Origin of the sequence: Kitasatospora sp. NPDC059722, assembly GCF_042733235.1 — a bacterium.
Lineage (GTDB): Bacteria > Actinomycetota > Actinomycetes > Streptomycetales > Streptomycetaceae > Kitasatospora.
Genome location: NZ_JBHWGD010000011.1, coordinates 1 through 113,996, shown reverse-complemented (window position 1 = coordinate 113,996; position 113,996 = coordinate 1). Strand labels below are relative to the sequence as shown.

Below are 113,996 nucleotides of genomic sequence, written 5' to 3'. Positions count from 1 at the left end.
CTGTTTTTTTGGCGCGCGCCCGCCCGGGGGCCCCCCCCGCCCCCGCGGCGCCCCCCCCCGGGGGGGGGCGCCCCCCCCGCCCCGGGGCCCCCCCCCCCCCGCTGCCGTTCCTGCGGGCGCTGTTCCTCAGCGACGGCCCCGACATGGAACGACGGGTGTGCGCGGCGACCCGGGCCATGTGAGCGGTCCGCTCCGGCTCGAACGGCGGCGGTACGGCGAGGGATCCCGCCGACCGGTGGGACCCCCGTGCGTGGGTGGGTCAGCCCGCCGCCCCCGCCGTCGGCCGGATGGCGACCGCGTCGATCTCGAAGAGCATCCCCGGCAGGGCGAGCGAGGCGACCCCGCTGAGCGTCTGCGCGGGCAGCCGGTCGCCCCAGGCCCCGGCCAGGGCCTTGCCGAGGACGGCCAGCTTCTCCGGGTCGTGGTCGACGATGTACGAGCCGAGCCGGACCACGTGCTCGAAGCCGAGGCCGACCCCGGCGAGCGCGGTGCGCAGGTTGGCGAGGGCGAGCTCCGCCTGGGCGGCGAAGTCGCCGGGCACGACCTGACCGCCGGCGTCGGAGGCGTACTGGCCGGCGATGAACACCGGTTCGCCGGGCGCGGAGGCGGCGTGGCTGTAGCCGAACGGCGTCGGGTCGTGCAGGCCGGGCGGGTTGGTGATGGTGCGGGTGTCGGTCACGGGTTTCCTCCCCAGGTGTCGGGCCGGGCTCGGTGCCGGGCGGTCTACGGCTCGGACCGGGCGGCGTCCTCCCGGGCGTCGCGCCAACTCGGCGACTCCAGGAAGTGGTTGTCGAAGAGGTCCTGCTTGGCGAGCAGTTCCTCGACCGTCGCCTCGCCCGCGCGGATCCGCTCCAGCAGGCGGAAGTAGTCGAAGCGCTCCACCCCGGGGGTGATCACGATCAGCAGGTCCGCCCCGGAGTCCGGCGCCGCCGCGAAGGCATGCGGCAGATGGGGCGGCACCACCACGAGGTCGCCGCTCCGGGCGGTGACCACCTCGTTCCCGACCAGCACCTGGGCCGAGCCGTCGACGACGAAGAACAGCTCCGAGGAGCCCCCGTGGTAGTGCGGAGTGGCGCCGTCCCTGCCGCGCCCCAGCGTGACGCGCAGGGTGCTCAGGGCGCCGCCGGTGGCGCTGGAGTCCGCCAGCAACAGCCCCTTGCCGCCGAGCATTCCGACGGTCTCGGCTTCGTCGCCCCGTACCACCACGGCTTCCGGTCCGATCAACGTCATTGGCCTCTCCCCACAGTGAGCGCTCAGATAGTTCCATCGCTGATAGTACTACGTCTAACTATCTCCCATCGAATAACATGCCCCCATGGATCACGTGGACGTCATGCTCGACCAGTGGAGCCGGGAGCGCCCGGACCTCGACCTGGCGGCGGTCGGCACCGTCGGCCGCCTCGGCCGCCTCGCGCTGCTCGCGGGCCGGGTCGTCGAAGAGGTGTTCAAGCAACACGGCCTCCAGCGCGGCGAGTTCGACGTTCTCGCCACCCTGCGCCGCTCCGGCGCACCGTACGAACTGATGCCCTCCGAACTCGCCGCGCTGCTGCTGATGTCGCGGGCCGGCATGACCAGCCGGATCGACCGGCTGGAGTCGGCGGGCCTGGTGGAACGCCACACCGACCCGGCGGACCGGCGCAGCGTCCGCATCGCCCTCACCGCGGCCGGGCGCGCCCTCGTGGACGCCGCCTTCACCGACCACGCGGCCAACGAAACCGCGCTGCTCTCCGCCCTCTCGGGCGAGGAACGGGCCACCCTGGACGGGCTCCTGCGCAAACTGCTCGCCGACGTCGAGGGCGCGCAGAGCCCGGCGCCCTGACGGCCCGCCCGACGCCGACACGCCCGAGGTCCAGCCACCCGCGACCGCTCCGGAACGCCGTCGGCTGCCGTACGCGGGGAACGTCACCTCGGCGATCTTCGCCACGCTCATGAGCCTGATCACCCGTTCCCAGCCCGGGCAACACCGCAGCCGGCGGTGGCAGAGGAAGTGGACACGGCCGCAGGACAACACTGGTGAACACCTCGGTGGGACAACCGCGAAACCCGCCGGCCAGCTCGACGTCTCCCACCTGCCCGGCCCGGACACCGGCATCGGGCACGAGGAGCCGGGCGGCCGGAAGTCCGCAGCCGTGAACTCCAGCACCGACTCGCTCACCACTCACAGTGCAGGGCGTCATGGCGACCGGCCCTCGGACTCACCCGGACGGCCCCGCCCGGACCGCAGCCGGCGCCGCGCGGCACGAGGATGAGCGGGGTACAGCGGGGCACCATCCGAGAGGGAGCACGGGATCATGGCGATGGATCCGAGTATCCGGGCCCTCCTCCAGAAGTTCGGCCTCGACGGCCCGCCGCCGACCGCCGCGCCCACCGTGGAGCAGATGCGGGCCGGGAACCGGCAGCTGTCGCTCGCCGTGGCGCCCAGCCCGCCCCTGGCCGTCGGGTCGGTCGCCGACGACACCGTCGCCGGCGTGCCCGTCCGGGTCTACCGCCCGGACACCGCCGGCCCGACGCCGACCGTCCTCTTCATCCACGGCGGCGGCTGGATCCTCGGCGACCTGGACACGCACGACGGTGTCTGCCGCAGGCTCTGCCGCGATCTCGACGCGGTGGTCGTCAGCGTCGACTACCGCCTCTCGCCGGAGCACCCGTTCCCGGCCGCCTACGACGACTGCGTGGGCGTGGCCCGCGAAGTCGCCGCGGGCATCGACCGGTTCGGCGGGGGCGTGCTCGCGCTGGCCGGGGACAGCGCCGGCGCCAACCTGGCCGCCGCGGTGGCGTTGGCGCTGCGTGACGACGGCACACCGGTCGTGGCCCAGTTGCTGGCCTACCCGGCGACGGATCTCAGCGGCCGGACCGATTTCCCCTCGATGACCGAGAACGCCACCGGCTATCTCCTGACGGCCGACGAGTGCCGGCACGACATCCAGCTCTACACCGGCGGCGACCCCTCCACCACGGCCGATCCCCGGGTGTCGCCCCTCCTCGCCGCCGATCACCGGGGCCTCGCGCCGGCGGTGATCGGCGTCGGCGAGCACGACCCGCTGCGCGATCACGCACTGGCCTACGCGGACGCCCTGGCCGCCGCCGGAGTGCCGGTGCGCCGGCACGTCTACCCGGGGCTCATCCACGGCTTCCTCAACTACGACAGCGTCTCGCCCGCCGTGGACACCGCTGTCACCCAGTTGTACGCCGAGTTCGGGGACTTCGTCCGCTCCGCACGACCGGCCTGACGGACGCCCGCACCGGCCGGACACGCACTCCCGGAACGACGAAGGGGCCCGTACCGCGCATTGCGCGGTACGGGCCCCTCACTACCGGACGAACGCCCGGCCGGAATTACAGCGGGCGGATGTTCTCCGCCTGCGGGCCCTTCTGGCCCTGCGTGACGTCGAACTCGACCTTCTGGCCCTCGAGCAGCTCACGGAAGCCGTTGGCGTTGATGTTCGAGTAGTGGGCGAAGACGTCAGCGCCGCCGCCGTCCTGCTCGATGAAGCCGAAGCCCTTTTCCGAGTTGAACCACTTCACGGTACCGGTGGCCATGAGAAATCCCCTTCAAGAGACCGTCCGAAGTCCGCACATTACGGACTTTCGAGTCGCCGCGATGAGAACCCTCCGAAAAGCCGGAAAACGAAAAATGCGCCTGCGACAATCAGCAGGCGCACACAAAGTTCATGGGAACCACTACTGCAACTACTTCGACTGTAGCAGGCCCCGACCCTCCCCGGCGAACACTCCGCGCGAATTTTTCGGCCGCCCCGCCCGGGCCCGCCTTCCCCGCTCCGACCCGGCCGGCAACCGGCATGCCTGGCAGTACAGTTGGAGGCGTCCGCGCCACCGTCCGGCCCGGTCCTGATTTCGGGCCCGGCAGGGGGCGTGTCGGCCACGGCGCACACCGCACCGATTCGGACTCTCCGGGAAGACCCGTCCCACCGATTTTCGGAGCATACTGACCACGATGAGAAAACCACCGGCAGTCCGACGCCCCTTGCCCACCAGCCCCTTCAAAGCCCGGCCCGCCGCACCGCCCAAGCGGTTCGCCATGGGCGACCGCGTCACCCACGACAAGTTCGGCCTCGGCCGCGTCATAGACGTGGAGGACGGGCCCGAGGCCGCGGTCCTGGTCGACTTCGGCTCGCGACAGGAGCGGATCACCCCGCCCTACTCCTCCATGTACGCACTCTGACGGCCGCCGGACCGCTTCGCGCCCGCTTCCGGTCCCGGCCACGCCCGGGACCCCTGGAGCCGGAGCGGCCACCGGCGCCTTGAGTGTGTCCTGGGCGAACCGTCCGCCCTCACGGGTGACGCTGCCAGTGGCAAGCGGGTGAACTCGTCCCCGCCCAGCCGACCGCCGCCGTCCGTGTCCAGCACGCAGAAGACGCGGCGCTTCGATTCCGGCACCGTGCTGCCTTCCGACCTCGTTCGGCGATCTTCCGGCACCGCAACTTCGCGCCGCCATCCCACGGAATAGTTGAACGATGAACTATGTTGGGCGTGACGAAGGCACCACCGGGCACCCGAAGGCCGCCGCCGGGCGACCAGCCGAAAGGACCACGAGATGAGCACCGCCGCGAACCTCCCCCGCATCGACGTCCGCCGCTCCGACGAGCGCCTCTCGACCAAGATCGACTGGCTGGACTCCAAGCACTCCTTCTCGTTCGGTGGCCGCTTCGACCCCGCCAACACCCACCACGGGGTGCTGCTCGTCAACAACGACGACACCGTCCGGCCGGGCAGCGGCTTCGAGACCCACCCGCACCGCGACATGGAGATCGTCACCTGGGTGATGCAGGGCTCCCTGGTCCACCAGGACTCCACCGGCCACTCCGGCGTGATCTACCCCGGGCTCGCCCAGCGCATGAGCGCCGGCAGCGGCATCCTGCACTCCGAGAAGAACGACTCCTGGCGCCTGGGCGGCACCGACGTCCACACCGACCCCGTCCACTTCATCCAGATGTGGGTGGTCCCCGACGAGAGCGGCATCACGCCGGGCTACGAGCAGCTCGAAATCGACGACGAGCTGCTGTCCGGCGACCTGCTCCCGGTCGCCTCCGGGATGGCCAAGCACGACGGCGCGTCCGCCATCCGCATCAAGAACCGCTACGCCGCCCTGCACGTCGCCCGGCTGCGCCCCGGGCAGGACGTCGAACTGCCCGACGCCCCCTTCCTGCACCTGTTCGTCGCCCGCGGCGACGTCGTTCTCGAAGGCGCCGGCCCGCTCACCGCGGGCGACGCCGTGCGCTTCACCGCGACCGGCGGCCAGAAGGTCACCGCGACCGAACCCGCCGAGATCCTGGTGTGGGAGATGCACGCCACCATCGCCCCCTGAAGCCCCTGAGGCCCTGAAGCGGCCGTCGCCCGCCCGCCGACCCCTCAACCGCTCACCGGCCGCCCCGGGAATACCACCTGGAGCCGCTGGACCCGCCGGTCGCGGCGGAACATGAGCCACGCCAGCGTCGGCGGGCAGGGGTCGGCGGCGCCGGCGGGGTTGACGACGTCCATCTCCCAGATCGTGATGTCCCGGCTCGCCACCACGTGCCGCACGTGCTGGCGCACGCCCTTCTCGCGCACCTGCCGCATGACCGGGAACGGGTGCACGCGCTCCCCCGGCCGGCCGAAGCGGCCGGCCATCTCGGCCTGGTCCGGCCACAACTCCAGGATCTCCCGGGGCAGATGGCCGCGCGCCGACGCCTCCAGCGTCGCCACCGCCTCGTGCCGGCTCTCCTCCGCGAGGGCGGAGGCGTCGTCGTGCGCCCGCGCGGCGGTCGTTTCGAGCGCCTTCGCCATCTTCGCGCGCGCCTGGCTGAGCCGGCTGCGGACCGTGCCGACCGGCACCTCGCACGCGGCGGCGATCTCCTGGTAGGAGGTGATGCCGCTGAAGTGCCGCAGCATCAGCACCAGCCGCAGCTGCTGCGGCAGTTCCTCCACCGCGCCCCAAATCCAGTCCCGCATCGCGTGCTGCTCGATGAGCCGCTCGGGCGGCGACTGCTCGTACCCGCGCAGCCGGACGAGGTCGCGCTCGTCCAGGCCGGGTGTCTCGCGCGAATCGCGTAGTCGCATGCGGCAGGCGTTGCGGACGACGGCCCTCAGCCACGGCCCGACGGCCGCCGGGTCCCGGACGTCGCCGATGCGGCGGAGGGCCGTCAGCGCGGCGTCCTGCACCACGTCCTCCGCGTCCGGTCCGCAGCCGAGCAGGCGCAGCGCGACGGCGCGCATCGCCGCCTGGTGGCGGGTCAGGAGCAGCCCGAGGGCCGCCGTGTCGCCGGCCTGGGCGCGGCGTGTGAGCGCCGCGTCGTCGGCGGAGGCGGAAGCGGTGGTGGAGGTGGTGGTGGAGGTGGTGGTGGTGAGCGGTGCCATCGTCCGTACGCCTCCGGGAAGATCTTGCGCGCCAGGCCGGTTGAGGCCTTCCGGAGGACGATACGCCGGGCGCCGCGCCCCGGCGGCTACTGCTCCTGCGGGACGGGCGCCGCCCGCGCGAGCAGCCGCGCCCGTGCGCGGGCGGGATGCACCCTCGTGAAGACCGCCGGGCAGGCCAGGCCGGCGACGTGGGCGGCGATCCCGACCCAGGCCGGGGCGTGGACCGCGCCGCCGACGGCCAGGCTCACGCAGATGAACGTGAACCCGGCGCCCCACGCGGCGGTGATGCGGTTGTTGACCGCGATGAACTCCGGCCGGTCCCAGTACTCGCGGGGCGTGCGCCGCCGCGCGATGCCGAGCGTGAACGGGCGGCGCAGCGCCAGGGAGCCCCAGGCGGTGACGGCCAGCCAGGCGAACGAGAGGATGCCGGCCGGCTTCGACAGCGCCGCGTGCGGCGCGGCGAGGGCCACCGCGCCTACGGCCGCGAAGTAGACGACGGCGCTGACCTCCAGGACGAGCGCGTCGAGGCCGACCCCGCGCCGCCGGTCCTGGAGCAGGAGCAGCAGTCCCGACGCGAGCCCGCCGAGCGCGCCCCAGCGCCAGTCGAAGGACGAGACGGCCCCGGAGACGATCCAGGGGACGAATCCGCGCAGATAACCCATGGGAAGGAACCTCGCTGAGATGGTGAGGGTGGATGGCTGACACGGACTGGATGCACGGCGGGCGCGGAAGTTCGATCCCCGGCGCGTGATGCCGGTCACACGGGGCCGCCTCGGCGGGCGGGTCTCGCCCGTCCCGGGCAATTTCCGCCGTGTCCGGCGGCCGGTCGCGTGCGGGCGGGCCGGGATGTGGCAGGTAGGAGGGCGGCGGGCGGCCCGTCCCCCTCCGATGATCCCCCTTCACCGAATGGAGCCCCCATGCGCAGACGTCGCGGTGCCCTGATCGCCGCCGCCCTCCTCGCCCAGCTCGCCGCCGGGCCGTCCCACGCGGTCGCGGCGGGCTGGGAGCCCACCGAACAGTGCGGGGTCGTGCGCGGCGGTGACGGGCCGCTGGGCGGGGCCCAGGTGACGCTGTACCAGGCCGGGGACGGCGAGGGCAGCCGGCCGCGGGTGCTGGGCAGGGCGCGGAGTGCGGCGGACGGGCGGTTCACGCTCGACTACCGCCGCCCGGAGGACCCCCGCGCCGTGCTGTACGTGGTCGCCGACTTCGGGCGGGAGCGGCGCGGCACCGCACACTCCGCGGTGGCGCTCGCCGCCGTGCTCAGCGGGGCCGCCGCGCCGCCCGAGCTCGTCGTCAACGAGCGGACCACCGTCGCCACCGCCTACGCGCTCGCGCGCTTCACCGGCCCGGGCGGCGTCACCGGCACCTACCCCGGCCTGCAGAACGCGGCCGCCATCGCACACAACCTGGCCGACACGGGCACCGGCGAGATCGCCGCGCCGCTCGCCGCCCCGCCGAACGGCTCCCAGACCTCGACCATGGCGGAGTTCAACACCCTGGCCGACCTGCTCGCCTCCTGTGTCACCGGCGACGCCTGCGACCGGCTGCTCGACCTGGCCCGCCGCCCCGGCCACGAGCGGCCGCGCAACACCCTGCAGGCCGCCGTCGACATCGCGCACGACCCCGGGAACAACGCCGCCGCCCTCTTCGACCTCGCGGCGACCACCCCGCGCTACGGGCCCGCGCTCCCCGCCGCCCCCGACGCCTGGACCGTGGCCCTGCGCTACGACGGCAACGGCCACGAGGTCGACGGCCCCGGCAACCTCGCCTTCGACGCCGACGGCAACGCGTGGATCACCAACAACTACGTCTACAAGGCCGACCGGCTCGTCCCGACCTGCGGCGGCCGCACCGTCCTCAAGTTCACCCCCACCGGCCAGGACGCCCCCGGCGCGCCCTACCAGGGCGGCGGCCTGTACGGCGCCGGGTTCGGGGTCACCGTCGACGCGAAGGGCAGCGCCTGGGTCGGCAACTTTGGCTTCCAGGGCCGCGGCTGTCCGATCGACCCGACCCGGCTCGAACGCAGCGTCTCCCAGTTCGCCCCCGACGGCACCCCGCTGTCCCCGCCGGACGGCTGGCGCGGAGCCGGGATCGCCCAGCCGCAGGGCATGTCCGCCGACCGTGCCGGCACGGTCTGGGTGGCCAACTGCGGCAGCGACAGCGTGGCCCGGATCCCGGACGGCGACGCGACCCGCGCCCGGGAGATCGCCACGCCCGGCGTCCGGAAGCCGTTCGGCACCTCCGTCGACCCGGCCGGGCGACTCTGGGTCGGCGGGAACGGCAGCGACACCGTCCAGGTCGTCGGCCCGGACGGCACCCCGGGGCCGACGGTCTCCGGCGGCGGCCTGAGCAAGCCGCTGGGCGTCGCCACCGACAGCCGGGGCAACGCGTGGGTGAGCAACAGCGGCATCCTGCCGGTGCCCTGCGGGAACAGCTCCGTGGACGACCTCGCGAACGCGGTGGCGACCGAGGCGGGCCCGCGCCCGGGCACCTCGGTGACGTTCATCGGGTCCGACGGCACCCCGGCGCCCGAACCGTTCACCAACGGCGGCCTGTTCCTGCCCTGGGGCGTCGCCGTCGACGGTGACGACACCGTGTGGGTCGCCAACTTCGGCGGCCACCGCGTCGCCCGGCTGTGCGGCGTCAACCTCGCCGCCTGCCCGCCGGGGTACCGCACCGGCCAGCCCATCTCCCCGGCCGGCACCGGCTACACGAGCGACGGGCTGGAGCGCAACACGGGCGTCCAGATCGACCCCTCCGGCAACGTCTGGCTGGCCAACAACTGGCGGACCGTCCCGATCCAGACCAACCCCGGCGGCCACGAGATGGTCGTCCTGATCGGTGCCGCGGCACCCGTCCCGGCCCCGAAGCTCGGCGGTCCCGCGCAGCCCTGACGCCCGCGGGGCGAATGGAAGGGACCGCGAGCGCGCCACCCGGGTGGGCCGGGTGCCGGAGCAGCCGAAGCCGTCGGGGCGACTACCCGCCGGTACCGGTGCCCGGCCCGGCCCTCCCGGGAACACTGCGCCGGTTCGGCCGCACCACCGCGCAGAAGACCCGGGAGACGCCCATGCCGCCGTCCGCACGCCGCGCCCCCTCAGCCGCAGCACAGCCGGCCAGGCGCGCGGGCCTGCGCCGCCTCGGTGAGTGGTGCGCGCGCCACTCGGTGCTCGTCATCGTGCTGTGGATCATCGCCCTGGCCGGCGTCCAGGCCGCCAACAAGACGGTCGGCGGGACCTACTCGGACGACTTCTCGCTCCCCGGCACGCAGGCGCAGCAGGGCCGGGACCTCCTCACGGCCCACGTGCCGGCCGCCGCGGGCACGAGCTCCCAGGTGGTGCTGCACGACCCCGCCCAGCTGGCCGGGTTCCAGCCGCAGATCGCCCAGACCGTCGCCTCCCTCCAGCAACTGCCCCACGTGCTCTCGGTGCAGAGCCCGCTGCCGCCGCCCGGGCAGCCCGCCCCGCCCGGCGGGCCGCTGGCCGCCGACGGGCTGACGGGGTACATCACCGTCCGTTTCGACACCGCGCCGGCCCTGCTCGGCACCGAGTACCTGACCGGCGTGGACGCGGCCGTCCAGCCGCTGCGGCAGGCCGGGGTCCAGGTGGAGTACGGCGGGCCGCTGGGCGAGCTGGCCCGGCCGGCGCCGGACGACCGGGCGAGCGAGGTGATCGGCTTCGCGGTCGCGATCGTCGTGCTGCTGGTGGGGTTCGGCAGCGCCATCGCGGCCGGGCTGCCGCTGCTGACGGCCCTGTTCGCGGCGGTGGTCGGCCTCGGGGTGCTGGGGCTGGTCGCGGCGCTGTCCACCTTCGCGACCGTCGCCCCGACGCTGGCCACGATGATCGGGATCGGCGTCGGCATCGACTACGCGCTGTTCCTGCTCACCCGTCACCGGCAGAACCTGATGGACGGGGTGGACCCGGTCGCCTCCGCCGGGCAGGCGGTGGCGACCAGCGGCCGGGCGGTGCTGGTCTCCGGCTGCACCGTGATCATCGCGCTGTCCGGGCTCTCGGTGTCGGGCATCTCGTTCATCGCCAAGCTCGGGGCCGCCGCGGCCGTCACCGTCGTGTCGGCGGTGCTCGGCGCGCTCACCCTGCTGCCCGCCCTGATGGGGGTGCTCGGCCGCCGGATGGACCGCTTCACCGTCCGCCGCCCGATCGCCGAGGCCGGCGGCGACGGGGGCGGCGGTGGCGAGGGCGGGGCCTGGCACCGCTACGCCCGGCGGGTCGAGGCGCGCCCGTGGCAGTACCTGATCGCCGGGGTGGTGGCGCTGGCGGTGCTGTCGATCCCGCTGCTCTCCATCCAGCTCGGGCACATCGGCGACGGCGCCGACTCCCCCGACTTCACCGACCGGCGCGCCTACGACCTCATGTCCCAGGCCTTCGGCCCGGGCTCGAACGGCCCGCTCACCGCCGTCGTCGACCAGAGCGCCGTGCCCGCCGAGAGCCGGCCGACCGTCCAGAGCGCCGTGCAGCAGGCCCTCACCGGCCTGCCCGGCGCCGCCAGCACCACCCCGCTGCAGACCAGCCCGGACGGCGCCGTGCTGTTCGCCACCGTCATCCCGGCGGCCGCTCCCCAGGACCGCGCCACCACCGACCTCGTCAACCACCTCTCCGACACCGCCCTGCCGGACGCGGTGGCCGGCACCGGCGCGAAGACCTACGTCACCGGCAACACCGCGGCCCAGGTCGACTTCCTGGACATCGTGTCGAGCCGGCTGATCCTGATCATCGCCGTGGTCGTCGGCCTCGCCTTCCTGATCATCCTCGCCGTCTTCCGTGGCCTGCTCGTCGCCGTCAAGGCCGCCGTGCTCAACCTGCTCTCGATCGCAGCCTCCTACGGGGTTGTGGTCGCGGTCTTCCAGTGGGGCTGGGGCGGGCCCGCGCTCGGCGTCTCGGGCAAGGTCCCGATCGAGAGCTACGTGCCGATGATGATGTTCGCCATCGTCTTCGGTCTGAGCATGGACTACGAGATCTTCCTGCTCTCGCGCGTCCACGAGGCCTGGCTGCGCACGGGCCGCAGCCAGGACGCCGTCGCCCACGCGCTGGAGATCACCGCCCGGGTGATCACCTGCGCGGCGCTGATCATGGTGAGCGTCTTCGCGGCGTTCATCGTCAGCGACAACATCGTGATCAAGATGATGGGCCTCGGACTGGCCGTCAGCGTCCTCGTGGACGCCACGATCGTCCGGCTGCTGCTCGTCCCCGCCGTCATGACGCTGCTCGGTCCGGCGGCCTGGTGGACCCCGCGCTTCCTGGACCGGATCCTGCCGCACATCGACACCGAGGGCGAGGGCGAAAAGCCTTAAGCCGCAATGGAGTTCACCCCGGAGGCAGCCGCTTCAGCGACGCCATCCCGTGCAGGACCCGGCCCTCGGTGCGCGCCTGTTCCAGGCGCCGGGTGAACACCTCCAGCCGGACCTCGGGCTCCAGTTCCATCAACCCCGGCGGCCACGTGCCGGGCGGCACCAGGACCACGACGGCCCCGCCCCGGCCCACGGCCGCCGCCAGCCAGGTGGGCGACGCCGCGACCACCTCGTCCGGCTGCCACACCTCGCGCCCGCCCACCAGCGCCAGCCGCTCCAGCCGCCCGCCGCCGACCTCCACGGCCCCGCTCGTGGCCGGCGGCTCACCGGCGGCCAGCACGAACCCGCTCTCGACGGCGTTGGCCAGCAGATCCGCGTGCAGCCCGGGCCCGACCTCCACCACGACCTCCGCGAGCGGCGGCCCGTCCTCCACCTCCCGCACCGCCAGCGCCCACACCACCGGCGTCCGCCCCCGCCCGTACCGCGTCTCGTCAGCCACACCCCACCAACGAGCCACCGCCCCGGGCGGCACCCGCCTCACACGATCGGGCGCGGGCGGCCGGGCACGGTGGACCGTCCGGACGGGCTGCGCGGTGTGAGGGGCGCCCGGTCCGGAAATTCACTAGTCCGGTAGATTCACCCGATCGGGTGAGGTGCCGCTTCCGTGGGGGCTGGGGCGGTGCGTAGTGTCGACGACCCGGTCCGTGATCAACTGTCAGGGCCGGGTGGTATTGCGAGCCCTGGGGAGGGGATCGACGTGGAGGACACGGACTGGGCCAAGCGCGGGATCTGCCGTACGGCGGATCCGGACGAGCTTTTCGTCGACGGCGCGGCGCAGAACCGGGCGAAGGCGGTGTGCTCCGGGTGCCCGGTGCGCACCGAGTGCCTGGCGTACGCACTGGACGAGCGGATCGAGCACGGCGTCTGGGGCGGCATGACGGACCGCGAGCGGCGGGCCCTGCTGCGGCGGCGTCCGACGGTGGACTCGTGGGCCCGGCTGCTGGAGCAGGCGCGGACCGCGTACGAGCAGCAGACCGGGCGTCTGCGGGCCGAGCTGGTCCGCGCGAGCTGACCGGGCCGCGCACGTGGCGCGGCCCGGCCGGTCATGCGGTCGTATGGCCATGGCGGTCGTACGGCTATGCGGTCGTGCCGTCTTGCGGTGGTGCGGTGCTGCCCTCAGCGGGTGACCGGTGCGACGGCGATCGGCGGGATCGCGGCGAGGCAGGACGTGTCGCCGGGCTCGCCGGTGCGGATGAAGTGGGTGGAGATCGCCAGCGTGCAGCCGGTCGACTCCAGCTCCGGGACGTGGCCGGCGTTCGGCACCGAGACGAACGTGCTGTGGCGGAACCGGGCCGCCGAGCGGCGGGAGTTGGCCTCCGGGGTGTTGGTGTCGAGGTCGCCGGAGAGCACGAGGACGGGGACGTCGGGCAGGTCGAGGTCGACGTCCTGCGGCTGGGCGGTGTTCTTGCGCGGCCAGGTCAGGCAGTTGTCGCCGCCGTCGCTCTGGCCCTCGGTCCAGCCCTTGGGGCTGAAGGCGCCGAAGTCGGCCGGGTTCGCGGCGGAGAGGGCGCGCTGGTACTGCCGGCGGCGCTGCGCGAGCGGGGCGTCGTGATCCCACGCGCGGACGTAGTCGTTGCACGTGACGGCGAGGAACGAGGCCTGGTCCTCGGTACTCGTGTGCTCCATCTCGGCGCGGACCAGCGCGGCCAGCGGGCCGTCGTCGCCGTTGGCCGAAGCGTGCAGGGCTGCGGGCAGGTCGCCGAGCAGGGAGCGCTCGGCGGGATGGGAGCCGATGCCGCGGCTGGCGGGCTCGTAGAGGAGATTGGCGAGCTTGTCCTCGGTGAAGGCGATGGTGCGCGGGGTGCCGCCGAGCGTCGCGGTCACGTCGAGGGGCCGGGTGCGCAGCTTGGCGGCGACGGTGGCGAGGTCGCGGACGGCGGTGTCGGGGTCGCAGGCGCCGCTGCGCTCGCAGATCCGGCGCAGGGTCTCGGAGACGTGCCGGGCGGTCGCGCGGACCAGCGGGTCGAAGTCGACGGGGTAGGCGCCGGACAGGACCATGGACTCGACGCGGTCGGGGTGGCGGTCGGCGAGGACGGGCATCAGGTAGGTGCCGTACGACAGGCCGTACAGGACGAGCTTGGGGGCGCCGAGGCGGGCGCGGGCGGCGTCGATGTCGTCGGCGGTGGCGGCGCTGGTGTAGCCGCGGGCGCGGGGGCCGAGTTCCTCGGCGCAGCGGGCGACGGCGTCCTGCTGCTCGGCGCGCGGGGCGAAGCGGTAGTCGGCCTCGGTGACCTTGCAGGGCAGGCGGCCGGACTTGCCGGTGCCGCGCGGGTCGAGGAGGAGCAGGTCGTAGTCGTCGAGGGCGCCTTCGAGGGCGGCGGCGACGAGACCGGCCCGGTCGATCAGCGTCTCGCCGGGGCCGCCGGGGTTGACGGCGATGGTGCCCTTGGCCGGGCCGGGTCGGGTGTGGCGGACGACGGCGTAACCGAGGTCGATGGTGCCGAGGCGGGGCGTGCCGTCGACGAGGGGGCGGCGCATGGTGTCGCAGTCGACGCGGTGGTCGGGGACGGTGGGGCACCAGGCGGGCTTGCCGGGGGCGGTGGTCGCGGCGTTGGCGGTCGTGCCGAGCGGGACCGCCGTCGCCACGACGGCCAGCGCGGCGGCGGCCAGGGCCAGGCGGCGGCCCCGGGCCGCGGGGGTGTTCGTCGTGCTGGTGCTGGTGCTGGTCGTCATGGCTCTCCGGCCTTCCGTACGTCCTGCGGTCGTTGTGGGGACGACAGTGCACGGCGCCGGTCAGCCGCTCGGCAGAGCGGCGGCAAAGGCGGGTAAGAACTCGCCGCCCGGCCGGATCCCGCGGGCGGTCAGGGCGTCAGCACGATCTTGCCGGTGACGGTGCCGGACTCCGCGAGGCGCAGCGCCTCCGCGGCCCGGGTGAGCGGGAGGCGGGCGGCGATCGGGGCGGAGACCTCGCCGTTGTGCAGGGCGGTGAGCACCTGGGTGAGGTCGGTGCGCAGGCGGGCCCGGAAGCGGTCCTTGGCGAGGGCGCGGCCGGCCCAGATGTTGTAGAAGTGGGCCCGGCGTCCGTTGGGCAGGCTGTTCCAGAGCCAGGTGCGGGCGAGGATCTTCAGGACGGGCCACTGCTTGGAGCCGGTGTCGTCGCGGGTGGAGGCGCTGCCGTAGGCGACGAGGGTGCCGCCGGCAGCCAGGAGGTGCCAGGAGTCGATCACGCTGCGGCCGCCGACGTGGTCGAAGACGGCGTCGACGCCGCCCGGCGCGAGTTCCCGGACGCGGGCCGGGACGTCACCGGAGCGGTAGTCGACGGGGATGACGCCGCGTTCCCGCAGGGCGTCGTGGTGCCGGGCGGAGGCCGTGCCGATCACCGTGACGCCCGCCGCCAGGGCGAGCTGGACGAGGACGGAGCCGACCCCGCCGCTCGCGCCGTGCACGAGGACCGTCTGGCCGGCCCGCACCCGCGCCTGACGGTGCAGCATCTGCCAGGCGGTGATGCCGTTGACGACGACGGTCTCCGCCTCGTCGGCGGCGAGCCCCTCGGGGACCTCGACGGCGTCGGCCGCGTCGAGCACGACGTGGCTGGACCAGCCGCCGGTCTTCACCAGAGCAGCCACCCGCCGGCCGGCGAGGCGCGGGTCGACGTCCTCGCCGGTGGTCAGGACGCGGCCCACGAGGTCGTAGCCGGGGACGAACGGGAAGGGCGGCTGGTCGTAGTACCGCCCCCGCCGCATCTGCTGCTCGGCGAACGAGACGCCGCTCGCCTCCACCGCCACCACGACCTGTCCGCGACCGGCCTCGGGCACCCGGCCTTCCCGGATCTCCAGTCCCTCCGGCGCCACGATGCCCGGCAGAACGACCTGGATCATGCGGTCGGTCTCCATGCTGACCGCCCCCTTTCCTAGAGCTTGTTGCCTTCGTTAGAAGTTATAACCCCCGACGGAAGTGAGAGTCAAGAAGAAGAGTGAGAGCTTCTAACTCTCCGATCGGACGGGAATGTTGCAGAGAATTCTCTGCAGATGGACCTATGCAGAGAGTTCTCTGCACCCTAGAGTGATCACCATGACCGACCAGCCCCGCCGCCGGATCGACGCCACGAGCCTGCGCGGCCTCGCCCACCCCCTGCGGATGCGCCTCCTCGACGAGCTGCGCACCAACGGGCCCGCCACCTCCGCCCGCCTCGCCGAGCGGCTCGGCGAGAACACCGGCACCGTCAGCTGGCACCTGCGCCACCTCGCCGAACACGGCTTCATCGAGGAGGAGACGGACCGTGGCACCCGGCGCGAGCGCTGGTGGCGGGCCGTGCGCAGCCGCAACGTCCTCAACACCACCGACTTCGACCGCGACCCCGCCACCAAGGGCGCCCTCGACGTCTACCTGGGCGAGATGCTCCGCGAACAGTTCCGGCGCGTGGCGGACGCCATGGCCGCCGAGCTGCCGGAGGAGTGGCGCGGCGTCGGCACCGTCTCCGGCTGGTCGAACCTGCGCCTCACGCCCGCCCAGCTGCGCGCCCTCAACGCCGACCTGATGGCCGTGATCGACCGTCACACCCCCGACCCGGACGCCGAGCCCGACCCCGCGGCCCGTCCGGTGATCCTCCAGATCCAGTCCCTGCCCCGCAAGGAGTCCGACCCGTCATGAGCGACGCCGCCGTCACGACCGAACGCCCCACCACCGGGCTGCTGCGCCGCCACCAGGACTTCCGGCTGTTATGGACCGGCGAGACCGCCAACAAGTTCGGCTCCGCCGTCACCGGCCTGGCGATGCCGCTCATCGCGGTCACCACCCTGCACGCCTCCACGCTGGAGGTCGGCGTCCTGAGCGCGGCCGGCTGGCTGCCCTGGCTGCTGATCGGCCTGCCCGTCGGAGCGTGGGTCGACCGGATGCGCAGCCGCCCGATCATGCTGGTCGCCTCCGCCGTCTCGCTGGTCCTCTTCGCGACCGTCCCGCTGGCCGCCCGCGCCGGGATCCTGACGATGGCCCAGCTCATCGCCGTGGCGCTCGCCACCGGCGTGGCCACGGTGTTCTTCCAGACCGCGTACACCGCCTACCTCCCCAAGCTCCTCTCCCCCGCCGACCAGGCCGAGGGCAACGCCAAGCTGCACGGCAGCGCCTCCGCCGCGAGCATCACCGGCCTCGGCGCGGGCGGGCTGATCGCCCAGCTCACCGGGCCCGTCAACGGCGTGCTCGCCAACAGCGTCACCTTCGTGCTCTCGCTGGTGTGCACCGGACGGATCCGGCACCGCGAACCCGTCAAGGCGGCACGGGAGAGGCGCCCGCTGCGCCAGGAGATCGGCGAGGGGCTGCGTCTGGTGTCCGGGGACGTCTGGTTCCGCACGTTCACGCTGTTCGGAGCCGCCGCGAACCTGACGCTGACGGGCTACCAGTCGATCCAGGTGGTCTTCCTGGTCCGGGACGTGGGACTGCCCGAAGGCGCGGTCGGCGCGTTGGTCGCGGCCGCGTCGACCGGAGGCATCGTGGGCGCCGCGGTGGCCCGCCGGGTCGCCGCCCGGATGGGCACGGCGCGGGCGATGCTCTTCTTCGAGCTGGTGCTGCCGGCCCTCACCCTCCTCGTCCCGCTCACCACGCCCGGCGCCGGCCTGGCGCTGTTCGTCCTCGGCGGGTTCGGAGCCTCGGCCGGTGTCGTCGCCGGAAACATCATCAAGTCGACCTTCCAGCAGCAGTACTGCCCCCCGGAGCTTCTCGGACGGCTCTCCGCGAGCGCCGCGATGCTCAACTACGGCACGATCCCGGTGGGCGCGCTGCTCGGCGGCCTGCTCGGCACCTGGCTCGGCGTGCGGCCCACCATGTGGCTGCTGACCGCCGGCGTGCCGCTGTCGGCGCTGATCCTCTGGTTCTCGCCGGTGCGCAAGCACCGTGACCTGCCGACCGAACGGCCGGTGCAGCCGGCCGGGGCCGGTGCCACGGCCGCCATCCCGGCCTGAAAGGACGTGCAGCATGACGGATGCATCCTTCGCCCATCCCCGGCTGGCCGCGATCTACGACCCGCTCGACCCCGACCGCACCGATCTCGACGCCTACGTCCGGATCGCGGAGGAGTTCGGGGCCCGCCGGGTCCTCGACATCGGCTGCGGGACGGGGGTGTTCCCCCTCCTGCTCGCCGACCAGGGGGTCGAGGTCGTCGGTGTCGAGCCCGCCGGGGCGTCCCTCGACGTGGCGCGGGCGAAGCCGGGCGCCGAGCGGGTGCGCTGGATCCACGGCGACGCGACGGCATTGCCGCCCCTGCGGGTCGACCTCGTGACGATGACGGCGAACGTCGCCCAGGCCATCGCCGACCCGGAGGCCTGGCGGCAGACCCTGCGGGGCGCGTTCAAGGCGCTGCGGCCCGGCGGGCACCTGGTCTTCGAGACCCGCGACCCGGCCCGCCGCGCCTGGGAGGAGTGGAACCGCGCGTCCTCGTTCGGCACGACCGAGGTCCCGGGCGTCGGCGCCGTCGAGACGTGGGTGGAACTCCTGGGCGTGGACGGGCCGTTGGTGACGTTCCGGTGGACGTACGCGTTCGCCTCGGACGGACAGGTGCTGACCTCGGACTCCACGCTGCGCTTCCACGAGCGGCACGAGGTCGAACGGGACCTGGCCGAGCTCGGCTTCGAGCTGCAGGAGGTCCGTGACGCGCCCGACCGGCCGGGCAGGGAGCTCGTCTTCCTCGCACGGCGGCCGTGATCCCGGGCCGGGGCCGAGTCTGAGACGCGGGTCACAGTCCGCCTCGCAGTCCGCCGTGTCACAACACGGCGGGCTGTCCCGTCTCAGGGGGTAGCCACGCACGATCACCCACGATCACGGAGGAGCACCCCATGGACGCCCGACTCGACTACTTCGCCAACGCGACCGTCGGCAAGAGCTTCAAGCACATCATGGCGGCGGGCAGGAGCATCAAGGAGTCGTCGCTGCCGCCCGCCACCCAGGAGCTCGTCGCCCTGCGGATCAGCCAGATCAACGGCTGCGCGGTCTGCGTCGACATGCACACCAAGGACGCCGCCGCGGCCGGCGAGAGCGCGGTACGGCTCAACCTGGTGGCGGTGTGGCGCGAGGCCACCGTCTACACCGAGGCCGAGCGCGCCGCCCTGGCCCTCGCCGAGGCGGGCACCCGGGTCGCGGACGCGGCCGGCGGAGTGGCCGACGACGTGTGGGCCCGCGCCGCCGAGCACTACGACGGGGACCAGATCGCCGCGCTGGTGCTCCTCGTCTCGTTCATGAACATGGTCAACCGGCTCAACGTCATCACGCAGCAGCCGGCTGGGAGCTACGAGGCCGGACAGTTCCACTGACGGGACGGACCAGGCGACGAACGAGGCAACGGACGAGGGGAGACCGACATGAGCAGGGTCGACGACTTCGAGGAGCTGCGGCCGCTGCTGTTCTCGATCGCCTACCGGATCCTCGGCAGCGTGAGCGAGGCCGAGGACGCCGTGCAGGAGACGTGGCTGCGCTTCGACGCCGCCGCGGCGCAGCCCGTCTCCGCCAAGGCCTACCTGTCGGCCGCCGTCACCCGGATCTCCATCGACGTCCTGCGGTCCGCGCGGGTGCGGCGCGAGGCGTACGTCGGGCCGTGGTTCCCCGAACCGCTGCTCAGCGATCCGTACCAGGACCCGGCGCGGGCGGCCGAGTTGGCGGACTCCGTGTCGATGGCGGCGCTGCTGCTCCTGGAGCGCCTCAGTCCGCTGGAGCGGGCGGTGTTCGTGCTGCGGGAGGTGTTCGCCTTCGGGTTCGACGACATCGCGGCGGCGGTGGGGCGCTCGGAGGCGGCCTGCCGGCAGCTGGTGGTGCGGGCACGGCGGCACATGGCGGAGGGGCGCCCCCGGTTCGCGGCGGACCGCCAGGAGCGGCAGGAGCTCGCGACGCGGTTCTTCGACGCGCTGACGGACGGCGACGTGGGCGCGCTGAGCGCCCTGCTCGCCGCCGACGTCCAACTGGTCGGGGACGGCGGCGGCAAGGCGCCGCAGCTGGCCAACGCCGTCGTCGGGGCGGACAACGTGGCCCGGGTGCTGGCCGCGTTCTTCCCGCTGCTGCGGCGGATCGACGCGACGTGCGCGCCGCAGGAGGTCAACGGGCAGCCCGGCGCGGTCGTCCGCGACCGGGACGGCCGGGTGCTCCACGCGATGACGCTCGACGTGCTCGACGGGCAGGTCCAGGCCGTCCGGGTGGTGATCAACCCCGACAAGCTCGGCCACCTCGGACCGGTGGCCGACGCCTGGGCCGTCACCCGGGAGCTGCAGGCCGTCCGTCGGCAGCGGGACTGACCGGGGCGGGGGGGGGGGGGCCCCCCCCCGCGGCGGGGGCCCCCCCCCCCCGCGGCGCGGCCGGCCCGGCTGCCCGCCGACCGGAAACCCGCGCGGACGCCCGACTAGCCTGTGCAGCGAAGATCGTCCGCCGTACGAGGGGGAGCCCATGACCGCACTCACCGACCCGGCCCTCGCCCACCGGGCCATCGAGAACCTGATCGCCCGCTACGCCGAGCTCGTCGACGACGGCGACTTCGCCGGACTCGGCGACCTCCTCGCCCACGCCACCTTCACCGGCAGCGGCGAACCGGTGAGCGGGCGCGCGGCGATCGAGCGGCGGTTCCGTGACACGGTGATCCTCTACCCCGACGGCACACCGCGCACCCAGCACGTCACCACGAACACCGCCATCAACCTCGACGGCCGGACCGCCACGGCCCGCTCCTACGTCACCGTCCTCCAAGCCGCCCCGGGCCTCCCCCTCCAGACCATCGCCGCCGGCCGCTACCACGACCGCTTCGAACACACCGCAGGCCAGTGGCACTTCACCGAACGACGCGTCCGCATCACCCTCCTCGGCGACCTGACCCATCACCTCCACCAGGCGAAACGGGGAACTACGAAGCCCCCTGCCTGACCCAGCTGCCATCCGACCCCACCACATAGGTACGCCGCGGCCCCATGGCCGCGACCCTGGCCCGCAGCTCGGCCTCCACCACCGCGGGATCCGGAGCACCCGGATCCCGCACGAGGAAACCGTGCAGCCCGACGGCGTCGGCATCCACGTCGTCGGGCGCCGGCAGCCCCTCCAGGACGAACCCGCAGAGCGCGCGCAACGCGTCCTCGCCCATCTCCAGCGGGTGGAACGGCAGCGGGTACGGTCTGTCGTCCCTGTCCGGCCACGGAATGCCGGTGGCCGCTAGTTCCACCCGGTGTCGGAGCCGGAGGTGTCGTGCTCGTCTGGCGATGCGGTGGTGGCGGCGGTGTGCGGCGTGTACGTCGTTGTGATCATCTCTCGTCCTTTCTCGAATGAAGGCGCGGTCGGCCAACGCAGGCACCCTTTGGACGGAAACGGGAAAACCAATCGGGCGTCATTGTCCGCCCGCCGCTCACGCCGTGACATTCCGGCCAAGGGGAATCGAGCCTCCCTGTGCGACCGGTCTTCGGCTCCTCGCCTCGCCCGGCCTCGGTATGGAATCTACGGCCGCGGGCAAGGGGGCAACAGTGCCTTTCTGCACAGTTGAAGGCTTCGTACGGTGCCGAAGTGCACAGTGTTCCCGCCGTCCTCCGAATTACCACCGCGTGTATTCTGCGGAGTGACGTACCGAACGTTCCGGGGGGAATGGCATGAAGGTCGACAACACTCGGGTTTTGACCGGGGCTCGACAGGCCGAACGGGCGGACGACATCCTCGCGCTGTACCGCGCCGCCCGCAAGGGCGGGACGGCGCAGGTGCTCCGCCGGCTGGCCCACCGCACCGGGACGGTCGCCTTCCTGCTGAACCGGTCGGGCACCCCGGCCAGTCCGGCCGCGCCGCCGCCGGGGAGCGCCGCGCACGGGCTCTGCCTGCGCGGGGCGCGCGAGATCGCCGGCCGGAGGCTGCGGTCCGTCGCCGTCGACGAGGGCGCCCTCACCGGCCTCGTGCTGACCCTCGACGACACCGGGGAGACGCCCCTCCTCGCCGTGGTGGCGCCGCGCCCGGCCCCGCCCGGGCTGCCGGCCCTCGTCGCGGACGCCGCGTCCGTGCTCGGCCTCGCGTGGCAGGCGGAGGACGTCCGCCGCCGTCAGCGCCGGCTGCGCGCGGCCGACGACCGGGTCCGGGAGGCGGTCCTCCAGCTGCTGATGAACGGTCAGACCGCCACGGCGCGCCAGATCTCCGGCGCTCTGCAACCCGCGCTGCCCGAAGTGGTGCAGGTGTACGTCGTCGAGGGTCGGCGCGGCGCGCGCGACGAGGTGGCGCACCGGCTCGCCGCGTCGGGCGGCGGCGCGTGGGCCGTGCCGTGCCCCGTCTACAGCGACCACATGATCGTCCTCGCACCCGCGGCGCCCTCCCTCCCGGCCTGGGCCACCGCCCGGCCCGCGGCGGCGCACCCCTGCCGGATCGGGGTCAGCAACGCCGTGCCCCTGCGGGAGACCGTCACGGGCTACGCGCAGGCGTTCCACGCGCTGGCCGCCGCGCGCCACCGCCCCGACCGGGTCGCGACCTTCGCCTCCGACCAGGACCTCCCGCTCACCATCGGGACGGCCGCGGCGGTGTGGGCGGACACCTTCCTGTCGCCCCTCCGGCTCCACCGCCCCAGGCGCCTCCAGGACCCGGACGGCGCCGAGCTGTTGGCCACCGCCTCCTCCTGGCTACGGTTCTCCTCCGGCGCGGCGGCCCACCTGAGGATCCACCGCAACACCCTGGCCGCCCGCCTGGCGTCCGTCCAGGAGCTGCTCCAGCTGGACCTGGCCCGGCTCGCCAACCGGTCCGCCCTGGCGCTCGCCCTGCACGCGGCCCCGGCCGCTCCCCACGGCGCCGACGACGCCCCGGGCGACGACCGACCGGCACCCGCCCTCGACGACCTCCTCGCCCTGCCCCGCGTCGAGGCCTGGGCCGAGCAGCAGCTCCGGCCGCTCCACGGACCCGACGCCCCGACGGCCGTGGCGCAGACGCTCGCCACCTGGCTGCACCTGGACGCCCGCCTCGTGCCGACGGCCGAGGCGCTGTCCGTCTCGCCCTCGGCCGTCCGCAAACGCCTGGCCAGGGCCGAGGAGTTGCTGCAGCGCTCGCTGGTCCGCTCCCCCACGTCCGTCCACGACCTGTGGCTCGCCGAGCGGGCCCTCGAACTGGCCGAGCACTGACCCTGGTGCCGTGGCACCGGCGGGCGTCGGCAAGCACCGGGCTCACCCCCGGGCGGCTGGCTCGGAGGTCGCGTCCTCGGGCTTCCCGGACGCGGCGGTCCCGTCCTCGGCGGTCTCGGACGCGGCGGTTTCGGACGACGCGGACGGGCGCAGCCCGAGGCCCACGCCCCAGGCCGCGGCCGCCACGCCCAGCAGCGCGATCGGGCGCGCCCACTCCCCCGCCCCGGTCGGCGCGAAGGCGACCGGCAGCACCAGCAGCGACGCCGCGACGGCGGCACAGGCCGCGGCCGGGCGGACGGTCCGGCGCTGCGGGCCGAACGCGTCGAGGAGCAGCAGGTAGGCCGCGAGGAGGACGGTCACCGTGAGCGCCTGCCACACCCGCGGCTCGCACAGAGCGGCGAGCACCACCGCACCGACGGCGAGGAGGGTCGTGCGGGACGCGGCGAGGCGCGCGGGCCAGGTCGCCGGCCGGCTCGGCGGATCGTCCTGCGGCGGCGCGGCCCAGAGCGCGAGGCCGGTGGCGACGACGGCCGCCGCGGGCCCGAACCGGTCGGTCGCGCCGCCGCTGCCGGGGAGGCCGACCGCGGCGAGGGCCAGGGCGGCGCCGGTGCCCCGCAGGACGGCCCGTTCGAGCCGCGGGGCCCACCGGACGGCGCCGGGCGGGGGTGCCGCTTCCGTCGCACTCACAGGCGGTGCCGGAGTCGTCGAGGCCGTCGGGGTCGTCGGAGTCATGGAGGTCGTCGGGGTCATCAGGCCGCTCCCGTGATCGTGCGACGCAGCAGCGGCGCGAGTGCCAGGTCGAGCGTCTCGCCCGGCGTGTGGCGGGCCACCGGGATGCCGCGCCCGCGCAGCGTCGAGCGCATCGCCTCGCGTTCGGCGTGCCACAGGCGCAGGGCGAGGGCGTCGGTCTCGTCGTCCGGGCGCGCGGCCGGTTCGCCGGCCGGGACCTCGACCACGACCAGCGGGTTGCCGCGTTCGCGCACCTGGCCGAGCACGTCGAGGATCCGCTGGTCGGCGAGCGGAGTGAACGCGTACACGAGGGCGTGGCCGGGCAGGACCGGCAGCGGGATGCGGGGTACGGCGGCGCCGCGCTGGGGGCGGTCCTGACGGACCTCCAGCACGCTCTCCACCATGCGGTAGAACTGCCGGTCCCCGCTGCCCGCGTTGAGCCAGCGCAGCGTCCCGCCGACCGCGACGAGGCCGATCCGGTCGTGCCGGCGCAGGTAGGAGCGGGTCAGTCCGGTGGCGGCGCGCAGCGTCTCGTCGAGGCTGCGCAGTCCGGTGGTGGCGTCGCGGAAGTCGGCCAGGGTGTCCAGCAGGACGACCGCGTCGGCGGCGCGCTCGGCGGTGAACTGGTTGATCTGGACGGCGTCGCGGCGGGTCGTCGACGGCCAGTGGATGCGCCGCTGCCGCTCGCCCGGCACGTGCGGGCGCACGCCGATCACCTCGGTGCCGGTGCCCTCGTGCGCGGTGGTGTGCTCGCCGATCCGCTCCGGCAGCCGGACCGGGATCGGGGTGAGGCGGGCCGCGCTGGGCACCGGGAACACGTCCACCGTGCCGAGGTCGGTGCGCACGGTGCGCCGGGTCAGGCCGCCCGCGTCGTGGACGTCGACGTCGATGACGCCGAGCTGCCAGCGGCCCCAGCTGTCGGCGTGGACGACCAGGTCCACGCCGGTCGCGGTGACGCTGAGGGCGTCCAGCGTGACGCCGGGGCCGAGCGCCAGGGTGGGGTCGAGCCGGCCGGTCCGTCCGTCGTGCCGGACGGTGACGTGCACGGTGACGGGCTCGCCCTCGAAGCAGCGGCGCGGCTCGGCGGTGCTGTCCGCGGACAGCGCGGTCGGCCGGGTGCGCCCCGGGGCGGCGAGGGCGAGCAGGACGGCGGGCCCGGCCGCCAGGGCGAGCAGCCACGCGTGGCCGGTGAGCAGCGCGGCGACGGCCGCGGCGGTGGCCACGGTGAGCAGGCGCAGCGTCTGCTCACCGGCGCGCCAGTGCGGCGGGGGCGGGCTGCTCGGCAGGCCGTCGACGAGCCGGGCGCCGACCACCAGCCCGGCCCCGGCGGTGGACCGGGTGGCGGATTCCCCCGGATGCGGTGCGCGGTTCACGAAGTGGCCGCGCGGGGCAGGGTCTGCGGCGCCGGGACGGCGTCGACCAGTCGCCGCACGACGTCGTCGGCCTCGATCTGGCGCACCCACAACTCCGGTGCGAGGGTGATGCGGTGGGCGAGCGCGGGGACGGCGAGCGCCTTGACGTCCTCCGGGGTCAGGTAGTCGCGGCCCTCCAGCATCGCCCGTGCCCGGGCCAGCTGGATCAGCGCGAGGCCGCCGCGGGGCGAGGCGCCGACCTGGATCTGCTGGTCGTTGCGGGTCGCGTCGACCAGCGCGATGACGTAGTCGACCAGGTCGTCGTCGACCTCGACCCGCTCCACCGCCGCGCGCATGGCCAGCAGTTCCGACGGGCTGCTCACGGTGTCCAGCATCGCCTCCGCTGCCGCGCGGTCGAGCCGGGCGCGCAGCATCGCAGCCTCCGTGACGGTGGGGAGGTAGCCCATCCGCACGCGGAGCAGGAAGCGGTCGAGCTGCGCCTCGGGGAGCGCGTACGTGCCCTCGTACTCGATCGGGTTGGCGGTGGCGATCACCAGGAACGGGTGCGGCAGGCGGCGGGTCTCGCCGTCGACGGACACCTGGCCCTCGGCCATCGCCTCCAGCAGCGCGGCCTGGGTCTTCGGCGGGGTGCGGTTGATCTCGTCGGCGAGCAGGAGCTGGGTGAACAGCGGGCCGGGGCGGAACACCATCTCGCCGGTGTTCCGGTCGTAGAAGGGGGCGCCGGTGACGTCCGAGGGCAGCAGGTCGGGGGTGAACTGGATCCGGCGGAAGTCCAGGCCGAGGGTGGTCGCGAACGAGCGCGCCAGCAGGGTCTTGCCGAGTCCGGGCAGGTCCTCGATCAGGACGTGGCCGCCGGCCAGGGCGCCGAGCATGACCAGGCGCAGCGCCTCCGGCTTGCCGACGACGGCCCGTTCGATCTCCGCGAGCACCGCGAGGGCGCGGTCGCCGGCCTCCTTCGGGGTCAGCACCGGTATCGCCACCGCCGGTTCGGCCGGGGTGTGCGCGCCGTCGAGTGCGGCGGGGGCCTGAGGTAGGACGGACATGGCTCTCCTGCAAGACTGTTCGTGGATGGTGGGATGCGAAGGATCCGGCGCGGGGTGCGGCGCCGTCAACGTGCCTCAGGGGGACGGCTGGACCGTCACAGGGACTCCAGCCGGTCGACGAGGGCGCGCAGGACCGGGGCCGGGACGGTCGCGGCCGGGGCCGGCGCCTCGGGATCGACCCAGGGCCAGAGCCGGGGGCCGACCAGTTCGGCGGCCCGGTCGCGATCGGCCGGCAGCCGCAGGCCGTGGGCCTCCGACAGCCGTACGGCGTAGAGCCGTTGGAGGCGGGTGCGCAGCGGCCTGCAGTCGCCCTGGGGGTCGGTGGCCTGGCCGACGGTCCAGCGCCAGTCGCCGAGGCCGGGCTCGTGCGCCTCCATCAGCCGGGGCCGGCGGCGCAGGATCGTCTCCAGGGCGCCCGCGCCGGCCACGTACCGGGCGGTGACGAGGGCGGTGACGGTCAGCAGGACGGCGCCGGCCCCGGCCCCGGGCAGGCCGCCGACCAGGGCGAGGAGCGGTTCGGCGAGGACGGCGGTCACGGTCAGCTCGATCAGGCTGTGCCGGACGGAGCCGGGCGCGGCGAACCCGTCGGCCGGGTCTCCGGGTGTCCGCGTCTGCGGGATTCTCATCGGCCGTGTCCTGTCCATCCTGTCGGGCCTGCCGGGCCTGCCGCGCCGGCGGGCGTCGGCTCCGTCGGCTCCGTCGGCTCCGGCGGCTCCGGCGGCTCCGGCCGCGCGGGTGTGCCCTCGGTGAGTGCGGCTGCGAGCGCCGCGCCGATGGTGTCCAGGGCCGTCCGGGCCCGGCGCACGTGACCGTCGTCCATCGGGTGCGTCGAGTACCTGGCCTCCCGGTACAGCGCGGTGAGCGCGTGTGCCTGGCCGGGGTCGATGCTCTGGTGGGACAGCGCACGTTCCACCAGTTCCGTCGGGCTGTCGGAGTCGCGCCGGGACACGCCGGCGGCGGCGAGCGAGCCTTCCATGGCGACGAAGCAGGCGATCACGGCCGCGCGCGCATCGTCCCCGGTCAGCGCCGTGCGGGCGGACACCACTGCCTCGGCGAGGACGTCCTCCGGGGACGGCGGCGGCGCGGCGGGCAGCAGCACCGGGGCCTTCCGGCGGCGCAGGCGCCCGCGCTGACGCAGCAGCAGGACGACCACGGCCACGAGCACGACGGCCATCGCCACCCCCAGCACCGCGAACAGAAGCCCGGGCAGGAGCATGAGCGCGCCGTCGTCCGTCTCCTTCGACGGAGGCGGCGGTGTCGCAGTGGAGGTCGGCAGCAGTTGCGGCGGCAGCGGCGGCGTGAAGCCGTGGTCGCCGCCCGTGCGGCTGTTGAGGACCAGCATCAGCGCCGGCACCCCGAGGGCGGCCAGCGGCAGCAACACCATCGCCGCCTCCCGCAGGCGCTCGGTCCGCGGCGTCGGCCCGATGAGGGTCCGGACCTCCTCCCGGAAGCGCACCGCGAACCGGCCGATCAGCACCGCCCAGCCGATCCCGAGCAGGACCACGAAACCGATGGTGCGCACCGGCCCGGCCGTGGCCGTGCCGAGCAGCCCGCCGTCGGACCGCAGCGCCGCCGCGGCCGTCAGCAGGCCGACGACGACCAGCAGGACGCCCGTCAGCCTGGTGTCCCCCTGGGCCCGGTCGCTCCGCCGACGTCCCGTCAACGGCGTTTCGCCGTCCATGCGCCCCCCGATTCCCCCACAGCGCGGTCGACGACGCGCATCGTACAACGCCGCTCACCGACCGCCGCGCCGACCGGGCGCCCGTCGTCCACGACGACAACCCCCACCGTTCCGTTCCTTCCGTCCCCCGTCACCGCCCACCACCGTTCGTGTGCGGGCGCCGTCAAGATCGTGTCAAGGGCGCGGTCGCCGCACACTGCCAGAACCCGGCAGTCTTCGGCCCCCTCCCGTATCCGGATTCGATCACCCGCCGGGCCGCCGCACCGTCGTCACCCGGGTGCCGGGCCGTACTGGCGGCGGCGTGCGGCGGCACGCACCGTGGTGCGTGGGGCAACGACGGACCGGGCAGCGACGAACCGGGCAACGACCGACAGGACGGTACAGATGAACGCGAACGACTCCGTTCCCCGCGTCGTGGTCGGCGTCGACGGCTCGCAGCCGTCGCGCGCCGCGCTGCGCTGGGCGGTCCGGCACGCCGAGCTGATCGGCGGGGTCGTCGACGCGGTGGGCGCGTGGGAGCCGCCGAGCCACTTCGGCTGGTCCGCGCCCGTGGTCGACACGTCCTTCGACCGGGACCTCGCCGAGCGGCGGTTCCACGACGAGCTGGACGAGGTGCTCGGCGTGGACGTGCCGGTGCAGATCCGGCGGACGATGGTGATGGGCGACCCCTCCGACGTGCTCCTGGACGCGGCACGCGGCGCCGAACTGCTGGTCGTCGGCAGCCACGGCCACAGCGGCTTCACCCGGGCCCTGCTCGGCTCGGTGAGCACGCGCTGCGCGCAGCACGCCGCCTGCCCGGTGGTCATCATCCGCCCGCAGTAGCGCAGCCCGCAGTAGAGCACCTGCCCCGTGGTTCAGCGGCTGTTCGCATCGTCGGCGGCGAAGTCGACCCGGGTACCCGGGGTGACGGGCAGCGCCTCGATCCCGTCGTCCGCGAGGATCAGCGCGGCTGCCTCGGCCGAACACCCGACGTACGTGGACAGCAGGTCGTAGTCGCTGGTGACGACCCAGCTCCGGTCCTCCGGCCACCAGAACTCGGGCCCGGTGATCTCCTCGTACTCCGCATCGAGCCCGACCTCGGCCGCCACGAAGGGCCGCGAGGAGTCCAGCCCGGCCAGCGCCGAACACCTCACCAGCGGCTCCGGCGCGCCCCACAGCAGGGCCGCCAGGTCGTAGGCGAAGAGGACGGGCTGCTCACCCGTCACCCGGCCGAGGCAGCGCGCCAGCGCCCGGCGGGTCCCGACGTCGGGCTGCCCCGAATCCGCCAGCCACCGGACGTCGGCGTCGGGGCCGTCGGCGTCCTGCAGCAGCGGTCCGTGGCTCATCTCGGCGTGGAACGGCCGGCCCGCCGCCTCGGCCCGCTCCCGCCAGGACCGGGTGCGGCCCGACCCGTCCGAGGCGTCGAACCGGTGGAACACCCGCAGGTACGCGCCGAACCCGCCCGGCACGAGCTCGCCCACGACGTGTCCCGCGCGCTGCCCGGGCCGCTCCAGGGCAGCCTGCAGCCAGGCCAGCTCGGTCCCGTCGTAGCTCCACGTGTGCGTCTCGGTCATGCGCCCATCCTGTCCTGCCCGCCGACGCGGGCGTGCGGCGCCCCCTCGAAGCCGCCTGCCTTGCAGGGCCCGGGTGCCAGGGCGACGCTGGACGTGGCGGACAGCCACCCTCCCTGCCGCTGAGACGAGGAGCCCTGACGTGAGCTTCATCCAGATCATCGAGTACAAGACGACCCGCATCGACGAGTTCAACGCCCTGCTCGACAGCTGGGTCGAGAAGAACGCGGGCAACCGCATAGCGACCCGGTCCCTGCAGACCCGTGACCGCGACCAGGGGAACGTCTACCTGAACATCGTCGAGTTCCCCTCGTACGAACAGGCGATGGAGAACTCCGACCGCCCGGAGACGACGGAGTTCGCCGCCCGTCTCGCGACGCTGTGCGACGGACCGCCGGTGTTCCGCAACCTGGACGTGCTGAACGAATGGACCTTCCAGGACTGAGACCCTCCGTGGACGCGTTCCGCTCTCGGAGACCGGCGCCCGAGCTGCGGCGAACGGGTGGTCCGGGGTGCTGATCCGGCGGGCGTCGGCGTTGCACGCGGGGCGGGGGCGCCGATCGGGCGGTACACCTGGGGCCGCCACGGCGCCGGGCGCGGCCGTTTCCGGTGCGCCCGCCGGGGCACCCGAGAGGACCGGACGGAGCCCGGCCGACGTCAGGGAGGCGGTCCGTGGGAGTGAACGGTGCCCGACCGCCCCGGCGTCCCACGCCGCTCGGCAGCCGCCGGCCCCGGGTGGCGCCGCCCCGGGCGCTGCCGTCGGCCTCCGGGGACGGCGTCCCGCCCGGGCTGCGGACCGCCGCCGGGTACGCGTGGCGGCTGGTCCTGCTGGGCGTCACGGCCTACCTCGTCGTGACCGTCCTCGCCCAGCTCGAAGTGCCCGTGGTCGCGGTGTTCGTGGCGCTGGTCATCACGTCCGTCCTGCGGCCGCTCGTCGACCTCATCGCCCGGGTGCTCCCGCGCTCCCTGGCCGTGCTGCTCGCCTTCGTGTGCGCCGCCGTGGTCATGGGCGGGGTCCTGGCGCTCGTCGGCACGACCGTCGCCGACGAGTGGAGCCGGCTCGGCGCCGAGCTGCGCGGCGGCCTCGGCCGGATCGACCACTGGCTGACCGGCGCGCCCTTCCACCTCCGGCCCGGCACCGTCACCGACCTCCGCGCGAAGATCGGCGAGTGGATCACCGCCCACCGCTCGGCGCTCGTCAACACCGCGCTCAGCGGCGCGAGCCGGGCCGTCGAGTTCGTCACCGGGCTCGCGCTCGCGGTGTTCTGCTCGGTGTTCTTCCTGCACTCCGGCCACCGGATGTGGTCCTGGGCGCAGCACCAACTCCCCGGCCGGGCGCAGCCGGTGTGGGCGCGGGCCGGGCGCTCGGCCTGGCGCACCTTCGCCGGGTACACCCGCGGAGTGCTGATCGTGGCGGCCGTCAACGCCGTTCTGGTGGGCATCGCACTCGCCGTCCTGCGGGTGCCGCTGGTGCTGCCGCTGATGGTCCTGGAGTTCGTCGCGGCGCTCGTGCCGCTGATCGGCTCACCGATCGCGCTGGCCGTCGCCGCGCTGGTGGCCCTGGCGGCGCGCGGTCCGGTGGTCGCGCTGCTGGTGCTCGCGCTGATCGTCGTCATCGGTCAGATCGAGGGCCACCTGCTGCACCCGCTCGTGATGAGCTGGTCGGTGCGGATCCACCCGGTGGCGGTGGCGCTGTCGGTGATCGGCGGCGCCGTCCTGGCGGGTGTGCTGGGCGCGGTGGTCGCGGTGCCGGTGGTGTCGGTCGCGTGGGCCGTGGTGGGCGAGCTCCGGGACCGGTCAGCGGCCGGGCCGTCGCGAGCCGGTGCGCCACCGCCACGCGATGAGCCGCGCCGCCGACAGGACGAACGTCGGCACCCACACCAGGGAGAAGGCGGCCAGGACGTCGGGTGAGTTCGCGTCCGCGCTCACCAGGGCCAGGCCCGCCGACAGCGCCAGCAGCACCGACAGGACGGAGGCCGGCACGCGCACGACCGCCCGCAGCGCGCGGACGAGCAGCCAGCCCGGCCCGCGCCGCATCGTGCGCAGGGCGCGGTCGAGGCGGCCGTCCGCCCGCAGCTCCTTCTCGATCTCCGCCAGGATCCGCAGCTCCCGGTGGGAGAGCCCCTGCCCGTCCATCGCCGCCACCTCCGAGCACGTGCCCCCACCACACCGTTGCCCGCTCGCGAGGCTCCCTAACACCGATCGGCCGGGACGGCACGTGCCAGGTCGGGACGCACGTCCGGGACGCCCCGCACCGGGTATCGGTCGAGTGCCGATCCGACCGCCACGACGAGCGGCACCGACGGTACGACTACGACCGCCACGGCGGCCCGATTCCCGGATTGCGGCGGCGGCTGACCACAACTCACCCGGGCCGTCGGTCCGTTCACCCACGGCCGGGCCGGGCCGAGGTCGCCGGTGCCCGGCGCGCGCCCCCGGACGCAATGGTGGTGCGCCCCCTGGGCGTGTCCGGCCACGACCACCCCAGGGGGCGCGCGTCGGCAGCCTCAGGTGTGGGCCTCGATGAAGCCGGTCAGGTTCTGCACGTACTCGGCGGGATGGGTGACGTGCGGGATGTGTCCGGCCCCGACCAGCTGCCGCACCTGCGCCTGGGGCAGCGCCTCGGCGAGCCGGGCGATGATGACCGGGAACCAGGGCGGGCTCACCGTGCCCATGGTCAGCAGGGCCGGGCCCCGGTAGCCGGACAGCCCGCCGAGGTCGAGGGACGACCACCCGGGGTCGTCCTGCTCGTCGAGGAAGGTCGGGGCGTTCGTCAGGAAGGTCTCCCGGACGACCTCCGGGAACCCGTCCCACGCCCCCGGGCCGATGGCGACCTCCTCCACGAACTGGTGGGCGCCCTCGAAGGTCTCACCGGCGCGCAGGTGTGCGAGAACGGAGTCGACCTTCGCCTGCATGTCCCGCATCCGCGAGTCCTGCGAAACCGGCCCACGTCCCGCGTCCGGCGTCACGATCCCCATCAGCGGCGGCTCGTGGGCGACGAGGCTCCGGAACAGCCCGGGGCGCCGCGCGGCCAGGCCCAGCGCCGTCGACGCCCCGAAGGAGTTCCCCGCGACGTGGGCCGGCGCGAGGCCGAGCTCCTCGACCAGCGCCGCGAGGTCGTCCTCGTCCTCCGTCCGGGAGCCCTGCCCCGGCGGCCGCTCGCTCCGGCTGTGCCCCCGCCGGTCGTAGACCAGCACCCGGTACCGCTCGGCGAGGGCCGGCAGGACGGGCACCCAGTTGAAGTGGTCGCCCCAGGAGCCGTGGACCAGGACGAGCGGGTCGCCGTCCCCCGCCAGCTCGTAGTAGAGATCGACGCCGTTGACCCTGGCCCTTGGCATGCGACGGCTCCTCACCTGCTCGCCCGCTCGTCCGCGCACTTGCTCGCCCGCTCACGTGCTCGCCTGCCGGCCTACCGGCCTGCGGAACGACGGTTTCCCGTCCATTCAGACATCGCGACGCGCGGGCGGCAATACGGAGGACGGCCCGGCCGGCTCCGCGCCCTACGGCAGGTAGTACATCGGGTTCGGCAGCTTGAAGCCCTTGTCCGCGTGCCCGCCGGACAGGTCGCTCTGCTGGTCCCCGAAGTTGCCGACGATCTCGTAGCCCAGGTCCTCGATGTGGGCGCGGGTGCCGGACTTGTACTCGATCACCGAGCACTTCGCCCCGCAGGCCAGGTACGGCGCGGGCGAGGCCGTGTTCTTCAGGAACAGGTGCGCCTCGTCCGCCACCGGGTACCCGACGGCCGCGAGGTTGGCGGCGGTGGCGGCGCGCTGGGCCTCCGGGCGGCCGGTGATGTAGAAGACCGTGTAGCCCTGCTGCTGGGCCCACGTCGCCAGGTCGTTCATGCCGAACACGGCCGGCATGGTCTTCGTGGCGATGTACTGGGCGTTGCTCGCCGGGTTGTAGACGAAGGTCGTTTCGAGCTCGTAGTTGTACGTCGACAGCGTGGTGTCGTCGACGTCGAGCACGATGGCCTTCCTGCCGTCGCGGTCGTGCTTGATCTGCTGCGCCAGGTACTTCCGGGCCTTGGTCTCGACGCCCTTGACCTGGGCGGCGTAGTTGCTGTCCGGAGAGGGCCAGTGCTCCCCGTTGGCGTCGACGGTGTCCCCGTAGTACGCCTTGATCCTGGCCACCTCGTCCGTCATGTTGGTGATCTGACGGTCCGTCCGGGGCGCGGCGGCATCGGCCGCGGCCAGCCCGCCGCCGGCCACCACCGCGCCGACGACGACGCCGACGGCGAGGGTGGGAACCTTCCGCGCACGGGACGTCAGGGTGCTCTCGGGCATGAGGGTCTGCTCCTTCTCCCGCAGGCCGGGAGGGCGCGACTCGCCCGTCGAACCGGCGTGGGGTCTGCGTGATCCCACGAACCGTAGGGGCGACCAACCCCACAGGTCAAGGAGTGTCTACGCGCATGGTCTACGCGCGATGCGACCGAGCCGCGCTCGCCCTGCGCCGAGACGCCGCCACGACGCCGTCAGGGCAGGTGCCGCAGCCAGGAGTCGAGAGCTGCGTAGTCCCCGTCGGTCAGCCCGCGACGGGCGTCGACGCGGTGCAGGAGAGCGTGTCCGCCGTGGTGGGCGGCGACCCACACCCGATCGGTCTCCGTGACCTCGTCATCGACCCAGGCGAACGGGCGTCCGGCCGCCCAGTCGACGACGGCGCGGGTCTTCCAGTGCAGGCCGTCCCGCTCGTCCTGGTCGTCGAGGTCGGAGGGCTCCGGCCACGGCACCACCGGCAGCTGCGGCAGACCGAGCAGCGGGGCCAGGCACTCGTTCGCGTCGGCCATCCAGGTCGTGGCCCACACGACGTCGCACGGCAGCGCGGCCAGCCAGCGGCCGTGCTCGGGGTTGATCCTGCTCAGGAGCGGATTCGCGTCGGCCCCCGGCCCGAGGCCCGTCGCGTAGGTCGGATACTCCTGCGGAGCCGCGCCGAACGGGATGAGCGGGCCGTCGACGTCGAGGAACAGCAGCGGACGCTGCGCGGTGTCGGTCACGTCGGCACGATAGTGCGGGCCGCCCACCGTCCTACGCCGGCCGTCGTTCGTCACCGCCGGGCCGACGGGCGGACTGCCGCCGTACCCCGAGGTGTCCCGCGGTGCCCCGGCATTCCGTAGGCTGATCGTCGCCGATGAGCAGGTGAGCAACCAGGAGCTGCGGGGGGAATGCCATGACGGCGGAGCGTCGGCGTAGGGCGGCGGTGGTCGGGTACTGGCGGGCGGTGGAGCTCTTCAGCCCGCAGAAGGTACCGGCCGCGTCCCTTCGCGAGCGGGTGTACGAGGTCTCACCGGATCGGCCGCTGCCCTGGCAGGACGGCCATCCGCTGCGCCGGTTGCCGCTCGAACCGGGCTTCACCTGGCAGCACGTCGTCTACGGCGGGGTCTTCCCGTTGAGCGCGGTGCGGGACGCCCTCCTGGAGGTCTTCGGGGAGGACGACGAGGACCACGACGGGCGCATGGCCGGCGAGAGCGCGCTGTTCGCCCTGACCGTCAACGACGAGGGCCGGCTGCTCCTCGACTCCCCGATCTTCTCCACCTGCGCCTGGGCGACCGGACGCGCCCGCCGCCCGGGGCCCGGCCGGCCGGGCTGGCTGGACGGTTTCGACGGGGAGGCCCAGTCCTGGCACGCACGGGCCGGTGAACTCGGCGAGGACCCGGTACCGGTGCTCGCCGCGGACGGCGCTCCGGCCGCGGAGGCGCTCACCGCAGCGCGGGCCCTCCTCGCAGAGGGAACCGATGGACCGGACGACGGCGCGGACGGGTCGGAGAGCCCGGTCGGCACCCGTCACATCACGGCGGCGGACCTGCTCGGCTTCGCCTCCGACCTCGCCGACGACTGGTCCGTGGCGAAGGACCTGGCGCCGTTCGCCGTCCGGGTCAGGAGCGTGCAGGTCCGGTCCGACCGCGCCGACGACGTGGACCAGCAGGACTTCCTCAACAGCTTCATCGCCGCCGACCTCGACCGCGTCACCCGCGACCTGGCGCTGAACGATCCCGGCCAGGCTCTCGGGACCTACCTCGCACCCGCCGCGGCCTTCCGCCCGGAGCACCGGATCGACCTCCGCCACCAGCCGGAGCAGGCGCTCGTCCGGGTGAGTCCCGCCGCGGCCCCGCCCGGCCGGTGGCCGGCCAGTACGAAGTACCCGCTGGCGCTCAGCCAGCAGTTCGCCGTCAACCTCGTCGGGGGCGAACTCACCGACTCCGCCGGGGTCTTCGCCGTGAACGGCCCACCCGGCACCGGCAAGACGACGATGCTGCGCGACATCGTCGCCCACCTCGTCGTGGAGCGCGCGACGCGGCTGGCGCGGCTCCGGCTGCCGTCGGCCGCCTTCAGCGACACGACGCACCAGTGGAAGTCCGGGGAGTACTCCCGCACCGTCAGGGAGCTGCGGGCGGAGCTCACGGGATTCGAGATGGTCGTCGCCTCCGCCAACAACGGCGCCGTCGAGAACATCTCCACCGAGATCCCCTCGCTGGGGGCCGTCCACGAGGACTGGCACGCCCAGGCCGACTACTTCGCCGAGCAGGCCACCCGCCTGCTCAAGGGCGAGCCCGCCTGGGGTGCCATCGCGGCGAGGCTGGGCAGCAAGAGGAACCGCGGCGAGTTCGTCTCCCGCTTCTGGTGGGGCCAGGAGAAGGCGTCCGACACCCGACCCGACAACGGCAACAGCACTGGCACCGGCACCGGCACCGGACCCGATGGTGGCCCGCGGGCCGCCGCCCGCCCGTCCGCCGGCCGGACCGCACGGCGTGACGGCTGGATCGACACCGGGCGCGGCCTGCAGCACCTGTTGGCCGAGTACGCCGCCTCCCCCCAGAGCGGCGTGTGGCGCGCGGCCGTCGACCGGTTCCGCAGCGCGCTGGCCACCGTCGAACGGCTCGGCGCCGAGCGTGCGGAGGCCGCCGAGGCCCTGTCCGGCCTGCCCGCCGCGCGGGCCGCGGCCGAGGCCGCCGCCCGCGCCGTCCGGACCACGGCCGAGGACCTGCGACACCGTCAGGAGGACCTTGCCGGAGCCGCCCGGGCGGCAGCCGAGGCACAGCGGCGCCTGGAGGACTGCGAGCGCGAGCGGCAGGCCCACTTCGAGCGGCGCCCCGGGTTCACCGTCAGCCTCTTCACCGCCGGCCGGGCGGCTCGCGACTGGCACGCGGGCGACGCGCCGCTGGCCGAGCGCGAGCAGGCCGCCCGGCTCGCCGCCGACGGGGCCAGGGATGCCGAACAGCGGGCAGGATCGGCCGCACACCTGGCCGAGACCGCGCTGCACCACCACCGCGTGGAGCATGCCGACGCCGTCGAGCGGGCCGAGCGGCTGGAGTCCACTCTCGCGACGGCCCGCGCGCGCTGGGGCGACCGTGTGCCCTCCCCCGAGCTGTTGGCCGAGTCCGAGCGCCGCGAGCTCTCGTCCCCGTGGGCCGACGAGGAGATCACGGCCGCGAGGACCGAGGTGTTCTTCGCGGCGATGGAGGTCCACAAGGCCTTCCTCCGGTGCACCGCGAAGACGATGCGCGCCAACCTCAGGGCCGCCATGGACGTGGTCTCCGGGGCCGCTCCGAAGACCGTGCCCGAGGAGGCCCGCCGCGCCGCGTGGCAGAGCCTCTTCCTGGTCGTCCCCCTGGTGTCGACCACGTTCGCCTCGCTCGACCGGGTCTTCTCCGGCCTCGGCCGCGAGTCCCTCGGCTGGCTCTTCATCGACGAGGCGGGGCAGGCCACCCCGCAGATGGCGGTCGGAGGACTCTGGCGGGCGCGGCGGAGCGTGGTCGTGGGCGACCCGCTCCAGTTGGAGCCCGTCGTCGTCCTGCCCTGGACGGCCCAGCAGGCGCTGCGCCGCGACTTCGGCGTGGACGAGGAGTGGGCGCCGAGCCGCACGTCCGTCCAGCGGGTCGCCGACCGCGCCAACCGGTACGGCACGACGCTGCCCGCCGAACTCCCGGACGGCTCCACCGAGGTGTGGGTCGGCGCGCCGCTCCGCGTCCACCGCCGTTGCGACGACCCGATGTTCGCGGTCAGCAATGCCATCGCCTACGACGGCCTGATGGTCCACGGCACCCCTGATCGCGGGGCGTTCCCGTACGCGGGCAGCTCGTGGGTCGACGTCGCCTCCCCGCAGGCCGAGGGCCACTGGATCCCGGAGGAGGGGCGGGCCCTGCGGCAGATCGTCGAGAAGCTCCTCGACCGCGGGGTCTCCGCCGACGACATCTTCGTCATCAGCCCGTTCCGCGACGTCGTCGCCGGCGCGCAGCGCGTCACCCGCGGCCTGCTGGACCGTACGCGCGTCGGCACCGTCCACACGACGCAGGGCAAGGAGTCGGACGTCGTCATCCTGGTGCTCGGCACCGATCCGCGGCACCCCGGGGCACGCGGCTGGGCCGCCTCCCGGCCCAATCTCCTCAACGTCGCGGTCAGCCGCGCGCGCCGCCGTCTGTTCGTCATCGGCAACCGGGACGCCTGGCGCGACCAGCGCTTCTTCAACACTCTGGCCGACGCCCTGCCCACCCATGTGTGGCACCCGCCGCGGTGACCTCCGCAGGAAGCCTCCGTACACGAGCGGGCGCGCCCCGGTCCCGACCCCCGTGCGGGGCCGGGGTGCACCCGGCCGTCTACCCCGCGTGAACCGCAGTGTTCTGGCAGGCGTGCAGGAGCCACCGTCCGTCGGCGCCGCGTGTCATGACATAGAGCGGGCTGCCCTCGGAATCGCCGTCGGAATCGCCGTCGGCCGACCGGTACACCTGGCGCACCTTGACGGCGGCGACGTCCGGGCGCAGGAACCGCACGTGCGCCACCTCGTACGTCACCTGCCCGTCCCAGTCGTCGGCGGGCAGCACCGCGCGGGTGAACCCGGCGATCGCCTCGCGCCCGAGCAGGACCCTGCCGTGCGCGGTGGTCCACAGGGCGTCGGGGTGGAAGAGGGCCAGGAAGCCGTCCACGTCCTTGGCCCGCTGGGTGCGCTCGACGGTGGCGACGACGTCGGCGATGGCTTTGACATCGGGGTTCTCGGTACTCGTTTCGTGACTCATGCGCACCACCCTCGCCCTTCAAGTGGGCTTGAGGTCAAGGGAAACCTGCCTGCGGACGGCGGATCGACGGGAGTACGGTTCCGCGCATGGGTCCTCACCAGTCGCTCCCCCGCGACCTGTCCGCCGTCGCGTCGACCATCGCCGTGCCCGTGAGCGTGCGGGACCTCCGCCCGGAGGACCTGCCCGCGTGCACGTGGTCCGGATCGGCCCTCCATCTCCGCAGCGTGGAACGGGAGTTGCTGCGCGCGGCGGCGGGCGAAGTCGACTACCTGGCCGTCTGCACGCCCGTGGACATCCCGGTGGCCATCGGCGGCGTCGACTACCGGGCCGCTGCGGGCGCCGGCACGATCTGGCAGCTCGCGGTGCTCCCCGCCCTCCAGTCCCGCGGCCTGGGCACGCTCCTGATCCGCGCCGCCGAACAGCGCATCAGGGACCGCGGCCTCCGCCGGGCCGAACTCGGCGTCGAGGAGGACAATCCCCGGGCCCGCGCCCTGTACGAGCGCCTGGGCTACGTCGCCTACGGGCGCGAGACCGACGCCTGGGACGAGGAAGCGCCCGACGGATCGGTCCGCCGCCACGAGACGATGTGCGTCCTGATGCGCCGGGAGCTGTGACGCCCCCCTGGCTTTCCCATGGACCACTGCGCCAGGGCGTGCGGAACCACAGATCCGCTACGAACGTCGACGAGCCCCGGCGACGGCGGCGAGGTGCGCTGGATAGCGCGTCACACCACGCCGGGCAGGGGTCCGACCAGCCCGCGGGACTGGAGCACCGGGCGGACGCCCTCACCGAACCAGTAGGCCTCCTCCAGGTGTGGGTACCCGGAGAGGACGAAGTGGTCGACGCCGAGGGCGTGGTACTCCTCGATCCGGTCGGCGACCTGTTCGTGGCTGCCGACGAGAGCGGTGCCCGCGCCGCCCCGGACCAGGCCGACGCCGGCCCACAGGTTCGGGTGGATCTCCAACTCGGCACGGGAGCCCCGGTGGAGGGCCAGCATCCGCTGCTGGCCCACCGACTCGCTGCGGCCCAGCAGGTGTTGGGCCCGCGCGACCTCGGCGTCGCCGATGCCGTCCAGGAGCCGCTCGGCCTCCTGCCAGGCGTGGCGGGAGGAGTCGCGCGAGATGGTGTGCAGGCGGATGCCGAAGCGGATCTCCCGGCCCTCGGCCTGCGCGAGTCCGCGGATCCAGTCGATCTTCTCCTTGACCTGCGCGGGCGGCTCGCCCCACGTCAGGTAGACGTCGGCGTGCCTGGCGGCGACCGGCCCCGCGGCGGGCGAGGAGCCGCCGAAGAAGACCGGGACGGCCGGCGTCGGCGGCACGGGCACGTGGGCACCGGCCACCCGGTAGTGGGTGCCCGCGAAGTCGAACGGCGTCCCGCTCCAGGCGCCGCGCACCACGGTGAGGAACTCGTCGGTCCTGGCGTAGCGGCCGTCGTGGTCGAGGTGGTCGCCGAAGCGGGCCTGCTCGTCGGCGTCCCCGCCGGTGACGACGTTGAGCAGCAGCCGGCCGCGGGTGGCCCGCTGGTAGGTGGCGGCCATCTGGGCGGCGAGGGTGGGCGAGATCAAGCCGGGGCGGAAGGCGACGAGGAACTTCAGGCGCTCGGTCTCGTGGGCGAGGAAGGCCGTGGTGAGCCAGGCGTCCTCGCACCAGGTGCCGGTCGGGGTGAGCACCGCCTCGAAGCCCAGCCGGTCGGCGGCCTTGGCGATCTGCGCGAGGTACTCGACGTCCGGCCGGCGCACGGCGGCGGCCGCCCGGCCGGGGACGGCGTTCGCCGCGGCACCGTCGAGGTTGCTGGCGTAGGCGTGGCGGTCGACCAGGCCGCGGCCGTCGCCGCCGGTCGGCAGGAACCAGTGGAGGTGAACGTTCACGGTGGATGCTCCGGAGTGGTTCGGGGGGGCGCAGCGGGATGGTGTCGTCGTCCGGCGCACGGCAGGAGCGCGCCTCGACTGTGCACGGACGCAGAAGGCCGACTACAGGCGACGGCTGCCGATGGGCTCGGCCGGATCGGGCCGTGGAGGCAGGCGGGCGGGGCGCTCTCAGCAGGCGAGACAGGCAGCGGAACAGACCCGGAGGAGGTCGATGTGACCGCGGGTCGTCAGGGCGACGGAGCGCTGCTGCATGCCGTGGAAGCTAGCCGGACTGCGCCGGCGGCGTCAACGGGTGCCCGGAGGGCGGCCCGGGGAGCTTTCATACCGCCGCAACACCTCGGCAACGATCATGGCGGATATTGATCAGGTCAATCGTTCGACCGACGCGGTGAGGCCCGCGACCGGCCCGACCGGGCCGGGACCGCCGTCTCGGCACCGCTCACCGACGGTCGCCTCCTTCACCGCCACCGCCTTTCTGGAGCCACCATGCGCCCGCGCCGGGTCCTCGTCGCCGCCCTCGCTGCCCTCGCCTCCCTCGTGCCCCTCACCGCGTGCAGCAGCAGCGCGTCGTCCGGCGTCAAGTCCGCCGACAACCCGTACCAGCTCACCGAGCCGGGGACGCTCCACGTCGGCACGCTCTCGGACGCGCCGCCGAACGTCTACCTCAAGGACGGCAAGTTCACCGGCTTCGACAACGACCTCTTCGCCGCCGTCGCCGCCAAGGCCGGCCTGAAGGTCCAGTTCGCCTCGACCGACTTCTCGGCCCTGCTGTCCCAGGTCGCCAACCACAAGTTCGACGTGGGCAGTTCGTCCATCACCGTCACCGAGGCGCGCAAGAAGACGGTGGCCTTCACGAACGGCTACGACTTCGGCTACTTCGGGCTCGACGTGCCCGCGGGTTCGTCCGTCACGAGCTTCGACCAGCTGACGGGCAAGCGGGTCGTCGTCGTGCAGGGGACCGTCCAGGACGACTACGCCACCAAGCGCAACCTCAACCCGGTGCGCGTCCCCGACTACAACAGCGCGCTCAACCAGCTGAAGACCGGCACCGCCGAGGCCTGGATCTCCCCCGCCGAGATCGGCGAGAAGAGCGCCAACGACAGCGGCGGCAAGGTGCTGCTCGTCCAGAAGCAGCTCAGCCCCTCGCCGACCGCCTTCGCCGTCGCGCCGGACCGGCCGCAGCTGCTCGCCGCCCTGAACAAGGGCCTCGACGAGGTCATCGCGGACGGCACCTGGAACCGCCTCCAGGACCAGTACTACCCGGGCCGCGCCGTGCCGGACGGTTTCCACCCCGGCAGCGGGACGGCGTCCGGTGGCGCGACGGCGGGCCAGTCGACGCCGGCCGCCCCCACCGCGTCCGCGACGCCCTGACCCCCAGCCGATCCGGCCCTACTCACCAATCAGGAGATCGACGTGGACCAGCTGGGCACGCTGGCGGAGACGTTCTTCAACTGGGGATCGATGCGCGAGGCGATCTCCGACCTGCTCACCACCGGCGTCCCCAACACGCTGATCCTCGCGGCGACTTCGGCCGTCATCGGCACCGTCCTCGGCCTGCTGCTGGCCGTGGCCGGGATCTCCCGGACCCGCTGGCTTCGGTGGCCGGCCCGCGCCTACACCGACGTGTTCCGCGGCCTCCCCGCCGCGGTCACCATCCTGCTGATCGGCGTGGGGCTGGCCCCGCAGGGACTACGCATCTGGGGCCCCGACCCGTACCCGCTGGGGATCCTCGCGCTCTCGCTGATCGCCGCCGCCTACTTCGGCGAGATCTTCCGCTCGGGCATCCAGAGCGTGGAGGCGGGCCAGTTGGAGGCCGCCCGCGCGCTCGGCTTCCGGTACAGCGCCGCGATGCGGCTGATCATCGTCCCGCTCGGGATCAGGCGCGTCCTGCCCGCCTGGGTCAACCAGCTCATCGCGCTCATCAAGGACTCCAGCCTGATCTACTTCCTCGGGCTCACCGCCGGGCAGCGGGACCTGTTCCGGATCGGCCAGGACGCCGCCGCCACCACGGGCAACGAGTCCGCGCTCGTCCTCGCCGGGCTGTTCTACCTCCTGCTCACCGTGCCGCTGACGCACCTGGTCAACGTGATCGACCGCCGTCTGCGGAACGGTCGCCGGGTCACCGAACCGGCACCCGCCGAGACACCCACCGAGGCACCCACCAAGGCACCTGCCGAGGCACCTGCCCGGGAAGCACGTCGGGAGCCACTGTCGACCACCGCGCCCGAGGGAGCGACCCGTGCCTGACGAGCGACCCACCCCCGCGTTCTCCCCGGTCAGCCTGGCCACCCGCGACCTCCACCTGTCCCTCGGCGGCAACCCCGTCCTGCGCGGCGTCGACCTGGACGTCCCCCGGGGGAACACCCTCTGCGTGATCGGGCCGTCCGGCTCCGGCAAGTCGACGCTGCTGCGCGCCGTCAACCGCCTGGTCGAGCCCGACCGCGGCGACGTCCTGCTGGACGGCGAGAGCGTGCTGCGGCGCGACCCCGACCGGCTGCGCCGCCAAGTCGGCATGGTGTTCCAGCAGTTCAACCTCTTCCCGCACATGAGCGTCCTGCGCAACCTGACCCTCCCCCTGCGCAAGCTCAAGGGCCTCTCCCGCGACGCCGCCACCGAGGCCGCCCTCCGCCAGCTCGACCTGGTCGGGCTGCGCCACAAGGCGGACGCCCGCCCGGGCCGGCTCTCCGGCGGGCAGCAGCAGCGGGTCGCCATCGCCCGCGCCCTGGTGATGGACCCCCAGGTCATGCTCTTCGACGAGGCCACCTCCGCGCTGGATCCGGAACTGGTCAAGGGCGTCCTCTCGTTGATGGCGGACCTCGGCCGCGCGGGCATGACGATGGTGGTCGTCACGCACGAGATGGGCTTCGCCCGCGAGGCCGCCGACGGCGTCGCCTTCATGGACGGCGGCGTCGTGGTCGAGTCCGGCCCGCCCGAGGCGGTCTTCGGCGCGCCGCAGAGCCCGCGGCTGCGGACGTTCCTCTCGGACGTACTGTGACGTAACATCGTTGGCCTGCAATGGAGTTGTGTCACCCCGCCGACGTTCACCGGAGGACACGCCATGCGCCGCGCCGCCACCGCCCTCACCGCCGCCGTGTCCGTGCTCCTGCTCGCGGCACCCGGGGTCGCCCCGTCGGCCCACGCCGGCCCGGCGACCCCGGTCGTCCTCGTCCACGGGCGCAACGCGGACCCGGGCGTGTGGCGGGCCACGATCGCCGGTCTGGAGGCGAAGGGCTTCCCGGCCGACCGGATCTTCGCCTGGTCGTACGACACCTCCCGGTCCACGAACGAGGTCCTGGCCGGCCGGCTCTCCGCCTACGTCGACCAGGTGCTCCAGAAGACCGGCGCGGCCAGGGTCGACATCGTCGCGCACAGTCTGGGCAGCCTGCCGAGCCGCTGGTACGTCGAGTTCGGCGACGGCGCACGCACGGTCGCGAACTGGATCTCCCTGGCCGGCCCCAACCACGGCACCGGCCTCGCCTGGCTCTGCGCCGCGTGGGACCAGGGCTGCCGCGACATGACGCCCGGCTCGTACGTCGTCACCAACCTGAACCGGGACGACGAGACGCCCGGCCCCGTCCACTACTGGACCTTCTGGTCCCCCTGCGACGAGCAGATCCTCCCCAACGCGAGCACCCCGCTGAACGGCGCCGCCAACACCGAGACGTCATGCCTCAAGCACAACGACTTCCTCACCGACCCCGCCGTGATCGACGCCGTCGCCGGGATCCTGGCCGCCGGGTAGGCCCCTCCGTCCAGGCCGGGCTCACGGCAGCCAGTGCACCGGGGAGACCTCGCGGATGTGGACGAGGACGTCGAAGGCCCCGGCCAGGGAGGCGACGGCCAGGTGTTCGGCGGCGTCGCGCTCCGGGGTGTAGACACCGCTGACGACGCGGGCCTTCGCCGGTCCGTCCCACTGCGCGCGCACGTCCTCGTCACGCAGGTCCAGCCAGCGCGCGGGCAGGCCCGTCTCACCGAGCCTCGCGTCGACGAAGTCCGCGGCCGGGCCCGGCACGACGGCGACGCCGAGGTCCCCGTGGTGGAAGCCGATCGCCACGGAGACGTACCGCCGGCCGTAGCGCTCGCGCAGCAGGCTGCCGACGCCGGCCTGCGAGCCGCGCTCGGCCGCCAGGCCCACCACGGCCTCGCCCGCCGAGGTGTGCGCGATGCCGTCCCAGTAGACGGTGCGCGCACCGGTCCGGCCCTGGGCCTCGGCGACGGCCTCGGCCCACACCTCGGCCTCGCCCGCGTAGTTGCCGCGCCCGGCGACGCTGCGCTCGTGGTACTCCACGATCAGCCGCATCCTCGCGGCCGCGTCGTCGGCGCCGGGGGTGGACTCGACCAACTCGAGTGCGTCGCGGGCGTGTTCGACGAACGGCCGTCCGGGGTGGACGCCGCGCGCCCGCTGCACGTGCTCGTCGATCTCGTGGACGGTGCGGATGGGATCCAGGTGGGCCGCCACCTCCGCGAGCCGCTCCGGCGCCACCAACCGCACGTGCTCCAGGACGGCGTCGTAGTCGGCGGGCCCCGCCTGGAGCGGCTTCACACCGAAGATCCGGACCGGATCGTCCGCGTGGTCCCGGTTGAACGCCCGGATCCACTCCAGGGCGGCGACCATCTCGGCGGTGCGCCACGGGCGCCAGGCACCCGCCAGCGCGGACACGGCCGAGCCCTCGCCTCCGCCCACGTACGCGTCGAGGGCCGCGGCGGCGCCCGCGTCGTCCTGGACGGCCAGCGCGCGGAAGCCGTGGTCCCGGACGAGCCGGCGGAACAGCTGGTCCCGCACCCCGAAGGTCTCGCGGGAGAAGCGCGTGGACTCCCCGATACCGACCACCGTCGCTCCGTCGGCCAGTCGGCCGGCGATCTCGTCGAGCACGGTGTCGGCCAGCGGGAGGGAGTCGGTGTACTGAGGGTCGGTCAGGTCGTGGATGACTGCGGTGTTCTTCGGCATGTCGTGCAGTCTCGTACCTGAAGTCGACTTGAAGTCAAGCGACTCAATCGGCGGGAACGGACACAGCGCGCGAGTCGCCTCGGACGACCAGGACCCGGCGCCCGCGCGTGTGCCCGGCCCGGCTGTCCGCGTGCGCGGCGGCGGCCTCGGCGAGGGTGTACGCCTTGTCGACCGGGATGTGGAGCAGCCCCCGTGAGATGAGGTCGACGGCCTCGGCGAGCGCGTCGGGCACGCTCCCGGCCACGCCGGAGAAGCGGACGCCGAGCCCGGGTGCGGTGAGGTCGGCGATGGAGACCACCTTCCGCGCGTCCCCGGTCAGTTCGACGAGTTCACGGATCACGCCGGAACCGGACAGGTCGAGGGCCCCGTCGACTCGGCCGAGCCGCCGCACCCGCTCGGCCCAGCCCGGGCCGTACGTCGTGGCGGCGGCGCCCAGGCCGCGCAGGTAGTCCTGGTTCGCGGCGCCGGCCGTGCCGATGACCGCGATGCCGCGGTCGCGGGCGATCTGCAGCACCGCCGATCCGACTCCGCCGGACGCGCCGCAGACCAGCAGCGTCTGCCCGGGCCGCACGCCGACCTCTCGGATGATGCGCAGCGCGGTCTCGACCACGGAGGGGTAGCCCGCCGCCTCCTCGAACGTCAGCCCTTCGGGCATCCGGGCCCAGGCGGACAGGACGGCGAACTCGGCGTAGGTGTCGACCCCTTCGCCGAACACGTGGTCGCCGACCTCGACGTCGTCGACGCCCTCGCCGACCTCGTCCACCACCCCGGCGGCGTCCAGCCCGACGCCGGACGGCAGGCGGGTCGGATGGGCCCCCAGGACCTGGCCCTCGCGGATCCTCCAGTCGACGGGGTTCACGCCCGCCGCCCGCACGGCGATGCGTATCCGGCCGGGGCCCGCGTGGGGCGCCTCGGCGTCCACCAGTTGCAGGACCTCCGGGCCGCCGAACTCGTCGAAGCTCACCTTCTTCATGTTCTTCATGCGGCCGACCGTAACACTAACGGTTAGGCTTTTGGAACTGTTTCATTTTCATGCCTGGTAGCATCACGACATGACCGAGCCAGCCGAGCCGACTGCTCAGACCGGGCGGACCGGGCAGACCGGGCAGACCGGGCGCCGGGAGCGCAAGAAGGCCGCGACCCGCCAGAAGATCGCCGACACCGCCCTGCGGCTCTTCCTGGACCGCGGCTACGACGCGGTCGGCATCCGCGAGGTCGCCGCCGAGGCCGACGTCGCCGTCACCACGGTCTTCTCCCACTTCGCCTCGAAAGAGGCCCTGGTGTTCGAGCAGGACGAGGACTTCGAGCAGCGCCTCACCAAGGCAGTCACCGACCGCTCGCCCGACGAGGCGCTCGTCCCCGCGCTGCGTCGCGAGATCCACGCCATGGTGCGGCACTGCACGGCGGACGGCGCCGCCCCGATCTGGCGCATGATCGACGAGTCACCCGCCCTGCGGGCGTACGAGGAGTCGATGAGGCTGCGTCATGCGGATTCGCTGGCAACGGCCATCGCCGCCCAGTCCCGGTCGCGGCCGCAGCCCGGGCCGGTGCCGACCGCGACGGCCTGCCGGGCCATCGCGAGGTTCGTGATCGGCGCCTTTTCGCTGGCCCGCGAGGCCGCCGACCCGGAGGCCGTGGTGGACGAGGTCTTCCGGATGATCGAGGCCGCTTGGGCGGTCACCGCCACCGGAAGACCGCCGGGGGATCTTGCCCGGCTCTGAAAGGCCGTGGTTCCGGTCAGTCGAGCAGCAGGGACGGGAAGGCCCGCAGCGTCCGCACGTCCTCCGTCGCGATCAGCGGCAGGCAGGAGAGCAGGCCGATCCCGGCGATCGTCCACAGTGTCAGGCGCGTGCCGAGGACGGACCCGAGGTAGCCGCCCGCCAGGGCCCCGACCGGGCGGGTGCCCCAGATGGCGAACCGGACGGAGGCGTTCATCCGGCCCTGCAGGCCGGTGGGCGTGATGGCCTGGCGCAGGCTCACCTGGCTGATGTTGTAGACGGTGATGCCGCACGCCATGATGCCGGTCGCGACACTCAGCGTGAGCACCGCGCGGGCCGGCGCCGCCGTCGCGAGCACGAGCACGGCGATCCCCGACATCGACTTCGCCGCGACCAGGACCGGACCGAGCCCGACGAGCCTGATGAGCCGGCTGCTGAGCGCGGCCCCCAGCAGCGCACCGCAGTTGCCCACGCTCAGGGCCAGCCCGAGCTCCCCCGGCGACAGCCCGAGGTCGCGCAGGGCGTACGCGGTCAGGACCGCCCCCAGCGCGCCGCCCAGCCCGACGAGGTTGCTGATGCCCGTCGCCAGCGCCAGGGACCGCAGGGTCCGGTGACGGAAGACGAACCGCAGTCCCTCGGCGATCTGGCTGCGCATCGAGGCCCTGACCGCGGGCTGCGGCGCCTGCGTCCGGGGAATCCGGATGAGGCAGAGCAGCAGAGCGGACACCAGGTAACTCACGGAGTTGACGACCAGGACCAGCGGCGCGGTGACCACCTGCAGCAGCAGACCACCGATGCTGGGCCCCGCCAACTCCGCCGTCGAGCGGGAGAATTCGAGCCTGCTGTTGCCGTCCGGGGTCTGCTCCCGCGCCACGACCGTCGGCAGGAAGGCCTGGTCGGCGATGTCGAAGAACACCGTACAGAGCCCGATGGCGAACCCCACCGCACAGAGCAGCGGCACACTCAGCACCCCCGCGAGGTGTCCGACCGGCAGCACGACGATCGCCACGGCCCGGCCGACGTCCGCCACGACCATCACGCGTCGGCGGTCCCACCGGTCGAGCAGCGCGCCCGCCGGCAGGCCGACCAGGAGGAACGGGAGGGTCTCCATCGCCGAGACGAGCCCGAGCTGGCCGGTCGACGCGGAGAGCGTCGTCAGCGCGAGCACCGGAATGACGAAGAACGTGATCCGCGTCCCGAACTCGCTCACGGCGTGCGCCGACCACAGGACCTGGAAGTCGCGCTGCCGCCACACACTGACCAGCCGCGCGGCGGGGGCCGCCAGAGCCGGATCGGAGCCGACGCTCGCCATGTCCACGTTCCCTCGCTTCTGGTCGGTGACCGGCTCCCCCGCGCGGCAAGTCTCCGGAGAGTAACAACGCCACTACGGCGAGCTCCGACACCGGACCGAAGGGGTCGGTCGGGTACGGCCGTACGGGCGACGGCGGCAGGGGTGTACCGCCCACCGCTCGGCGAGTACGTACGGCCGGACTACCATGATCCGCAACAGGGGGAGGGGCGGACGTGGAACCGACGACACGCAAGCGCTGGCTGGCCGTGATGGGGCTGATCGGGCTCGGGGCCGGGGGCTACTACACGTGGTGGGACCAGTTCTCCCACCACGAGCTTCCGTACACGCGACGCGACGCCTCGGTCCTCGGCCGGATCAATGCCGGCGGCGGCCTCAACGCGTCGAACCCGACCGTCCTGGCGGACGACCGCACGATCACCGTGGATGTCGGCTGGGGCGGTTGCGACTACAAGCCCGACCTGGTGGCACGGGAGACGGCGGACCAGGTCACGCTGCTGTTGAGCCGCCGGGACGCCTCGGGCCCGGACGTCGGCTGCGAGGACGGCGGATACGCGCAGGTCAAGACCGTGCTTCACCAACCGCTCGGGACACGGACATTGACCGACGCCGTCACCGGCCGGCCCGTCCCGATCGCCCACCCCCAGTCGCAGCCCCCGACGACCTGACGTCTGCACGGCCCGACCGGACTTGCCCATCCTTGATCGATTCTTGGCCCGGCGTTCACCCGCACCCGCGTACGATTCACGCGCGTCGGCGGTGCGGACACCCGTCCGCACCGTAGGGGGAACGGAACGCCGGTGTCGTACCGGGGCCGGGCCGACGCGGATCGGGGGCGCGTGCGCGTCCGCCCGCCTCCCCTGCTCCTGCTCCTCGTGCAAGGGACCGGTCCTTCTTGACCATCCGCAACGCCCTCCCCCGCGCCCGTACGGCCGCAGTCGCCGCCGGTGCCGCCCTCACGCTGGCCGCCGCCGTGCCGGCCACCCCCGCGTCCGCCGTCGGCGGCAGCTTCGGCAACCCGACGACCAGCACCCTGGTCAACGTCAACTCCGGCAAGTGCCTGGAGATCGCCGACTGGCGCACCGACAACGGCGCCCCCGCCCGCCAGTGGGACTGCACCGGCGGCGCCAACCAGATCTGGGACTACGTGCCCGACAGCGGTGGCTTCGAGCTGGTGAACCGGAACTCCGGCAAGTGCCTGGAGATCGCCGACTGGCGCACCGACGACGGCGCCCCGGCCCGCCAGTGGGACTGCTCCTGGGGCGGCAACCAGCACTGGAACTACGTCGGCACCCTCGGCGACCGGGGCGAGCTCGGCATCGCCAACTTCAACTCCGCCAAGCTGCTGGAGATCGCCGACTGGCGCACCGACGACGGCGCCCCCGCCCGCCAGTGGCAGGGCAGCTACGGCGGCGTCGCCCAGGGCAACCAGGCCTGGCTCACCGCCATCAAGCGGTACTGACCGGCACGGGTTCCCGGGGACGGACGTCCCCGGGAACCCGCAGGCGGCACCCGGCACCTGCGCACAGATCCTTCCCTTGCGAACCAGGCGCCGCGCCAGCGAGGATGGGCGCCCGGGGCAGCATCCGACGCTGCGTCAGATTGTGGGGACCGCCCGTGCGGCCAGGTAGTGATCCGGATCGGCCGAGCTTCGCGCTGCTCGGCGACCTCCGCGTGCGGCGCGCCGGTGCGGACGTGGCGCTGGGCGGCCCGCGGCAGCGGTCCGTGCTGGCCGCCCTGCTGCTGCGGCCGAACACGGTCGTCCCGATGGAGGAGCTGGTCGCCGGACTGTGGGGCGAACGGCCGTCCGGTGCGCCGGACGTCACCCTGCGGACCTACGTGTGGCGGTTGCGGAACCTGCTGGAGCCCGTCCGCGACTCGCCGAGGGTGTTGCTGTCCCAGGCGCGCGGGTACCGCCTGGCGGTCGAACCGGACCGCGTGGACCTGTGGCGGGTCGGGCGTCTCAAGGAGCAGGCCGGGAAGTGTTCCGCCGAGCGGCCCGCGGATGCCCGGGACATGCTGACCGAGGCACTGGCCCAGTGGCGCGGTGAGCCGCTCGCCGGCCTGCCCGGGCCGCTCATGCGCCGCGAGCGCGAACGGCTGTCGCAGTTGCGCCTCGCCCTGCGCGAGGAGCGGCTCGCCCTCGACGTGGCGCTCGACGGCCCCTCCGGCTGCCTGCCGGAGCTGGAGGCGCTGGCCGCCGACCACCCGTTCCGCGAGCGCCTGCACGGGCTGCTCATCCGCGCGCTGCAACGGCAGGGCCGGATGTCCGAGGCGCGCGCGGTCTACGACGCGCTCCGATTACGGCTCGTGGAACACCTGGGCCTCGAACCGGGGCCCGAACTCTCGGCCCTGTGCCACGAACTCGATGCGGACTCCCCCGCCGGGTCGAGGACCGCTCCCGCACCCAGCCGGCCCGTTCAGCTGGACCAACTACCGCCGCCCCCAGCCCAGTTCACCGGGCGGCAGGAGCACATCGCCCGGATCGGACGGGCGCTGACCGAACGCACCGGCCCCGGCCTGCGGCTGGTGACCGTCACCGGCATGGGCGGCGTCGGAAAGACGGCCCTCGCCGTACGGGCCGCCCACACCGTACGCCCCGGCTTCCCGGACGGCCGGCTGTACGCGGACCTGCGCGGCGCCGACCTGGTGCCCGCGAGCGCGTCGGACATCCTCGCGGACTTCCTCACCGCGCTGGGCGTCCGGGAGGCCGCCGTCCCGAAGGACCTCGCGGGCAGGTCCGCCCTCTTCCGCACCGCCACCGCCGGACGACGGCTGCTCATCCTCCTCGACAACGCGCGCGACGACGCGCAGATCCAGCCCCTCCTGCCCGGATCGCCGGACTGCGCGGTCGTCGTCACCAGCCGCGCGGTGCTCAACAGCGTGCCGTCGGTGCTGCACATCGCGCTGGACGTGTTCAGCGAGCGCGAGGCGCTCGGGCTGCTCGACGCGGTGATCGGCAGGGCGCGCCGGTCCGCGCAGAGCGTCCAGGCCGCGCTGCTCGTCGAGGCCTGCGGCCGGCTCCCCCTGGCCGTACGGATCGCGGCGGCCCGGCTCGCCGCCGAGCCCGACCAGCCGATCGCCGACCTCGTGCGGCACCTGGCGGACGACGGGATCGGTGCGCTGCGCACGGGAGACGTCGAGATCGAGCAGGTCTTCGCGGTCGGCTACCGGCTGCTTCCGCCAACCCTGGCAACGGCGTTCAGGATGCTCGCCTGGGTGGAACCCGACATCGGCCTGGCCGCCGCGGCCGCAGTCCTCGGCCTGACGGAGGACCAGGCAGAGCGCCTCGCGGAGGCACTGGTCGACCAGGCCCTGCTGGAGTCGATCGGCGCCGGGCGCTACCGCTACCACGACCTCGTGCGCGCCTTCGCCCGCCGGACCTCGCTGCGGACCGGCGAGCACGAACGGGCCGCCGCCCACGAGCGGCTGCTGGCGCTCCTGCTCGGCTGCGCCCGTACGGCCTTCGCGCTCGCGGTGCCCGGAGACCCGGTCGCCGACGTCTTCGGCTCGCCGCGCCCGCCGTCGGCCGCCGCCCGGGACTTCACCGACCCGGCGGACGCCCGCCGATGGGCGCGGGCCGAGATCCCCGGTGCCGTGGCGCTCGCGGCCGCCGTCGCGACGGTGCCCCTGCTCCCGGTGGCCGCCCTGCGCGCGGCCATCGACCTGCTGATCGCCCTCACCCCGCTCGGCCTCGGCGCCCTGGGCGGCCGGGCCGAGGAGGCGGCCCGCCTGCTCGTCGACGCGGCGGTCGCGTGCGGCGACCACGACCGCGACCACGCCGGCACGGCGGAGGGCCGGTCGCGCTTCCTCCTCTGCACGATCCTGCTGGCCCGCGCCCGGCTCGACGAGGCCGACGCCCAGGCCCGACTGGCCGCCCGGGCCTGCCGGGAGGCGGGCGACCGGGCCATCCTCCGGCAGGCCCTCAACGATCAGGGCCTCATCGCCCAGGCCGAGGGCCGCCACGAGGAGGCGATCACGGCCTTCGACGAGGCGGCCGCCCTCGCCCGACAACTCGGGCACCGCTCCGGCGAGGTGGCGAGCAGCGCGAACGCGGCCCTCTCCCGGATCCGCAGCGGTGACGCCGCCGGGGCGGCATCGGCCTGCCGCGGCATCCTCGCGACACCGGGCGCGGCGGCCGACCCCGCGATGACCGCTTACGTGCACTACGTCCTCGGCCTCGCCTACCAGGAGTCGGCGCGACTCGACGACGCCGCGGCACACCTGCGCTCCTGCATCGACGGCGCGAGCCTCACCGGCGACCTCGACCGCGAGTCGGCCGCCCGGAGCCGCCTGGCCGACGTGTTGCGCCTGCTCGGGCGGGCCGACGAGGCCGTCCACCAGGCGCAGCGGGCCCTGGACCTCGCGGACGAAGGTGGGCGACAGCGCGAACGCGCCCTCGCCCACCTGGTCCTGGCCCACGCGCTGACCGCCCGCGGCGACCACGGCGCGGCCCGGGGTCACGAGGCGAGCGCGCGCCTGCTGCTCGGCCGGCTGGGTCCTCGGGCGACGGCCGACGCGCTGCCGCTCCTCACCGCGCTGGCGACCGCCGCCGGAACCGCTACGGCTGCGGGTCGGGAGAAGGAAGGAGCCCCGTCCCGTTCCAGATGATGTGGCCCGCCGCGCAGTGCACGACGGCGGACCCGTCGCAGGCCGGGGCCGGCGAGGTCGGCCGTACGGGATCCCCCATGCCCACGGCGAGGGCTCCCAGCACCGAGAGTGAAACAGCCGCGCCGGTGACAGCAGTGCGGACCATGATCGTTCGAAACACCGATGACGCTCCTTGCTCAGGTATGACAGGGCGTCCGAACGCTCGCAGGGGCGGATATACAACGCGTCAACACCCTGACGATTCACCGCACCGCGCCGGCCACCGGTTTACGGAGCGGTGGGGGCCGCCCGGTCGGCGGTCAGGCGGGTGTAGGTCTCCTGGAGCTTCTTGAGGCGCGGGTCCGCCGGGTCGTCCAGGTGGGCGATCACGGCCTGGTGGGCGCGCTCAAGGTCGCCGTCGAGCAACTCGGAGGCCACCATCAGGAGGCGTTCCGGCCGGGTGCGGCGTTCGCTCAGGTGCCGGAGGACCGCGTCGAGGCCCTCGCGGGCCATGAGCTCCCGCAGGCCGTCCACCACGGGGGCCATCCACAGCGCGCGCAGGGCGTACTCGCCGCGTCCGGCGAAGGTGGGGGCGAGGGAGGCGAGCAGTTCGGCCGGGTACGCCTCGACCGCTTCGGTGAAGGCGGGCTGGTCCTTCGCGAACTCGTCCCAGTCGACGTCGAGTTCGGCGATCGCGTCCGGGAGCACCGGCCACCACGCCCAGTTCTCCTCCGAGCGCAGGAAGACGTCGCGCAGCAGCTCGTACGGGACCCGGGCCGTGCGGGCGAGCAGGACCGCGTCGTGGAGGTCCTTGCCCTGCGGGTGGTTGTCCGAGATCAGCCAGAGGATCTTCCAGGCCAGCGAGAGCTCCGGCGTGGCGGCGACCAGCGGGCCGTCGACGCCGGGGAGTTCGACCTGCCGCGGCTCGGCCGGCAGGTGCTCGGTGAAGACGAAGTCCAGCTGGACGGTGCCCTCGGGCACGCCCGGCGCCGTCCACGGCAGGACCAGGCGCCGGCCCGGCACGCGGCTGTACGTCCAGATCTCGTCGGCGACCGCCCGGTCCGCGTGCAGGCGCACGCCGCACGCGCCCGCCCCGGAGGACGACGACTCGTCGGCGGAGGCGGCGAGTTCGTCGAGCATGCGGCCCGTCCGCTCGTCCTCCAGCTGCCACTCCACGGGCCGCACCACGAAGTCCAGGTCGCCCGGCTCGCGCGCCTCCTCGCCGTACCAGGCGCGCAGCAGCACGCTGCCCCGCAGCACCAGGTGCTCGGCCCAGGCGGAGCGGGCGACCGCGGACAGCACCGTGTTCAGCGCCTCGCGCCGGGCCGCCAGCCAGCGCGCGGCCACCGCGGGGTCGGCGAAAGCGGGCTCGCTGGGGCGCAGCGCGCGGGCGTAGCCGGCCAAGGCGGGGTCGAAGACCGGCTGCTGGGTGACGGTCTCGTCGTCGATCGGCCGGAGGCTCCTGGGCAGGTCCTGCTCGGCGCGGACCTCCTCGGACGGAGGCTGCTTCGGCAGCACCACGTCCTCCCAGGGCCCGTACGGCAGGTCCTCCCACGTCGCGGTGCGGTCCTCGGTCATCGTGCTGCTCCTTCCGCGCGCCGCGGGGCGACCCGGCCCCCGGCGGCCCTTCCACCAGTGCTCCGGCCCTCGGTGCACTGCTCTTGAGTGATCCAGCCGCTGTCCAGCGCCTCGTCGCTGTCCACGGCGACGAACTCCCGCTCCACCGAGACGACCTCGCGCCCGTCGACCGCCAGCTCGCCCAGCAGCGCGTCCAGCCGCCGCCCGGCCGTGGCCAGCCCCACCAGGCGGCAGCGCTGCGTGACGAACTGCTCCCGCAGCCCGTCCGCGCGCACCCGGCGGGCGTTGCGCGACAGGTGCGCGCCGTGCCGCACGGCGAGCGCGGCCAGCCGGACGGTGTCCTCGCCGGGGACGAGCAGCAGCTTGACGTGGTGCTCGAAGTACCGCCCGGGCCCGTGCTGCGCGGCCTCGCCGTCCGTCGCGGGGACGCCGTCGGCCCAGGGCGTGGCCTCGACCTTGGCCCGCAGGACGGCGAAGCCCGCGTCGGTCAGGCGCCGCGCCGTGCGGGCGGCCGCGGCGGCGACCTCGTCGAGCGTGCCGGAGGCGCGGAGGTTGAGCATCGGCTGCGACACGGCGGCGCCGCGGGCGAGCAGGATGTGCGTGTACGTCAGGCCGTTGGCCGCGGCCCACTCGGCGAGCGCGTCGACGGCGCCCGGCTCCACGGTGAGGTGCACCTCGAACTCCCCGCTCAGCGCGGGTGGAGGCAGGGGTCGGGCCAGGCCCAGGTCAGGATGGGTGACGAGCATGGGAGCATCCTGGCAGGCCTCTCTGACAACCCGTCCCCGGGGCCCTCGCAGCGACGCACGGAAGCAGTTCGAACCCCAACGGGCCCGCCCCACAAGCCAACCGCGGACGGCGGCGGGACGGGCCGTCCGCACGAAACCGGTTACCGATCGGTAGAGCCGCGCCGCCCGGCAGCACTAGGGTGGCCGACGTCGCAACGGTGCGGCAGGGGAAGAAGGACGACGATGGTGCGGTTGGTGGACGGCCCGACGGTCGAACTGGACGTGTACGTCGCGGCGCCGTGCGCGAGGGTCTGGGCCCTGGTCAGCGACATCACCGTGCCGACCAGGTTCGGCGGGGAGCTGTACGAGGCCGAGTGGCTCGACGGCGCCACCGGGCCGGCCGTCGGCGCGACCTTCGTCGGCCGCAACCGCAACGAGCTCCTCGGGCAGTGGGAGACCGTCTCGCGGATCGCCGACCACCGGCCGGAGCGGGCGTTCGGCTGGGACGTCCGCGGCTTCAAGGGCGGCTTCGACCGGCCGGTGGCCCGCTGGCGGCTCGACCTCGAACCCGAGGGCGACGGCACCCGGCTCCGGCACTCCGTCACCCTCGGCGCGGGCAGCTCGTACCTGAGCCGGGCCATCGCCGCCGAGCCCGGGCGCGAGGAGGAGATCATGGCGCTCAGGCTGGGCATGCTGCGGCAGGGCATGCGGACGACCCTGGACGGGATCAGACGCCTCGCGGAGGCGTGAGCACCCGCCGGACCGGAGGCGTGAGCGCCGGCCGGAGCGGAGGCCCCGGCGCCCGGGTCACAGGTACACCGGGTGCGGCCGCCCGGAGCCCGCGACGTTGTGGCGCTCCCCGTGGCTGGCGCGGGCGAAGGCGGAGACCAGACGGCCGTCGACCGCGCCCAGCGCCACGTCGTGGCGGGGGGCCGGCCCGTCCACGACACCGTGGAGGTGGGGGCTGGTCACGTACTCCTGGACGAGCCACCCCTCGGCGCCCGCGAGGCCGACGGCCGCCTCCCAGGCCGACCCCTCGGCGGTCTCCCGGCCGATCACCACACCGTGGCCGCGGGTGTCCAACGGCCGCTTGAGGACGTAGCGTTCGCGGTCCCGGACGACGGCGCGGAGGGTCGCGGCGTCGCAGTGCGCGAGGTTGCGCGACCACGGGACGGCGGGGTGGACCCGCCGGTAGTCGGCGGGATCGAAGAGGTGTGCGAAGCGCGGGTCCGAGAGCACCGCGAGGCACAGCTTGTTGTCGCCGATCAGGCGTCCGCGCAGCCCGTTCTGCACGAACAGGCCGCCTTCGCGCACGGCCTCCAGGTAGGGTGCCGCGCCGTCGCCCATCCGCAGCAGGTCCTGGATGCCGACCTTGGCGAACGCGTGCCGCACCGGTTCCCCGTGCAGGGTGACGCCGTGGCGCCCGTCGGCCACGAGTTCGCGCGGGTCCGCGTGGAGGACGCGGACGCCGAGAGCCGTCAGGGCGGTGTCGTAGTCGCGGGTGTCGGCGCGGTAACTGCCGTCCGGGCAGAGCAGGGCGACGGTCTCCGGCCGGGTGCCGGTGTGCTGCTCGGCGACGCGCACCAGCCAACTCCCCGGCCAGGCGGGGTCGTCGGCGGGCAGCGGGGGCGGCAGGCTGATGCCGTGCCGGTCCAGCAGCGGCCGCCAGGCCGTGCGGCCCCGGCCGGCGCCGGGCAGGCCGCCGGGGCAGTTGGCGTTGGTCTCCAACACCCGGAGCGTGCCGTCGGGTTGGGGCAGCAGGTCGATCCGCAGCAGGTGCACTCGCGTGTCACGGGCGGCGGCCACGTGGTCGTGCAGGGCCTGCGGAACCGTCACGACCTCGCGCAGTCCGCGGTCGTGCTCCCAGGCGGCCACGACCGTCTCGATCACCCGGTGGTACGAGGCGACGAACGCGTCCAGCTCGCGACGCAGGTGCGAACGCAGGCGCAGCGGCAGCCCCTGCGCCTGCGGCTGCGCCCGCACGATCTCGAAGACCTGGGACTCGGCCAGCTCGCGCCCCTCGGACTTCCGCGCGATCGCGACGACCTCGCGGGTGAACTCCTCGTCCAGCCCGGGCCACGTGTACCCGTCGGCGCCGGCCTCCTCCGGATCGGGCACGAAGGCAGGGGGCGGCATGACGGTGGTCGCGGTGGTCGACCTGGCGGCGGCCTGCTCGACGTCGGGGCGGCCGGGGCCGGGGATCGGGTGCATGGACGGAGGTCCTTCCGGACGGGGGTGGAGGCGTGCGGCGGCCCCTCCGGCACGATGTGGTGGGCACGCACGTGATCCCGGAGTATCCAGCCCCCCGCGAACGACTCGGCGCACCGCACCGCCCGGTTCGCCGGATCGGGTGAGGCGGCCGAACACGCGCGGGATTCGCGGCGGCCGGAACGACCCGTCGTCAGCGGCCTTCGCTCCACCCGTCGTCGGCGGGTTCCCGAGCGCTGACGCGCCGGCCCGTCAGCGCCCCCGCCGCCTGCGACGGCCGGCGACGACGCGAGCGGACAGCAGGACGAGCACCGCCGCCCACACGAGGCCGACGGCCGTGAGGTCGACGGCCGAAGGGGCCTGCATGCTCGCGCGCAGGACGATGAACGACAGCGCCACCAGCACCATCAGCGCCGTCATGGGCACCCGCCCGGCCGCGCGGGCCACCCCTGGGATCCACGGCGACATCCGGGGCCTCATCGTGCTGAGCCGACGGTGCAGCCGCCCGTCCGTCGCCCGCAGCCCCGCCTCGATCTCCGCGAGCACCTGCCGCTCCTGCGCCGAGAGCGCACGCCCGTGCATCGCCGCCTCCTTCCCGCCCCCTGGACAACGGGTGACAACGAGCCGTTTTCCCACTGCGGCGGTCTCCGACACGCCCGGAGGACAAGCCGCGACCGGCGCGCCGCCGCCGGGGCCCCGACTCCCGGCCCCGGCCCCGGCGGCGCCCACAGTGATCAGCCGCCGTAGACCTGGTCGGCGGGCGGCGCGGCGATCGGGTACGCCGAACCGATCTCGCTGACCACGGTCGTCATGGCGGGCTGGACCCCGGCGGGGGCGGTGCCGGCCGGCCCGGGCTGTCCCGGCAGCACCGCGAGCTGCGCGGCGACGACGTACGGGTGGTCGGTGTCGGTGACCGCGAAGACGGCCCCGCTCTCCGCCTCGGCGAAGGTCAGACAGGCCTGGCCGTCGACGGTCACGGCGGGACCCGCGGTCACCGTGCCGACGTCGCTCAGGTCCGTCTTCGACCCGTCGCCGCCGGCATCGCAGACGTCGGCGTCCAGCGGGCTCGTGGGCGCGTCCGACGTCTGCTTGACCCACGTGCCGACCCGGTCCGCCGGCAGGTCCGGGGTCCAGTCCCGGGCGCCGGCGGCGTTGGACCTGACCCATTCGTCGGCCCCGATCAGGACGGCCTCCACCACCTCCGGCACGGCCGCCGCGCCGCCGTTCGGGGCGGGCGTCGCTGTCAGCGTGCCCGCGCAGCCGACGGGCGTGACGTGGACGTCCCAGACCCCCTCGGCGTACGAGACGGGGTTGCTGCCGATGGACGACAACGCGTGTTCGACCGTCTTCTTCCGGTACGAGGTGACCTGGTCCGAGTTCGTCCCGGCCTCCGTGAGGATCTGCGCCGCGGTCAGCCCGCGCAGCCCGGCGGCCTTCGGGGTCGCGGCCGGGCCGCCGCGGGGCAGGACGAGGCCCTCGATGCCCGACCCGCCCGCCGGGCTCGGCGCGGCCGCGCCTCCGGCCGCCCCGGGGCCACCGGCCGGTGCCGGGAGCGGCGTGCCGGAGCACGCCGCGAGCAGGGCCAGGACTGCGGCGCCGGCCACGGCTCTGCCCAGCGCCCTGAGTGCGGTTTCCTTCATGGCGGCCATCCGTTCCCCTCAAGGTGGCGATTTTCCCGGCCGCTCCCTGCGCATCGCCCGGAATTCCGACGGCCGCGTCCAGGAAGGCGAACCCGGAAACCTCATACGTCACGGAGCTCTTGCATGCCGGGCACAGGAATCGGTTGCGGTTCCGAACCGGCGCCGTCCGTCGGCATGAACCGACCTGCCTCAGGCCTCGGCCTGGCGGATGCGCCCTGCGGGTCGCTCACTCTGCCACTCCTCGAAAGGACGCCGGAACCCTGCGCCAAGTGTCAGGGTTCCGGCGGATGTGCGCGTCCCTCGGGAGTCATCGATATCGTTCTGATACTCGGTCAGGAATTTCTCCTGACCCCTTTTCTGAAGAAACGTTTCTTCGCTAACACCGAATGACTGCTCCCGGTCAATTTCCGAATACCTCATCCGGCCCCGGTAAAGCGCGCGATCGGGCGCAGGCGGGGATGGTCGGGGCCGAGGCACTCACGGAGGTACTCGTGGGCGCTGCCGGCCAGGCGGGCGGCCTCCTCGCCGTCCCCCTTCGCCGCCAGCACCTGGGCCAGGCGCCAGCGGTTCTCTCCCAGGGCGGGGTGGGGGCGGCTCTCTCCGTGGACCCGGCGGTGCAGGACCGCCGCCTCGTCGAGTGCGGCCCCGGCCTCGTCGTGCCGCCCGAGGGCGGACAGCAGCACGCCGTACATGTCGAGCGCGACGGCGAGGCGGTGGGGCTGCTTCTCCGCGCGTTCCCGGCGGTAGGCCAGGACCGCGTCGGCGACGGCCGCCATCTGCGCCAACTGCCGGACGCGGAGCTGCTGGTAGGTCTCCGGACTGGCCTCCCAGCGGGACTTCAGCTGGTCGAGGTACTCGCGCATGACGTCCACCAGCGTCTCACTGGCGGCCATGATCACGTCGAGCCCCTCGACGTCCTGACCGGTCCCGGCCTTGCGGATCGCCGCGGCCAGGACCTCGCAGGCCGAGAGGCTGGGTCGGCCCTGGAGGAGGGAGAGCCGGGCGCGGTCCTGCCGGATCGCCACCTCCAGCACCTCCGCGCCGGCCGGCAGGTCCGAGCCGAAGCGGAGCAGCCCGGTCCAGGCGTGTTCGAGGTGGGTCTCGGCCACGTCCAGCTCGCCGGCCTCCAGCTCGGTGAGGCCGAGTTCGCGGTGGACCTCCGCCTCGACGAGGAGGTCGGACACGGCCGGGGTGCGGGCCGACCTGATCGTCTCGGCCGCCGCGGACAACTCGCTTCTGGACGAGTCCAGTCGGTACCGCTCCCGGTGGATGGCGGCGGCCAGTCGGCGAGCACGGACCGTCCCGCCCCCGGGCAGCGCGAGCGCCTCCTCGACGCTTTCGAGGGCCTGGTCGAACCGGCCCGCACCGTAGAGGACGCCGGCCATCAGCACCACCGCGTACACCGACGTACCCGGCGCTCCACGGACCAGCGTCCGGCGCTGACGCAGGTACGCCTCGGCGGCGTCGTAGTCGCCCTGGGCCGCACGGAACCTCGCCAGCCGGTAGAGGAGCTCGGCAGCCGGCTGCACCACGTCGCCCTCCAGTGCCGGGTGTTGGAGCACCGTGTGGGCGTGCGGGAGGAGAGCCGTGCAGGCGGCCCAGCCCTCGCGGGGCGTCGGGTCGGGCGGGAAGCCTTCGAGGACGGCGCGGAGGGCGGTGGTCGCCCACTCCTTCCGCTCGTCGGACGTCATCCGCGCCCGGACGGCGCGCTGCAGGCCGACCGCCATGTGGAAGGACAGCGAACCGCGGCCGTCCGGAACGAGCCGCAGCAACCGCGCGGCGGACACCTGCTCCAACGCGTCGGGCGAGAGCGACGCTCCCCTCCGGTGGGAGGCGCGCAGGCCGTGGTTGACCAGTTCCACGGATATCCCGGCAAGGTCCAGGAAGGCGCAGACCGCGAGGGCGTCCAGTGCCTCGCCGCCGAGTCCGGCGAGCAGCGGACCGTAGTCGACCGGTGGTTCGGGGGCCGGCCGGGCCGGTTCCCGGCCGGCCCCGGTCCTCGGCGCCACCGCGGTGTCGGTGGCCCGGGAGAGCACGTCGGGCAGGGCGGCGAGGTCGTCCTCCGCCGCCTTCGTGGAGGCCGCGGAGCGCGGCTCGGACCGCCGTTGGTAGGCGGGGAACTGGAGGACGTGTCCGTCCAGCACGGCGCGTTCGGTGGTCACCACGCGGGAGGTGATCAGGACGCTGCCGTAGCCGTCGGGCGGCCAGCAGTCACCCAGCAGCGTGCGCGGTGACGTACCGGCCATCCAGCGCTCGTGGTCGGGGAAGTCCCTGCCGAGGTCGTCGATGACGATCAGCCAGCCCGGGTGCTCGGTCAGCCACCGGTTCCGCTCGGTCGTGACGTCGCTTCCCGGCGGCGCGCCGTGCACGGCGGCCAGGCTGTCGAGGGACCGCGCGACCGTGTCGCGACTGCGGCCGTCCACCCACCACACCATCGTGTAATCGGCGAGGTGGAGGTGCGCGTAGGCGAGCGCCACGGAGGTCTTGCCGGTGTGGTTCGGGCCTTGCAGCACGCAGAGCGAACGGCCGGCCGGCCGGACCGTACGGCGGGTTCCCGCCGCGGAGCCGTCGGGATGCAGGATGCGCTCGACCTGGACGAGCCGGCTCTCCCAGCCCGTCACGTCGGGCAGGTCGGGCGGAAGGTTGTTCCAGGCCGGCCGGGTCGCGTCGGGAGGGGGCACGGCGGTCTCCCCGCCCGCCGGCCTGCGCCGCTGCCACCAGCGCCGTTCCGGGCGGGGTTCGTCCGCACCGTTCAGGTCGGGGAACCACGCGGCGAATTCCATCGCCGCCCCGGGGATCACCATGGGCGACGCGTCCGGTTCCCGCTTCCGGGCCTGCTTCTTCGGCGTCGCTTCCGCCTGCGGCTCCACCGCCGCCCGTGCCCCCGCCGCCCGTGCCCCGGCCGCCCGCGCCCCCGCCGGCAGGCTCACCGCCAGCCGTTCCGCCAGTGCCCGGTCGGCACCGCCGAGGCCGCGGAGCACCTCCACCGCCACCTCGGCGAACGGGACGCTCTCCGCCGGCAGTCCGGCTCCGGTGCCCGAGCCGGCGTCGGCGAGCGCCGCCAGGGCGCGGAAGTCGAGCGTGCCGCCGAACGCGCCCGCCACCGACTGGGACACCCCGGCCAGCACCCGCAGGACCTGGGCGGACTCGCTGCGCGTCAGCGTGCCGAGCAGCCGCTCCCGCACGCCCGGGCGGAAGTCGTACAGCACCGTCTCCGGGTCCTCGCCGGGCCGTACCGGGGAGCGCCGTTCGAGCAGGCCGGACAGGTAGATCTCGGCGAGGTGCATGGCGGAGGAGTCGCGGAGCATCGCCGCCTGCACGTGCCGCATGACCGGCAGGCTGAGGGGCGCCGCGGCCAGGAGGCCGGCGAGTTCGTACGCCGTCGGGGAGGCCTCCCGCCGGAAGCGGGCGAGCAGGTGGGCGGGCGGTTCGTCGGCGGGCGGCGACGGCTCGGGGCCGGTCCCGTGCCCGTCCAGCGGCACGGCCAGGGCCGGCGTCCAGTCCGACGCCCGTCCGGACAGCATGCGCGCCCAGGGGGCGAGCCAGTCCGCCCGCAGTTCCAGGACGCCGGCCCAGGCCGTCCCGGGGGCGCCCCACCCGTCGTCCTCGGGCGCGTGGACGACCGTCGGCCGCTCACCCGGCCGGAGGCGCGCGCGGGCCGGGACGGGCCGTAGGGCCGTGCGGTGCCAGTGGCGGCGCGGCAGCACCTGGAGGACGGTGACCGGGGCGTGCCGGCTCCACCCGCGCATGGCCGCGGGCAGCGCGCCGCTGTGCCAGAGCGGGCCGACGCCGTCCGTGAGTAGCAGGATCACGCGGCGTCCGCGCGGGTCGGCGGTCAGGCCGAACTCCCGTCCCTGCGCGGTCGCGCCGCGCGGTGTCAGGGCGGGCGCCCCGTCGCGGTCGTGGACGGACCACACGCGTACGCGGTGGAACGCGCCGTGGCGGCGCAGCAGTGCGCCGAGGTCGTCGCCGAGGGCGGACCAGACGGCCATGGTCGGGCCGCCGTCGATGACGAGGTCGACGTCGAGCCAGCGTTCGGGGGCGCCGCGCCAGACCGGGAGGAGCAGCCCGGCCTGGCCGGAGGCGGAGACGGTGGCTTCCTCGTCGAGGACGAGTTCGCGGGTGGAGCGGACGGTGCGGCGCAGCGGGCGCAGGGCGCGGGAGAGGGCGAGGGTGCCGGTGAGTGCGGGCCGGGCGGGGCTGCGGACGGTCGCGGCGGGTGCGGCGCTCGCGGCGGGCGGGCCGGGTGCGGGCGGCAGGTGGAGGGGGATCACCGGCTCGGGCTCGGCGGGTCGGGGAGTGGGCGGACCCTGCGGAACGGGTTGCGGCGTCGTACCGCTCTCGGCCGCCGCCCGGTCCACCGCGGCCCGCAGCGCCGCGCTCCACGCCGCGGTGGCCTGCTCGTCCGCGGCCGGGTCGACGGCGGGCAGCGGCGGGAGCGCCAGCCCCGCGACCGGGCGGTCCTGCGGCGCGTCCGGCGGGGCGTCCGGGCGCAGCCCGCAGGCCCGCGCGAGCCAGAGCACGTCGGCCAGGTCGCGCGGGTCGGTGCTGCCCGCAGGCTCGGCGCCGTCGGCGGTCAGGAGGCGGCCGAGCTGGCGCAGGAGCTCCGGGGGGACGCGGGTGGCGGGCACCGGGGTGGCGGGCACGGTGGGGTCAGCGCTCCTCTAGCGAGCGCAGGAGGTCGCGGTCGAGCAGGCGCCGTCCGGCTTCGTCGTCCCACAGGCCGCGGGAGGCCATCAGGAGGGCGTTGAGCAGCTGGTCGTTGGCGAGGTCGGCGCCCTCCTCGTGCTGCTTGGCGAGGAAGCGGGCGATCAGTTGCTCGCGCACCGCGGCGGGGACGGCGGTCGGGCCGGCGAGGTGGGCGGCGACCATGCGGGCCAGCTTGTCGGGGCCCGGGCGGGGGATCTCCAGGCGCAGGCAGCGGCGGAGGAAGGCGGGCGGGAACTCGCGTTCCTCGTTGCTGGTGAGGACGACCAGCGGGAACTCCGTGCAGCGGACCCGGCCGCGGTGCAGCGGGGCCCAGCCCTCGTCGTCGGCGGTCATGACGCGGGCCTCCTCGTCGTCGAGGCGGCTGAGTTCGGGGATGACGAACTCGCCCTCCTCGAAGACGGTGAGCAGGTCGTTCGGCAGGTCGAGGTCGGCCTTGTCGATCTCGTCGACGAGCAGGACGCGCGGCCGGTCCCAGGGCAGCAGCGCGGTGCCGAGCGGGCCGAGCCGCAGGTAGGGGCCGATGCCGGGGGCGGGCCGGGAGCGGCCGTCGGCGTCGGCGGGGCGCAGTCCGGTGTCCTGGAGGCGGCCGATCGCGTCGTAGTGGTACTGGCCCTCCTGGAGGGTGGAGCGGCTGGTGATGGGCCAGTGCAGCACGGGGCCGAGGCGCAGCTCGTGCGCGACGCTGTGGGCGAGCGTGGACTTGCCGACTCCGGGCGGGCCGGTGACGAGCAGCGGGCGGCGCAGGTGCAGGGCCATGTTGACGAGGTGGATCTCCTTCTCGTCGGCCTGGTAGGCGGCGGCCTGGTGGGCGCGGCCGAGTTTGCGGGCGGCCAAGGCCTCGGCCATCTCGGGCGGCGCGGGCAGGTCGGCGACGTCGTCCTCGCGGCGGAAGGAGCGCCAGGGCGGGGCGTCGGGGAGGTCGCGGATGCCGTCGTGCGGGGAGCCGGTGGACCGGTAGATCCACCAGTCCGGGCCGCCGGTGTCGTCCGGGGCGGTGGTCATGCGTGTGGTCCTTCCGGCGACGGGGCGGTCGAGGAGACGGGGGCGGAGACCGAGGCGGGGACGGGAACGGGGGCGCGGAACGGGGCCGGGGCGAGCCAGGCGGCGTGCCCGGGCTCGTCCCAGAGCAGGGTGAGGTGGTGGCCGAGGTCGCTCCCGTCGTCCTCCCTGGCCGCGCGGCGGCGGCGCTGGACGTGGGTGGCCAGGGCGGGCAGCTGGGTGGCGGACAGCTCGGCCAGCAGCACGTTGATCTCGGCCGGGCTGCCGGTGTCGTCGCGCCGCCAGATCATGACCGGGATGCCCTCACGCACGGCGTCCTTGACGGCCTGGTGCCCGATCCCGCGCCGCTTCGGGTGGTAGGCGTACGGGAAGGACAGCGCGAGGATCGCGGTCTGCGGCCGGCTGTCCAGCCAGCGCCGGACGTCGCCCTTGGTACCGCCGAGGTGCAGGGCGCGCCCGGTGAGCTCGGCGTCGATCGGGGCGGTGCCGTCCGGGTGGACGATCCAGCCGGGCAGGTCGGCGACGGTGCCGGGGCCGCTGCTCTCCACCGTGGCCTCCAGGGCCCGCCACTTGTTCTTCCACGCGGTGTGCCAGAACGCGGACCTGATCCGGTCCAGCGAGCGCACCACGACCGGGAAATGCATGCCGACGCGGTAGCCGTCCTCGTCCATCGGCCAGAGTTCGGCGGGGTGGCCGAGCAGGGACCAGGGCAGCAGGAACTCCACCCGCAGGCCGTCGGCGTTCGCCGCCGCGGCGGCCAGGTCGCCCCAGGTGGTCAGGTGCCGGCTGCCGTGCTGCTCCAGCGCGGAGCGGGGCAGGGGTTCGTCGCCCGCCCGTTTGGAGATCAGGCGCCAGGGCTGCTCGTCGGTGCTGTAGAGGGCGGCCTCGAACTCGTAGACGGGCTCGGCGTCGGAGCCGACCGGCGAGACGTCGTCCAAGGTGATCTGCAGGACCAGCGGATGGTGCTGGGCGGGGCCCGCCGCCTCCCGGGTCTGCCGCGCCGGGGCGGCCAAGTCGCGTTCGGTCAGGCCGAGTTCATGGGCGTGGCGCTTGACGAGGTCGGTCAGCAGGACGGCCTCCGGCCCGGGGCACGCCGCGGCGAGGCGGACGAGGAAGCGCAGCAGCAACGGGGGGCGGTCGTCCAGCCGGGCCTGGTTGAGGCGGCTCACCGCCTCCGGCAGGCCGTCCTGCGGCCGGACCGGGTGGGTCTCGCCGGGCTCGCACGCCGACTCCACGAGGTGCAGGACCCGGGCCGGCCTCGGCTGGGGGTTCAGCGAGCGCAGCGTCCACAGGAGGACGAGCTGCGCCTGCGGGTCCAGCAGTCCGGGCTTGACGACGGCGTCGACCGCGGCGTCCAGCCATCCGACGGCGGCGGTGCCGGGGCGCAAGGTCCGCAGGGACTCGCCGAGTTCGCTGAGCGCGTGGAACGGTTCGTGCCACTGGCGGCAGGCGCGGACCAGTTGCAGGAGGTGGTCCCGCGCCTGCGGGCCGTCCGGTACGACGAACGGCGCGGACGGCCCGAGCCGGTCCCGCAGGTCGGCTAGGAGCAGGTGGCGGCTCTCCGGCTGGTCGAGGTCGGGCACCTCGCACAGGAACGCGTGGAGCACGGCGTCCGTCTTGGCCGACCACGGCGTCCGGCCGCCCGGCCCGCCCGGCGCCGGAGGGGCTCCCAGCGGGCTGTGGTGGCCGCCCAGTTTGGCGAGCCGGTGGAGCATTTCCCTCACGGACCGCCCTCCGGGTCGCTCGTCAGGGTGCGCAGCTCGTCGACGGCGGCGTCGCCGAGGCGCAGGAGCTCCAGCGCGTCCGTCACGGCGGCCAGCGCCGCGGCCGGGTCGCGGTGCCGCAGGCAGGCCTGCACCAGCTCCAGCAGGTGGTCGGTGGTGTGCGGGCGGTGGGCGACGTGCAGCGGGCCGGCGGCGAGGCTCTCCTCCGCCGTCCGCACGACGAGGAGGCGGAAGTCCGGGTCGTCCATGCCCGGAACGCGGAGCAGGACCGGCAGCAGGGCGCGCGCAGTGGGCAGCGGACGTTCCGCCACCCGTCCCGCGAGCCGCGCGTGCAGCGGATCGTCCGCGGGCAGCACGTCGGCCAGCGCCGACAGCGGCGTGAACCAGCCGCCGCGCACGCCGTCGAAGTCCCGGCTGCCCTTGAGCACGCCGCAGACGGCGCCGGAGTCGAGCCGGATCACCATGCCCCCGCTGAACCCGTCCCGGACCTCGTCCCCCGTCAGCCGCACGTATCCGGCCGCCGGTCCGGCGACGGTGAGCAGCAGCGAGTCCCCGTGGACACCGGGCGTCGGGGTGTACGGGGTGAAGCCCGCCACGAGGACGGCCGTGCCCGGGGGCGGGACGTCGGTGTCGAGGACGAGCGGTGACGGCGACTCGAAGGGCGCGGCGAGCGTGAGCAGGGCGAGGTCCGGAAAGGCGTGGAAGCGCCCCTCCCCCGGATCGGCCGGGAACCGCCGCGCCGGGCGGACCACCGGCGCCCGCCCGAACCACCCGTCCGCGGCCGGCTCGTCCACGGCCCGGCGCGCCACATGCGCGGCCGTCAGCACCAGCCCGGGCGCCACCAGGAACCCGCTGCCAAGGAACGCCGTCCCGTCCCTCACCCCGACCGCGGCACCGCGCGCGGCCGGCCCGGTCACCGCTCGTCGCCGCCCTGCGGCACGAACCCGGCCCCGCGGCCGGCCCGCGCCGCCGCGACCCGGGCGGTGTCCCAGCTCATCCGGACGGTGAACGACGCCTCGCCGCCGGCCTCGGCCAGCACCCCGATCACGGCGCCGGACTTGACCGCGAGTTTGAGCCCGAACTCGACCTCCAGCGTGTCCGGAACGGCCGCCCCGGTCCCGCCGATGCTGTCCGCGGCCCACCGCCCGACGCTCTTCACCACCTCGCGCACCGCGTCCAGCCGCTGCGGCAACTCGGCGAGCGCCTTGGCGGCGGTGTCCCGCACCCCGGCGTCCCCGCCGGCCTCGGCCCGGTCCAGCACCGTCACCTCGGCGTGGACGTACGCGCCCTCGCCGAGATCCACCGTGATGACGTCCCCCATCGACAGACTCCCCTCCGTCCGGTTCAACGACAGAACTATAGGACGATCAGCCGATGGTGACTGCTGATCAGCAGACCTCGGGAGCCACCCGGACGTCCGCCGGGCCGTGCGGGGGCGGTGAACCCGCCCCCGTCGCGGGCGGTCACAGCGCCGGACGGGCCAGTGCGTCCGGTGCCGTGCGGCCGGCCGTCGGCGACGGAGCGGTCAGTGGTCCGCCGGGCAGGGCCAGTGCGGCGAGGGCGCCGAGCAGGCAGACCGCCGCGGCCACGACGCTGGCCACGTGGAAGCCGGTCATGAACGAGTGCCGGACGGCGTCGAGCAGGCTCCGCTGCGACGCCGCGGGCGCCTGGGCGGCGATCCGGAGTGCGGCGCCGACCGACTGCCGGGCGGCGGCAGCCGTCGCCGGCGGCAGGGCGCCGAAGGACGTGGTCGCGAGGTGGTGCGCGTAGAGCGAGGTGAAGACGCTGCCCAGGACGGCGACGCCCAGGGTGCCGCCGGCCTCGCGGGTGGCGTCGTTGACGGCCGAGCCGACTCCGGCCTTGGCCGGGGGCAGGACGCTGAGGATCGACTCGGTGGCCGGTGCCGTGGTCAGGCCGAGCCCGAAGCCCATGAGCACCATCTGCCCGACGACGCTCGTGTACGAGCTGAATGTCGGCGAGGCCGCGATCCACCCGAATGACGACGCCAGCAGCAGGAGCCCGGCCGTCACGACGGCGCGGGTGCCGGCGCGGGTGGCGAGGGCGACACCGCCGACCGAGCCCAGGGCGAGAGTCGCGGCGACGGGCAGGATCCGCACGCCGGTCGACAGGGTGCCGTACCCGCGGACGAACTGGAAGTACTGCGTGACCAGGAAGATGAACCCGAAGAGCGCGAAGAACGCGACGGTGACGCAGCCGCTGGCGGCGGCGAACGCGGGCGTGCGGAACAGGGTCACGTCGATCATGGGCCTGGGGCGGGCGCGCTCGACCACGACGAAGGCCGCGGCCAGGGCGGCCGCGACGGCGAACCCGGCGATCGTCGCGGGGGCCGTCCAGCCGCGCACCGGCGCCTCGATGACCGTGTAGACCAGGGTGCCGATCGCGCCGGAGGACAGCACGAGACCGGCGGGGTCGAGCCGGGCCTCCGCCGGGGCGCTGGACTCGGGCACCCAGACCCACGCGGCCGCGAGGGCGATCAGGGCGACGGGGACGAGGGCCAGGAACACGGACGGCCAGGCGAAGTGCGCGAGCAGCAGCCCGCCGCAGACCGGGCCGACGGCCACGCCGAGGCCGGTGACCGCGCCCCACAGGCCGACGGCCTTGGCACGCTCGCGCCGGTCCGGGAAGGTGTTGGTGATCACCGACAGCGTGGTCGGGAAGATGACCGCAGCGCTCGCGCCCATCAGCACGCGCAGGGCGATCAGCGCGCCGGGGCCGCCGGCCGTCGCGCCCAGCGCGCTCGCGAGCGCGAAGGAGGCGAGGCCGAGGAGCAGGGCGGGCCTGCGCCCGAAGCGGTCGCCGAGGGAGCCGGCGGTCAGGACGAGCGCGGCGAAGGCCAGGTTGTAGCCGTCCACGATCCACTGCAGGTCGCGCGTGGTGGCGTGCAGCTGGCGGCTGAGGTCCGGCAGGGCGACGTTGACGATCGTCGTGTCGAGGTTGATCGCGAAGGCGGCCAGGCAGACGGCGAAGAGGACGGCGCCGCGACGGCGGGGAACTGTGAGGGACATGGGGTGCCTCCGTACTGCCGGAGCAGCATGTTGACAGTGGGCACATTTGCGACGATTCCACTCAAAATGGACAATGTCAACATGGAATCCGTGGAGACCGCCACAGGCACCGCCGAGCCCGCGCCCCGCCGGGGCTACCACCACGGCGGACTGCGGGAGGCCCTGATCGAGGCCGGGGTCGCGCTGGCCCGCACCGGAGGGCCGGACGCGGTGGTGCTGAGGGCGGCGAGCCGGGCCGCCGGCGTGTCCCACAACGCCGCCTACCGCCACTTCGCCGACCACGAGGACCTCATCGCGGCCGTCGGCGAGCGCTGCATGCACCACCTCGGCCGGCTCATGCTGGAGCGCGCGGCCCGGGCGACCGCACCGGACCCGGCCACCCGGGCCGCCGACCGGCTGGAGGCCATCGGCCGCGCCTACGTCGACTTCGCCCTCACCGAACCCGGCTGGTTCCGCACCGCGTTCTCCGGAGCCTCACCGGGCGGCAAGCGGCTCTGCGCGACCGAGCCGGAACCGCCGACCGCCGAATCCACCGAAGTCGCCGAAGCCGCAGACCGAGACGTCCGAGCCGACCCGGGGACGGATCCCTACCTGATCCTGGGCGCAGCACTCGACGACCTGGTCGAGGCCGGGGCGATGCCCGCCGAGCACCGCCCCGGTGCCCAGTACGCCGCGTGGTCCGCGGTCCACGGCCTCAGCGCACTCCTGGTCGACGGACCGCTGCGCACGCTGCCGCCCGCGGAGGTCGAGTCCGCCACGCACACCGTCCTGGCGGTCGTCGGGCGCGGCCTGGTGACGCCACCGCCCCCGGCGGGCTGACGGCCGGACAGGTTCCGCCTCACCCGGCCGCGTCGGTCCTGTCGGTCCCGTCGGCCTCCGGCAGCCGGCTCAGCGCGTCGCGCAGCGCGGCCCTCGTCGTGATGCCCAATTTGGGGAAGACGCGGTAGAGGTGCGAACTGACGGTGCGCGGGGACAGCCGGGTCCGCTCGCCGATCTCCTTGTTCGTGAGCCCGCTCGCGGCGAGGTCGGCGATCCGGCGCTCCTGCCAGGTCAGGGCCGCGGGTTCCGGAGCCGCCGGGCCCGAGGGCAGGCCGACTTCGCGCAGCTCGGCGCGGGCCCGGTTCTCCCACGCCGTCGCGCCGAGCCGGTCGAACTCCTCGGCGGCCAGCAGCAGCGGGGCCTGCCGGGCCGCCCGGGGCGCCTTCAGCTGCCGCAGCCTGATGCCGTGCGCCAGGCGGATCCGCGCCAGTTCGAAGGGGAAGTCCTGAGCCTCGGGGTACGCCTCGACGCGCGCGTACGTCCGCGCGGCCTCCGTCAGGTCGTCCGCGGTCATCGCGAGGGCGCCGTAGGCGGACAGGGCCAGCCGCGGGGACGCCTCCGGCAGGCCCGCGTCGCACGCCGCGAGCGCGTGCCGGCGCGCCTGCTCGCGGCGGCCGCTGTACAGCGCGGCCTCGGCCAGTTCGAGCAGCGCCCGCGGGGCGATCTGGTGGGCGTGGCGGTCGAAGCTGCCGGGTGGCGTCATGCCGATGGCGTACAGGTAGGCCGCCTCGAAGTCGCCTTCGGTGAGCGCCGCTCCGGTGGCGATCGCCTCGGTGATCTGGGTGAGCAGGCCGACGCCGCGCGGCCGCGCCCAGGCGTCCACGGCGGACTGCAGCTCGCGCGCCTCGTCGAGCCTCCCCTGCCGGGCGGCGAGCTGCCCGAGGCAGGCGCGGGCGTGGTAGGCGAGCAGGACGTGACCGTGCGCGGTGGCCAGGTCCAGCGCCCGCTGCGCCAGCCGGCGCGCCTCGTCCCACTCGCCGGAGTACATCCGGTCCAGCATCAGCATCCGCAGCAGGACCATGACGCTCGACACGGCGCCGGCCTCCTGCTCGCGCTCGACCGCGCCCCGCAGCTGGGTGCGGTACTGGTTCAGGACGTCGACGTGGGACGCGCAGACCCCCAACCGCGCCAGGTCCCAGGGGGCCAGGTTCGCCGGATCGGCGAACGCCCGCTCCAGGCGCGCCCGCAGGCCGACCCCGCTGCGGGCCACGGCGCTCGCGTCGTGGTACATCGCCGTCAGGGGGTGGACCAGGTCGCCGAGGGCGTCGAGGATGCGGTCCGTCCGCTGCCACAGGGCGGGGTCGCCCGCGTAGTGGGCCATCGTCACCAGGGCGTCCGCCGCGCGGGCCAGCGTCTCGTCACGGGTCAGGGTCTCGTCGCGGCTCAGGGTCCCGTCACCGGTCCGCGCCGCCCCGTCCGCCCGGCGCTCGACCGCCGCCGCGAGCCGCTGGAAGGCGGGCCGGACCGCCCCGGACTGGACGAAGTCGGCGTGGGCGGAGGTGAGCACGGCGGCCAGCGGCTCGGCCGCGCCGGGTTCCGGCTCCGAGCGGTGGAGCAGCCGCTGGGCCTCGTCCAGCAGCGCCGCCTGACCGGCCGTGTAGGCCGCGTCGCCGAGCCGCCGGGAGCGCTGCGCGGGGTCCTCGCTCAGCTCGGCCGCGCGGGTCAGCCAGCTGACGGCGGCCGCCGCGCCGCCGCGCCGGGTCGCGGAGCCGGCCGCGGCTTCCAGCGCCGCCGCCACGGACTCGTCGGGGTCGACGGCCGCCGCGGCCAGGTGGCCGGCGTACCGCTCGACGTCCGCCCGGTGCACCCGGGCCAGTTCGGCGTGCGCGGCGCGGCACTGCTCGGGCGTCGCCAGCTGGACGACGGCGGAGCGCACCAGCGGGTGGCGGAAGACGAAGTCGCCGCCGGCCGCGTCGACGTCGAGCAGACCGGAGGCGGCGGCCTCCTCGACGCCGCGCATCCGGTACCGCGAGCCGTGGTCGCCGCCGCGCTGCCGGCCGGCGGTGCCGTCGAGGGCGCCCCGCAGCAGTTCGGCGCGGGTGCCGGGCTCCAGGCGCTCGATCCGTGCGGCGTAGAGGAGTTGGAGGCGCCGGGGCAGCGGGAGACCGGCGGCGCCCGGCAGACCGCCGCCGGGGTGCGGCGCGGCCGGGCCGGGCGGGAGCTCGTACAGCGCCAGCGGGTTGCCCCGGGCGTGGTCGAGGACGGTGCGGCGGGCGCGCGCGTCGAGCCGTGGACGGTGCAGCTCCAGGAGACGCTCGGCGTCCTCGTCGGACAGCGGCGCCACCGGCAGTTCCGGGAGGCGGGCGTCGTCGAAGCGGGAACGCTCGTCGGCCCGCAGGGCGATCAGCATCTTCACCGGGCCGGCCGCCAGCCGGCGGGCGACGAACCCGCACACCTCGGCGCTGGCGTCGTCCAGCCAGTGCCCGTCGTCGATCAGCAGCGTCAGCGGCCGCTCGGCGCCGGCCGGGGACAGCAGGTCGAGCACGGCGATGCCGAGGGCCATGACGGACGGCGGCTCGCCAGTGCCGCGCCCGAACACGACGTCGAGGAGCGCCCGTTGCCGCGCGCCGAGGCGGGCGGTGCGGTCCAGCACGGGGTAGAGGCACTGGTGCAGCCCGGCGAACGGCAGCTCGGACTCCGCCTCGACCCCCGTGACCCGGATCAGTGCGTGCCCTTCCCGGTCGGCCAGCCCGGCCGCGTGGCCGACCAGGGCGCTCTTGCCCACGCCCGCCTCGCCCCGCAGCACCAGGGCCCGGCCCTCGGGCGCGCTCACGAACGAGGCCAGCGCGGCCAGTTCGCGCTCCCGGCCGATCAGGGGCACGCCCGAGGGGTCGGGGGCGCCGGGCCAGGACCGGATGCCGTCGATGCGGAGCCTGCCATCTGCGGCCACGTCCCGTCCTTCACCACTGATCGGCGCTTGAAGTGCCTCCGACTGTCACACCGATGCAGCAATTTACACGTCCATTGCCATCCGATCATCGTGCTACTTCCTGGGCCCGGGTGCGCCGCGACGTGACGGGCGCCGCGCCTGGGACCGTGTCGGTGCTACTTGGGTGCCGCCGTCATGGAGGCGACCGCCTCCGCCGTGGTGGCCCGGTAGAGGCCCATGCGGGGGTTCAGGACGCGGACGCCGTCGGGGAGCGGGAAGTTCTGGGTGTTCGCGAGGGGCATGTTGGTGCCCTCCTCGTCGGCCAGGACGTTGAGTTCGTTGATGCCGGGGGCGGTGCCGGTGGTGGCGCCGCTCGGGTCGAGGTCGATCACGGCGTAGGCGTTCTTGCCGGCCGGGACCGGGAAGCGCGAAGTCCCGCTGGCGAGCACCGGCTTGATGTTCTTGCTCTGGTCGCGCGCGGCGGAGTTGCCCAGGTCGACCCCCGGGGACGAGCTCAGGGTGCAGGCGCTCGCGCCGGTGTTGCGGACGTCGATGACCCACTGGTTGGGCGCCCCGGCGCGTGCCGTCACGTGGATCGAGAGGTGCTGGATGTCGCACGGATCGGTGGCGGCGCCGGTGCCCCCGGTGGGAGGCGTGTGCGTGGCGGGGCGCGACGCGGCGCCCGTCGGGGGCGTGACGGCTCCCTTGGTGGGCGCCGCGGTGGCCGTCGGGCCCGCGACCGGGTCGGCGTTGTCGGGCCCGCAGGCGGTCAGGGCGAGTCCGGCCCCGACGACGAGGACGGCGGGGACGAGCAGAGGGCGGCGGTTGCGGACGGACATGGTGGCTCCCCGATGACGGTTCGTGCTGACTGCGTGGACACCTCACAGGACGGTCGTCCGACGGCATTCGGTGGCACGCGTGGCGTCACAATCATCAGGACATGACAGGGACGCGACCGTGACATTCCGTCAGGTGTGGCGCGGTTGACACGACGAGCCGTCCGGAGTCGGCCGGTCGAATATTCCCTGCGACATCCACGGCCCTCCCGGGATACTGCTCGCCATGGATGAGATCGAGGTCGTCGTCGCCCATTCCGAGCGCGCGACCCTGCGCGTCGGCGACGTGTTCCTGAAGGTGGACGCCGACCGGGCGCGCATGGACGTCGAGGTCGAGGCGATGGCCCTGGCGCCGGTGCCGACGCCGGAGGTGCTGTGGTACGAGCCGCCCGTGCTCGCGATCGCCGCACTGCCGGGGCGGGCGCTCGGCCGGCTCGGCGAACCGTCGGCCGCGTCACCGGCGGCGTGGGCCGCGGCCGGCGCCGCCGCACGCAGGCTGCACGACGCGCCGTTGCCGCCGTGGTCGGCCCGGGGAGTGGACGAGTTGGCGGCGGACCTCGACCGCGAGTGCGCGTGGCTCGTGGCGAACGCCGTCCTGCCCGCCGACCTCGTCACCCGCAACCGGCGGGTCGCCGAGGCCGCGCTGCGGCCGTGGACCCCGGTGTTCACGCACGGCGACCTGCAGACCGGTCACGTGTTCGTCGACGGCGACGAGGTCACCGGCATCATCGACTGGTCCGAGGCCGCCCGGGGCGACGCCCTGTTCGACCTCGCCGTCCTGACGCTCGGCCACGAGGAGCACCTCGGCGACGTCCTCGCCGGCTACGGCGCCGACGTGGACGTCGACGTGATCCGCGCGTGGTGGTCGTTGCGGAGCCTGCTGGCGAGCCGCTGGCTGGTCGAGCACGGCTTCGACCCGTCCGCGCCGGGCTGCGAGTTCGACGTGCTCAAGGCCCGGATGTAGGAAGCCCGCGCGGGCGAAACGCTGCACAGACGCTGCGAGTGGTCTCGGTCATCCGCCCGGCCGCACCGTTGCCGTGTGACCCTCTGCACGCAGCAGCGACCCGATGTGCAGCCCCTCCCCTGGATCAACGACGTGGCGCCCGAGGAGTTGTGCCGGCTCGTCGTGGCCGTGGCGGGCGGGAGCGAGGAGGCCTTCGCCCGGCTGTACGACGCCGTCGCCGGACCGGTCTACGGCACCGCCGTCCGGACGCTGCGCAATCCGGCGCACGCCGAGGAGGTGGCGCAGGAGGTGCTGCTGGAGGTGTGGCGCGGGGCAGCCGGGTACCGGCCGGAGCGGGGCACGGTGATGGCGTGGGTGCTCACGATCGCCCGCCGCCGCGCCGTGGACCGGGTCAGGTCGGTGCAGGCCGCGTCGGACCGGGAGACGCGCGCCGCGTCGCTCGAACCGCCCGTCGGCGAGTCGGTCGTCGACCTGGTGGAACGCGAGCTGGACGTGGAGCGGGTACGGGCCGCGCTCGCGGGGCTGAGCCGGGTGCAGCGCGAGTCGCTGGTGCTGGCGTACTACGGCGGGTACTCGCAGCGTGAGATCGCGCAGATGCTCCGCGTGCCGCTGGGCACGGTCAAGACGCGCATGCGGGACGGGCTGATCCGGCTGCGGGCGTCGTTCGCCACCGGTCCTGCGGTCGGCCTCGGATGAGTGCCGGCCCGAAGGCCGTCGGCCGGGACCGCCGGCCGGACGACAATGGGTGCACCTCCGGTGACTCTCCGGGGGCTTCGGACACCCCGTTCCCGGAGGACCTGATGGCCGAACCGCCCGTGCCCGACGCCGGGATGCCCACCGGGAGCGTGGCCCGGCGCCTGGGCGTGTCGCCGACGACGGTCCGCTCGTGGGAGCGCCGCTACGGCATCGGCCCGTCGGACCGGGAGCCCGGGCACCACCGCCGCTGGAGCGCGCGGGACATCGCGGTGCTGGAGGCCATGTGCCGGCTGACGGCCCGTGGTGTCCCGCCGGGCGAGGCCGCGCGGGTGGTCCTCGCGACGGCGAGTGCGGAGCCGTTCCAGCCCGAGGAGACGGCGACCGCACGCCCCGGGGGAAGCCGGGCGCTGCGCGTGGGGACGGTACGCCCCGAGTGCCGCGGCCTGGCCCGGGCGGCCGTACGGCTGGACGCCCCGGAGGTGGCCCGGATCCTGCGCGACGCCGTCCACGCGCTGGGGGTCGTGGACGCGTGGACGGAGGTGATGATGCCCGCGCTGCGCGCCGCCGGCCGCAAGTGGGCCGCCGAGGGCGAGCAGTACGTCGAGGTCGAGCACCTGCTGTCCTGGCACGTGGCCTCGGTGCTGCGGCATGCCGCCGTACAGCCCGCGGAGGTCCGGGCGGTGCCGCCGGTCGTGCTGGCCGCGATGCCCGCCGAGCGGCACACGCTGCCGCTGGACGCCACCGCGGCCGGGCTGACCGCGCGCGCCCTGCCGTTCCGGATGCTCGGGTCGACGGTCCCGCCGCGGGCGCTGCTCGACGCGGTGCAGCGGATCGGCCCGGGTGCGGTGATGCTCTGGTCGCAGGACCGGCGGACGGCCGACCGGCAGCTGGTGCGGCGGGTGACCGACAGTGCGTGGGGGCCGCGCGGCTCCCGCGGCCGGGCGGTGGTGCTGGTCGCCGGTCCCGGCTGGGACCGCTCCCGGCTGCCGGCCCGCACCGCGAGCCCCCGCACCCTGGCGGGCGCGCTCGACCTGCTGGAGGAAGCGGTCGTCCCGTAGTCCCGGCCGCGGCACATCGCCGGCGCCACGGCCCGATCCGCCGGCCGATGCCCCGACCAATCCGCCGAATGGACGGCTCCGAAGGTTCGGTGCAGACAGCACCCGGGCCGCACCCGCGGCCCCGACGAACCGAGGGGCCTTCGTGACGACAGTCGACACCGTCTCCACCTCCGGAGCCGTCCCGCGGCCCCGGAGCGGACCGCCCGTGCGCCACGCGGTGGTGGTGGGCGCCGGCGTGGCCGGGCTCACCGCCGCGTACGAGCTGTCCGGGGCGGGCGTGCGGGTCGAGCTGTTCGAGGCGGACGAGCGGCTCGGCGGGCACGCGCACACGCAGGAGGCCGTCGGGCCGGCCGGGCGCGCGGCGGCCCTGGACACCGGGTTCCTGGTGCACAACGAGCGCACCTACCCGCACCTCGTGCGGCTGTTCGCCGAGCTCGGTGTTCGCACCCGGGCCAGCGACATGAGCCTGTCCGTGCACTGCGACGGGTGCGGCCTGGAGTACGCCGGTGCGCGCGGCCCGGCCGGTCTGCTGGCCCGGCCCGGGGCCGCGCTGCGCGGCCGGTACCTGCGGATGCTGGCCGAGGTGCCGCGCTTCCACCGGCGGGCCCGCCGCCTGCTCGCGAGGCCCGGGGACGACGGCCCCAGCCTGCGCGAGTTCCTCGCCACCGAGGGCTTCTCGCCGTACTTCGTGAGCCACTTCATGACGCCCGTGGTCTCGGCGGTGTGGTCGTGCGCGCCGGATCTCGCGGGCGACTACCCGGCGCGCTACCTGTTCAGGTTCCTCGACAACCACGGCCTCCTCAGCGTGAACGGCTCGCCGACCTGGCGCACGGTCGTCGGCGGCTCCCGGACGTACGTCGAGCGGATCGCCGGGAAGCTCGCCGAGCGGCAGGGCACGGTGCACCGGTCGGCCCCCGTCCGGGCGGTGCGCCGCCACCCGGGCGGCGTCACGGTCGTCACCGCGGACGGACGGCGCACCCGGGCGGACGCCGTGGTGATCGCCACCCACGCCGACCAGGCGCTGCGGCTGCTCACCGACCCGACCGACGCCGAGCTGGAGGTCCTCAGCGCCTTCCGGTACTCGCGCAACCCGACCGTCCTGCACCGCGATTCCTCCCTCCTCCCGGAGGCCGGCTGGGCCCGGGCCTCGTGGAACTACCGGATGCCCGCGTGCGACGGCCCCGCCGACCGGGTGCGGGTGAGCTACCACCTCAACCGGCTGCTACGGCTGGACACCGGCGACGACTACCTGGTCACGCTCAACGAGGACGAGCACGACACCGTCCCCGAGGACCTGGTGGTCTCCCGCACGGTCTACGAGCACCCGATCTACACCGCCGGGACCGTCGCCGCCCAGCGCCGCCTCCCCGAACTCGCCACCGCCACAACCGCGTTCGCCGGCGCGTACCACGGCTGGGGGTTCCACGAGGACGGCTGCCGCTCGGGTGTCCGCGCGGCCCTGTCCCTGCTCGGGGCGGAGGCGCCGTGACCGCCGACGTCCGCCGCCTGCCCGGCCCCTGGGGCGCCGTGCTGTACGACACGCGCATCGCCCACGTGCGCACGGCCCCGCTGCGGCACGCCTTCCGGCACCGCGGCTACCTGTGGCTGGTGGATCTCGACCGGCTCCCCCGACTCCCCTGGCCGCTGGGAGCACTGGCCTCCTTCCGGCCCCGAGACCACCACCTCGACCCCGGCTACGGGAACGCGACGATCCGGCAGGATCTCCGGGACCACCTCGCCGCCCGGGGTGTGCACCTGGGCCGCGGCCAGGTACTGATGCTCACTCAGGCCAGGTCGCTCGGGCACGTGTTCAACCCCCTCACCGTGTACTGGTGCCGCGACGAGGCCGGGCGCCCGCTCTGCACCGTCGCCGAGGTGCACAACACTTACGGCGGCCGCCACCGCTACCTGCTGCGCCCGGACGCCGAGGGCCTGGCCGGGACGCCGAAGGAGTTCCACGTCTCGCCGTTCTTCCCGGTCGACGGCGGCTACCGGATGTCCCTGCCGGAGCCGGGCGAGCACCTCCGCCTCGCCGTCCACCTGGAGCGCCCCGGCGGGCGCGTCTTCACCGCCACCGTGCGCGGTACCGCTCACCCGGCGAGCCCCGCCGCCCTGCTGCGGGCCGCCCTGCGGCACCCGTTCGCCACGCAGGCCGTGAGCCTGCACATCCGCTACCAGGGCGTCCGGCTGTGGCTGCGCGGCCTGCCCGTTCACCCCAGGCCCGTTCACCCCCGGCCCGTCCCCGACAGCGCCCAGCCCGCCGCCGGGCACCCCGTACGCGAGGAAGAGGTGCCCTCCGCATGACCACCACCCCGGCCGCCCCGCGGTCGGCGCCACCCGCCCCGCCGACCCCGGTCGTCGACCCCGCCCGCTGGCCCGACGTCGCCCGCGTGCCGCACGCCCCGCTGCGCGCCGCCGTCGCCGGCCGGCTGCTGAGCCGGGTCGCCGCCCGCCGCGGCCTGCGCGTCGAACTGCCCGGCGGGCGCGTCCTGCGCCCCGCCGCACCCGGCGCCCCCGTCCTGCGGCTGCACCACCCGCGGGCGTTCCTCCACCGCGTCGGCGAGAGCGGCCTGATCGGCTTCGGCGAGGCCTACCAGGCCGGCGACTGGGACAGCCCCGACCTGACCGCGCTGCTCACCGCGCTCGCCGCCGCCCCGCAGACCCTCGTCCCGGCCGGCACCCGCTGGCTGCGCCGGCTGTACGTCCAGCGCCCGCCGGCCGCCGAGTCGTCCACGGTCGACGGCGCCCGGCGCAACATCCCGCGCCACTACGACCTGTCGAACGACCTGTTCGCGCTCTTCCTCGACCCGACCATGACCTACTCGGCGGCGCTCTTCCCGACCGGCCCCGGCCGGGCGCCGCTCGCGACCTGGGACGGCCTGACCACCGCCCAGCACCGCAAGATCGACCGGCTGCTCGACCTCGCCGGCGTCGGCCCCGGCACCCGGCTGCTGGAGATCGGCACCGGCTGGGGCGAACTGGCGCTGCGGGCGGCCGCGCGCGGCGCCCGGGTGGTCAGCCTCACGCTGTCCGAGGAACAGCTCGCCCTCGCCCGCCGCCGGATCGCCGAGGCCGGGTACGAGGGACGGGCCGAGGTGCGGCTCTGCGACTACCGCGCCGCCGAGGGCGCGTACGACGCCGTGGTCAGCGCGGAGATGATCGAGGCCGTCGGACGGCCGTTCTGGCCGGGCTACTTCCGCACGCTCGACCGGGTCCTCGCACCCGGCGGACGCGTCGCCCTGCAGGCGATCACCATGCCGCACGACCGGATGACCGCGAGCAGCCGCACCTACACGTGGATCCTCAAGTACGTCTTCCCGGGCGGCCTGATCCCGTCCCTGCGGGCGGTCTCCGAGACCGCCGCCCGGCACACCGCCCTGCGCGTGCGCGCGGCCGACGCGTACGGGCCGCACTACGCCGAGACGCTGCGGCTGTGGCGCGAGCGGTTCACCGCGCACGCCGGCCAGGTCGCGGCACTCGGCTTCGACGACGTGTTCCGGCGCACCTGGGAGCTGTACCTCGCGCACTCCGAGGCCGGGTTCCGCGCCGGCTACCTGGACGTCCACCAGATCCTCCTCACCCGCGGGGCGCCCTCGTGAGCCGGGCCGTCCCGGACGGCGGCGCGTTCGCGCTCAACCTCGCCGTCACCGCCGCCGCCGTCCTCGCGATCATGCTCGCGACGTTCGTCGTCGGGGTGCGCACCGGCCGGCACCGGGCGGTCGACGTCGCGTGGGGCCTGGCGTTCGCCGAACTCGCGCTCGTCGGCTACCTCCTGTCGGACGGCCGGGGCGACCCCGGCCGGCGGGTGCTCGTCACCGTGCTCGTCGCGGTGTGGGGCGTCCGGCTCTCCGCCCACCTGTGGTGGCGCGCCCGGGGCCTGCCGGAGGACCGGCGCTACGCCCGCATGCTCGCCCGCGTGCCCGAGGGCCCGGCCCGCGTCCGGTACGCGCTGCGCAAGGTGTACCTGCTCCAGGCCGCGATCGTCTGGTTCGTCTCGCTGCCCGTCCAGGCGGCGCAGTACGTGCCGTCCCCGCCCGGCGCGCTCGCCTGGGCCGGGGTCGGGCTGTGGAGCGTCGGCCTGGCCTTCGAGGCGGTCGGCGATCGGCAGCTCACCCGCTTCAAGGCCGACCCCGCCAACCGGGGCCGGATCATGGACCGCGGCCTGTGGCGCTACACCCGCCACCCCAACTACTTCGGCGACGCGTGCGTCTGGTGGGGCGTCTTCCTGCTCGTCGCCGACACGCCCGTCGGATGGGCGTTCGTCCTCAGCCCCCTCCTGATGACCTGGTTGCTGGCGTTCGGCAGCGGAAAGCCGATGCTGGAGCGCCGGCTCGCCGCCGAACGCCCCGGCTGGGCCGAGTACGCGGCCCGCACCAGCGGGTTCGTGCCGCTGCCGCCGCGCCGGGACCCGAGCACCCCGACCGCACCACCTGCGAGGCCCCACCCGTGACCGTCTCCATCGCCCTGTTCACCCAGGACCTGCGCCTGCACGACAACCCCGTCCTGCACGCCGCCCGCGCCGCGGGCGACGAGGTCGTGCCGCTGTTCGTCCTCGACCCCGCCGTCGAGGCCGCCGGCTTCGCCGCCCCCAACCGGCTGGCGTTCCTCGCCGACTGCCTCGCCGACCTGGACGCCTCGCTGCGGCGCACCGGCTCCCGGCTCGTGCTGCGCCGCGGTGACACCGCCGAGCAGGCGGCGCGCGTGGCGACCGAGGCCGCCGCGGGCACCGTCCACCTCGCCGCCGGGGTCAGCGCCTACGCCCGGCGGCGCGAGGCCGCGCTGCGCAAGCACTTCGGCGACCGCCTGCACGTCCACGACGCCTCGCTGACGGTCGTCGGAGCGGGCCGGCTCACCCCGGCGAACCGCGACCACTACGCGGTCTTCACCCCGTACCACCGCGTCTGGCAGGAGGCCCCCTGGCGGACCGTCCTGGGCGCGCCCCGGAAGCTCGACACGCCGGACGGCATCGGCGGCGAGCACCTGCCCACCGCCCGCCCGGCCTCGCCCGCCCTGCCACGCGGAGGTGAAACGGCCGCCCGCGAGGCCCGGCGCCGCTGGGACATCGACGCGTACGCCGACATCCACGACGACCTCGCCGCCGACGCCACGTCCCGTCTCTCCCCCTACCTGCACTTCGGCTGCCTGTCCCCCACCGAACTCGCCGTCCGCGCCCAGCAGCACGGCGGTGACGGAGCCCAGGCCTTCGTCCGGCAGCTCGCCTGGCGCGACTTCCACCACCAGGTCCTCGCCGCCCGCCCCCACGCCGCCCGGCGGGACTACCGCACCAAGGACGACCACTGGCACCACGACGACGGCGAGGCCGAGGCGTGGCGCCGGGGCCGCACCGGCTATCCGATCATCGACGCGGCGATGCGCCAGCTCGCCCACGAGGGCTGGATGCACAACCGCGGCCGGCTGCTGACGGCCAGCTTCCTCGCGAAGAGCCTCTACCTGGACTGGCGCATCGGCGCCGCCCACTTCCTCTCCCTGCTCGTCGACGGCGACGTGGCCAACAACCAGCTCAACTGGCAGTGGGTCGCGGGGACCGGCACCGACACCCGCCCCAACCGGGTCCTCAACCCGCTGCGCCAGGCCGACCGCTACGACCCGGACGGGACGTACGTCCGCCGGTGGGTGCCCGAACTCGCCCACCTCCCGGGGGCCACCATCCACCGCCCCTGGCTCCTCGCCCCCGACTACCCGGCGCCGATCATCGACCCCGACACGCTCACCGCGCGGCTGCGGCACGCCCGGGGCCTGGACTGACAGGGTGGCCCGGCGGGCTCCGCCGATCCGACCGGGCCACCGGCTCCGAAGACCGCGCGACGCCTTCCTAGGACCCCGACACGAACCGCCCGACATGAGCGACCCGACATGAGCGGCCCGACATGAACCGCCCGACATGAACAACCCGCCCCCCACCCCGCCGCGCTGCCTGGTGACCGGCGCGACCGGCTACATCGGCGGCCGCCTCGTCCCCGAGCTGCTCGCCCGCGGCCACCCCGTCCGCTGCCTGGTGCGCGACCCCGGACGGCTGCGGGACCAGCCCTGGCGGGCGCGGGTCGAGACCGCCGTCGGCGACGTCACCCGGCCCGCCACCCTCACCGGCGCCTTCGACGGCGTGGACGTCGCCTACTACCTCGTCCACTCCCTCGGCACCGGCCCCTCGTTCGAGGCCACCGACCGGGAGGCCGCCCACGCCTTCGGAGCCGCCGCAGCGGCCGCGGGGGTCTCCCGGATCGTCTACCTCGGCGGGCTCGTCCCCGACGGCGTCGACGAGAGCGGGCTCTCCCCGCACCTGCGCTCCCGCGCCGAGGTCGGCCGCATCCTGCGCGCCAGCGGCGTGCCGACGGCCGAACTGCGCGCCGCCGTCATCATCGGCTCCGGCAGCGCCTCCTTCGAGATGCTCCGCCACCTCACCGAGCGCCTGCCCGCGATGGTCACCCCGCGCTGGGTCGCCACCCGCATCCAGCCCATCGCCGTCCGCGACGTCCTGCGCTACCTGGCCGGCGCCGCGCTCCTGCCACCGTCGGTCAACCGGACCTTCGACATCGGCGGGCCCGACGTCCTCACCTACCGCGAGATGATGCGGCGCTACGCCCGGATCGCGGGCCTGCGCCGACGCGTCATCCTCCCTGTCCCCGTGCTCACTCCCGGGCTCTCCAGCCACTGGGTCGGCCTCGTCACCCCGGTTCCCGGCTCCATCGCCCGGCCGCTCGTCGAGTCCCTGCGCCACGAGGTCGTGTGCGGCGAGCACGACCTCGCCCGGTGGGTGCCCGACCCGCCGGAGGGCCTGACCGGCTTCGACCGGGCCGTGGCGCTCGCCCTGCGCCGCATCAAGGACGCCGACGTCGCCACCCGCTGGTCCTCCGCCTCCCTGCCCGGCGCCCCGAGCGACCCGCTGCCCACCGACCCCGACTGGGCCGGCGGCAGCCTCTACCAGGACCTCAGGGAACGCACGGTCGCCGCCGCACCGGCCGACGTCTGGCGCGTGGTCGAAGGCATCGGCGGCGACAACGGCTGGTACTCCTTCCCCCTCGCCTGGGCCCTGCGCGGCCTCCTCGACCGCCTGGCCGGCGGCGTCGGCCTGCGCCGGGGCCGCCGCGATCCGGCCCGCCTGCGGGTCGGGGACTCGCTCGACTTCTGGCGGGTCGAGGAGATCGAACCGGGCCGCCTGCTCCGGCTGCGCGCCGAGATGCGGCTCCCCGGCCTGGCCTGGCTGGAGCTCTCCGTCACCCCGGACGGGGACCACGGCACCCGCTACCGGCAGCGCGCGCTGTTCCACCCGCACGGCCTGGCCGGACACGCCTACTGGTGGTCGGTCGCGCCGTTCCACTCGGTGGTCTTCGGCCGGATGGCCCGCAACGTCACCGAACGCGCCCGCCGGGCGGGCTGAGCGTCAACAGCCACCGCCAGCGGGGCAGCTCGGTACCGCAACAGGCGAGCGCGAGGACGGAGACGAGCACCGCCGCCCACACCGGGAACAGCAGCCACGCGGCGGCGACGGCCCCCGCGAGCTCGGCGAGCACCATCAGGACCGTGACCCACCCGGGCACCGCGACGACCGTCCCCGGCTTGTCCCCGGGCGTCTGCAGCACGGCCGGCACGCCGATCAGCACGACGTCCACCCCGATCGCCAGCAGCACCGAGTGCGGCCACAGCGCGATCGGCAGCCCGATCCACCCCACCAGCTCCAGCCCGGCCCTCAACCCGGTGGCGTACCAGGGCTCTTCGTACGTCCGCGCCATCGTCGCCTCTCCCCCGTCCACGAGTGCCGGGGCAGCGTAGCGCGCAACGGACCCCGGGCCCACCCGTCCCGCCGGTCCGGACGGCGGCGCTGGCGTTGACGTCGGCGTCAAGGTCTAGCGTTCTCTCCATGCGGATCGGCGAACTGGCGGCACAGGCGGGGACGACCACCCGCACCCTTCGGTACTACGAGTCGCGCGGGCTGCTGCCCGCCCGGCGCAACGGCAACGGGTACCGGGCGTATGACGAGGCGGACCTGCGGCTCCTGCGGCAGATCCGGACGCTCCAGGGCTTCGGCTTCGACCTGGAGCAGACCCGCCCGTTCGTCGAGTGCCTCCAGGCTGGACACCCGGAGGGCGACTCCTGCCCCGCGTCGCTGGACGTCTGCCGCGGCCGGCTCGCCGAGCTGGACGAGTGCCTGGCGCGGCTGCACGAGGTGCGCGACCGGGTCGCCGCCCAGCTGGCCCGCGCCGAGCTCCGGGTCGAGGCCGAGCATCCGGGCGGGCCCGAACCGCACTGCGAGCTTTCCACCAACCATGCCCAGACGAAGGAGAGTTGAGATGACGGGAACGGAAATTCCGGCCGTGACGGACGCGAGCTTCGCCGCCGAGGTGCTCGCGGCCGACGTGCCCGTCCTGGTGAAGTTCACCGCCGACTGGTGCCCGCCGTGCCGGATGGTCGCGCCGGTGCTCGCGGAGATCGCCCGGGAGAAGGCCGGGGAGCTCAAGGTCGTCCAGCTGGACGTCGACACCAACCCCGAGTCCCAGGCGGCCTACTCGATCCTCTCCATGCCGACGATGGTGCTCTTCCGCAACGGCGAGCCCGTGCGCAGCATCGTCGGCGCGCGGGCGAAGGCCCGGCTGCTGCGGGACCTGGCCGACGTCATCTGACGGCCGGACCTCGGGCGCACCCGTCGGCCAGGACCCGGCGGGTGCCGAGGGCCAGCAGGACCACCCCGGCCGACGCCGCCAGGGCGAGCGCCCGTTCCGCGTAGCCGGCGCCGGCGTGGCCGTGCAGCCCGATGAAGGCGATCACGCCGATGAACATCACCGGGCTGAAGGCCAGGGCGCCCCCGGACCAGCCCTGCCACGCCGGGTTCGCGCGGAAGTGGGCGGCCAGGACGGACGGGGTGATCACCATGACCGGGAAGCCGACGAACGAGATCGCCAGGTGCCCCGTCGCCTGCCACGAGCCGGACCCGAGGCCCTGGACGCACCCGGGGTCGGCGGCCCGGCAGTCGAGGCGGAAGAGGACGTCCCACACGTTGTCCAGGCCCAGCGGGGACGCGGCGACGAGCCAGGCCCCCGCCGGTCGCCGCCCGCCGGGGGCGGCCAGGGCCGGGCCCAGCGCGAAGAGGGCGAACGCGATGGTCAGGACGCCCGCGACGCCCTGCGCCGCGAGCACGAGCCCCGCGTGATCGGCCGTCCGCGCGCCCAGGTCGCTGATGCCGTGCGCGGAGCTGCGGTAGCCCCGCCCCTCTGTGATCCCGCCGACCGACCACACGGCGGCGAAGAGGACTTGGGCGACGACCGCTCCCCGGACAAGTGCCATCCGCATGCTCTGGTCCCCCCGACGCCCATCCCCCGTTGATACAGTTGTATCAGATGGAGGGCGTCGCGGAAGAGCCGCCGCCCTCCGACCCGGCACGCCGTACCGCAGCACGCCTTACCGCGGCACCGCTTACCGCAGCGCCTCCGCGAGCACCTCGCCCAGCGGCGGTCCGTCCATCGCCGCGCGCAACTCCTCGACGGCAGAGAGCCGTTCCGCCGCCCCGAGCGCCAGGTACTGTCCAATCCGCTCGTTCAGGCAGCGGCGGAACCGGTCGTAGTGGCCGTCGTCGCGGCGGATCCGCCCGGCCAGCTCGACCAGCGCCGCCGTCCCCGTGAAGTCGTCCTCCGGGACCGGGCGGTCGGGCAGCAGGTCGGCCAGGCCGACGGCGGTCTTGGCGAACAGCGTCCGCTCCAGCCGGCGGACGGTGAACAGGTGCGCGTAGTGCTGCTCGGGCAGCGCGAGCGGGAGGCGGCCGAGCGCCAGCGCCTCGTGGAGGGCGGTCAGGCCGGGGGTGAGCAGGTAGTGCGGGGTGGAGGCGACGTGCCGGAGCAGCTCTCGCTGCGGCACCAGCCGGCAGTCCGCCCGCCGTCCGTCCACCGTGACCGTGCGCGCCCGCCGGCCGCCGAACGGCCCGCCGCAGACCAGGACGCGGCGGAACCGGGGCCAGTCGCGCAGCAGGTCGGGCAGCCAGCGCTCGATCAGCAGCAGGTAGTCGTTGTGCTCGTCGAAGTCGAGCAGGAAGTTGCGGAACCCGCCGAGGTTGATCAACAGGTCGTACTCCGACGCGGCCGGCTCCGCGCTCGCCGCCGCCCGCAGCCCGTCGTGATCGACCAGCGCGCCGGTCGTCCGGGGCACCCGCCCCACCCCCAGTCCGGCGAACTCCGCGATCCGCTGCCGCACCCCGGGGAAGTTCTGCACCAGCCCGTGGGTGGCCAGCAGGTGGGCGGCCACCACCCGCTCGTGCGGGGACAGTTCACCGAGGTGCCGGTCCGCCGCCCCGAACCCGGACCGCGGAAGCGTCTCGCAGAGCCGCAGGATCTCCGCGAGCGGCCGTTCCAGGCGCCAGAACGCGAACAGGCTGTCCAGCAGGACCACCGGCCGGTCCGCCAGCACGCCGTGCAGCACGAGGTCGGCGTCCATCACGGACACCACGCGGTCGCAGCCGGCCAGCAGCCGGCCCAGGTCCGCGTCGCGCGGGGCCGGCGAGCGGATCTCGTCGAAGGCGTCCGGATTGCAGTGCGCGAACTCGGCGGCCACGCCGTCCCCGACGAAGATCCGCTCGTGGCCGCTCAACGCGCGCGAGACCGCGACGAGTTCGGCCGCCGGCCCGAACCCGCAGTTCTGCGCCCCCATCACGAGTCTCACGACACCTCCTCCAGACCCGCCGGCACCGCCGCGGACCCGGCCGGGAGTGCGTCCAGCACGGCGCCCAACTGCCGGGCGAACTCCTCCGGATGCTTGGCGTACCCGGCGTGGCCGCCCGGGAAGAGCGCCAGGTCGCGGCCGAGGAGGGCCGCGAGAGCGGCGACCGGACGGTGGATCAGGTAGCCGCGCGACTCCAGGCCGCCGGCCGGCGTGATCCGGTCGGCGAGCCCGCTGAGCGCGGCGACGTCCAGGGGGAACGCGGTCGTCGGGCGCATGACGTGGGCCAGGAAGAACTCGGTGTTGTCCCGCACTTCGGGCAGCGCGGGCGCCGGCCGTCCGCCGAAGGCGCCCGCGAGGCTCAGCATCGCCGCCGCGGCCCCGTCCCGCCGGTAGGTCTCGTGCACCTCCTCGAAGAACGCGACCTGCGCCTCGCCGTCCGGCAACAACCGCATCGCCGGGGGCTCGTGGGCGACCACCGCGGCCACGCGGTCGGGGTGCGTCCGCAGCAGTTCGAGGGCCACGAGCGCCCCGGCGCAGCTCCCCAGGGCGAGCACCGGTTCGTCGCCCACGGCGTGCCGGTCGAGCAGCCGGAGCGCGTCCTGCGCCTGGACGTCGACCCGCTGGTCGACCGGCGGCCCGTGGAGGGGGCTGCGGGAGATTCCGCGCGGGTCGTAGCTCAGCACCCGGTAGCGGGTGGCGAGTTGCTCGGCCAGTGGTTCGAACACCGCCGCGTCCGAGGCGCCGCCGGGCACCAGCAGGAGCAGTGGTCCGGTGCCTCTGAGCTCGTGGTGCAGGCGCGCCCCGGGAACGTCCAGGGTGCCGGTCTCCAGCGCTGCCATCACGTGCTCCAGGCGCGTTCCGGTGTCGGGCGGTCCCCGGCAGGATACCCACCGGACGCGAACGTTCCGGTGATCCGACGCGCTGGCGGAAACCGGCCGGAACGCGAGTGCGCCCCGGCACGGAAATCGCCTCAGGATCCTCCCGGACAGCACACAGCACACGAATTGATCGAAGCACCTTGCGTCACACTGATCGAGCACAGACTCTCCGGTAAGGACACGTCATAATCGGAGTATGGACTTTGGGTTGTCGGTCGCGTAGCGTGGCCGCCGTCGATCTCATCGACTTCTCATGTCTCCGGGGGTTTCACTTGGCATCGGAGTATTCAATCGCCATCATCGGCATGGGTTCTCGCGGGTGCAGCATCCTTGAACGGATCGTCACCCTGGCGCCCAGGATCGGAAAGCACGGCGCACCACCCGGCCGGTTACGCGTGGAGATCATCGACCCTTTATCCGAGGGCGAGGGACTCCATTCCGTCTCGCAACCCGACTACTTACTGCTGAATACCTTGTGCGGCGAGATATCGATGTTCCCCGACCGGGACGCGGTCGGGGCGTACGCGGGCGAGGCCGGCCCGAGCCTGTACGAGTGGGTGACCGAACGCGGTCTGATGATCGCCGGGGACGGGCACACGGTGGGCCGCACCGGCCGTCCGGTCCGGCCGAACGACTTCCTGCCCAGGCGGCTGCTGGGCGAGTACCTGCAGTGGTTCCTCGCCCGACTGCGCGAGCGGGCCCCGTCCTGGCTGAGCGTGACCGTGCACCGCTCCCGGGCGACCTCGCTGGCCTCGGATCCCGGCTCCGGCGTCCGGATCGGCCTCGCCGACGGTTCCACGGTCGGCACCGATTACGCCTTCCTGACCGTCGGTCACGTCCCCAACCGGGAGAATTCCCCGCCGATCGCAGCCGAATTCCCGTCGGCCGCCACCCGGCACATCGGCGACCCGTACCCGATCCCCGACAAGCTCGCCGTGATCCCGCCGGAGGATTCGGTGGCGGTCGCCGGATTCGGCCTGTCGGCCATGGACGTCATCGCCGCATTGACGGTCGGCCGCGGCGGCCGATTCGTCCCGGACGGCCGGCGGCTGCGCTACCGGCCCGGCGGCGCCGAACCGGAATTGCTCCTCTATTCCCGTTCCGGAGTCCCGTTCCGGGCCCGCCCGCACCGCATGCGAATGAGCAGCCGCTTTCAGCCGCTCGTCCTCACCCGGGCGACGGTGGCCGAGTTCCGCGAGGCCGGGCCCCTCGACTTCGACGACTGCCTGTTCCCGCTGCTGCTGACCGAGATGCGGATCGCCTACCACCGGTGCCGCGCCCTGGTCGAGGGCGGCGCCGACGCCGAGGCGGCGCTCGCCGCCGAGCTCACCGCGGCGGCCGACACCGACAAGCTCCCCGCGACGCTCGACCTGCTCGACCAACTGCACGGCCCCTTCGACCCGTTGAAGGCCTGGGACGACTCGGCCGCCATGGAGCTGCACGACAGCGCCAGCTATCAGCACTGGCTGGCGGAAACGATTCGCCACGATCTCGTCGAGGCCGACCGCGGACTGGACCACAGCCCCCTGAAGGCAGCCCTGGAGGCCGTCCGCGAGGTCCGCGACACCCTGCGCGACGCCGTCAACTTCGGCGGCCTGACGAACGCCTCCCTCGACCGGTTCCTGCGCACCACCGTGCCGCTGTTCAACCGTGCGGTGGTGGGCCCCCAGAAGGAGCGGCACGCCGAACTCCTCGCCCTCATCGAGGCGCGGGTCGTGCGCACGCCGTTCGGTGCGGCCCCGTCGGTGCACTGGAACGACGACGGCGGCCGGTGGACGATCGCCTCGACCCGCCTGGCGACCCCGCACCGCGAGGACGTCGACTGGCTCTGCGCGGGCAACTCGCCCTGGCCCGCCGTGGACTCCTCCGCCAGCCCGCTGATCCGCTCCCTCCACGAGGACGGCCGGATCCGCCGTCTGCTCCCGGAGAGCACCGCCGTGCGGGGCGCCGACGTCGACGCCTCGCTACACCCGGTCGACGCCGCCGGCGTGAGCGACCCGCGGCTCTGGCTGATCGGGCCCCTGTGCGAGGGCGCCACCTTCTACAACCACCTCGTTCCGACCCCCGGATACTCGCGCGCCTTCGTCGACGCCCACCGCTGCGTCGCGGAGCTCTTCGCCCTGGACAACGAGAGGAACGCCCAGTGACCACCGACACCGCCGCCGGCCGCCCCGGCGCCGCCAACGCGCAGGACGAACTCGCCAAGGGCCAGTGGAACGACGCCTACCGGCTGGAGGACGGCCACACCAACCTCTGGGGCGACCCGCCGGTGCCCTACGTCGTGAACGCGGCCAAGCTGTTCGCCGACCACGACGCCTTCGTGGTCCTGGACCTGCCGTGCGGCGACGGCCGCAACCTGCCGCCGCTCGCCCAGGCGGCCACCGTCGTCCTCGGCGGCGACACCTCCCGCAACGCGATGGGGATCGCCCGCCGGGTGGTGGCCAAGGCCAACGCCGACAACGTCGTCTTCAAGGTGACCGACGCCTTCGCCACCGGGCTGCCCGACGACTCCGTCGACGGGATCTTCTGCTGGGACCTCCTCGGCCACCTCACCGAGCCCGTCAAGGCGCTCCAGGAGCTGTACCGGATCTGCCGCCCCGGCGGTCACGTCGTCGCGAACATGTGGACGATGAACGACTGTCAGGTCGGCGACCCCGGCATGAAGGAGGTCCGGCCGAAGGAGTACCTGGACCACGCCGACTTCTACTGCCGCTTCTTCGACCGCCCCGACCTCGACGCCTACCTCGCCGACGCCGGGCTCGCCGACGAGGTCGCCGCGGTGGAGCTGCTGCGCTGGATGGAGCCCCCGCACGCCGGCTACCGGCCCTACTTCCACGAGCACGAGAGCCTGGCCTTCACCATCCGGAAGAAAGGTCGGTGACCCGTGGCGGCTCCCCTGACCGGAAGGATCACCGCGAACCCGCACACCCTGCTCCACGAGGAGGTCCTGGCCCCCCAGTTCGAGTTCGAGCTGGAGCACCTCCTGCCCTGGTACCTGGCGATCGAGAAGGTGCTCGCCCTGGAGTACCTGCGGATGGGCCTGATCGACGCCGGGCAGGCCGAGCTGATCGGCAAGGCGCTGCACGGCATCACGGCGGCGACGGTCTCCGCCGATCCCGAGCGCAACATGTCGGACATCGCGTTCGCGCTGGAGCGGCACGTCGACCACCACCTGCCCGCTCCCGTCCCGGCCTGGCACGTCGACCGCAGCCGCAACGACCTCCAGGCCTGCGCCCAGGTGATGTTCGCCCGGCACCAGCTGGCGCTCACCGCCGACGCCCTGCTCGCCCTCGGCCGCTCCGCCCACCGCCTGGCCGGGGAGACCACCGAGCTGCTCATGCCCGGGTACACCCACGCCCAGGCCGCGCAGGTCATCACCCCCGGCTACTACTTCGCCGCCGTCGGCGAGGAGGTGCTGCTGGCGGCCCGCCGGCTCCTCACGGCCCACGACGAGATCGACCTGTGTCCGCTGGGCGCGGGCGCGATGGCCGGTCAGGAGCTCGCGTGGGACCGCGACCGCGCCGCCCGGCTGCTCGGCTTCGCCGGCCCGCGCCCGCACGCCCTCGTGGCGGTCGCCTCCCGGGACTGGGCGCTGCGGATCACCGGCGAACTGGCGCTGTTCGGCGTGGTGCTGAGCCGCTTCACCACCGACCTGATCTCCTGGGGCAGCAGCGAGTACGGCTTCATCGACCTGCCGGACGCCTACGCCGGGATCTCCTCGGCGATGCCGCAGAAGAAGAACTTCCCGCTCCTGGAACGGATCCGCGGCAAGACGGCCCACCTCGCCGCCTTCCACGTGGACACCCTGACGGGCCAGCGGAACACCCCGTACTCCAACTCGGTCGAGGTCTCCAAGGAGGCCGGCGCCAACGTCCTGACGGCGTTCCGCACCGCCCGCAGCGCGTTCACCCTCGCCACCGCCGTCCTGGACAACCTGGAGTTCCGCGCCGACCGCATGCGCGGGGCCTGCGAGCGCGAGTACCTCGGCGGGTTCACCCTCGCCAACCTGCTCACCCTCGACGAGGGGATCCCGTGGCGGACGGCGCAGGTGGTGGCCGGCGGCTACGTCCTGGCCGCCGCCGAGCAGGGCGCGTCCCCGCGGGACGTCCGGCCCGACCTCCTGCGGCAGGTCGCGAAGGACCACGGCTTCGAGATAGCCGAGCCGCGGCGCCTGCTCGCGACCGCCTTCGACACCGACGCGAGCATCCGGCGCAAGGTCTCCGCCGGGTCGACCCGGCCGGAGGAGGTCCGCACGATGCTCGCCGACCAGTCCGACCGCTACGACGGGATCCAGGCCGCCTGGGACGCCCGGCGCCGCCGGATCCGCGAGGCCGGGGCAGAGTCGGACCGCCTGCTGGGCCTCACGTCCGGCTGAGCCGCCGGCGGGACACGGCAACGCCCGGCGCCGCACGGCGACGGACGATCACGGACATCCACCGACGGCCACCGACGCTCAATGACGGCCGATGACGCTCAATGACGGTCAACGAGGAAACCATCATGTTCATACGGAAGGAAGCGGGCATCGGGGTCGCCAACGGCACCTTCGGGGAACTGCTGCAGGGGATGCTGCTGGAACGCCAGCGCCGCTTCCTGGTGACCCTGCCCATCGACGCCTGGTCGACCGCGGTCTTCCGGGCCACCACGACCACCGACGAGATCACGGTCAGGCCCACCTGGAAGCACAAGTCCCGGCACCTCGCCACCCGGATCCTGCGCGCCCACGGGTACATCGGCGGCGGGACCCTGGAGCTCGACTCCGCGATACCCGAGGGCAAGGGACTGGCCAGCTCCTCGGCCGACCTCGTCGCCACCGCCCGCGCCGTGGCCGACACCCTGGGGATCACCCTCGCCGAACCCGAGATCGAGTACTTCCTGCGCGGGATCGAGCCGTCCGACGGCGTCATGTACGCGGGCGTCGTCAGCTACTACCACCGCGAGGTGCGCCTGCGCGAGCGGCTCGGCTTCCTGCCCCCGCTCACCGTCGTGGCCCACGACCCCGGCGGCACGGTCGACACCGTCGGCTTCAACCGGACGGTCACCGCGCCGACCCTGCGCGAACGCCGCGAGTACCGCGACCTGCTCGACACCCTGAGCACCGCCGTGAGCTCCGCCGACCTCGCCACGATCGGCGAGGTCGCCACCCGCAGCGCCGAACTGCACACCCGCCGGCTCCCCCGCCCGGACTTCGAGGAACTGCACCGGATCTGCCGCGACCACGACGGCCTCGGCCTGGTCGTCGCCCACAGCGGCACCGTCCTCGGCATCCTCCTCGGCGAACACGGCGCCGACCCACCGCGGCTCGAACAGGTCCTCGCCCGCTGCGCCCGCCTCCCGGGCACGGTCGAGGTCCACCGCACGCTCGGCAAGGCCGATTACGACACCCCGCGCCCCTCTGTCCACCACGCCGGCTCCATCGGAGGAGACTGTGCTCTTTGACAGTGTTGTCGACGCGATAGGCCACACCCCACTCGTCCGGCTGCGCCTCGACGCGCCCGCCGGCGTGGAGGTCTTCGCCAAACTGGAGTGCCAGAACCTCTACGGGATGAAGGACCGGGTCGCCCGCACCATCATCCTGACCGCCAAACGGACCGGCGCCCTGCCCGACGGCGCCGCGATCGTCGAGAGCTCCTCGGGGACGATGGCCCTCGGCGTGGCCCTCGTCGGCCGCGCGCTCGGCCACCCCGTCCACATCGTCACCGACCCGCGCATCGACGACATCACCCTCGCCAAACTGCGCGCCCTCGGGTGCGAGGTCCACATCGTCGAGGCCATGACCGGGACGGGCTGGCAGGGCGCCCGCCTGGAGCTCCTGGCCCGGCTGCGCACCGAACTCCCCGGCGCGTTCTGGCCGGACCAGTACGGCAACCCCGACAACCCGGCCGGCTACCGCGCCCTGGCCGCCGAACTGCTCGACGACCTCGGCGGGTTCGACGTGCTGGTCGGCTCGGTCGGCAGCGGCGGCTCGCTCTGCGGCACGGCGCGGCAGTTGCGGACCACCCTGCCCGAGCTGCGGGTCGTCGGGGTGGACTCCGTCGGCAGCGTCCTGTTCGGCCAGCCCGACCGGCCCGGACGCAAGCAGAGCGGCCTCGGCAACAGCCTCATGCCGGGCAACCTCGACCGGCGGCTGATCGACGAAGTGCACTGGCTCAACGACCTCGAAGCCTTCACCGCGACCCGCGACCTCGCCCGCGACCAGCAGATCTTCGCGGGCAACACCTCCGGGTCCGTCTACCAGTTGCTGCGCCACCTGGCGGCCCGCGCCGCGCCGGGGACGAAGATCGTCGGCATCCTCCCCGACCGCGGCGACCGCTACACCCGCACCATCTATGACGACGACTACTGGACCGAACATCAGGTGGACCGACAAGTGCCCGCCACCGCACCGGTCACGATCACCCCGGGCCAGGTCGCCGAGCACTGGTCCCGCACCGAGGAGATCGAACGCTCCACGGACCGCCAGCGCCTGCTCTTCGTCGAGTCGAACACCACCGGCACCGGCATGCTCGCCCTCCGGCTCACCCGGGACCTCGGTCTCACCCCGGTCCTGCTCACCAACTCCCCCGAGCGCTACCCGGACGTGGCCGGCACCGGCTGCGAGGTGGTCACCTGCGACACCAACTCCGCCGCCGCACTGCGCGAGACCGTCCGCACCGCCTGGCGCCGGGAGGAGATCGCCGGGGTCGCCACCACGAGCGACTTCTACCTCCCCGCGGTGGCCGGACTCACCACGCTCCTGGGCCTGCCGGGGAACTCCGTGGAGAGCATGACCGCGTGCCGCGACAAGGCGGTCACCCGGGCCCGCCTGGCGCAGGCCGGCGTCCGGCAGCCGCGGTTCGCGGTCCTGGCCGACCCGACGGACGTACCGGAGGCGGTGGCCCGGATCGGCCTGCCCTGCGTGGTCAAGCCCGCGGACGACAGCGGCTCCAACAACGTGCTGCTCTGTTCGACGGTCGAACAGGCTGTCGCGCAGAGCCGGGTGATCCTCGCCGAGACGGTCAACGTCCGCGGGCAGGCCACCGCCGGCACGGTGCTCGTCGAGGAGTACCTGGACGGGCCGGAGTTCAGCGTCGAGACGTTCAGCCGGGCGGGCGAGGTGCACTGCGTCGGGATCACGCAGAAGCACCTGGCGGGCCCGCCGCACTTCGTCGAGCACGGCCACGTCTTCCCGGCCGCCGTGCCGCCGCACGTCGCCGACGACCTGGCCGGGGCCGCCCGGCGGGCCGTCCGGGCGGTCGGGCTGACCAGCGGCGCCGCCCACACCGAGGTCCGGCTCACCCCGGAGGGCGCGGCCGTCATCGAGGTCAACGGCCGCCTCGCGGGCGGGATGATCCCCGAGCTCGTCCGGCTCTCCACCGGGATCAACCTGCTCGAGGAGCAGGTCCGCGCCGCCCTCGGCCGCCCGCCCCGGCTGGACCGCGTCCCGGCCCGGGCCGCCGCCATCCGCTTCCTGCTCGCCGAGCGCGAGGGCACCTTCTCGCACGTCTCCGGGACCGAGGCGGCGCGGGCCCTCGAAGGCGTCCGCCATGTCACCGTCACGGCTCGCCCGGAACAGCGGGTGGAGCCCGCGAAGAACGCATACCATCGGCTCGGCTACGTCATCGCCGAGGGCGAAACCCCCGACGCGGCCGCCGAGTTGTGCGCCAAGGCGCACGACGAACTGACGATCGTGCTGCGAGAGCGGAATCCATGACCAAAGCGCAATCCACCGCGAGCCCGGTACCCACCGCCGACAGCTGGCCGCGGCAGAGAGCCGCCGTGCTGCGGGACGCGGTGGGCGTCGGGCTCGCGGTCGGCGCCCTGGGCCTGTCCTTCGGCGCCCTGGCCGTCGTCGCCGGCTTCTCGGTGCTGCAGAGCTGCGTGCTGTCCCTCCTGATGTTCTCCGGCGCCTCCCAGTTCGCCGTGATCGGCGTCCTCGGCGCCGGCGGCGCGGCCCTCACCGGCGCGGCGACCGCGACCCTGCTGGGCGTGCGCAACAGCCTCTACGGGCTGAACCTCTCCGCCCTCCTCCAGGTCAGCGGCCTGCGGCGGGTGGCCACCTCGCAGCTGGTGCTCGACGAGAGCTCGGCGATGTCCATGGGACGCGGCACCCGGCGCGAGGCGCGGCTGGCCTTCTACGCCACCGGCGCGGCCGTCTTCGTCTGCTGGAACATCGCCACGCTCGCCGGCGCCCTCGGCGCGAAGGTCCTGCCCGACCCGGAGGCGCTCGGCCTGGACGTCGCGTCGCCCGCGGCGTTCGTCGCCCTGCTGATGCCCCGGCTGCGCGAACGGCGGTTCTGGGCGGTGGCCGTGGCGGCCGCCGCCGTCGCGCTGGCCGGGGTGCCGCTTCTACCCGTCGGGGTGCCGGTGCTGCTCGCCGGCCTGGTCGCCGGCGTCGCCGGCCTCGCGCTGCGCAAGGAGAACCGCTGATGTGGACCGCGATCCTGCTCGGCAGCCTCGGCGTCTACCTGCTCAAGCTGGCCGGCCTGTGCGTGCCGGAGTCGGTGCTCAAGCGGCGGCGGGTCCAGGAGATCTCGGCGCTGCTGCCCGTCGCCCTGCTCGCGGCGCTGGTCGCCGTGCAGACCTTCAGCCGCGGCCACGACCTCGTCCTGGACGCCCGCGCGGCCGGCTTCGGCGTCGCGGTGGTGGCCGCGCTCCTGCGGGCGCCCTTCCTCCTCGTGGTGGCGCTCGGCGCCGCGACCGCCGCGCTGCTCCGGCTGGTGAGTTGACGTAGCGTCACGTGTTCGACGACGGACCGCGTATGCTCGGAGCGACTGGCGAGGCGCGGCCGTACGGGCGAGTTCGGGCAGGTCCGCGCGCGGGGATCGCCACGCGTACCGCAGAACTACCGCAGTGTCACCGGAAAGGAGAAGGAGCCGGCGGGCCCGGTCGGGCGACCGCGGCTCCAACTGCCCATGGGAATCGACCACCACGGCCGCACGCACCGGCTGGACTGGGAAGACGTCACGCTGAGGGAATGGGACTGCACGGTCCTGTGGTCGGATCCGGCCGATCCCGAGGCCGGGATCGTCCTGGACCGCTCGGCCTTCTACCCCGGCGGCGGCGGCCAGCCGCCGGACCACGGCGTGCTGATCTGGCAGGGCGTGCAGACCTCGATCATCGGCACCCGCAAGGGCGACGACCTCTACCTGCTGCCGGCCCCGGGCGACCCCGTCCCGCCCGCGGGCACCACCGTCACCGGCGCCCTCGACGACCAGCGGCGCAGTTCCCTGATGCGCACCCACTCCGGGCTGCACGTCCTGTGCGGCACCGTCTTCCGGGACTTCGGCGCCCTGGTGACGGGCAACAACATGGAGCCGGGCGAGGCCAGGATGGACTTCAACCTGCCCGAGGTCCCGCCGGGCTTCAAGCAGGCCCTGGAGGACGCCGTCAACGCGGAGATCTCGGCCGACCGCAAGATCGTGGTCCGCACCCTGCCCAAGGCGGAGGCCGAGGCCATCCCGGACCTCGTGCGCACCCAGTTCAAGGCGCCCCCGGACGTGCCCGAGGTCCGCGTGGTCGACATCGTCGGCCTCGACGCCCAGGCCGACGGCGGCACCCACGTCGCCTCCACCGGCCAGATCGGCCGCATCACCGTCACCAAGGTGGAGAACAAGGGCCGCCAGAACCGGCGCGTCCGCATCCGCCTGGAGCCCTGAGACCGGGCGGTTCGGGCGCCCGCGCCGACGGCACTCGCAAGAAAGTTCCCCTTCGCCGAAACCTTCGCGCCTTGTCATGACTGAAACACCGTCAGGGCGGGCATAACGATGACAGCCACCGACGGCCTCGGCTGAAGCTCCCCCACGAGCCCAACCGAGGCCTGGCCGGCGACCGGGCCTGGACGTGACTCCCCCCACGGAGTGGCGACCAGGCCCGCATGGTGTTCAACCAGCGACACGCAGCGTACATGCCATATCAACGTAACGCTACTGTGCCGCCGGATCGAGTGCCGCCGGGCCCGCCGGGAGGCCCCCTTCGCGACGCCTTCGGTGCCCCTGACCTGCGCGGACCCTCTGCGGCGCAGCGGCTGTTAGAGGTGCCCGCCCGGACGCGGCCGGGCTGAGGCACTGCGGCCCCAGGGCGGGCCGGCGTCACCAGCGGTCGTGCACCTGGGGCCGGATCCGGCGGTCGTACAGCTCCCGCACAGCGTCCAGGGTGGCCTCCGGCAGCGGCGCCAGGTCGGCGGCGGCCGCGTTGGCCCGCGCCTGCGTCACGTTGCGGGCGCCCGGGATCACCGTCGTCACCCCCGGCTGCTGGGTGATCCAGCGGAGCGCCGTCTGCGCCGCCGTGGCACCCTCGGGCGCGAGTGCGGCGAATTCGGCCGCCGCCTCGACGCCGGTCGCGAAGTCCACCCCGGAGAAGGTCTCGCCCTGGTCGAAGGCCTCGCCGTGCCGGTTGTAGGTGCGGTGGTCGTCGGCGGCGAACACGGTCTGCCGGGTGTAGCGGCCAGAGAGCAGCCCGGAGGCCAGCGGCACCCGGGCCAGGATCCCCACCCCGGCGGCCTCGGCGGCCGGCAGCACCCGCTCCAGCGGCTTGAGCCGGAAGGCGTTCAGGATGATCTGCACGCTCGCGACACCGGGGCGCGCGATCGCCGTCAGCGCCTCCGCGCAGGTCTCCACGCTGACCCCGTACGCGGCGATCCGCTCCTCCGCCACCAGGGTGTCCAGGGCGTCGAACACCTCGTCCGCGGAGTACACGGGCGTCGGCGGGCAGTGCAGCTGCACCAGGTCGAGCCGCTCCACGCCCAGGTTGGCCCGTGCCCGGTCCGCCCAGGCGCGGAAGTTGGCGAGGTGGTAGTGCTCGGGCCGCTGCTCGACCCGGCGGCCGAACTTCGTGGCGACGAACACCCCGGCGTCCGGGCGGCCCTTGAGGTAGCGGCCGATCAACTGCTCGCTGCGGCCGTCGCCGTAGACGTCGGCGGTGTCGAAGAGGGTGACACCGGCCTCCACCGAGGCGTCCAGCACGGCGAGGGCGTCCTCCTCGCGGACGTCCCCCCAGTCCGCGCCGAGCTGCCAGGTACCGAGTCCGACGATCGAGACGGGACGGCCGGTGCGGCCGAGTACGCGCTGTTCCATGACGCGAGCCTCTCACGCCGCACGGCGCGGCACCCCGCGCCGCCCCGGCCGGCCGTCACTCCCTCGGCGCCCCCGCCCCCTCGTGTCCCGCCCCCTCGTGTCCCGGGGCCGCGGCGGTCGCGACCGGCTCGGCGGACCGGCTGTTCAGGAGCCGTGCGATGGCCACCGACCCGGCGCCGTGGATCAGGATGCTGCCCAGCACCGTGAGCGTCATGGTGTCCAGGGCGGTGACGGCGCGCGGCCCCTCCGGGAGGCCGTTGAAGGCGAGCAGGCCGAACACGATCGACGTGGTGCCGCGCGGACCGAGCGCGCCGACCATGAACCGTTCGCGCCAGCTGAACTTCGAGCCGAGGAACGCGAGCAGGACCGGCACGATCCGCACCACGGTGAGCGCGGCGACGGCGACCACGACGATCGACCAGTCGACGCCCTCGCTCACCGTCAGCACCACGGCGTTGCCGAAGAAGAACCACATGCCCATCGTCATGATCGAGTTGGTGTCCTCGATCAGCTGGAAGTCCGAGGCGTCGGGAGCCGAGGCGCCGTGCCGGCGGACCGGCGCCTGCCGGATGAACCGGAAGGCGATGCCGCACACGAACGCGGCCACGAAGCCGTTCCCGTCCACCGACACCGTCACCGTGTACGCGATCAGCGGCGAGACGAGCACCATGATCCGCCGCGACTGCGCCGTCATCCAGCGCGCGCCGTCGGCCCGGTTCATCAGCCACGCGATCAGCGCCCCCAGCAGGAAGCCCGCCAGGACGGCCTTCACCGCCGCCGGCACGGTCGTGCCCAGCGCCTCCGCGGGCGTGCGCGCCTCGGAGTGCGTCCCGGCCAGGATCAGCGCGAACAGGAACAGCGGCGACACGATGCCGTCGTTGTAGCCGCTCTCCACGTTCAGCACACCGCGCACCCGCGCCGGGATCCGCGGATCGCGCACGAGGGTCTCGGCCGGGGCGAAGTCGGTCGGGACGATGATGCACGCGATGAGCAGCAGCACCGCCCACGGCATGGCGGGCAACAACAGCCACCCGAGCAGCACCATCAGACCGAGGCTCAGCGGCATCGCCACCAGCAGCGCCCGCACCGCCGACACGGGGTCGTTGCCGAACAGCCGCCCACCCGGCAGCTCGGTGGCATCGACGAACAGCAGGACGGCCAGGATCACCTCGGCCACGTGCTGCGCGACCTCGGAGTCCATCGTCGCCGCGAGGTGACTGTGCGTGAACACCCCGGTGAGGACCCCCGCCAGCACCAGCACCAGCGGAGCCCGCACGTGCCACTGTTCCAACCGCCCGGCGACCAGCGACCATGCCGCCACCACGCTGGTGATCACGATTAGTACAAAGATCATCGTCGAGAGGGTACCCCACCAAGGTGTCGACACAGCCCGACCACCGCCCGTGCCCATCCGTATCGTGTACGCCATGGCGAACGAGGCAGATTCGAGGACGTCCGGCAGCGCATTCCCCCGTCACACCTGCACGTGCTTCGAACAGTCCCGGGCGACCAATCGGCGCCGCGTGCGCTTCCACGACGACCGGCAGGACACGTCGTCGCCGGCCTGGCAGCACCTGCTGACGCTGATCGAGGAAGCGGCCGCCGACGGACGCGAGGTCTTCCGGCCGCTGGCCGACATGAGTCCGGAGCAACGGCGGCAGATCATCACCCTGCCGCCCACGATCGCGAAGCTCACCGCGGTCAGGCATTTCGACCTCTACGGCAGCAACCTGGTCCGCATCCCCCCGGAGATCGGCGCCATGACCGGCCTGGAGGAGTTCACCCCGTACACGTCGTACCGGCTGCACTGGTTCCCGTACGAGCTGACCAGGTGCCCGAACCTGAAGCGGAGCACCGTGAGCACGCGCGCCTTGTACGGGAACGAGAAGTTCCGCCCACCGTTCCCCCCGCTCCGGTCCGGCGGCGAGGGGGCGGGCAGCACGTGCAGCGTGTGCGCACGGCCGTTGGACGGCATCGGGATCCACCGTGCATGGATCTCCCTGCGGGTCGCCACCGACGTGCTCCCGCTCCTGGTCGACGCCTGCTCCGAAGCCTGCGTCCAGGCTCTTCCCACACCTCCGGACGGCTACGTCCGAACCCCCCACCCGGGCGGCCCCGGGATCGACCAGTCTGCGGCCCAATACGCCTGACCCCCACCGCGGAGCGACGTCCGGCGCCGGCGTGCGGCTGTTCGCAGGACTGCCATCCGACTTTTAAGGGTGTCCATTGACCTGCTGGAACGGGCTCGCCACCATCGAGGCATGACCTTCGCGAGCTGTCGCCGTCCCCGGTAGTCACCCCACAGGCCGTTGCGGAACCTCGACCGGACCGAGGACCGCCATGACGCTCGCACTCGTCGCCGACCCCGCCCCGCCGTCCGCCGCCGACAAGCCGGACGCGGCCACCGCACGTTCGCCGGGACCGCCGAACAGGTCGCCGACACGATCGAGGAGTGGTTCCGCCACGGCGCGGCGGACGGGTTCAACATCATGCCCGCCGTCCTGCCCTCGGGTCTGGAGGTGTTCGCCCGGCGGGTGGTCCCGATCCTGCGCGAGCGCGGCCTGTTCCGCACCGAGTACACCGGCACCACCCTGCGCGACCACTACGGCCTGCCCCGTCCGGCCGGCCGCTCCGGCACCGCCGCGAGTCGAGCTGCGAAAATCCCGGCCCCAGGGCATCGCCGCCCTCGGTCATGTACCTTTTGAGCGCTGATGACTGACCGTTCATCAGATAGCTGATCCGATGACTGGCGCAGGGGCGTGACGTGGCTTCTCCTTCTTCCGACCCATGGTTGAAGCAGCACACCGTTCAGCTTGCCGCGGCGATCATCGCGGCCATGGGTGCGATCGCAGTGGCCTTCATCAGCGGCGCCTTCTCGCACCCTTCCTCGGCCTCGCGATCCCCCGGATCACCCATCGGAGTTTCGGTTCCGACCCCCACGCCGACCCCGGAACCGGCGTCGAGCCGGCCCCCGCCTTCTCCTGCTCCGGCAACTGCTCCGGCACCCGCCACACCAGGTGCCGGAGCAGGAGAGGACGGTGCGGACAGCTGGATCGCACAGCTCTACTCCGAACCGGTCTCCACGGGCATCGCCACTCGGGACCAGCGGCTGGCACAGGTCAGGGCCGACGTACCGACGGCCCAGGTCCTGCGGAGCGACGACTTCGCCTCACTGCGCCCCGGGTACTGGGTCGTCTACGACCCGGGTCCCTTCAGCGACGGTTCCGCGGCTCTAGCCTTCTGCGCAACACACGGCCGCATCGGCCAGGACCGATGCATCGGCCGCTTCCTGAGCCATCACGCCGCGGACTTGCCCTACCAGTGCTTTCCGCCGGCCGCCAACCCGTCCGGCTACTGCAGGCACAGTTGACGATGCAGGGGACCGTCTCATGCGCGGCCCGAGCCGGCGGCGGGCGGGTCGTCAGAGCACCGGCGGGCCGGCCTCGATGCGGCGCAGGACCGGGGTGAGGCGGTCGAGGTCGGGGCCGGTCTGGAGCCGGCGTTCGTCCCACCAGGTGGCGCCGGCGTCGTGGAGGGGGCCGATCAGGTCCCTGGCCCTGGCCGCGTCCGGGGGTGTGGCTCCGCCGAGCACGAACTCGAACGGGCGGTCGGGCTCGGCCGTGCGCTGCTCGCGGACGTAGCCGATCAGGTCCCGCACCTCGGCCGCGTCCGGCACGTGGCCGTGCCGGGCGCGTTCGAAGAGCGGGACCGCGCCGTCGAAGCGGGCCGCGCGGCGCATGGGTGGGCGGCGCGGCCAGAAGCCGCCGATCCAGACCGGCGGGCCGGGCCGCTGCACGGTGGCGGGCAGCAACGTCACGTCGCGGGCCTCGTAATGCGTGCCCCGGTGGTCCACCGGGGTGCCGGACCAGAAGCGCCGCAGCAGGTCCAGGCCCTCGTCGAGCCGCTCGGCCAGGACGCGCGGGTCGGCGGTGTCGCCGAAGCTGCGGTACTCGTCGTCCACCGGGCCGCCCAGGCCCGCGGCGAAGACGACCCGCCCGCCGCTGAGGTGGTCCAGGGTGGCCACCTGGCGGGCGAGTTGCTGCGGGCGGTAGCGCGGGACCGGTGTCAGCAGGGTGCCGATCCGGATCCGGGTGGTCGCGAGCGCGGCCGCGGTCAGCAGCATCCAGGGGTCGCCGAACGGCCGTCCCTGGTGGTGCCGGTGCAGGACGTGGTCCCAGACGAACAGCCCGTCCCAGCCCGTGTCCTCGGCGGCCACGGCCACGGTCGCGACGTTGCGGGGATCGGCGAAGTCGCCGAAGTTGGGGATGTTGACGGAGAAGCGCATCCCCGTGCGTTCCGACGGGATCACGACCGGCCTCCAGGGGTGTCGGCGGAAAGGCGTTGGGCGAGGTACACCGGGACGACCGAGAGCAGGACCAGGACCGCGGCGATGACGTTGACGACGGGCGCCTGGTTGGGCCGGGCCAGGTTGGCGTAGATCCACACGGGGAGCGTCCGGACGCCGGGGCCGGCCGTGAAGGTGGTCACCACGATCTCGTCGAAGGAGAGCGCGAACGCCAGCAGCGCGCCCGCCAGCAGGGCGGACCGCACGGCGGGGAAGGTCACGTAGCGGAAGGTCTGGAAGGTGTGCGCGCCGAGGTCGGCGGAGGCCTCCTCGGCCGAGGGCGACATGCGGCGCAGCCTGGCGACGACGTTGTTGAACACGACGACGATGCAGAAGGTCGCGTGCCCGATGACGACGGTGAGCAGCCCGAAGCCGATGCCCGCCGGGCCGAGGACCGTGCGGAAGGCGGCGTTGAGGGCGATGCCGGTGACGATGCCGGGCAGGGCGATCGGCAGGATCACGAGGAACGACACCGTCTGCCGGCCGAAGAAGCGGTGGCGCTGGACGGCGAAGGCGGTCATGGTGCCGAGGACGAGCGCGACCAGCGTCGCCCCGGCGCCCGCCTGCACGGAGGTGACGAGCGCGGTGCGGGCGCCGTCGGACTGCCAGGCCCGGACCCACCACTCGGTGGTGAGTCCGGTCGGCGGCCAGGCGAAGGAGCGGTCCTTGTTGAGCGAGTTGACCAGGACCAGGAGCAGCGGCAGGTAGACGACGGCGAGGCCGGCGATCATGGCCGTGCGCAGCGCGATCCGGGCGCGGCGGGAGAGGATCACTGGTGTTCGCCCCCTACAGCGAGTCCAGGGCGCCGGTGCGGCGCACGGCGAGCAGGTAGCCGACGATCATCACCACGGGCACGCAGGACAGCGCGGCGGCGAGCGGCAGGTCGAGGGTCACGTTGTCGGCGATCGCGGTGCCGAGCATCTGCGTCTTCCCGCCGACGATCCGCACGGCGATGTAGTCGCCGAGGCTCAGCGAGAAGGTGAAGACGGAGCCGGCGAACACCGAGGGCAGGACCTGCGGCAGCACCACCGAGCGGAACGTCCGCCCGGCGGAGGCGCCGAGGTCGGCGGAGGCGTCGAGGAGGTTGGCCGGCAGGTTCTCCAGCCCCGCGTAGACCGGCAGGATCATGTACGGCAGCCACAGGTACGCGAGGACGACGACGACCGCCGCCGTGCCGTACCCGGGGCTGGACAGCCCGAGCGGCGCGCCGAGCCAGTCCAGCACGCCGCCCTGGCCGAGGATGACCCGCCAGGCGTACGCCTTGACGAGGTAGCTGGCCCACAGCGGGGTCAGGACGGCGACCACGAGGAGCTTGCGGGTGCGCGGGCGGGCGATCCGGGCCATGTAGAAGGCCATCGGGAACGCCACCACGGCGTCGATCACCGTGACGGCGGCGGCGATGCCGAGCGTGCGCAGGGCGATCGCCCGGTAGACCGGCTCGGTGAGGACGGTGGTGAAGTTGGCGGTGTTCCAGGTCCGGACGACGTCGGAGGTGAAGTCGTCGACCGTCCAGAAGGCGGAGAGGAGCAGGACGGCGAGCGAGCCCAGGTAGGCGAGCACCAGCCAGGCCATCGGCGCCGCCAGCAGCAGCGCGAGCCGTAGGCCGGCGTGCCGGTGCAGGACGGACGCCGCCCGGCGCAGGCCGCCGCGCCGCCCGGGTCGGGCCAGGGGCGGGGCGGCCACGTCGGTCGTCACCGGTCAGCCCTTGATCTCGGTCCAGGCGGCGGTCCAGGCGGCGTAGTCGGTGCAGGGGGTGCTGCGGCCGTCCAGGCAGTTCTTGACCGGGGTGGTCCAGTAGTAAACGTTCTTCCAGTACGGCTCGTCGGTGGCGTGGAAGGTCGTGCAGAAGTTCTTGTCCGCGGTCTGGTCGCAGGCCTTGGCGTTGGCCGGGGCCTCGCCGAACCACTCGGCGACCTGGGCGTTGGCCTTCGGCGAGACGATCCAGTTCATCCACTGGTAGGCGCAGTTCGGGTGCGCGGCCTTCGCCGACACCATCCAGGTGTCCGACCAGCCGGTCGCGCCCTCCTTCGGCAGCACCGCCTGGACCGGCGCCTTGTCGGCCTGCGCCAGGTTGGCGATCACCTGCCAGGTGGTGCCGACGACGGTGTCGCCGGTCTTGAAGGAGTTCTCCGCCTTCTGGTAGTCGCTCCAGTACTCGCCGACGGACTTGTGCTGGGCCTTCAACAGGTCGACGGCCGCCTTGAGTTGGGCCTGGTCGAGGGCGTAGGGGTTCTTGATGCCGAGTTCGGGCCTGGTCTTCATCAGGTAGAGCGCGGCGTCGGCGATGTAGATCGCGGAGTCGTACGCGGTCACGTGGCCCGCGTACGACGAGGCGCCGTCGAAGACGACGCTCCACGAGTCCGGCGCCGGCGAGACCTTGTCGGTGCGGTACATCAGCAGGTTGGCGCCGCGGCCGTGCGGGATGCCGTACATCCGGCCGCCCACCGAGTTCCACGGCTGGTTCTTGAGGCCCTCGAAGATATCCGCGTAGTTCGGGACGAGGCTCGTGTTGACGGGGGCGACGTCGCCGGAGGCGATCAGGCGCAGCGTCGCGTCGCCGGAGGCCGAGACGGCGTCGTACTGGCCGGTCTTCATCAGCGAGACCATCTCGTCGGAGGTGCCGGCGGTCTTCGTACTGACCTTGCAGCCGGTCTGCTGCTCGAAGGGGTGGACCCAGTCGACGTTCTTGTCGTCCGAACCGTCCTCGGCGTAGCCGGCCCAGGCGACGAGGTTGACCTGGCCCTCGCCGGCGCCCAGGGACTGGAGCATCGGGAGCTTCGGCGGGTTCGGGCCGTGGGCGCCGGTCGTCGCGGTGTTGCTGCTGCAGCCCGCAAGCAGGAGGACCGCGGCGGTCGTCGCGGTGCGGGCGATCGAGGGGATGCGCATGGGGTGTCTCCGATCTTCAGGGGAGAGGAACTGCGGGTGGACTACCGGCCGACGCGCACGGTGTGCTTCCGCTGCCAGGCCAGCACGACGTCCGTGCCCCGGTGGCGGACGACGTCGGCCGAGCCCTCGTCGAGGTTCTGCCGGACGGCGGTCAGCCGCCCGCCCGCCTCCAGGTCGACCAGGAACCGGGTGTGGCCGCCCGCGTAGACGACCTCGGCCACCCGCCCGGTCGCCGACAGCTCGTCCGGCCCGGCGGGATCGTCCGGGTGCGCTATCCGGATCTTCTCCGGCCGGATGCTGAACGGCCCCGCCTCGCCCACGACCTGCTCGGCCGCCGCGCCGTCCAGCAGGTTGGAGATGCCGACGAAGCCCGCGACGAAGGCGGTGGCCGGGTGCTCGTACACCTCGGCGGGCGGGCCGACCTGCTCGATCCGCCCCGCGTTGAACACCGCGACGCGGTCGCTCATCGTGAGGGCCTCGTCCTGGTCGTGGGTGACGAACACGAAGGTGATCCCGACCTCGCGCTGGATCCGCTTGAGCTCCGCCTGCATCTCGTGCCGCAGCTTCAGGTCCAGCGCGCCGAGCGGCTCGTCGAGCAGCAGCACCTTCGGCCGGTTCACCAGCGCCCTGGCGAGCGCCACCCGCTGGCGCTGGCCGCCCGAGAGCCGGGCCGGGCGGCGCCGCTCGAAGCCGTCGAGCCGGACCATCGCGAGCGCCGCGCGCACCCGCCGCGCCCGTTCGGCCTTGGGCACCCGGCGGACCATCAGTCCGTAGCCGACGTTCTGCTCGACCGTCATGTGCGGGAAGAGGGCGTAGTCCTGGAACACCGTGTTGACGTCCCGGTCGAACGGGGCGAGTCCGGTGACGTCCGCCCCGCCCAGCAGGACCCGGCCGGCGGTCGGCGACTCGAAGCCCGCGATCATGCGCAGCACCGTGGTCTTCCCGGAGCCCGACGGGCCGAGCATCGCGAAGAACTCGCCCTCGCCGATCTCCAGGTCCACGCCGTCGACCACGCGGACCTGGCCGTCGAAGCTCTTGGCGAGCGCTTCGAGCCGGACCGCCGCGGGCGGCGGGGCCGGTCGGGGCGCGTGGTCGTCGCTCATCAAGTCCTGCGGCCTTCCTGGTCGGTGTCCCGTCGTCGCTGCCGTGCGGGTGGCGTGCGGGTGGCGTGCGGGTGGGTGTCATGCAACGGACGAACGGCTCGGCGCTCGGAAACCTAGGGGGATTCCCCCGATCCGGCTATGGACGCCCGCACGGTCTTCCGCCGCCGAGTTGTGCGGCGCTACAGTCCGGCGCATGTCGGTGACCCTGCGCGAACTTCTTGGGGAAGAGGCCCTCGGCCTGCGGCTGTGCACCGGCCCGGCCGGGGCCGAACGCGTCGTGCGCTGGGTCGCGGTGACCGAACTCGCCGATCCCACGCCGTGGATGACGGGCGGCGAGCTGCTCCTCACCACGGGCCTGCGGCAGCGGACCGCCGCCGCCCAGACCGCCTTCGTCCAGCGGGTGGCCGCCGCCGGCGCGTCGGCGGTCGGCTTCGGCACCGGGCTGAGCCACCCGACCGTCCCGCGGGCGACGGTGGCCGAGGCCGGGCGGCTGGGCCTGGCCGTCCTGGAAGTCCCGTACGAGACGCCGTTCATCGCGGTGAACCGCCTGGTCGCCGAGCGGATCGCGGCCGAGGACCACAGCGCGCAGCGGCGGCTCGTCGACCAGCACGACCTGCTGGTCCAGGCGCTGCTGGGCGGCGAGGGCCTCGGCGCGCTGCTGCGGGTGCTGCGGCGGGCGTGCGGGTCCGAGGTCGCCGTGCTCGACCGGCACGGGACGGTCCTCGCCGCCGCCCCCGAGCGGTCCGACGCACTGATCGAGGAGGTCCGGGCGGCCGGGCCGGACCTCGCGGAGTCGCCGGGTGGCCCGGTCCGGCTGCCGGTCCAGGTCGACGGGATGCTCGCGGCGTTCCTCTGCCTGCGGTCGGCCGGCGACGCCGCGGACGTGCTGCCGTACGCGGTGCGGCTGGTCGGCCTGGAACTGGCCCGCCGGCAGGCCCACCTGGCCGGGCGGCGGGAACTGGCCGGCCAGGTCGTCGAGGACATCGTCCGGGACGTGATCGCCCCGGCCGCCGCCGAGCGCAGGCTCGCCGCCTTCGGGCTCGCCGCCAAGACCGCCCACCGGGTCGTCCTGGGCAGCCTCGGACCGGACGGCGGAGGGCCCGCGGCCGACCGACGGCTCGCCCGGCTGCCCTGGCTCACGTCACCGGCGTCGGGGCACCCCGACTCCCCCGAACCCGTGCTCACCGCCGTCGTCGACCGGTACCTGGTCGCGGTGGTCCCGCAGTCCGCCCCCGTCGACGCCCTCGCCCGGCGCTTCGGCACCGCCCTCTCCGGCCTCGACACCCGCGCCTCCGTCGGGATCGGCGGCTGCTACCGGGGCGTCGACGGCCTGCGCTGGAGCTGGTTCGAGGCCCAGGCCGCCCTCACCCGCGGCCCCGGCATCCACACCGGCGACCCGCTCAACCTGCCGCGCCTGCTGCTCTCCAGCCCCGATCTGCCGCTCAAGCAGCTCGCCACCGAGGTGCTGCGCCCGCTCACCCGCTTCGACGAGGCCAACCAGGCCGACCTCGTCACGACCCTGCACGCCTACCTGGCCGCCGACTGCTCGGTCCAGGCGGTCGCCGACCGCCTGTACGTCCACCGCAACACCGTCCGCTACCGCCTGGACCGGATCGAACGCCTCACCGGCCGCTCCCTCCAGTCCATGCAGGACCGCTTCCAGCTCTGGCTCGCCCTCCTCGCCGCCTTCCCCGACCGCGAGCCGGCGAACTCCCGGCCCGACTGACCGGCTCCGGCTGACCGGCTTCGGCCGACCGGCTCCGCCGGGCGGGAACCGGATGGCGCCCGACGTCCGTCCTGGACACCGGAGTTCATGCGTTCGACTGGCATCCACGGGGGGATGGAGAGTGTCGGAGAGCGGCAATTTCATCGGAGTGTTCTTCGTCATCGTCGGACTGGTGCTCGCCGGGGCGGGCCTGGCGTCGGCGATCGGCGTGGCCGGCGGGGCCAACCGGCGGGCGCGGATCCTGCAGGACGGAGTGCCGGCCGAGGGGCAGTGCCTGGAGACCTTTGTGACGGTCGAGCGGCGGGTGGGCTCGGACCTGTCCGACCCGGGCCGCCACGTGCGGCACACGATCATCGGGTTCCGCACCGCGGACGGCCGCGACATCCGCATCGAGGAGACGTCGGGCGTACCGCGCGTCGTCGGTGACCACGTGCCGGTGCGCTACCTGCCCCTCGAACCGCACGTGGCGATGGCGGTCGACCGCAGCCCGGCCGGACAGGCGGCGGCCTCCGGCGCGAAGGTAGCGATGGGAGTGGTGTTCATGGTCGTCGGGCTGTTCGTCGTCGTCGTCGGCATCGGCATCGCGTCGGGCGGTTTCGACTCGGGACCGCCGCACGTCCCCGGCTTCCCCGCGCCGCAGCAGCCCGGCCCCGGGGGTTACGACTTTCCGTAGAGCCGGCGGGTCGCGCAACCGCACGGCAGGGGTGACACCCGGCGGGATCGACCAACTGCCCCTTGCCGCGCGCCCGATCCGGCTAGCCTCGTACCACCGGTCGGGGCGCGGGAGCGTGCGGGAGTGGAAGTGGCCAGTGATCAGCCGCAGTTCCGGCGGATGGAACGTCATCTGCGCGGCGGCGCCGAGGACGTCGACTACCTGATCGACCTGTCGAACGTCGTGCGGGAGACCGCGCTCGGCGGGGAGGCGCCCCGGGCGCTCGGGCGGCTGCGCCTGGTCCTGCGCGCCCTGCGGGAGTTCACCGGCGACGACCGGGTCACCGTCCACGCGATCGCCGACGACAGCCTGATGCGGCCGGAGTCCGACGGGCAGTACCCGCACCCGGACGAGCCGCGCCTGCTGCGCGAGTGGCGGGACCGGGGGCTGATCGCCTCGGTCGGCACCGCCGACCTCGACCTGCTCGAACAGGCCGACGAGTACCGCATCAGGGTCGTCAGTGGCGACAACTTCATCGGGCACCGGGCGGAGCACCGGTGGATCCAGGGCAACCGCGACCGCTTCCTCAAGCCGGTGCGCCCGCACGGCGGCCCGGTCCGGCTCGTCCTGCGCGACATGCGGGTCTACTCCGACCGGGAGATCTCCCGCGAGGGCGAGAAGGACCGGCTGCGGGGCGACGGGATGCTCTTCGAGGGCCGGCCGCGGCGCAAGGTGCTGGAGCGCTCCTGGCGCTGCCCCCTGCCGGGCTGCCACCCCGCCCCGGCCTTCCGGCGCCGGCGGGTGGTCTGCCGCACGCACGGCACGCTGCTCACCGACAGCGGGCCGCGCCGTCCCCGCGTCCAGCTGAAGGTCATGGTGGACGGGCAGTGCCGGGCCTGGCACAACCTGGTGCAGGACGAAAGCGTGGAGTTCGTCCTCGGCCGGGCCAACCTCGACCGCATCGAGCCGTGCCACCTCGCCGAAGAGCGCCGCAAGCCGATCAGCCGCGAGCACTTGGTCCTGGCCTCCCGCCGGGGCGCCCTCCAGGTGCTCGACACCAGCCTGGCGGGCTGCGCGATCCGCACCGCCCGGCCCGGCGCACCGCCCACCGCCTGGACGGACCTTCCGCGCCTGCGGGAGGAGTCGCCGCAGCGCCCGCGGCAGTCCCTGTTCCGCCCCTTCGGCCCGGACGACGAGATCCTGATCGCCCCCGGCGTCGTCCTGTGCCGCAGCGGCCAGCAGTGGCCCGGGGAACGCCCCGAGGCGGTGCCGGCCAAGGCACCCCGGCGCTCGCCCACGGCGGACGAGCCCACCCGGCCGGGCTGAGCCGGAGCGGACGGGCGGACCCGGAGCGGACGGCGGATCCGGAGCGAACGGCGGACCCGGTCCAGGCCGGCGGAACAGTCAAAGAGGCGACGAGGAAGAAGAGTTGGAACACCTCTGGAACACCGATCCGGAGCGGATCGGCCCGTACCGGCTGTACGGCAGACTCGGTGAGGGCGGCTACGGCATGGTCTACTACGCCCGCCGGATCGAGCCGGGCGACTGGGCGGGGCGCGAGGTCGCGCTCAAGGTGATCCGGCCGGACCGCCTGGCGAGCGACCAGCGCACCTACCGCGAACGCTTCGTCCGGGAGGTGCGGGCGGCCCGCGCGGTCGGCGGCCGGCACACGGCCAGGGTCGTCGACGCCGACACCACCGCCGACGAGCCCTGGTTCGCCACCCGGTACATGCGCGGCATCGACCTCCGGTCGGCGCTCCGCGCCTGCGGCGGCCCGCTGAAGGGGCGCACCTGGCAGGTCCTCGCGGTCGGGCTGGTCGACGCGCTGACCCGGATCCACGCCGTCGGCCTGGTCCACCGGGACCTCAACCTCTCGAACGTCCTGCTGGACAGCCACGGCCCCTGCGTCATCGACTTCGGCATCGCCCGCGACCTCACCCGCACCGACGGGACCGCCCTCACCGGGGCGGGCAACCCCGGCACCCGTGCGTTCTCCTCGCCCGAGCAGCTGAGGAACCGGCCGGTGGAACGGCCGGGAGACGTGTTCTCCCTCGGGCTGGTCCTCGCCTACGCGGCGCTCGACCGCCATCCGTTCGGAGCCGGCTCCGAATCGGAGATCACGGCCGGCATCCTCGCCGGCCGGCCCCGGCTGGACGGCCTCCCGACGGCGGTCGCCAAGGTGGTCCGCCCGTGCCTGGAACCCCTCCCGCAGAACCGGCCGACCACGGACCGGCTCGCCGCCCTGCTGCCAGCCGCCGAACCGGACGTCACCGGCTGGCTGCCCTCCGCCGTGCTGGCCGCCATCGTCGACCGCTGGCAGGTCGCGAACGAGCTGCGCGAGCCGCTGCGCCGCCGGCCCGCGACCGCGGGTCCGCGGCCATCGCTGACCGTGCCGCCGACCGCGCCCGGCCTCTCCCCCACCGCCGACGACTGGAACCGCGAGGACCACGACCTCGCGGCGTCGCCGACGGGCGGCGGACAGCGGCAGGGGACGACCCAGCCGCCGACGGCGGCGAAGCAACCGGCCGCCACGCAGCCCGCCGTGAAGCAACCGGCGGCGAAGGGGACTGCGGCGAAGCAACCCGCGGGCAAGCAAGCCGCGGCGAAGCAACCCGCGGCCGCCCAAGCCGCGGCGCCGAAGGAGAAGCCCGCCAGGCCGTACGCCGGCGAGCCCGGGGCCAAATGGCGGGCCGCCGCCGAGGCCGGGAACGCCAACGCGATGCGCCAGGTCGCGCTGGCCGTGCGGGCGACCGGTGACCTCCAGGCCACCCTCTACTGGCTGCTGCTGGCCGCCGGGGCGGGCAACACGACCGCCGCCCGCGAGGCGGCGCAGCTGATCGAACGGTACTTCCCGCACCGCGGGCCCGAGGCCGTCACGCTGTACCGGTCGGCCGCGCGGGCCGGCGAGTCCCAGTCCATGATGCGCCTCGGCACGCTGGCGGAGGCAGAACCGGGCGGCGCCGGACGGGCCGAGGCGCTGGTCTGGTTCGAGCGCGCCACGGCCAAGGGCTCCAACCAACAGGCCACCGACGCCGTGGCCCGGCTCAGAAGCACCCGGCCCAAGACCGGCGTCTCCTGGCGCGAGCGGGCGCTCCTGACCGCCTACCAGGACGCACCGCCGGGCAACGAGGGCGCCACGGCGTTCGACCTCGCGAGCTGGTACCACAAGGAGACGCGCGTCCCCGAGGCGCTGCACTGGTACCTCAAGGCCGCCCGGGCCGACCACGCGCACGGCATGCTGCTGGCCGCGGAGCTCCTCGAACAGACCGGCCGGGCCGAGCAGGCGCTCACCTGGTACCGGCAAGCCGCCGAGAAGCGCCACCCTGCGGCCGGCAAGGAAGTGGAACGGCTGAGCAAGGGGCTGGAGCGCGCCCCCGGGCCCTCGGGCGCGGCGGCGAAGGCGCCTGCCAAGGCACCGGTGCAGACACCCGCGAAGAAGCCCGCCAAGAAGGCCGCCGCCGCCAAGACGTCCACGCCGGCCAAGGGACCCGCAAAAGCGCCCGCCAAGGCGCCGGCGAAGGCGCCCGCGAAGGTGCAGATCCCCTCCACGTCGCTCTCCGCCCGGGAGCAGGCGCAGTTCCACGAGCTCAACGGCCATCCGGCACACGCACTCACCTGCTTCCTGGCGGCCGAGCAGCAGGGTGACCCCACCGCACCTCGCGAGGTCGCCCGCCTCTCACTGGCACTGCACGAGACCGCCACCACGAGCGAGGAGCGCAAGCGGCTCAGAAGGGCGGCCGTCAAGCGCTACCGCGCCCTGGCCGAGGCCGGCGACCGCGCCGCCGCGTCGATCATGGCCACCCTCGACCCCGCCCGCACCCGCCACTGGCTGGAACAGGCGGCCGCGGCGAACGACGCCGGGGCGATGCGGAAGCTGGCCCGCCTCCACCTGGAGTCGGACACCGCCCAGGACCACCGGATCGCGCTCGACTGGCTCCACCGCGCCGGCGAGGCCGGCAACCTGGGGGCGATCCTGGACGGCGCCCGCGCGCTGGAGCGCAACGGCTCGTACCGGGCGGCCATCGAGTGGTACGGCTGGGCCGACGAACGCGGCCACCCCGGCGCGGCCGAGCAGGCCGCCCGGATCGAGGCCGAACACCCCTTCGCCGCGGCGCTGCGCCTCTTCTCGAAGCGGACCTGGCTCCGCCAGCGGGACGACCGCACGGGTCGGAACACCTAGTACTCCAGTGAGAGTTCTCCGTTTTCCCTGGTCAGCGGCCTGGTGGTCGGGAGTGTAGCCGGGCCGTGCCGGGGGCGGAGGGGTGTTCGCC

At 74.2% G+C, this 113,996-nt stretch carries 101 protein-coding genes and 1 pseudogene; 54 read left to right on the top strand and 48 right to left on the bottom strand.

Annotated features, from left to right (window positions below):
- Positions 1–259: 259 nt before the first annotated feature.
- Both ACFV4F_RS09800 and ACFV4F_RS09795 read right to left on the bottom strand, forming a co-directional pair.
- Positions 260–679 carry a RidA family protein gene (locus ACFV4F_RS09800; protein ID WP_380501361.1) on the bottom strand — a complete coding sequence of 140 codons (420 nt, stop codon included), beginning with the start codon at positions 677–679 and terminating at the stop codon, positions 260–262.
- 44 nt (positions 680–723) lie between these two features.
- On the bottom strand, positions 724–1,230 hold the full coding sequence (locus ACFV4F_RS09795; RefSeq protein ID WP_380501359.1) for a cupin domain-containing protein: 507 nt from the start codon (positions 1,228–1,230) through the stop codon (positions 724–726).
- 85 nt (positions 1,231–1,315) lie between these two features.
- Between ACFV4F_RS09795 and ACFV4F_RS09790 the strand changes: the two genes are divergently transcribed.
- Entirely contained in the window at positions 1,316–1,819 is a 504-nt protein-coding gene (locus ACFV4F_RS09790; protein WP_380447328.1) for a MarR family winged helix-turn-helix transcriptional regulator, read from the top strand.
- 478 nt (positions 1,820–2,297) lie between these two features.
- On the top strand, positions 2,298–3,230 hold the full coding sequence (locus ACFV4F_RS09785) for an alpha/beta hydrolase (protein WP_380501357.1): 933 nt from the start codon (positions 2,298–2,300) through the stop codon (positions 3,228–3,230).
- Between the two features lie 106 nt (positions 3,231–3,336).
- Here ACFV4F_RS09785 and ACFV4F_RS09780 read toward each other — a convergent pair whose 3' ends face one another.
- A complete protein-coding gene (locus ACFV4F_RS09780) occupies positions 3,337–3,540 on the bottom strand; it encodes a cold-shock protein (protein WP_359971493.1) in 204 nt (67 codons plus the stop codon).
- A gap of 415 nt (positions 3,541–3,955) precedes the next feature.
- On the opposite strand from ACFV4F_RS09780, the gene ACFV4F_RS09775 reads away from it, so the two are divergent.
- Together ACFV4F_RS09775 and ACFV4F_RS09770 are read left to right on the top strand one after the other, a co-directional pair.
- Positions 3,956–4,183, top strand: coding sequence for a hypothetical protein (locus tag ACFV4F_RS09775; RefSeq protein WP_380447332.1), 228 nt, complete (start codon positions 3,956–3,958; stop codon positions 4,181–4,183).
- A gap of 372 nt (positions 4,184–4,555) precedes the next feature.
- Entirely contained in the window at positions 4,556–5,326 is a 771-nt protein-coding gene (locus ACFV4F_RS09770; protein WP_380491894.1) for a pirin family protein, read from the top strand.
- A gap of 44 nt (positions 5,327–5,370) precedes the next feature.
- On the opposite strand, the gene ACFV4F_RS09765 is transcribed toward ACFV4F_RS09770, so the two are convergent.
- Both ACFV4F_RS09765 and ACFV4F_RS09760 read right to left on the bottom strand, forming a co-directional pair.
- Positions 5,371–6,354 carry an RNA polymerase sigma factor gene (locus tag ACFV4F_RS09765; protein ID WP_380501355.1) on the bottom strand — a complete coding sequence of 328 codons (984 nt, stop codon included), beginning with the start codon at positions 6,352–6,354 and terminating at the stop codon, positions 5,371–5,373.
- Between the two features lie 86 nt (positions 6,355–6,440).
- Positions 6,441–7,016, bottom strand: a complete 576-nt coding sequence (locus tag ACFV4F_RS09760) for a hypothetical protein (protein ID WP_380501353.1) — start codon at positions 7,014–7,016, stop codon at positions 6,441–6,443.
- Between the two features lie 255 nt (positions 7,017–7,271).
- Here ACFV4F_RS09760 and ACFV4F_RS09755 point away from each other — a divergent pair, with 255 nt between their 5' ends.
- Both ACFV4F_RS09755 and ACFV4F_RS09750 read left to right on the top strand, forming a co-directional pair.
- On the top strand, positions 7,272–9,248 hold the full coding sequence (locus tag ACFV4F_RS09755; protein ID WP_380501352.1) for a hypothetical protein: 1,977 nt from the start codon (positions 7,272–7,274) through the stop codon (positions 9,246–9,248).
- A 173-nt stretch (positions 9,249–9,421) separates the two neighbouring features.
- A complete protein-coding gene (locus ACFV4F_RS09750) occupies positions 9,422–11,659 on the top strand; it encodes an MMPL family transporter (RefSeq protein ID WP_380501350.1) in 2,238 nt (745 codons plus the stop codon).
- A gap of 13 nt (positions 11,660–11,672) precedes the next feature.
- Here the strand turns inward: ACFV4F_RS09750 and ACFV4F_RS09745 are convergent, their stop codons facing one another.
- Positions 11,673–12,155, bottom strand: a complete 483-nt coding sequence (locus tag ACFV4F_RS09745; RefSeq protein WP_380501348.1) for a hypothetical protein — start codon at positions 12,153–12,155, stop codon at positions 11,673–11,675.
- Positions 12,156–12,413: 258 nt separating this feature from the next.
- Here ACFV4F_RS09745 and ACFV4F_RS09740 point away from each other — a divergent pair, with 258 nt between their 5' ends.
- A complete protein-coding gene (locus tag ACFV4F_RS09740) occupies positions 12,414–12,728 on the top strand; it encodes a WhiB family transcriptional regulator (protein ID WP_380447346.1) in 315 nt (104 codons plus the stop codon).
- Positions 12,729–12,832: 104 nt separating this feature from the next.
- Here ACFV4F_RS09740 and ACFV4F_RS09735 read toward each other — a convergent pair whose 3' ends face one another.
- Both ACFV4F_RS09735 and ACFV4F_RS09730 read right to left on the bottom strand, forming a co-directional pair.
- Positions 12,833–14,389 carry an alpha/beta fold hydrolase gene (locus tag ACFV4F_RS09735; RefSeq protein ID WP_380501346.1) on the bottom strand — a complete coding sequence of 519 codons (1,557 nt, stop codon included), beginning with the start codon at positions 14,387–14,389 and terminating at the stop codon, positions 12,833–12,835.
- A gap of 128 nt (positions 14,390–14,517) precedes the next feature.
- Positions 14,518–15,534: a medium chain dehydrogenase/reductase family protein gene (locus tag ACFV4F_RS09730; RefSeq protein ID WP_380501344.1), complete on the bottom strand. Its 1,017-nt coding sequence runs from the start codon at positions 15,532–15,534 to the stop codon at positions 14,518–14,520.
- Positions 15,535–15,727: 193 nt separating this feature from the next.
- Here ACFV4F_RS09730 and ACFV4F_RS09725 point away from each other — a divergent pair, with 193 nt between their 5' ends.
- The 6 genes from ACFV4F_RS09725 to ACFV4F_RS09700 all read left to right on the top strand — a co-directional run bounded on the left by ACFV4F_RS09725 (position 15,728) and on the right by ACFV4F_RS09700 (position 20,545).
- On the top strand, positions 15,728–16,306 hold the full coding sequence (locus tag ACFV4F_RS09725) for a helix-turn-helix domain-containing protein (protein ID WP_380447352.1): 579 nt from the start codon (positions 15,728–15,730) through the stop codon (positions 16,304–16,306).
- Positions 16,303–17,610, top strand: coding sequence for an MFS transporter (locus ACFV4F_RS09720; protein WP_380447354.1), 1,308 nt, complete (start codon positions 16,303–16,305; stop codon positions 17,608–17,610). Before ACFV4F_RS09725 ends, ACFV4F_RS09720 begins: the two co-directional genes overlap by 4 nt.
- A gap of 13 nt (positions 17,611–17,623) precedes the next feature.
- A complete protein-coding gene (locus ACFV4F_RS09715; protein ID WP_380501342.1) occupies positions 17,624–18,349 on the top strand; it encodes a class I SAM-dependent methyltransferase in 726 nt (241 codons plus the stop codon).
- 131 nt (positions 18,350–18,480) lie between these two features.
- Positions 18,481–18,954: a carboxymuconolactone decarboxylase family protein gene (locus ACFV4F_RS09710; protein ID WP_380491915.1), complete on the top strand. Its 474-nt coding sequence runs from the start codon at positions 18,481–18,483 to the stop codon at positions 18,952–18,954.
- Between the two features lie 48 nt (positions 18,955–19,002).
- The gene (locus ACFV4F_RS09705; protein ID WP_380447360.1) at positions 19,003–19,926 is read left to right on the top strand and encodes an RNA polymerase sigma-70 factor; all 924 of its coding nucleotides are present in this window, start codon (positions 19,003–19,005) and stop codon (positions 19,924–19,926) included.
- A 148-nt stretch (positions 19,927–20,074) separates the two neighbouring features.
- Positions 20,075–20,545 (top strand): nuclear transport factor 2 family protein, encoded by a 471-nt coding sequence (locus ACFV4F_RS09700; RefSeq protein ID WP_380501340.1) that lies wholly within the window; start codon positions 20,075–20,077, stop codon positions 20,543–20,545.
- Here ACFV4F_RS09700 and ACFV4F_RS09695 read toward each other — a convergent pair.
- Entirely contained in the window at positions 20,526–20,837 is a 312-nt protein-coding gene (locus ACFV4F_RS09695) for a DUF6928 family protein (RefSeq protein WP_380501338.1), read from the bottom strand. The genes ACFV4F_RS09700 and ACFV4F_RS09695 overlap by 20 nt on opposite strands.
- A 442-nt stretch (positions 20,838–21,279) precedes the next feature.
- Between ACFV4F_RS09695 and ACFV4F_RS09690 the strand changes: the two genes are divergently transcribed.
- Positions 21,280–22,752, top strand: a complete 1,473-nt coding sequence (locus tag ACFV4F_RS09690) for a helix-turn-helix domain-containing protein (RefSeq protein ID WP_380501336.1) — start codon at positions 21,280–21,282, stop codon at positions 22,750–22,752.
- Positions 22,753–22,794: 42 nt separating this feature from the next.
- Here the strand turns inward: ACFV4F_RS09690 and ACFV4F_RS09685 are convergent, their stop codons facing one another.
- From ACFV4F_RS09685 to ACFV4F_RS09665, 5 genes are all read right to left on the bottom strand, one after another.
- Positions 22,795–23,439: a hypothetical protein gene (locus tag ACFV4F_RS09685; RefSeq protein ID WP_380501334.1), complete on the bottom strand. Its 645-nt coding sequence runs from the start codon at positions 23,437–23,439 to the stop codon at positions 22,795–22,797.
- Between the two features lie 62 nt (positions 23,440–23,501).
- On the bottom strand, positions 23,502–24,854 hold the full coding sequence (locus tag ACFV4F_RS09680; protein ID WP_380501332.1) for a DUF58 domain-containing protein: 1,353 nt from the start codon (positions 24,852–24,854) through the stop codon (positions 23,502–23,504).
- On the bottom strand, positions 24,851–25,897 hold the full coding sequence (locus ACFV4F_RS09675; RefSeq protein WP_380445719.1) for an AAA family ATPase: 1,047 nt from the start codon (positions 25,895–25,897) through the stop codon (positions 24,851–24,853). The genes ACFV4F_RS09680 and ACFV4F_RS09675 overlap by 4 nt, the downstream gene beginning before the upstream one ends.
- A gap of 95 nt (positions 25,898–25,992) precedes the next feature.
- Positions 25,993–26,523 (bottom strand): hypothetical protein, encoded by a 531-nt coding sequence (locus ACFV4F_RS09670; protein ID WP_380501330.1) that lies wholly within the window; start codon positions 26,521–26,523, stop codon positions 25,993–25,995.
- A complete protein-coding gene (locus ACFV4F_RS09665) occupies positions 26,520–27,578 on the bottom strand; it encodes a DUF4129 domain-containing protein (protein WP_380501328.1) in 1,059 nt (352 codons plus the stop codon). The genes ACFV4F_RS09670 and ACFV4F_RS09665 overlap by 4 nt, the downstream gene beginning before the upstream one ends.
- Positions 27,579–27,962: 384 nt before the next feature.
- Between ACFV4F_RS09665 and ACFV4F_RS09660 the strand changes: the two genes are divergently transcribed.
- Positions 27,963–28,400, top strand: coding sequence for a universal stress protein (locus tag ACFV4F_RS09660; protein ID WP_380445723.1), 438 nt, complete (start codon positions 27,963–27,965; stop codon positions 28,398–28,400).
- A 32-nt stretch (positions 28,401–28,432) separates the two neighbouring features.
- Here ACFV4F_RS09660 and ACFV4F_RS09655 read toward each other — a convergent pair whose 3' ends face one another.
- Positions 28,433–29,131: a hypothetical protein gene (locus ACFV4F_RS09655; RefSeq protein ID WP_380501326.1), complete on the bottom strand. Its 699-nt coding sequence runs from the start codon at positions 29,129–29,131 to the stop codon at positions 28,433–28,435.
- A 139-nt stretch (positions 29,132–29,270) separates the two neighbouring features.
- Here ACFV4F_RS09655 and ACFV4F_RS09650 point away from each other — a divergent pair, with 139 nt between their 5' ends.
- Positions 29,271–29,573 (top strand): hypothetical protein, encoded by a 303-nt coding sequence (locus tag ACFV4F_RS09650; protein ID WP_380501324.1) that lies wholly within the window; start codon positions 29,271–29,273, stop codon positions 29,571–29,573.
- Positions 29,574–29,800: 227 nt separating this feature from the next.
- Complete coding sequence (locus ACFV4F_RS09645; RefSeq protein ID WP_380501322.1) at positions 29,801–31,039, top strand: AI-2E family transporter; 1,239 nt, start codon at positions 29,801–29,803, stop codon at positions 31,037–31,039.
- Here the strand turns inward: ACFV4F_RS09645 and ACFV4F_RS09640 are convergent.
- The 4 genes from ACFV4F_RS09640 to ACFV4F_RS09625 all read right to left on the bottom strand — a co-directional run bounded on the left by ACFV4F_RS09640 (position 30,926) and on the right by ACFV4F_RS09625 (position 34,121).
- Complete coding sequence (locus tag ACFV4F_RS09640; protein WP_380445727.1) at positions 30,926–31,264, bottom strand: hypothetical protein; 339 nt, start codon at positions 31,262–31,264, stop codon at positions 30,926–30,928. The genes ACFV4F_RS09645 and ACFV4F_RS09640 overlap by 114 nt on opposite strands.
- Positions 31,265–31,635: 371 nt before the next feature.
- Complete coding sequence (locus ACFV4F_RS09635; RefSeq protein WP_380501320.1) at positions 31,636–32,466, bottom strand: alpha/beta fold hydrolase; 831 nt, start codon at positions 32,464–32,466, stop codon at positions 31,636–31,638.
- A gap of 162 nt (positions 32,467–32,628) precedes the next feature.
- Complete coding sequence (locus ACFV4F_RS09630; RefSeq protein ID WP_380491943.1) at positions 32,629–33,414, bottom strand: HAD family acid phosphatase; 786 nt, start codon at positions 33,412–33,414, stop codon at positions 32,629–32,631.
- Positions 33,415–33,602: 188 nt separating this feature from the next.
- Complete coding sequence (locus tag ACFV4F_RS09625) at positions 33,603–34,121, bottom strand: HAD domain-containing protein (RefSeq protein ID WP_380501318.1); 519 nt, start codon at positions 34,119–34,121, stop codon at positions 33,603–33,605.
- A 173-nt stretch (positions 34,122–34,294) separates the two neighbouring features.
- On the opposite strand from ACFV4F_RS09625, the gene ACFV4F_RS09620 reads away from it, so the two are divergent.
- Entirely contained in the window at positions 34,295–37,639 is a 3,345-nt protein-coding gene (locus tag ACFV4F_RS09620; protein WP_380501316.1) for a DEAD/DEAH box helicase, read from the top strand.
- A 79-nt stretch (positions 37,640–37,718) separates the two neighbouring features.
- On the opposite strand, the gene ACFV4F_RS09615 is transcribed toward ACFV4F_RS09620, so the two are convergent.
- Positions 37,719–38,135, bottom strand: coding sequence for an SgcJ/EcaC family oxidoreductase (locus ACFV4F_RS09615; RefSeq protein WP_380501314.1), 417 nt, complete (start codon positions 38,133–38,135; stop codon positions 37,719–37,721).
- 86 nt (positions 38,136–38,221) lie between these two features.
- Here ACFV4F_RS09615 and ACFV4F_RS09610 point away from each other — a divergent pair, with 86 nt between their 5' ends.
- Entirely contained in the window at positions 38,222–38,749 is a 528-nt protein-coding gene (locus tag ACFV4F_RS09610; protein ID WP_380445741.1) for a GNAT family N-acetyltransferase, read from the top strand.
- A 110-nt stretch (positions 38,750–38,859) separates the two neighbouring features.
- Here the strand turns inward: ACFV4F_RS09610 and ACFV4F_RS09605 are convergent, their stop codons facing one another.
- Positions 38,860–40,002 (bottom strand): LLM class flavin-dependent oxidoreductase, encoded by a 1,143-nt coding sequence (locus ACFV4F_RS09605; protein ID WP_380501312.1) that lies wholly within the window; start codon positions 40,000–40,002, stop codon positions 38,860–38,862.
- Between the two features lie 486 nt (positions 40,003–40,488).
- On the opposite strand from ACFV4F_RS09605, the gene ACFV4F_RS09600 reads away from it, so the two are divergent.
- The 4 genes from ACFV4F_RS09600 (at position 40,489) to ACFV4F_RS09585 (ending at position 43,744) form a co-directional block, all read left to right on the top strand.
- Positions 40,489–41,373 carry an ABC transporter substrate-binding protein gene (locus ACFV4F_RS09600; RefSeq protein WP_380501310.1) on the top strand — a complete coding sequence of 295 codons (885 nt, stop codon included), beginning with the start codon at positions 40,489–40,491 and terminating at the stop codon, positions 41,371–41,373.
- A 42-nt stretch (positions 41,374–41,415) separates the two neighbouring features.
- Complete coding sequence (locus ACFV4F_RS09595; RefSeq protein WP_380501308.1) at positions 41,416–42,249, top strand: amino acid ABC transporter permease; 834 nt, start codon at positions 41,416–41,418, stop codon at positions 42,247–42,249.
- The gene (locus ACFV4F_RS09590) at positions 42,242–42,997 is read left to right on the top strand and encodes an amino acid ABC transporter ATP-binding protein (RefSeq protein WP_380445746.1); all 756 of its coding nucleotides are present in this window, start codon (positions 42,242–42,244) and stop codon (positions 42,995–42,997) included. Before ACFV4F_RS09595 ends, ACFV4F_RS09590 begins: the two co-directional genes overlap by 8 nt.
- 63 nt (positions 42,998–43,060) lie before the next feature.
- Positions 43,061–43,744 (top strand): esterase/lipase family protein, encoded by a 684-nt coding sequence (locus tag ACFV4F_RS09585; RefSeq protein ID WP_380501306.1) that lies wholly within the window; start codon positions 43,061–43,063, stop codon positions 43,742–43,744.
- Positions 43,745–43,765: 21 nt separating this feature from the next.
- Here ACFV4F_RS09585 and ACFV4F_RS09580 read toward each other — a convergent pair whose 3' ends face one another.
- Together ACFV4F_RS09580 and ACFV4F_RS09575 are read right to left on the bottom strand one after the other, a co-directional pair.
- Positions 43,766–44,950, bottom strand: a complete 1,185-nt coding sequence (locus tag ACFV4F_RS09580) for an erythromycin esterase family protein (RefSeq protein ID WP_380501304.1) — start codon at positions 44,948–44,950, stop codon at positions 43,766–43,768.
- Between the two features lie 43 nt (positions 44,951–44,993).
- Positions 44,994–45,923 (bottom strand): NADP-dependent oxidoreductase, encoded by a 930-nt coding sequence (locus ACFV4F_RS09575; protein ID WP_380501470.1) that lies wholly within the window; start codon positions 45,921–45,923, stop codon positions 44,994–44,996.
- Positions 45,924–46,002: 79 nt separating this feature from the next.
- Here ACFV4F_RS09575 and ACFV4F_RS09570 point away from each other — a divergent pair, with 79 nt between their 5' ends.
- Positions 46,003–46,671: a TetR/AcrR family transcriptional regulator gene (locus tag ACFV4F_RS09570; protein ID WP_380501302.1), complete on the top strand. Its 669-nt coding sequence runs from the start codon at positions 46,003–46,005 to the stop codon at positions 46,669–46,671.
- A gap of 16 nt (positions 46,672–46,687) precedes the next feature.
- On the opposite strand, the gene ACFV4F_RS09565 is transcribed toward ACFV4F_RS09570, so the two are convergent.
- Entirely contained in the window at positions 46,688–47,980 is a 1,293-nt protein-coding gene (locus tag ACFV4F_RS09565; RefSeq protein ID WP_380501300.1) for an MFS transporter, read from the bottom strand.
- Between the two features lie 212 nt (positions 47,981–48,192).
- Between ACFV4F_RS09565 and ACFV4F_RS09560 the strand changes: the two genes are divergently transcribed.
- From ACFV4F_RS09560 to ACFV4F_RS09550, 3 genes are all read left to right on the top strand, one after another.
- Positions 48,193–48,645, top strand: a complete 453-nt coding sequence (locus tag ACFV4F_RS09560) for a hypothetical protein (protein ID WP_380501298.1) — start codon at positions 48,193–48,195, stop codon at positions 48,643–48,645.
- Positions 48,646–48,872: 227 nt separating this feature from the next.
- A complete protein-coding gene (locus ACFV4F_RS09555; protein WP_380501296.1) occupies positions 48,873–49,439 on the top strand; it encodes an RICIN domain-containing protein in 567 nt (188 codons plus the stop codon).
- A gap of 155 nt (positions 49,440–49,594) precedes the next feature.
- A complete protein-coding gene (locus ACFV4F_RS09550; protein WP_380501294.1) occupies positions 49,595–52,588 on the top strand; it encodes a BTAD domain-containing putative transcriptional regulator in 2,994 nt (997 codons plus the stop codon).
- Between the two features lie 267 nt (positions 52,589–52,855).
- On the opposite strand, the gene ACFV4F_RS09545 is transcribed toward ACFV4F_RS09550, so the two are convergent.
- Both ACFV4F_RS09545 and ACFV4F_RS09540 read right to left on the bottom strand, forming a co-directional pair.
- On the bottom strand, positions 52,856–54,145 hold the full coding sequence (locus tag ACFV4F_RS09545) for a nucleotidyl transferase AbiEii/AbiGii toxin family protein (protein ID WP_380501292.1): 1,290 nt from the start codon (positions 54,143–54,145) through the stop codon (positions 52,856–52,858).
- Entirely contained in the window at positions 54,142–54,891 is a 750-nt protein-coding gene (locus tag ACFV4F_RS09540) for a hypothetical protein (RefSeq protein WP_380448950.1), read from the bottom strand. Before ACFV4F_RS09540 ends, ACFV4F_RS09545 begins: the two co-directional genes overlap by 4 nt.
- A 222-nt stretch (positions 54,892–55,113) precedes the next feature.
- On the opposite strand from ACFV4F_RS09540, the gene ACFV4F_RS09535 reads away from it, so the two are divergent.
- A complete protein-coding gene (locus ACFV4F_RS09535; protein ID WP_380448948.1) occupies positions 55,114–55,620 on the top strand; it encodes an SRPBCC family protein in 507 nt (168 codons plus the stop codon).
- A 57-nt stretch (positions 55,621–55,677) separates the two neighbouring features.
- Here the strand turns inward: ACFV4F_RS09535 and ACFV4F_RS09530 are convergent, their stop codons facing one another.
- The 9 genes from ACFV4F_RS09530 to ACFV4F_RS09490 all read right to left on the bottom strand — a co-directional run bounded on the left by ACFV4F_RS09530 (position 55,678) and on the right by ACFV4F_RS09490 (position 69,177).
- Positions 55,678–57,081, bottom strand: coding sequence for a hypothetical protein (locus tag ACFV4F_RS09530; protein ID WP_380501290.1), 1,404 nt, complete (start codon positions 57,079–57,081; stop codon positions 55,678–55,680).
- Between the two features lie 249 nt (positions 57,082–57,330).
- Positions 57,331–57,660, bottom strand: coding sequence for a DUF3040 domain-containing protein (locus ACFV4F_RS09525; RefSeq protein ID WP_380501288.1), 330 nt, complete (start codon positions 57,658–57,660; stop codon positions 57,331–57,333).
- A 152-nt stretch (positions 57,661–57,812) separates the two neighbouring features.
- Complete coding sequence (locus tag ACFV4F_RS09520) at positions 57,813–58,718, bottom strand: hypothetical protein (RefSeq protein WP_380501286.1); 906 nt, start codon at positions 58,716–58,718, stop codon at positions 57,813–57,815.
- A gap of 416 nt (positions 58,719–59,134) precedes the next feature.
- A complete protein-coding gene (locus ACFV4F_RS09515) occupies positions 59,135–63,364 on the bottom strand; it encodes an SAV_2336 N-terminal domain-related protein (RefSeq protein WP_380501284.1) in 4,230 nt (1,409 codons plus the stop codon).
- A gap of 7 nt (positions 63,365–63,371) precedes the next feature.
- Complete coding sequence (locus ACFV4F_RS09510; protein WP_380501282.1) at positions 63,372–64,430, bottom strand: AAA family ATPase; 1,059 nt, start codon at positions 64,428–64,430, stop codon at positions 63,372–63,374.
- Positions 64,427–66,142: a hypothetical protein gene (locus ACFV4F_RS09505; protein ID WP_380501468.1), complete on the bottom strand. Its 1,716-nt coding sequence runs from the start codon at positions 66,140–66,142 to the stop codon at positions 64,427–64,429. Before ACFV4F_RS09505 ends, ACFV4F_RS09510 begins: the two co-directional genes overlap by 4 nt.
- A 5-nt stretch (positions 66,143–66,147) precedes the next feature.
- Positions 66,148–67,032 (bottom strand): trypsin-like peptidase domain-containing protein, encoded by an 885-nt coding sequence (locus ACFV4F_RS09500; RefSeq protein ID WP_380501280.1) that lies wholly within the window; start codon positions 67,030–67,032, stop codon positions 66,148–66,150.
- A 32-nt stretch (positions 67,033–67,064) separates the two neighbouring features.
- Positions 67,065–67,499: a CU044_2847 family protein gene (locus ACFV4F_RS09495; protein ID WP_380442850.1), complete on the bottom strand. Its 435-nt coding sequence runs from the start codon at positions 67,497–67,499 to the stop codon at positions 67,065–67,067.
- Positions 67,500–67,614: 115 nt separating this feature from the next.
- Positions 67,615–69,177, bottom strand: coding sequence for an MFS transporter (locus ACFV4F_RS09490; protein ID WP_380501278.1), 1,563 nt, complete (start codon positions 69,175–69,177; stop codon positions 67,615–67,617).
- Between the two features lie 81 nt (positions 69,178–69,258).
- On the opposite strand from ACFV4F_RS09490, the gene ACFV4F_RS09485 reads away from it, so the two are divergent.
- Complete coding sequence (locus tag ACFV4F_RS09485) at positions 69,259–69,996, top strand: TetR/AcrR family transcriptional regulator (protein ID WP_380501276.1); 738 nt, start codon at positions 69,259–69,261, stop codon at positions 69,994–69,996.
- Between the two features lie 19 nt (positions 69,997–70,015).
- Here the strand turns inward: ACFV4F_RS09485 and ACFV4F_RS09480 are convergent, their stop codons facing one another.
- Complete coding sequence (locus ACFV4F_RS09480; protein ID WP_380501274.1) at positions 70,016–72,886, bottom strand: AAA family ATPase; 2,871 nt, start codon at positions 72,884–72,886, stop codon at positions 70,016–70,018.
- Between the two features lie 155 nt (positions 72,887–73,041).
- The gene (locus ACFV4F_RS09475) at positions 73,042–73,704 is read right to left on the bottom strand and encodes a DUF4232 domain-containing protein (protein WP_380442858.1); all 663 of its coding nucleotides are present in this window, start codon (positions 73,702–73,704) and stop codon (positions 73,042–73,044) included.
- A 223-nt stretch (positions 73,705–73,927) separates the two neighbouring features.
- Here ACFV4F_RS09475 and ACFV4F_RS09470 point away from each other — a divergent pair, with 223 nt between their 5' ends.
- The 9 genes from ACFV4F_RS09470 (at position 73,928) to ACFV4F_RS09430 (ending at position 83,815) form a co-directional block, all read left to right on the top strand.
- Complete coding sequence (locus tag ACFV4F_RS09470; RefSeq protein WP_380501272.1) at positions 73,928–74,665, top strand: phosphotransferase family protein; 738 nt, start codon at positions 73,928–73,930, stop codon at positions 74,663–74,665.
- Positions 74,666–74,740: 75 nt separating this feature from the next.
- Entirely contained in the window at positions 74,741–75,361 is a 621-nt protein-coding gene (locus ACFV4F_RS09465; protein WP_380442862.1) for a sigma-70 family RNA polymerase sigma factor, read from the top strand.
- Between the two features lie 104 nt (positions 75,362–75,465).
- The gene (locus ACFV4F_RS09460; protein ID WP_380501270.1) at positions 75,466–76,419 is read left to right on the top strand and encodes a MerR family transcriptional regulator; all 954 of its coding nucleotides are present in this window, start codon (positions 75,466–75,468) and stop codon (positions 76,417–76,419) included.
- Between the two features lie 205 nt (positions 76,420–76,624).
- Positions 76,625–77,908 (top strand): NAD(P)/FAD-dependent oxidoreductase, encoded by a 1,284-nt coding sequence (locus ACFV4F_RS09455; RefSeq protein ID WP_380501466.1) that lies wholly within the window; start codon positions 76,625–76,627, stop codon positions 77,906–77,908.
- The gene (locus ACFV4F_RS09450; protein ID WP_380501268.1) at positions 77,905–78,723 is read left to right on the top strand and encodes a DUF1365 domain-containing protein; all 819 of its coding nucleotides are present in this window, start codon (positions 77,905–77,907) and stop codon (positions 78,721–78,723) included. The genes ACFV4F_RS09455 and ACFV4F_RS09450 overlap by 4 nt, the downstream gene beginning before the upstream one ends.
- Complete coding sequence (locus ACFV4F_RS09445) at positions 78,720–80,018, top strand: class I SAM-dependent methyltransferase (RefSeq protein WP_380501266.1); 1,299 nt, start codon at positions 78,720–78,722, stop codon at positions 80,016–80,018. Before ACFV4F_RS09450 ends, ACFV4F_RS09445 begins: the two co-directional genes overlap by 4 nt.
- Positions 80,019–80,089: 71 nt before the next feature.
- Positions 80,090–80,869: a DUF1295 domain-containing protein gene (locus ACFV4F_RS09440; protein WP_380501464.1), complete on the top strand. Its 780-nt coding sequence runs from the start codon at positions 80,090–80,092 to the stop codon at positions 80,867–80,869.
- Positions 80,866–82,185, top strand: a complete 1,320-nt coding sequence (locus ACFV4F_RS09435; RefSeq protein WP_380501264.1) for a cryptochrome/photolyase family protein — start codon at positions 80,866–80,868, stop codon at positions 82,183–82,185. The genes ACFV4F_RS09440 and ACFV4F_RS09435 overlap by 4 nt, the downstream gene beginning before the upstream one ends.
- Positions 82,186–82,321: 136 nt before the next feature.
- Complete coding sequence (locus tag ACFV4F_RS09430) at positions 82,322–83,815, top strand: SDR family oxidoreductase (RefSeq protein ID WP_380501262.1); 1,494 nt, start codon at positions 82,322–82,324, stop codon at positions 83,813–83,815.
- On the opposite strand, the gene ACFV4F_RS09425 is transcribed toward ACFV4F_RS09430, so the two are convergent.
- Positions 83,787–84,167, bottom strand: a complete 381-nt coding sequence (locus tag ACFV4F_RS09425) for a hypothetical protein (protein WP_380501260.1) — start codon at positions 84,165–84,167, stop codon at positions 83,787–83,789. The genes ACFV4F_RS09430 and ACFV4F_RS09425 overlap by 29 nt on opposite strands.
- Positions 84,168–84,295: 128 nt before the next feature.
- Here ACFV4F_RS09425 and ACFV4F_RS09420 point away from each other — a divergent pair, with 128 nt between their 5' ends.
- Both ACFV4F_RS09420 and trxA read left to right on the top strand, forming a co-directional pair.
- Complete coding sequence (locus tag ACFV4F_RS09420; RefSeq protein ID WP_380501258.1) at positions 84,296–84,724, top strand: MerR family transcriptional regulator; 429 nt, start codon at positions 84,296–84,298, stop codon at positions 84,722–84,724.
- Between the two features lies 1 nt (position 84,725).
- Positions 84,726–85,055, top strand: coding sequence for a thioredoxin (trxA, locus tag ACFV4F_RS09415; protein ID WP_380442878.1), 330 nt, complete (start codon positions 84,726–84,728; stop codon positions 85,053–85,055).
- On the opposite strand, the gene ACFV4F_RS09410 is transcribed toward trxA, so the two are convergent.
- The 3 genes from ACFV4F_RS09410 to ACFV4F_RS09400 form a co-directional block, all read right to left on the bottom strand.
- A complete protein-coding gene (locus ACFV4F_RS09410; RefSeq protein WP_380501256.1) occupies positions 85,048–85,722 on the bottom strand; it encodes a DUF998 domain-containing protein in 675 nt (224 codons plus the stop codon). The two genes, trxA and ACFV4F_RS09410, sit on opposite strands and share 8 nt — an antisense overlap.
- 123 nt (positions 85,723–85,845) lie before the next feature.
- Positions 85,846–87,081, bottom strand: coding sequence for a hypothetical protein (locus ACFV4F_RS09405; RefSeq protein ID WP_380501254.1), 1,236 nt, complete (start codon positions 87,079–87,081; stop codon positions 85,846–85,848).
- Positions 87,078–87,920 (bottom strand): alpha/beta fold hydrolase, encoded by an 843-nt coding sequence (locus tag ACFV4F_RS09400; RefSeq protein ID WP_380442884.1) that lies wholly within the window; start codon positions 87,918–87,920, stop codon positions 87,078–87,080. Before ACFV4F_RS09400 ends, ACFV4F_RS09405 begins: the two co-directional genes overlap by 4 nt.
- A 344-nt stretch (positions 87,921–88,264) precedes the next feature.
- Here ACFV4F_RS09400 and ACFV4F_RS09395 point away from each other — a divergent pair, with 344 nt between their 5' ends.
- The 8 genes from ACFV4F_RS09395 to ACFV4F_RS09360 all read left to right on the top strand — a co-directional run bounded on the left by ACFV4F_RS09395 (position 88,265) and on the right by ACFV4F_RS09360 (position 97,597).
- Entirely contained in the window at positions 88,265–90,106 is a 1,842-nt protein-coding gene (locus ACFV4F_RS09395) for an FAD/NAD(P)-binding protein (RefSeq protein WP_380501462.1), read from the top strand.
- The gene (locus ACFV4F_RS09390; protein WP_380442886.1) at positions 90,103–90,840 is read left to right on the top strand and encodes a class I SAM-dependent methyltransferase; all 738 of its coding nucleotides are present in this window, start codon (positions 90,103–90,105) and stop codon (positions 90,838–90,840) included. The genes ACFV4F_RS09395 and ACFV4F_RS09390 overlap by 4 nt, the downstream gene beginning before the upstream one ends.
- A 3-nt stretch (positions 90,841–90,843) precedes the next feature.
- A complete protein-coding gene (locus ACFV4F_RS09385) occupies positions 90,844–92,334 on the top strand; it encodes an argininosuccinate lyase (protein ID WP_380501252.1) in 1,491 nt (496 codons plus the stop codon).
- Positions 92,335–92,459: 125 nt separating this feature from the next.
- Positions 92,460–93,398, top strand: coding sequence for a kinase (locus tag ACFV4F_RS09380; RefSeq protein WP_380501250.1), 939 nt, complete (start codon positions 92,460–92,462; stop codon positions 93,396–93,398).
- Positions 93,388–95,652, top strand: coding sequence for a pyridoxal-phosphate dependent enzyme (locus ACFV4F_RS09375; RefSeq protein WP_380501248.1), 2,265 nt, complete (start codon positions 93,388–93,390; stop codon positions 95,650–95,652). The genes ACFV4F_RS09380 and ACFV4F_RS09375 overlap by 11 nt, the downstream gene beginning before the upstream one ends.
- Positions 95,649–96,368, top strand: a complete 720-nt coding sequence (locus ACFV4F_RS09370) for an AzlC family ABC transporter permease (protein ID WP_380501246.1) — start codon at positions 95,649–95,651, stop codon at positions 96,366–96,368. Before ACFV4F_RS09375 ends, ACFV4F_RS09370 begins: the two co-directional genes overlap by 4 nt.
- Complete coding sequence (locus ACFV4F_RS09365) at positions 96,368–96,667, top strand: AzlD domain-containing protein (RefSeq protein WP_380442896.1); 300 nt, start codon at positions 96,368–96,370, stop codon at positions 96,665–96,667. The genes ACFV4F_RS09370 and ACFV4F_RS09365 overlap by 1 nt, the downstream gene beginning before the upstream one ends.
- Before the next feature lie 186 nt (positions 96,668–96,853).
- Positions 96,854–97,597, top strand: a complete 744-nt coding sequence (locus tag ACFV4F_RS09360) for an alanyl-tRNA editing protein (RefSeq protein WP_380442898.1) — start codon at positions 96,854–96,856, stop codon at positions 97,595–97,597.
- A 432-nt stretch (positions 97,598–98,029) separates the two neighbouring features.
- Here the strand turns inward: ACFV4F_RS09360 and ACFV4F_RS09355 are convergent, their stop codons facing one another.
- Together ACFV4F_RS09355 and ACFV4F_RS09350 are read right to left on the bottom strand one after the other, a co-directional pair.
- Positions 98,030–99,013: an aldo/keto reductase gene (locus ACFV4F_RS09355; RefSeq protein ID WP_380501244.1), complete on the bottom strand. Its 984-nt coding sequence runs from the start codon at positions 99,011–99,013 to the stop codon at positions 98,030–98,032.
- Between the two features lie 55 nt (positions 99,014–99,068).
- Positions 99,069–100,367 (bottom strand): cation:proton antiporter, encoded by a 1,299-nt coding sequence (locus ACFV4F_RS09350; RefSeq protein WP_380501242.1) that lies wholly within the window; start codon positions 100,365–100,367, stop codon positions 99,069–99,071.
- A gap of 73 nt (positions 100,368–100,440) precedes the next feature.
- On the opposite strand from ACFV4F_RS09350, the gene ACFV4F_RS09345 reads away from it, so the two are divergent.
- Positions 100,441–101,163, top strand: a complete 723-nt coding sequence (locus ACFV4F_RS09345; protein WP_380501240.1) for a leucine-rich repeat domain-containing protein — start codon at positions 100,441–100,443, stop codon at positions 101,161–101,163.
- Positions 101,164–101,400: 237 nt separating this feature from the next.
- Positions 101,401–101,718: pseudogene (locus ACFV4F_RS09340) on the top strand (LLM class flavin-dependent oxidoreductase); the annotation flags it as partial.
- Between the two features lie 716 nt (positions 101,719–102,434).
- Here ACFV4F_RS09340 and ACFV4F_RS09335 read toward each other — a convergent pair.
- The 5 genes from ACFV4F_RS09335 to ACFV4F_RS09315 are packed head-to-tail and all read right to left on the bottom strand — an operon-like array spanning position 102,435 to position 107,347.
- Positions 102,435–103,298 (bottom strand): LLM class flavin-dependent oxidoreductase, encoded by an 864-nt coding sequence (locus ACFV4F_RS09335; RefSeq protein WP_380501460.1) that lies wholly within the window; start codon positions 103,296–103,298, stop codon positions 102,435–102,437.
- A gap of 20 nt (positions 103,299–103,318) precedes the next feature.
- Positions 103,319–104,089, bottom strand: coding sequence for an ABC transporter permease (locus tag ACFV4F_RS09330; RefSeq protein WP_380501458.1), 771 nt, complete (start codon positions 104,087–104,089; stop codon positions 103,319–103,321).
- A gap of 55 nt (positions 104,090–104,144) precedes the next feature.
- Positions 104,145–105,053, bottom strand: a complete 909-nt coding sequence (locus ACFV4F_RS09325; RefSeq protein ID WP_380442912.1) for an ABC transporter permease — start codon at positions 105,051–105,053, stop codon at positions 104,145–104,147.
- A 3-nt stretch (positions 105,054–105,056) separates the two neighbouring features.
- Positions 105,057–106,244, bottom strand: a complete 1,188-nt coding sequence (locus tag ACFV4F_RS09320; RefSeq protein ID WP_380501238.1) for an ABC transporter substrate-binding protein — start codon at positions 106,242–106,244, stop codon at positions 105,057–105,059.
- Between the two features lie 41 nt (positions 106,245–106,285).
- Entirely contained in the window at positions 106,286–107,347 is a 1,062-nt protein-coding gene (locus ACFV4F_RS09315; protein ID WP_380501236.1) for an ABC transporter ATP-binding protein, read from the bottom strand.
- A gap of 193 nt (positions 107,348–107,540) precedes the next feature.
- Here ACFV4F_RS09315 and ACFV4F_RS09310 point away from each other — a divergent pair, with 193 nt between their 5' ends.
- The 4 genes from ACFV4F_RS09310 (at position 107,541) to ACFV4F_RS09295 (ending at position 113,905) form a co-directional block, all read left to right on the top strand.
- Positions 107,541–109,073: a PucR family transcriptional regulator gene (locus ACFV4F_RS09310; RefSeq protein ID WP_380501234.1), complete on the top strand. Its 1,533-nt coding sequence runs from the start codon at positions 107,541–107,543 to the stop codon at positions 109,071–109,073.
- Positions 109,074–109,194: 121 nt separating this feature from the next.
- On the top strand, positions 109,195–109,746 hold the full coding sequence (locus tag ACFV4F_RS09305; RefSeq protein WP_380501232.1) for a DUF3592 domain-containing protein: 552 nt from the start codon (positions 109,195–109,197) through the stop codon (positions 109,744–109,746).
- A gap of 129 nt (positions 109,747–109,875) precedes the next feature.
- Positions 109,876–111,051, top strand: a complete 1,176-nt coding sequence (locus ACFV4F_RS09300; protein ID WP_380501230.1) for an FHA domain-containing protein — start codon at positions 109,876–109,878, stop codon at positions 111,049–111,051.
- Between the two features lie 103 nt (positions 111,052–111,154).
- Positions 111,155–113,905, top strand: a complete 2,751-nt coding sequence (locus ACFV4F_RS09295; protein ID WP_380501228.1) for a protein kinase — start codon at positions 111,155–111,157, stop codon at positions 113,903–113,905.
- Positions 113,906–113,996: the final 91 nt, after the last annotated feature.

Coding starts and splice junctions, on each gene's coding strand:
- ACFV4F_RS09795 (WP_380501359.1), bottom strand. CDS start 1,230: ATGACGTTGATCGGACCGGAAGCCGTGGTGGTACGGGGCGACGAAGCC.
- ACFV4F_RS09790 (WP_380447328.1), top strand. CDS start 1,316: ATGGATCACGTGGACGTCATGCTCGACCAGTGGAGCCGGGAGCGCCCG.
- ACFV4F_RS09785 (WP_380501357.1), top strand. CDS start 2,298: ATGGATCCGAGTATCCGGGCCCTCCTCCAGAAGTTCGGCCTCGACGGC.
- ACFV4F_RS09780 (WP_359971493.1), bottom strand. CDS start 3,540: ATGGCCACCGGTACCGTGAAGTGGTTCAACTCGGAAAAGGGCTTCGGC.
- ACFV4F_RS09775 (WP_380447332.1), top strand. CDS start 3,956: ATGAGAAAACCACCGGCAGTCCGACGCCCCTTGCCCACCAGCCCCTTC.
- ACFV4F_RS09770 (WP_380491894.1), top strand. CDS start 4,556: ATGAGCACCGCCGCGAACCTCCCCCGCATCGACGTCCGCCGCTCCGAC.
- ACFV4F_RS09765 (WP_380501355.1), bottom strand. CDS start 6,354: ATGGCACCGCTCACCACCACCACCTCCACCACCACCTCCACCACCGCT.
- ACFV4F_RS09760 (WP_380501353.1), bottom strand. CDS start 7,016: ATGGGTTATCTGCGCGGATTCGTCCCCTGGATCGTCTCCGGGGCCGTC.
- ACFV4F_RS09755 (WP_380501352.1), top strand. CDS start 7,272: ATGCGCAGACGTCGCGGTGCCCTGATCGCCGCCGCCCTCCTCGCCCAG.
- ACFV4F_RS09750 (WP_380501350.1), top strand. CDS start 9,422: ATGCCGCCGTCCGCACGCCGCGCCCCCTCAGCCGCAGCACAGCCGGCC.
- ACFV4F_RS09735 (WP_380501346.1), bottom strand. CDS start 14,389: ATGACGACCAGCACCAGCACCAGCACGACGAACACCCCCGCGGCCCGG.
- ACFV4F_RS09730 (WP_380501344.1), bottom strand. CDS start 15,534: ATGATCCAGGTCGTTCTGCCGGGCATCGTGGCGCCGGAGGGACTGGAG.
- ACFV4F_RS09725 (WP_380447352.1), top strand. CDS start 15,728: ATGACCGACCAGCCCCGCCGCCGGATCGACGCCACGAGCCTGCGCGGC.
- ACFV4F_RS09720 (WP_380447354.1), top strand. CDS start 16,303: ATGAGCGACGCCGCCGTCACGACCGAACGCCCCACCACCGGGCTGCTG.
- ACFV4F_RS09715 (WP_380501342.1), top strand. CDS start 17,624: ATGACGGATGCATCCTTCGCCCATCCCCGGCTGGCCGCGATCTACGAC.
- ACFV4F_RS09710 (WP_380491915.1), top strand. CDS start 18,481: ATGGACGCCCGACTCGACTACTTCGCCAACGCGACCGTCGGCAAGAGC.
- ACFV4F_RS09705 (WP_380447360.1), top strand. CDS start 19,003: ATGAGCAGGGTCGACGACTTCGAGGAGCTGCGGCCGCTGCTGTTCTCG.
- ACFV4F_RS09700 (WP_380501340.1), top strand. CDS start 20,075: ATGACCGCACTCACCGACCCGGCCCTCGCCCACCGGGCCATCGAGAAC.
- ACFV4F_RS09675 (WP_380445719.1), bottom strand. CDS start 25,897: ATGTCCGTCCTACCTCAGGCCCCCGCCGCACTCGACGGCGCGCACACC.
- ACFV4F_RS09670 (WP_380501330.1), bottom strand. CDS start 26,523: ATGAGAATCCCGCAGACGCGGACACCCGGAGACCCGGCCGACGGGTTC.
- ACFV4F_RS09665 (WP_380501328.1), bottom strand. CDS start 27,578: ATGGACGGCGAAACGCCGTTGACGGGACGTCGGCGGAGCGACCGGGCC.
- ACFV4F_RS09660 (WP_380445723.1), top strand. CDS start 27,963: ATGAACGCGAACGACTCCGTTCCCCGCGTCGTGGTCGGCGTCGACGGC.
- ACFV4F_RS09655 (WP_380501326.1), bottom strand. CDS start 29,131: ATGACCGAGACGCACACGTGGAGCTACGACGGGACCGAGCTGGCCTGG.
- ACFV4F_RS09640 (WP_380445727.1), bottom strand. CDS start 31,264: ATGGACGGGCAGGGGCTCTCCCACCGGGAGCTGCGGATCCTGGCGGAG.
- ACFV4F_RS09635 (WP_380501320.1), bottom strand. CDS start 32,466: ATGCCAAGGGCCAGGGTCAACGGCGTCGATCTCTACTACGAGCTGGCG.
- ACFV4F_RS09630 (WP_380491943.1), bottom strand. CDS start 33,414: ATGCCCGAGAGCACCCTGACGTCCCGTGCGCGGAAGGTTCCCACCCTC.
- ACFV4F_RS09620 (WP_380501316.1), top strand. CDS start 34,295: ATGACGGCGGAGCGTCGGCGTAGGGCGGCGGTGGTCGGGTACTGGCGG.
- ACFV4F_RS09615 (WP_380501314.1), bottom strand. CDS start 38,135: ATGAGTCACGAAACGAGTACCGAGAACCCCGATGTCAAAGCCATCGCC.
- ACFV4F_RS09610 (WP_380445741.1), top strand. CDS start 38,222: ATGGGTCCTCACCAGTCGCTCCCCCGCGACCTGTCCGCCGTCGCGTCG.
- ACFV4F_RS09600 (WP_380501310.1), top strand. CDS start 40,489: ATGCGCCCGCGCCGGGTCCTCGTCGCCGCCCTCGCTGCCCTCGCCTCC.
- ACFV4F_RS09585 (WP_380501306.1), top strand. CDS start 43,061: ATGCGCCGCGCCGCCACCGCCCTCACCGCCGCCGTGTCCGTGCTCCTG.
- ACFV4F_RS09580 (WP_380501304.1), bottom strand. CDS start 44,950: ATGCCGAAGAACACCGCAGTCATCCACGACCTGACCGACCCTCAGTAC.
- ACFV4F_RS09575 (WP_380501470.1), bottom strand. CDS start 45,923: ATGAAGAAGGTGAGCTTCGACGAGTTCGGCGGCCCGGAGGTCCTGCAA.
- ACFV4F_RS09570 (WP_380501302.1), top strand. CDS start 46,003: ATGACCGAGCCAGCCGAGCCGACTGCTCAGACCGGGCGGACCGGGCAG.
- ACFV4F_RS09565 (WP_380501300.1), bottom strand. CDS start 47,980: ATGGCGAGCGTCGGCTCCGATCCGGCTCTGGCGGCCCCCGCCGCGCGG.
- ACFV4F_RS09545 (WP_380501292.1), bottom strand. CDS start 54,145: ATGACCGAGGACCGCACCGCGACGTGGGAGGACCTGCCGTACGGGCCC.
- ACFV4F_RS09540 (WP_380448950.1), bottom strand. CDS start 54,891: ATGCTCGTCACCCATCCTGACCTGGGCCTGGCCCGACCCCTGCCTCCA.
- ACFV4F_RS09535 (WP_380448948.1), top strand. CDS start 55,114: ATGGTGCGGTTGGTGGACGGCCCGACGGTCGAACTGGACGTGTACGTC.
- ACFV4F_RS09530 (WP_380501290.1), bottom strand. CDS start 57,081: ATGCACCCGATCCCCGGCCCCGGCCGCCCCGACGTCGAGCAGGCCGCC.
- ACFV4F_RS09525 (WP_380501288.1), bottom strand. CDS start 57,660: ATGCACGGGCGTGCGCTCTCGGCGCAGGAGCGGCAGGTGCTCGCGGAG.
- ACFV4F_RS09520 (WP_380501286.1), bottom strand. CDS start 58,718: ATGAAGGAAACCGCACTCAGGGCGCTGGGCAGAGCCGTGGCCGGCGCC.
- ACFV4F_RS09510 (WP_380501282.1), bottom strand. CDS start 64,430: ATGACCACCGCCCCGGACGACACCGGCGGCCCGGACTGGTGGATCTAC.
- ACFV4F_RS09505 (WP_380501468.1), bottom strand. CDS start 66,142: ATGCTCCACCGGCTCGCCAAACTGGGCGGCCACCACAGCCCGCTGGGA.
- ACFV4F_RS09490 (WP_380501278.1), bottom strand. CDS start 69,177: ATGTCCCTCACAGTTCCCCGCCGTCGCGGCGCCGTCCTCTTCGCCGTC.
- ACFV4F_RS09485 (WP_380501276.1), top strand. CDS start 69,259: ATGGAATCCGTGGAGACCGCCACAGGCACCGCCGAGCCCGCGCCCCGC.
- ACFV4F_RS09475 (WP_380442858.1), bottom strand. CDS start 73,704: ATGTCCGTCCGCAACCGCCGCCCTCTGCTCGTCCCCGCCGTCCTCGTC.
- ACFV4F_RS09470 (WP_380501272.1), top strand. CDS start 73,928: ATGGATGAGATCGAGGTCGTCGTCGCCCATTCCGAGCGCGCGACCCTG.
- ACFV4F_RS09460 (WP_380501270.1), top strand. CDS start 75,466: ATGGCCGAACCGCCCGTGCCCGACGCCGGGATGCCCACCGGGAGCGTG.
- ACFV4F_RS09445 (WP_380501266.1), top strand. CDS start 78,720: ATGACCACCACCCCGGCCGCCCCGCGGTCGGCGCCACCCGCCCCGCCG.
- ACFV4F_RS09440 (WP_380501464.1), top strand. CDS start 80,090: ATGCTCGCGACGTTCGTCGTCGGGGTGCGCACCGGCCGGCACCGGGCG.
- ACFV4F_RS09430 (WP_380501262.1), top strand. CDS start 82,322: ATGAACAACCCGCCCCCCACCCCGCCGCGCTGCCTGGTGACCGGCGCG.
- ACFV4F_RS09425 (WP_380501260.1), bottom strand. CDS start 84,167: ATGGCGCGGACGTACGAAGAGCCCTGGTACGCCACCGGGTTGAGGGCC.
- ACFV4F_RS09420 (WP_380501258.1), top strand. CDS start 84,296: ATGCGGATCGGCGAACTGGCGGCACAGGCGGGGACGACCACCCGCACC.
- trxA (WP_380442878.1), top strand. CDS start 84,726: ATGACGGGAACGGAAATTCCGGCCGTGACGGACGCGAGCTTCGCCGCC.
- ACFV4F_RS09410 (WP_380501256.1), bottom strand. CDS start 85,722: ATGCGGATGGCACTTGTCCGGGGAGCGGTCGTCGCCCAAGTCCTCTTC.
- ACFV4F_RS09400 (WP_380442884.1), bottom strand. CDS start 87,920: ATGGCAGCGCTGGAGACCGGCACCCTGGACGTTCCCGGGGCGCGCCTG.
- ACFV4F_RS09395 (WP_380501462.1), top strand. CDS start 88,265: ATGGGTTCTCGCGGGTGCAGCATCCTTGAACGGATCGTCACCCTGGCG.
- ACFV4F_RS09380 (WP_380501250.1), top strand. CDS start 92,460: ATGTTCATACGGAAGGAAGCGGGCATCGGGGTCGCCAACGGCACCTTC.
- ACFV4F_RS09370 (WP_380501246.1), top strand. CDS start 95,649: ATGACCAAAGCGCAATCCACCGCGAGCCCGGTACCCACCGCCGACAGC.
- ACFV4F_RS09365 (WP_380442896.1), top strand. CDS start 96,368: ATGTGGACCGCGATCCTGCTCGGCAGCCTCGGCGTCTACCTGCTCAAG.
- ACFV4F_RS09360 (WP_380442898.1), top strand. CDS start 96,854: ATGGGAATCGACCACCACGGCCGCACGCACCGGCTGGACTGGGAAGAC.
- ACFV4F_RS09355 (WP_380501244.1), bottom strand. CDS start 99,013: ATGGAACAGCGCGTACTCGGCCGCACCGGCCGTCCCGTCTCGATCGTC.
- ACFV4F_RS09350 (WP_380501242.1), bottom strand. CDS start 100,367: ATGATCTTTGTACTAATCGTGATCACCAGCGTGGTGGCGGCATGGTCG.
- ACFV4F_RS09345 (WP_380501240.1), top strand. CDS start 100,441: ATGGCGAACGAGGCAGATTCGAGGACGTCCGGCAGCGCATTCCCCCGT.
- ACFV4F_RS09335 (WP_380501460.1), bottom strand. CDS start 103,298: ATGCGCTTCTCCGTCAACATCCCCAACTTCGGCGACTTCGCCGATCCC.
- ACFV4F_RS09330 (WP_380501458.1), bottom strand. CDS start 104,089: ATGATCGCCGGCCTCGCCGTCGTCTACCTGCCGCTGCTCCTGGTCCTG.
- ACFV4F_RS09320 (WP_380501238.1), bottom strand. CDS start 106,244: ATGCGCATCCCCTCGATCGCCCGCACCGCGACGACCGCCGCGGTCCTC.
- ACFV4F_RS09315 (WP_380501236.1), bottom strand. CDS start 107,347: ATGAGCGACGACCACGCGCCCCGACCGGCCCCGCCGCCCGCGGCGGTC.
- ACFV4F_RS09310 (WP_380501234.1), top strand. CDS start 107,541: ATGTCGGTGACCCTGCGCGAACTTCTTGGGGAAGAGGCCCTCGGCCTG.